The sequence below is a fragment of the Kitasatospora sp. NPDC090308 genome, from assembly GCF_044769485.1.
GTDB lineage: Bacteria > Actinomycetota > Actinomycetes > Streptomycetales > Streptomycetaceae > Kitasatospora > Kitasatospora fiedleri.
On record NZ_JBIVXY010000002.1, the window covers coordinates 311,821 to 424,814 of the forward strand.

101 protein-coding genes, 1 tRNA gene, 2 pseudogenes and 1 riboswitch (2 of these 105 only partly in view) are annotated in these 112,994 nt (G+C 73.5%); of the genes and pseudogenes, 64 read left to right on the forward strand and 40 right to left on the reverse strand.

Annotated features, from left to right (window positions below; all coding sequences use genetic code 11):
- Positions 1-167 carry the 5' portion of a YwqJ-related putative deaminase gene (locus ACIQVD_RS05415; protein ID WP_400682233.1) on the reverse strand. 289 nt of this gene lie to the left of the window's left edge, so only the first 167 of its 456 coding nucleotides appear in the window; the start codon lies at positions 165-167; its stop codon lies beyond the left edge, outside the window.
- A gap of 308 nt (positions 168-475) precedes the next feature.
- Here ACIQVD_RS05415 and ACIQVD_RS05420 point away from each other — a divergent pair, with 308 nt between their 5' ends.
- From ACIQVD_RS05420 to ACIQVD_RS05450, 7 genes are all read left to right on the forward strand, one after another.
- A complete protein-coding gene (locus ACIQVD_RS05420) occupies positions 476-1,681 on the forward strand; it encodes a Gfo/Idh/MocA family protein (protein WP_400682232.1) in 1,206 nt (401 codons plus the stop codon).
- Positions 1,678-2,658: an NAD-dependent epimerase/dehydratase family protein gene (locus tag ACIQVD_RS05425; RefSeq protein ID WP_402286200.1), complete on the forward strand. Its 981-nt coding sequence runs from the start codon at positions 1,678-1,680 to the stop codon at positions 2,656-2,658. Before ACIQVD_RS05420 ends, ACIQVD_RS05425 begins: the two co-directional genes overlap by 4 nt.
- Before the next feature lie 138 nt (positions 2,659-2,796).
- Positions 2,797-3,930: a DegT/DnrJ/EryC1/StrS family aminotransferase gene (locus tag ACIQVD_RS05430; protein WP_400682229.1), complete on the forward strand. Its 1,134-nt coding sequence runs from the start codon at positions 2,797-2,799 to the stop codon at positions 3,928-3,930.
- Between the two features lie 114 nt (positions 3,931-4,044).
- Entirely contained in the window at positions 4,045-5,151 is a 1,107-nt protein-coding gene (locus ACIQVD_RS05435; protein WP_402286203.1) for a DegT/DnrJ/EryC1/StrS family aminotransferase, read from the forward strand.
- A gap of 121 nt (positions 5,152-5,272) precedes the next feature.
- On the forward strand, positions 5,273-6,274 hold the full coding sequence (locus ACIQVD_RS05440) for an SMI1/KNR4 family protein (protein ID WP_400682226.1): 1,002 nt from the start codon (positions 5,273-5,275) through the stop codon (positions 6,272-6,274).
- Positions 6,275-6,302: 28 nt separating this feature from the next.
- Positions 6,303-8,840: an SUKH-4 family immunity protein gene (locus ACIQVD_RS05445; RefSeq protein WP_402286206.1), complete on the forward strand. Its 2,538-nt coding sequence runs from the start codon at positions 6,303-6,305 to the stop codon at positions 8,838-8,840.
- Positions 8,841-9,000: 160 nt separating this feature from the next.
- Positions 9,001-10,311, forward strand: coding sequence for a hypothetical protein (locus tag ACIQVD_RS05450; RefSeq protein WP_402286209.1), 1,311 nt, complete (start codon positions 9,001-9,003; stop codon positions 10,309-10,311).
- Between the two features lie 12 nt (positions 10,312-10,323).
- Here ACIQVD_RS05450 and ACIQVD_RS05455 read toward each other — a convergent pair whose 3' ends face one another.
- Positions 10,324-11,631 (reverse strand): nucleotide sugar dehydrogenase, encoded by a 1,308-nt coding sequence (locus tag ACIQVD_RS05455; protein ID WP_400682222.1) that lies wholly within the window; start codon positions 11,629-11,631, stop codon positions 10,324-10,326.
- 541 nt (positions 11,632-12,172) lie between these two features.
- Here ACIQVD_RS05455 and mfd point away from each other — a divergent pair.
- The 4 genes from mfd to ACIQVD_RS05475 all read left to right on the forward strand — a co-directional run bounded on the left by mfd (position 12,173) and on the right by ACIQVD_RS05475 (position 18,213).
- Positions 12,173-15,805, forward strand: a complete 3,633-nt coding sequence (mfd, locus tag ACIQVD_RS05460) for a transcription-repair coupling factor (RefSeq protein ID WP_402286212.1) — start codon at positions 12,173-12,175, stop codon at positions 15,803-15,805.
- 208 nt (positions 15,806-16,013) lie between these two features.
- Complete coding sequence (locus tag ACIQVD_RS05465) at positions 16,014-16,637, forward strand: SurA N-terminal domain-containing protein (protein ID WP_400682219.1); 624 nt, start codon at positions 16,014-16,016, stop codon at positions 16,635-16,637.
- Positions 16,638-16,818: 181 nt separating this feature from the next.
- Entirely contained in the window at positions 16,819-17,160 is a 342-nt protein-coding gene (locus tag ACIQVD_RS05470; RefSeq protein WP_400682218.1) for a hypothetical protein, read from the forward strand.
- A 57-nt stretch (positions 17,161-17,217) separates the two neighbouring features.
- Complete coding sequence (locus tag ACIQVD_RS05475; RefSeq protein WP_400682216.1) at positions 17,218-18,213, forward strand: MazG family protein; 996 nt, start codon at positions 17,218-17,220, stop codon at positions 18,211-18,213.
- Positions 18,214-18,240: 27 nt separating this feature from the next.
- Here ACIQVD_RS05475 and ACIQVD_RS05480 read toward each other — a convergent pair whose 3' ends face one another.
- Positions 18,241-18,660, reverse strand: a complete 420-nt coding sequence (locus tag ACIQVD_RS05480; protein WP_400682214.1) for an SDR family NAD(P)-dependent oxidoreductase — start codon at positions 18,658-18,660, stop codon at positions 18,241-18,243.
- A 154-nt stretch (positions 18,661-18,814) separates the two neighbouring features.
- On the opposite strand from ACIQVD_RS05480, the gene ACIQVD_RS05485 reads away from it, so the two are divergent.
- The 7 genes from ACIQVD_RS05485 to ACIQVD_RS05515 all read left to right on the forward strand — a co-directional run bounded on the left by ACIQVD_RS05485 (position 18,815) and on the right by ACIQVD_RS05515 (position 26,901).
- Positions 18,815-20,059 (forward strand): cytochrome P450, encoded by a 1,245-nt coding sequence (locus ACIQVD_RS05485; protein WP_400682212.1) that lies wholly within the window; start codon positions 18,815-18,817, stop codon positions 20,057-20,059.
- Positions 20,060-20,291: 232 nt separating this feature from the next.
- Positions 20,292-20,490, forward strand: a riboswitch (cyclic di-AMP (ydaO/yuaA leader).
- A 3-nt stretch (positions 20,491-20,493) separates the two neighbouring features.
- Positions 20,494-21,186, forward strand: coding sequence for a transglycosylase family protein (locus ACIQVD_RS05490; RefSeq protein WP_402286217.1), 693 nt, complete (start codon positions 20,494-20,496; stop codon positions 21,184-21,186).
- A 314-nt stretch (positions 21,187-21,500) separates the two neighbouring features.
- Complete coding sequence (gene eno, locus ACIQVD_RS05495; protein WP_400682210.1) at positions 21,501-22,790, forward strand: phosphopyruvate hydratase; 1,290 nt, start codon at positions 21,501-21,503, stop codon at positions 22,788-22,790.
- Positions 22,791-22,978: 188 nt separating this feature from the next.
- Positions 22,979-23,419, forward strand: coding sequence for a septum formation initiator family protein (locus ACIQVD_RS05500; protein WP_100836595.1), 441 nt, complete (start codon positions 22,979-22,981; stop codon positions 23,417-23,419).
- Between the two features lie 76 nt (positions 23,420-23,495).
- Positions 23,496-24,155, forward strand: coding sequence for a DUF501 domain-containing protein (locus tag ACIQVD_RS05505; protein WP_402286220.1), 660 nt, complete (start codon positions 23,496-23,498; stop codon positions 24,153-24,155).
- Positions 24,152-25,087, forward strand: a complete 936-nt coding sequence (locus ACIQVD_RS05510) for an exopolyphosphatase (protein WP_400682207.1) — start codon at positions 24,152-24,154, stop codon at positions 25,085-25,087. The genes ACIQVD_RS05505 and ACIQVD_RS05510 overlap by 4 nt, the downstream gene beginning before the upstream one ends.
- A 446-nt stretch (positions 25,088-25,533) precedes the next feature.
- Entirely contained in the window at positions 25,534-26,901 is a 1,368-nt protein-coding gene (locus tag ACIQVD_RS05515; RefSeq protein WP_100836592.1) for an NAD(P)/FAD-dependent oxidoreductase, read from the forward strand.
- A 252-nt stretch (positions 26,902-27,153) separates the two neighbouring features.
- On the opposite strand, the gene ACIQVD_RS05520 is transcribed toward ACIQVD_RS05515, so the two are convergent.
- Positions 27,154-27,235 (reverse strand) — tRNA-Leu (locus tag ACIQVD_RS05520).
- A gap of 349 nt (positions 27,236-27,584) precedes the next feature.
- Between ACIQVD_RS05520 and ACIQVD_RS05525 the strand changes: the two genes are divergently transcribed.
- The gene (locus ACIQVD_RS05525) at positions 27,585-28,358 is read left to right on the forward strand and encodes an ABC transporter ATP-binding protein (protein WP_400682206.1); all 774 of its coding nucleotides are present in this window, start codon (positions 27,585-27,587) and stop codon (positions 28,356-28,358) included.
- Positions 28,359-28,431: 73 nt separating this feature from the next.
- On the forward strand, positions 28,432-30,996 hold the full coding sequence (locus ACIQVD_RS05530) for an ABC transporter permease (protein WP_402286224.1): 2,565 nt from the start codon (positions 28,432-28,434) through the stop codon (positions 30,994-30,996).
- Positions 30,997-31,058: 62 nt separating this feature from the next.
- Here ACIQVD_RS05530 and ACIQVD_RS05535 read toward each other — a convergent pair whose 3' ends face one another.
- Positions 31,059-31,586, reverse strand: a complete 528-nt coding sequence (locus ACIQVD_RS05535) for a peptidylprolyl isomerase (protein ID WP_400682204.1) — start codon at positions 31,584-31,586, stop codon at positions 31,059-31,061.
- Positions 31,587-31,755: 169 nt separating this feature from the next.
- Here ACIQVD_RS05535 and ACIQVD_RS05540 point away from each other — a divergent pair, with 169 nt between their 5' ends.
- Positions 31,756-32,637: a Bax inhibitor-1/YccA family protein gene (locus ACIQVD_RS05540; RefSeq protein WP_400682202.1), complete on the forward strand. Its 882-nt coding sequence runs from the start codon at positions 31,756-31,758 to the stop codon at positions 32,635-32,637.
- A 108-nt stretch (positions 32,638-32,745) separates the two neighbouring features.
- Complete coding sequence (locus tag ACIQVD_RS05545; RefSeq protein WP_402286227.1) at positions 32,746-33,144, forward strand: hypothetical protein; 399 nt, start codon at positions 32,746-32,748, stop codon at positions 33,142-33,144.
- A gap of 107 nt (positions 33,145-33,251) precedes the next feature.
- On the opposite strand, the gene ACIQVD_RS05550 is transcribed toward ACIQVD_RS05545, so the two are convergent.
- The 3 genes from ACIQVD_RS05550 to ACIQVD_RS05560 all read right to left on the reverse strand — a co-directional run bounded on the left by ACIQVD_RS05550 (position 33,252) and on the right by ACIQVD_RS05560 (position 36,846).
- A complete protein-coding gene (locus ACIQVD_RS05550) occupies positions 33,252-34,190 on the reverse strand; it encodes a hypothetical protein (RefSeq protein ID WP_400682198.1) in 939 nt (312 codons plus the stop codon).
- Between the two features lie 278 nt (positions 34,191-34,468).
- Complete coding sequence (locus tag ACIQVD_RS05555) at positions 34,469-35,689, reverse strand: acetyl-CoA C-acetyltransferase (RefSeq protein ID WP_400682197.1); 1,221 nt, start codon at positions 35,687-35,689, stop codon at positions 34,469-34,471.
- A 56-nt stretch (positions 35,690-35,745) separates the two neighbouring features.
- The gene (locus ACIQVD_RS05560; protein WP_400682196.1) at positions 35,746-36,846 is read right to left on the reverse strand and encodes an SGNH/GDSL hydrolase family protein; all 1,101 of its coding nucleotides are present in this window, start codon (positions 36,844-36,846) and stop codon (positions 35,746-35,748) included.
- 196 nt (positions 36,847-37,042) lie between these two features.
- Here ACIQVD_RS05560 and ACIQVD_RS05565 point away from each other — a divergent pair, with 196 nt between their 5' ends.
- The 6 genes from ACIQVD_RS05565 (at position 37,043) to ACIQVD_RS05590 (ending at position 44,574) form a co-directional block, all read left to right on the forward strand.
- Positions 37,043-38,467, forward strand: coding sequence for a cystathionine beta-synthase (locus ACIQVD_RS05565; RefSeq protein WP_402286231.1), 1,425 nt, complete (start codon positions 37,043-37,045; stop codon positions 38,465-38,467).
- Positions 38,468-38,951: 484 nt separating this feature from the next.
- Positions 38,952-39,278 (forward strand): hypothetical protein, encoded by a 327-nt coding sequence (locus tag ACIQVD_RS05570; protein WP_100836583.1) that lies wholly within the window; start codon positions 38,952-38,954, stop codon positions 39,276-39,278.
- A gap of 175 nt (positions 39,279-39,453) precedes the next feature.
- A complete protein-coding gene (locus tag ACIQVD_RS05575) occupies positions 39,454-40,734 on the forward strand; it encodes an Ig-like domain-containing protein (RefSeq protein WP_400682192.1) in 1,281 nt (426 codons plus the stop codon).
- A gap of 275 nt (positions 40,735-41,009) precedes the next feature.
- Complete coding sequence (locus tag ACIQVD_RS05580; protein ID WP_402286234.1) at positions 41,010-42,209, forward strand: hypothetical protein; 1,200 nt, start codon at positions 41,010-41,012, stop codon at positions 42,207-42,209.
- Positions 42,210-42,348: 139 nt separating this feature from the next.
- Entirely contained in the window at positions 42,349-42,882 is a 534-nt protein-coding gene (locus ACIQVD_RS05585; RefSeq protein ID WP_402286237.1) for a DUF1203 domain-containing protein, read from the forward strand.
- Between the two features lie 537 nt (positions 42,883-43,419).
- Positions 43,420-44,574, forward strand: coding sequence for a cystathionine gamma-synthase (locus tag ACIQVD_RS05590; protein ID WP_400682188.1), 1,155 nt, complete (start codon positions 43,420-43,422; stop codon positions 44,572-44,574).
- Between the two features lie 29 nt (positions 44,575-44,603).
- Here the strand turns inward: ACIQVD_RS05590 and ACIQVD_RS05595 are convergent, their stop codons facing one another.
- Positions 44,604-45,152 carry a MarR family winged helix-turn-helix transcriptional regulator gene (locus ACIQVD_RS05595; RefSeq protein ID WP_402286239.1) on the reverse strand — a complete coding sequence of 183 codons (549 nt, stop codon included), beginning with the start codon at positions 45,150-45,152 and terminating at the stop codon, positions 44,604-44,606.
- 90 nt (positions 45,153-45,242) lie between these two features.
- Here ACIQVD_RS05595 and ilvA point away from each other — a divergent pair, with 90 nt between their 5' ends.
- From ilvA to ACIQVD_RS05610, 3 genes are all read left to right on the forward strand, one after another.
- The gene (gene ilvA, locus ACIQVD_RS05600; protein ID WP_400682186.1) at positions 45,243-46,454 is read left to right on the forward strand and encodes a threonine ammonia-lyase; all 1,212 of its coding nucleotides are present in this window, start codon (positions 45,243-45,245) and stop codon (positions 46,452-46,454) included.
- 271 nt (positions 46,455-46,725) lie between these two features.
- Positions 46,726-47,745, forward strand: coding sequence for an ATP-binding cassette domain-containing protein (locus tag ACIQVD_RS05605; RefSeq protein WP_111557050.1), 1,020 nt, complete (start codon positions 46,726-46,728; stop codon positions 47,743-47,745).
- 1 nt (position 47,746) lies between these two features.
- A complete protein-coding gene (locus ACIQVD_RS05610) occupies positions 47,747-48,607 on the forward strand; it encodes an ABC transporter permease (RefSeq protein ID WP_400682184.1) in 861 nt (286 codons plus the stop codon).
- 141 nt (positions 48,608-48,748) lie between these two features.
- Here the strand turns inward: ACIQVD_RS05610 and greA are convergent, their stop codons facing one another.
- Together greA and ACIQVD_RS05620 are read right to left on the reverse strand one after the other, a co-directional pair.
- Positions 48,749-49,246 (reverse strand): transcription elongation factor GreA, encoded by a 498-nt coding sequence (greA, locus tag ACIQVD_RS05615; protein ID WP_400682182.1) that lies wholly within the window; start codon positions 49,244-49,246, stop codon positions 48,749-48,751.
- 377 nt (positions 49,247-49,623) lie between these two features.
- Positions 49,624-50,061, reverse strand: coding sequence for a DUF4307 domain-containing protein (locus ACIQVD_RS05620; RefSeq protein WP_400682180.1), 438 nt, complete (start codon positions 50,059-50,061; stop codon positions 49,624-49,626).
- Positions 50,062-50,217: 156 nt separating this feature from the next.
- Here ACIQVD_RS05620 and mca point away from each other — a divergent pair, with 156 nt between their 5' ends.
- The gene (mca, locus tag ACIQVD_RS05625) at positions 50,218-51,087 is read left to right on the forward strand and encodes a mycothiol conjugate amidase Mca (RefSeq protein WP_400682178.1); all 870 of its coding nucleotides are present in this window, start codon (positions 50,218-50,220) and stop codon (positions 51,085-51,087) included.
- A gap of 69 nt (positions 51,088-51,156) precedes the next feature.
- Positions 51,157-51,348 (forward strand): hypothetical protein, encoded by a 192-nt coding sequence (locus tag ACIQVD_RS05630; RefSeq protein ID WP_100836571.1) that lies wholly within the window; start codon positions 51,157-51,159, stop codon positions 51,346-51,348.
- A 95-nt stretch (positions 51,349-51,443) separates the two neighbouring features.
- Here ACIQVD_RS05630 and ACIQVD_RS05635 read toward each other — a convergent pair whose 3' ends face one another.
- The 6 genes and pseudogenes from ACIQVD_RS05635 to ACIQVD_RS05660 all read right to left on the reverse strand — a co-directional run.
- Positions 51,444-51,977, reverse strand: a complete 534-nt coding sequence (locus ACIQVD_RS05635) for a hypothetical protein (RefSeq protein ID WP_402286244.1) — start codon at positions 51,975-51,977, stop codon at positions 51,444-51,446.
- 26 nt (positions 51,978-52,003) lie between these two features.
- Positions 52,004-53,983: a hypothetical protein gene (locus ACIQVD_RS05640; RefSeq protein ID WP_402286246.1), complete on the reverse strand. Its 1,980-nt coding sequence runs from the start codon at positions 53,981-53,983 to the stop codon at positions 52,004-52,006.
- Entirely contained in the window at positions 53,980-55,143 is a 1,164-nt protein-coding gene (locus ACIQVD_RS05645) for a purine phosphorylase (protein WP_402286248.1), read from the reverse strand. The genes ACIQVD_RS05640 and ACIQVD_RS05645 overlap by 4 nt, the downstream gene beginning before the upstream one ends.
- Complete coding sequence (locus tag ACIQVD_RS05650; protein WP_402286250.1) at positions 55,144-55,887, reverse strand: NrtR DNA-binding winged helix domain-containing protein; 744 nt, start codon at positions 55,885-55,887, stop codon at positions 55,144-55,146.
- A 588-nt stretch (positions 55,888-56,475) separates the two neighbouring features.
- Positions 56,476-56,882: pseudogene (locus ACIQVD_RS05655) on the reverse strand (DNA-binding protein).
- Positions 56,860-57,051, reverse strand: a pseudogene (locus ACIQVD_RS05660) (hypothetical protein); the annotation flags it as partial. The pseudogenes ACIQVD_RS05660 and ACIQVD_RS05655, both read right to left, overlap by 23 nt.
- 217 nt (positions 57,052-57,268) lie before the next feature.
- Between ACIQVD_RS05660 and ACIQVD_RS05665 the strand changes: the two are divergent.
- Positions 57,269-59,302, forward strand: a complete 2,034-nt coding sequence (locus ACIQVD_RS05665) for a thioredoxin domain-containing protein (protein ID WP_402286253.1) — start codon at positions 57,269-57,271, stop codon at positions 59,300-59,302.
- A gap of 16 nt (positions 59,303-59,318) precedes the next feature.
- Here the strand turns inward: ACIQVD_RS05665 and ACIQVD_RS05670 are convergent, their stop codons facing one another.
- Positions 59,319-59,627, reverse strand: a complete 309-nt coding sequence (locus ACIQVD_RS05670; protein ID WP_111557041.1) for a putative quinol monooxygenase — start codon at positions 59,625-59,627, stop codon at positions 59,319-59,321.
- 137 nt (positions 59,628-59,764) lie between these two features.
- Between ACIQVD_RS05670 and ACIQVD_RS05675 the strand changes: the two genes are divergently transcribed.
- Positions 59,765-60,130, forward strand: coding sequence for an ArsR/SmtB family transcription factor (locus ACIQVD_RS05675; RefSeq protein ID WP_402286255.1), 366 nt, complete (start codon positions 59,765-59,767; stop codon positions 60,128-60,130).
- Between the two features lie 46 nt (positions 60,131-60,176).
- The gene (locus ACIQVD_RS05680) at positions 60,177-61,028 is read left to right on the forward strand and encodes a GNAT family N-acetyltransferase (protein WP_402286257.1); all 852 of its coding nucleotides are present in this window, start codon (positions 60,177-60,179) and stop codon (positions 61,026-61,028) included.
- A 54-nt stretch (positions 61,029-61,082) separates the two neighbouring features.
- Here the strand turns inward: ACIQVD_RS05680 and ACIQVD_RS05685 are convergent, their stop codons facing one another.
- Entirely contained in the window at positions 61,083-62,015 is a 933-nt protein-coding gene (locus ACIQVD_RS05685) for a hypothetical protein (RefSeq protein WP_100836564.1), read from the reverse strand.
- 243 nt (positions 62,016-62,258) lie between these two features.
- Between ACIQVD_RS05685 and ACIQVD_RS05690 the strand changes: the two genes are divergently transcribed.
- Positions 62,259-62,903 (forward strand): papain-like cysteine protease family protein, encoded by a 645-nt coding sequence (locus ACIQVD_RS05690; RefSeq protein ID WP_111557037.1) that lies wholly within the window; start codon positions 62,259-62,261, stop codon positions 62,901-62,903.
- Positions 62,904-62,914: 11 nt separating this feature from the next.
- Positions 62,915-63,823 carry a hypothetical protein gene (locus ACIQVD_RS05695; RefSeq protein ID WP_402286260.1) on the forward strand — a complete coding sequence of 303 codons (909 nt, stop codon included), beginning with the start codon at positions 62,915-62,917 and terminating at the stop codon, positions 63,821-63,823.
- A 126-nt stretch (positions 63,824-63,949) separates the two neighbouring features.
- Here ACIQVD_RS05695 and ACIQVD_RS05700 read toward each other — a convergent pair whose 3' ends face one another.
- Entirely contained in the window at positions 63,950-64,951 is a 1,002-nt protein-coding gene (locus tag ACIQVD_RS05700) for a GlxA family transcriptional regulator (RefSeq protein WP_400682166.1), read from the reverse strand.
- A gap of 184 nt (positions 64,952-65,135) precedes the next feature.
- Between ACIQVD_RS05700 and ACIQVD_RS05705 the strand changes: the two genes are divergently transcribed.
- Together ACIQVD_RS05705 and ACIQVD_RS05710 are read left to right on the forward strand one after the other, a co-directional pair.
- A complete protein-coding gene (locus ACIQVD_RS05705) occupies positions 65,136-66,068 on the forward strand; it encodes an NADP-dependent oxidoreductase (protein WP_402286695.1) in 933 nt (310 codons plus the stop codon).
- Positions 66,069-66,332: 264 nt separating this feature from the next.
- Positions 66,333-66,602: a hypothetical protein gene (locus ACIQVD_RS05710; RefSeq protein WP_400682164.1), complete on the forward strand. Its 270-nt coding sequence runs from the start codon at positions 66,333-66,335 to the stop codon at positions 66,600-66,602.
- A 29-nt stretch (positions 66,603-66,631) separates the two neighbouring features.
- Here ACIQVD_RS05710 and ACIQVD_RS05715 read toward each other — a convergent pair whose 3' ends face one another.
- Positions 66,632-67,300 (reverse strand): hemolysin III family protein, encoded by a 669-nt coding sequence (locus ACIQVD_RS05715; protein WP_400682163.1) that lies wholly within the window; start codon positions 67,298-67,300, stop codon positions 66,632-66,634.
- A 264-nt stretch (positions 67,301-67,564) separates the two neighbouring features.
- On the opposite strand from ACIQVD_RS05715, the gene ACIQVD_RS05720 reads away from it, so the two are divergent.
- Positions 67,565-69,394: a phosphoenolpyruvate carboxykinase (GTP) gene (locus ACIQVD_RS05720; protein WP_400682162.1), complete on the forward strand. Its 1,830-nt coding sequence runs from the start codon at positions 67,565-67,567 to the stop codon at positions 69,392-69,394.
- Between the two features lie 93 nt (positions 69,395-69,487).
- On the opposite strand, the gene ACIQVD_RS05725 is transcribed toward ACIQVD_RS05720, so the two are convergent.
- The gene (locus ACIQVD_RS05725) at positions 69,488-70,702 is read right to left on the reverse strand and encodes a pyridoxal phosphate-dependent aminotransferase (RefSeq protein WP_400682161.1); all 1,215 of its coding nucleotides are present in this window, start codon (positions 70,700-70,702) and stop codon (positions 69,488-69,490) included.
- A 130-nt stretch (positions 70,703-70,832) separates the two neighbouring features.
- On the opposite strand from ACIQVD_RS05725, the gene ACIQVD_RS05730 reads away from it, so the two are divergent.
- Entirely contained in the window at positions 70,833-71,498 is a 666-nt protein-coding gene (locus ACIQVD_RS05730) for a prepilin peptidase (protein ID WP_400682160.1), read from the forward strand.
- 130 nt (positions 71,499-71,628) lie between these two features.
- Here ACIQVD_RS05730 and ACIQVD_RS05735 read toward each other — a convergent pair whose 3' ends face one another.
- Entirely contained in the window at positions 71,629-73,215 is a 1,587-nt protein-coding gene (locus tag ACIQVD_RS05735; RefSeq protein ID WP_402286265.1) for a chitinase, read from the reverse strand.
- Between the two features lie 334 nt (positions 73,216-73,549).
- Between ACIQVD_RS05735 and ACIQVD_RS05740 the strand changes: the two genes are divergently transcribed.
- The 4 genes from ACIQVD_RS05740 (at position 73,550) to ACIQVD_RS05755 (ending at position 78,815) form a co-directional block, all read left to right on the forward strand.
- Entirely contained in the window at positions 73,550-74,344 is a 795-nt protein-coding gene (locus tag ACIQVD_RS05740) for an isoprenyl transferase (RefSeq protein WP_400682157.1), read from the forward strand.
- Between the two features lie 191 nt (positions 74,345-74,535).
- The gene (locus ACIQVD_RS05745) at positions 74,536-75,867 is read left to right on the forward strand and encodes a PhoH family protein (RefSeq protein ID WP_400682156.1); all 1,332 of its coding nucleotides are present in this window, start codon (positions 74,536-74,538) and stop codon (positions 75,865-75,867) included.
- 409 nt (positions 75,868-76,276) lie between these two features.
- Complete coding sequence (locus tag ACIQVD_RS05750) at positions 76,277-76,951, forward strand: transglycosylase SLT domain-containing protein (protein ID WP_100836552.1); 675 nt, start codon at positions 76,277-76,279, stop codon at positions 76,949-76,951.
- A gap of 406 nt (positions 76,952-77,357) precedes the next feature.
- Positions 77,358-78,815 carry an AI-2E family transporter gene (locus ACIQVD_RS05755; RefSeq protein ID WP_400682155.1) on the forward strand — a complete coding sequence of 486 codons (1,458 nt, stop codon included), beginning with the start codon at positions 77,358-77,360 and terminating at the stop codon, positions 78,813-78,815.
- Between the two features lie 95 nt (positions 78,816-78,910).
- On the opposite strand, the gene ACIQVD_RS05760 is transcribed toward ACIQVD_RS05755, so the two are convergent.
- Both ACIQVD_RS05760 and ACIQVD_RS05765 read right to left on the reverse strand, forming a co-directional pair.
- On the reverse strand, positions 78,911-79,444 hold the full coding sequence (locus tag ACIQVD_RS05760) for an alkyl hydroperoxide reductase (protein ID WP_400682154.1): 534 nt from the start codon (positions 79,442-79,444) through the stop codon (positions 78,911-78,913).
- Positions 79,445-79,448: 4 nt separating this feature from the next.
- Positions 79,449-80,000 carry a peroxiredoxin gene (locus ACIQVD_RS05765; protein ID WP_400682152.1) on the reverse strand — a complete coding sequence of 184 codons (552 nt, stop codon included), beginning with the start codon at positions 79,998-80,000 and terminating at the stop codon, positions 79,449-79,451.
- 165 nt (positions 80,001-80,165) lie between these two features.
- On the opposite strand from ACIQVD_RS05765, the gene ACIQVD_RS05770 reads away from it, so the two are divergent.
- The 3 genes from ACIQVD_RS05770 (at position 80,166) to ACIQVD_RS05780 (ending at position 82,902) form a co-directional block, all read left to right on the forward strand.
- Positions 80,166-81,167: a LysR substrate-binding domain-containing protein gene (locus ACIQVD_RS05770; RefSeq protein ID WP_282202423.1), complete on the forward strand. Its 1,002-nt coding sequence runs from the start codon at positions 80,166-80,168 to the stop codon at positions 81,165-81,167.
- A gap of 80 nt (positions 81,168-81,247) precedes the next feature.
- A complete protein-coding gene (locus tag ACIQVD_RS05775) occupies positions 81,248-82,153 on the forward strand; it encodes an AAA family ATPase (protein ID WP_402286698.1) in 906 nt (301 codons plus the stop codon).
- Complete coding sequence (locus ACIQVD_RS05780; protein WP_400682150.1) at positions 82,150-82,902, forward strand: HNH endonuclease; 753 nt, start codon at positions 82,150-82,152, stop codon at positions 82,900-82,902. Before ACIQVD_RS05775 ends, ACIQVD_RS05780 begins: the two co-directional genes overlap by 4 nt.
- Here ACIQVD_RS05780 and ACIQVD_RS05785 read toward each other — a convergent pair.
- The 3 genes from ACIQVD_RS05785 to ACIQVD_RS05795 all read right to left on the reverse strand — a co-directional run bounded on the left by ACIQVD_RS05785 (position 82,899) and on the right by ACIQVD_RS05795 (position 88,858).
- Complete coding sequence (locus ACIQVD_RS05785; protein WP_402286271.1) at positions 82,899-84,659, reverse strand: SpoIIE family protein phosphatase; 1,761 nt, start codon at positions 84,657-84,659, stop codon at positions 82,899-82,901. The genes ACIQVD_RS05780 and ACIQVD_RS05785 overlap by 4 nt on opposite strands.
- A 52-nt stretch (positions 84,660-84,711) precedes the next feature.
- Positions 84,712-85,449 (reverse strand): class I SAM-dependent methyltransferase, encoded by a 738-nt coding sequence (locus ACIQVD_RS05790; RefSeq protein WP_400682146.1) that lies wholly within the window; start codon positions 85,447-85,449, stop codon positions 84,712-84,714.
- A gap of 427 nt (positions 85,450-85,876) precedes the next feature.
- Positions 85,877-88,858, reverse strand: a complete 2,982-nt coding sequence (locus tag ACIQVD_RS05795; RefSeq protein WP_400682145.1) for an AfsR/SARP family transcriptional regulator — start codon at positions 88,856-88,858, stop codon at positions 85,877-85,879.
- Between the two features lie 211 nt (positions 88,859-89,069).
- Between ACIQVD_RS05795 and ACIQVD_RS05800 the strand changes: the two genes are divergently transcribed.
- Positions 89,070-89,279 (forward strand): hypothetical protein, encoded by a 210-nt coding sequence (locus ACIQVD_RS05800; protein WP_400682144.1) that lies wholly within the window; start codon positions 89,070-89,072, stop codon positions 89,277-89,279.
- A 75-nt stretch (positions 89,280-89,354) separates the two neighbouring features.
- Here ACIQVD_RS05800 and ACIQVD_RS05805 read toward each other — a convergent pair whose 3' ends face one another.
- Complete coding sequence (locus ACIQVD_RS05805) at positions 89,355-91,016, reverse strand: fumarate hydratase (protein ID WP_282202428.1); 1,662 nt, start codon at positions 91,014-91,016, stop codon at positions 89,355-89,357.
- A 161-nt stretch (positions 91,017-91,177) separates the two neighbouring features.
- On the opposite strand from ACIQVD_RS05805, the gene ACIQVD_RS05810 reads away from it, so the two are divergent.
- Positions 91,178-91,918 (forward strand): DUF1707 domain-containing protein, encoded by a 741-nt coding sequence (locus ACIQVD_RS05810; protein WP_400682143.1) that lies wholly within the window; start codon positions 91,178-91,180, stop codon positions 91,916-91,918.
- 243 nt (positions 91,919-92,161) lie between these two features.
- A complete protein-coding gene (locus ACIQVD_RS05815) occupies positions 92,162-92,512 on the forward strand; it encodes a WhiB family transcriptional regulator (RefSeq protein ID WP_100836541.1) in 351 nt (116 codons plus the stop codon).
- Positions 92,513-92,600: 88 nt separating this feature from the next.
- On the opposite strand, the gene glpX is transcribed toward ACIQVD_RS05815, so the two are convergent.
- Positions 92,601-93,641: a class II fructose-bisphosphatase gene (glpX, locus tag ACIQVD_RS05820; protein WP_100836540.1), complete on the reverse strand. Its 1,041-nt coding sequence runs from the start codon at positions 93,639-93,641 to the stop codon at positions 92,601-92,603.
- A 238-nt stretch (positions 93,642-93,879) separates the two neighbouring features.
- Between glpX and ACIQVD_RS05825 the strand changes: the two genes are divergently transcribed.
- Entirely contained in the window at positions 93,880-94,407 is a 528-nt protein-coding gene (locus tag ACIQVD_RS05825; protein ID WP_400682140.1) for a DUF4245 domain-containing protein, read from the forward strand.
- A gap of 140 nt (positions 94,408-94,547) precedes the next feature.
- Here the strand turns inward: ACIQVD_RS05825 and ACIQVD_RS05830 are convergent, their stop codons facing one another.
- The 5 genes from ACIQVD_RS05830 to ACIQVD_RS05850 all read right to left on the reverse strand — a co-directional run bounded on the left by ACIQVD_RS05830 (position 94,548) and on the right by ACIQVD_RS05850 (position 99,197).
- Entirely contained in the window at positions 94,548-95,141 is a 594-nt protein-coding gene (locus ACIQVD_RS05830; RefSeq protein WP_100836538.1) for a malonic semialdehyde reductase, read from the reverse strand.
- A gap of 149 nt (positions 95,142-95,290) precedes the next feature.
- Positions 95,291-95,530: an exodeoxyribonuclease VII small subunit gene (locus tag ACIQVD_RS05835; protein WP_400682139.1), complete on the reverse strand. Its 240-nt coding sequence runs from the start codon at positions 95,528-95,530 to the stop codon at positions 95,291-95,293.
- Between the two features lie 143 nt (positions 95,531-95,673).
- Positions 95,674-96,393 (reverse strand): RNA polymerase sigma factor, encoded by a 720-nt coding sequence (locus tag ACIQVD_RS05840; protein ID WP_402286278.1) that lies wholly within the window; start codon positions 96,391-96,393, stop codon positions 95,674-95,676.
- Positions 96,394-96,560: 167 nt separating this feature from the next.
- Positions 96,561-97,802 (reverse strand): exodeoxyribonuclease VII large subunit, encoded by a 1,242-nt coding sequence (gene xseA / locus ACIQVD_RS05845; protein ID WP_402286281.1) that lies wholly within the window; start codon positions 97,800-97,802, stop codon positions 96,561-96,563.
- Positions 97,803-97,832: 30 nt separating this feature from the next.
- Positions 97,833-99,197 (reverse strand): APC family permease, encoded by a 1,365-nt coding sequence (locus ACIQVD_RS05850; RefSeq protein WP_402286283.1) that lies wholly within the window; start codon positions 99,195-99,197, stop codon positions 97,833-97,835.
- A 74-nt stretch (positions 99,198-99,271) separates the two neighbouring features.
- Here ACIQVD_RS05850 and ACIQVD_RS05855 point away from each other — a divergent pair, with 74 nt between their 5' ends.
- Together ACIQVD_RS05855 and ppgK are read left to right on the forward strand one after the other, a co-directional pair.
- Positions 99,272-100,246, forward strand: a complete 975-nt coding sequence (locus ACIQVD_RS05855) for a 4-hydroxy-3-methylbut-2-enyl diphosphate reductase (RefSeq protein ID WP_400682133.1) — start codon at positions 99,272-99,274, stop codon at positions 100,244-100,246.
- A gap of 153 nt (positions 100,247-100,399) precedes the next feature.
- Positions 100,400-101,173, forward strand: a complete 774-nt coding sequence (gene ppgK / locus ACIQVD_RS05860; protein ID WP_400682131.1) for a polyphosphate--glucose phosphotransferase — start codon at positions 100,400-100,402, stop codon at positions 101,171-101,173.
- A gap of 27 nt (positions 101,174-101,200) precedes the next feature.
- On the opposite strand, the gene ACIQVD_RS05865 is transcribed toward ppgK, so the two are convergent.
- On the reverse strand, positions 101,201-101,782 hold the full coding sequence (locus ACIQVD_RS05865) for a DUF6542 domain-containing protein (RefSeq protein ID WP_402286285.1): 582 nt from the start codon (positions 101,780-101,782) through the stop codon (positions 101,201-101,203).
- A 178-nt stretch (positions 101,783-101,960) separates the two neighbouring features.
- On the opposite strand from ACIQVD_RS05865, the gene ychF reads away from it, so the two are divergent.
- The 4 genes from ychF to ACIQVD_RS05885 all read left to right on the forward strand — a co-directional run bounded on the left by ychF (position 101,961) and on the right by ACIQVD_RS05885 (position 104,879).
- On the forward strand, positions 101,961-103,034 hold the full coding sequence (gene ychF, locus ACIQVD_RS05870; protein ID WP_100836529.1) for a redox-regulated ATPase YchF: 1,074 nt from the start codon (positions 101,961-101,963) through the stop codon (positions 103,032-103,034).
- Between the two features lie 195 nt (positions 103,035-103,229).
- Positions 103,230-103,511: a type II toxin-antitoxin system Phd/YefM family antitoxin gene (locus ACIQVD_RS05875; protein ID WP_400682129.1), complete on the forward strand. Its 282-nt coding sequence runs from the start codon at positions 103,230-103,232 to the stop codon at positions 103,509-103,511.
- Positions 103,508-103,762, forward strand: a complete 255-nt coding sequence (locus ACIQVD_RS05880) for a Txe/YoeB family addiction module toxin (protein ID WP_400682128.1) — start codon at positions 103,508-103,510, stop codon at positions 103,760-103,762. The genes ACIQVD_RS05875 and ACIQVD_RS05880 overlap by 4 nt, the downstream gene beginning before the upstream one ends.
- Positions 103,763-103,835: 73 nt before the next feature.
- Complete coding sequence (locus tag ACIQVD_RS05885) at positions 103,836-104,879, forward strand: IS630 family transposase (RefSeq protein WP_402286290.1); 1,044 nt, start codon at positions 103,836-103,838, stop codon at positions 104,877-104,879.
- A 261-nt stretch (positions 104,880-105,140) separates the two neighbouring features.
- Here the strand turns inward: ACIQVD_RS05885 and ACIQVD_RS05890 are convergent, their stop codons facing one another.
- Positions 105,141-105,389: a hypothetical protein gene (locus ACIQVD_RS05890; protein ID WP_400682125.1), complete on the reverse strand. Its 249-nt coding sequence runs from the start codon at positions 105,387-105,389 to the stop codon at positions 105,141-105,143.
- Positions 105,386-107,824 carry an N-6 DNA methylase gene (locus ACIQVD_RS05895; protein ID WP_402286292.1) on the reverse strand — a complete coding sequence of 813 codons (2,439 nt, stop codon included), beginning with the start codon at positions 107,822-107,824 and terminating at the stop codon, positions 105,386-105,388. The genes ACIQVD_RS05890 and ACIQVD_RS05895 overlap by 4 nt, the downstream gene beginning before the upstream one ends.
- A gap of 349 nt (positions 107,825-108,173) precedes the next feature.
- Between ACIQVD_RS05895 and ACIQVD_RS05900 the strand changes: the two genes are divergently transcribed.
- On the forward strand, positions 108,174-108,851 hold the full coding sequence (locus ACIQVD_RS05900; RefSeq protein ID WP_402286295.1) for a 2-phosphosulfolactate phosphatase: 678 nt from the start codon (positions 108,174-108,176) through the stop codon (positions 108,849-108,851).
- Here ACIQVD_RS05900 and ACIQVD_RS05905 read toward each other — a convergent pair whose 3' ends face one another.
- The gene (locus ACIQVD_RS05905) at positions 108,852-109,427 is read right to left on the reverse strand and encodes a Uma2 family endonuclease (RefSeq protein WP_402286297.1); all 576 of its coding nucleotides are present in this window, start codon (positions 109,425-109,427) and stop codon (positions 108,852-108,854) included.
- Positions 109,428-109,480: 53 nt separating this feature from the next.
- On the opposite strand from ACIQVD_RS05905, the gene ACIQVD_RS05910 reads away from it, so the two are divergent.
- The 4 genes from ACIQVD_RS05910 to ACIQVD_RS05925 are packed head-to-tail and all read left to right on the forward strand — an operon-like array spanning position 109,481 to position 112,820.
- Positions 109,481-110,056 (forward strand): TetR/AcrR family transcriptional regulator, encoded by a 576-nt coding sequence (locus ACIQVD_RS05910; protein ID WP_402286300.1) that lies wholly within the window; start codon positions 109,481-109,483, stop codon positions 110,054-110,056.
- Between the two features lie 35 nt (positions 110,057-110,091).
- Positions 110,092-111,489 (forward strand): MFS transporter, encoded by a 1,398-nt coding sequence (locus ACIQVD_RS05915; RefSeq protein WP_402286701.1) that lies wholly within the window; start codon positions 110,092-110,094, stop codon positions 111,487-111,489.
- A gap of 12 nt (positions 111,490-111,501) precedes the next feature.
- Positions 111,502-111,879, forward strand: a complete 378-nt coding sequence (locus tag ACIQVD_RS05920) for a VOC family protein (protein WP_400682115.1) — start codon at positions 111,502-111,504, stop codon at positions 111,877-111,879.
- Between the two features lie 56 nt (positions 111,880-111,935).
- Positions 111,936-112,820, forward strand: a complete 885-nt coding sequence (locus ACIQVD_RS05925; RefSeq protein ID WP_402286302.1) for an alpha/beta fold hydrolase — start codon at positions 111,936-111,938, stop codon at positions 112,818-112,820.
- A 4-nt stretch (positions 112,821-112,824) separates the two neighbouring features.
- On the opposite strand, the gene ACIQVD_RS05930 is transcribed toward ACIQVD_RS05925, so the two are convergent.
- On the reverse strand, positions 112,825-112,994 hold the 3' end of the coding sequence (locus ACIQVD_RS05930; protein ID WP_100836523.1) for an HAD-IA family hydrolase. The gene runs 487 nt beyond the window's last position; only the last 170 of its 657 coding nucleotides appear in the window; its start codon lies off the right edge, out of view; its stop codon occupies positions 112,825-112,827.

A 112,994-nucleotide genomic window follows, 5' to 3' on the forward strand; every position in this document is an offset into this window, starting at 1 on the left:
GCCGCCAGGAACTCGCCGACCAGCGGGTGCAGTATCGGCGCCAGCTCCGACTTGTCCCCGGCCAGCGTGTGCACCGTGCCGCCGCGCAGCGACAGCGCGGCCGCCACCGCGGGCAGCAGGCTGTCGCGCTGGTGGCGCAACACGGGCGGCGGGCCCGACTGGTCCATGACTGCTCCTCGGCGTTGTGCGGCGCACGGCAGTTCTCCGCTGCCGGGGGTCTGCTGACGGACGGTGGATCACGCACGGTAGCGGGACCCACGGACAGTGAATCCTCACCCCAGAGCATCCAGCCTGCCAAACCGATGCGGCGCGCGCCGCGCCGGGGTGCGGACACGGGGCGCGCGGAGGTGTACGGAGGGCCGAACCGCCGCCTCCCGCGCCCCGGGCGGCCCGCAGCGGTTTTGCCGATTGTGCCCCGGCGGGCCGGGCCGGGCCGGTACGGTTCGAGCGACGCGGCGGCAAGGGGGGTCTTGCGATGGGGTCGAACGTCGTGGCGCACGAGGCGCCCGGGGAACACGTGCCCACACCGGGCAGCACCGAACAGCGCCCCGACCGGCGGATCGGCCTGGCCGTGGTCGGCGCCGGCTACTGGGGCCCGAACCTGGTCCGCAACGCCCAGCAGACCGCCGCCCTGCGGCTGCACTGGCTGTGCGACCTCGACGAACAGCGCTCCCGCAAGGTCCTGGGCGAGTACTCGACGGTCGCCGCCACCACCTCGTACGAGCAGGTGCTCGCCGACGAGCGGGTCCGGGCGGTGGCCATCGCCACCCCGGCCGGCGCCCACCACCGGCTGGCCCGGGCCGCGCTGGAGGCCGGCAAGCACGTCCTGGTGGAGAAGCCGATCACCACCACCGTCGAGGAGGCCGCCGACCTGGTCGCCCTCGCCGAGGAGCGCGGCCTGGTCCTGATGTGCGACCACACCTTCTGCTACACGCCGGTGGTGCGCCGCATCCGCGAACTCGTGCACGGCGGCGAGATCGGCGACGTCCAGTTCTTCGACTCGGTGCGGATCAACCTCGGCCTGGTCCAGCCCGACGTCGACGTGCTGTGGGACCTCGCCCCGCACGACCTGTCCATCCTCGACTTCGTGCTGCCGCCGGGCGTCGAGCCCGTCGGCGTCAGCGCCCAGGCCGCCGACCCGATCGGCGCCGGCCGGGCCTGCGTCGCCTACCTGACGCTGCGGCTGTCCAACGGCGCGCTCGCCCACTGCCACGTCAACTGGCTCTCCCCGACCAAGGTCCGCACCACGCTGATCGGCGGCTCCCGCCGCACCCTGGTCTGGGACGACCTCAACCCGCAGGCCAGGCTCGCGATCCACGACCGCGGCGTCGACCTCACCCCGCCCGACGAACTCACCGACGCCATCCGGCACCGCGCCCTGATCTCCTACCGGGTCGGCGACGTGGTCGCCCCCGCCCTGGTCGAACAGGAGGCGCTGCGCAACGTGATGGCCGAGTTCGCCGCCGCCATCACCGAGGGCCGCGCCCCGCTCACCGACGGCCGGGCCGGACTGCGCGTGCTGCGCCTGCTGCACGCCGCCTCCCGCAGCCTCGAACTCGGCGGCGCGACCGTCCCGGTGGACGCCTCCGCCGACGGCCCCGCCGCCGCCGGCAGCGGGGCCGACGCCGCCGCGCTGCTCACCCGCCAGCTCTCCGCCCAGCAGAAGGCCGCCGCCCGATGAACGCCGCCGTCCCGCTCGAAGGCTCCCGCTGCCTGGTCACCGGCGGCGCCGGCACCATCGGCTCCACCGTCGTCGACCAGCTGGTCGAGGCCGGCGCCCGCGAGGTCGTCGTGCTCGACAACTTCGTCCGCGGCCGGACGGCCAACCTGGCCCGCGCCCGGGAACTCGCCGCCCCCGGCCAGCTGCGGGTCGTCGACGGCGACATCCGCGACCGCGCCCTGCTGCGCGAACTGCTCGCGCCCGGCACCGACGCGCTGTTCCACCTCGCCGCGATCCGGATCACCCAGTGCGCGGCCGAACCCCGGCTCGCCCTGGAGGTGATGGTCGACGGCACCTTCGACGTGGTCGAGGCCGCCGCCGAGACCGGCGTCGGCAAGGTGATCGCCTCCTCCACCGCCTCGGTGTACGGCCTCGCCGACACCTTCCCGACGCCCGAGACCCAGCACCCGTACCACAACGACACCCTGTACGGCGCCGCCAAGGTCTTCAACGAGGGCCTGCTGCGCAGCTTCCACGCCATGCACGGCCTCGACTACGTCGCGCTGCGGTACTTCAACGTGTACGGCCCCCGGATGGACGTGCACGGCCGCTACACCGAGGTGTTCATCCGCTGGATGGAGCGGATCGCCGCCGGACGGCCCCCGCTGATCTTCGGCGACGGCGCCCAGACGATGGACTTCGTCTACACCGAGGACATCGCCCGGGCCAACCTGCTGGCCGCCGCCGCCCCGGTCACCGACCGGGTCTACAACATCGCCTCCGGCACCGAGGTCTCGCTGCGCGGCCTGGCCGACGCCCTGCTCGTCGCCATGGACTCCGGCCTGGACGTCGAGCACGGCCCCGCCCGGGACACCGCCGGCGGCGTGGTCCGGCGCCTCGCCGACATCTCCGCCGCCGAGCGCGACCTCGGCTGGAAGCCCGAACTCGGCCTCACCGACGGGCTGCGCGAGCTCGTCGCCTGGTGGCGCGAGCAGTAGCCGCCCGAGCCCGGACGCGCCCGCGGGGGCGCGGGGGACCGCGCGGACCGGAGGGCTCCCGTCAGCAGGATCGCGCCGGGGCGGGCCAGTTGCACAGGGGCGCGACCCGGCTGTGCGTGAACCGAGGAGGAGCACCCGATGACCATCCCCGTCATGATCCCGTGGCTCGGCGAGGAGGAGGCCGAGGCCGCCGCCGAGGCCGTCCGCTCCGGGTGGGTCGCGCAGGGCCCCCGGGTGGCCGCGTTCGAGAAGGCGTTCGCCGAGCACACCGGCGCGCCGCACGCCGTCGCGGTGTCCAACTGCACCACCGCCCTGCACCTGGCGATGATCGGCGCCGGGGTCGGCCCCGGCGACGAGGTCGTCGTCCCGTCGCTGTCGTTCATCGCCACCGCCAACGCCGTCACCTACGTCGGGGCCGTGCCGGTCTTCGCCGACGTCGACCCGGCCACCGCCAACCTCACCCCCGCCACCGTCGCGCCGCTGCTCACCGCGCGCACCCGGGCCGTGATCGCCGTCGACCAGGGCGGCGTCCCCGTCGACCTGGACCCGATCCGCGCCCTGGTCGAACCGCGCGGCATCGCCGTGGTCGAGGACGCCGCGTGCGCCGCCGGCTCCGTCTACCGGGGCCGCCCGGCCGGCGCGGGCGCCGCGATCTCCGCCTACTCCTTCCACCCGCGCAAGCTGCTCACCACCGGCGAGGGCGGCATGCTCACCCTCCAGGACGGCGAACTCGCCGCCCGGCTGCGGCGGCTGCGCGAGCACGGGATGAGCGTCTCGGCCGCCGACCGGCACGCCGGGGCGGGCGGCGCGGGCGTGGTGGAGACCTACGACGAGATCGGCTTCAACCACCGGATGACCGACGTCCAGGCCGCGATCGGCCTGGTCCAGCTCGGCAAGCTCCCCGCGATGGTCGCCCGACGGCGCGAACTCGCCGACCGCTACCGCGAGTCGCTCGGCCCCGAACTGGCCGCCCGGACGGTCGCCGACCCGGCGCACGGCACCGCGAACTTCCAGTCGTTCTGGCTGCTGCTCCCCGAGGACGCCCCCGACCGGGGCGAGGTGCTGACCCGGCTCGCCGCCGACGGCGTCTCGGCGCGGCGCGGCATCATGGCGGCGCACCTGGAGGCCCCGTACAAGGGGACGGCGCGGGTGCCGCTGCCCGCGACGGAGCTGATCACCGCGCGGTCGCTGATCCTGCCGCTCTACCACTCGCTCGGCCACGAGCAGGTCCAGCACGTCGTCTCGGCCCTCAAGGCGGCCCTGGGGCGTTGACGCGGGGGCGCCCGCACGCGCGGCGTCCTCTCCCCGCCGGGACCCTTCCGCCGTCCCCCCTCCGATCCGCGCAGTTCCTCGCGCCCCTGGTTTCGCCAACGAGAGGCTCCTCCCGTGACCGACATCCCCCTGGTCGACCTGCACGCCGCGCACGCCGAGATCGCCGACGAGGTCCGCGCGGGCTTCGACGCGGTACTGGCGAGCGGCGCCTACATCAAGGGCCCCGACGTCGCCGCGTTCGAGCGGGAGTACGCGGCGTTCTGCGGCACGGCGCACGCGGTGGGGACGGCGAACGGCACCGACGCGATCGAAATGGCGCTGCGCGCACTGGAGTTGGAGCCGGGCGGCGGGGTGGTGCTGCCCGCGAACACCTTCGTGGCGAGCGCCGAGGCGGTGGTCCGGGCCGGGTTGCGGCCGGTCCTGGTGGACGTGGACGAGGAGCACCTGCTGATCGACGTCGAGCAGGCCGCCGCCCGGGCGGCGGACGCCGTCGCGCTGCTGCCCGTCCACCTGAACGGCCAACTCGCCCCGATGGAGGCGCTGCTGGCGGCGGCCGACGGCCGGCCGGTGGTCGAGGACGGCGCCCAGTCGCAGGGCGCGACCCGGCACGGGCGGCCCGCCGGCAGCTGGGGACGGATCTCGGCCACCAGCTTCTACCCGGGCAAGAACCTCGGCGCGTACGGCGACGCGGGCGCGGTGGTCACCGACGACGCCGAACTCGCCCGCGCGGTCCGGCTGCTCGGCGACCACGGCTCGGACCGCAAGTACGTCCACGAGCGGTTCGGCTTCAACTCCCGGATGGACACCCTGCAGGCCGTGGTGCTGCGCGCCAAGCTCCGCCGCCTGCCCGCCTGGAACGAGGCCCGCCGGGCCGCCGCCGAACGCTACGACAAGCTGCTCGGCGGCCTGGACGGACTCACCCTGCCGCGCACCCTGCCCGGCAACGCGCACGTCTGGCACCTGTACGCGGTGCGGGTCGAGCGCGACCGGGACGGCGTGCTGGCCGCCCTCCGGGAGGCCGGGATCGGCGCCGGCGTGCACTACCCCGTCCCGGTCCACCTCCAGCCCGCGTTCCGCCACCTCGGCCATCCGGAAGGCGCTTTCCCGGTCACCGAGCGGGCCGCCGGGCAACTGCTCACCCTGCCGCTGTTCCCGCAGCTCACCGAGGTCCAGCAGACCCGGGTCGCCGAGACGCTGGCCGCCGCGCTGCGCCGCCGCTGACCTCCGCCGGACGCCCGGCCGGGCGGTACCCGGCCGGGTACCACCGCGCCCCTGAACGCGGACGGCCGTTGCCCTACGCTGGTCCCCGAGGACATCGGCTTCTGCCAGTGGGGGACCACAGATGACGACAGGTCGGCCCGGCACCGCCGCCGTGCCCAACGCGGCGTACGCGGGCCAGGTGGTGCAGTTCCCGGACCCGGTCCGGGCCGAGCGGCACCCCCGGGGCGTGCGCGTCGACGAGAACGGCCACCCGGACTTCTCGCCGTACGCCGCCGCCGCCGCCGAGGTCGCCGACCCGCCGGAGGGCTTCGGCGTCGACGAACTGCGCCTGACCGACTACGTGTCGGCCAACGCCGCGCTCTACACCCGGGGCCACGAGCTCTGGGCCGACCTGGACAGCGCCGTCGCCACCCCGCCCGGCTGGACCTGGCACCACGTCGTCGGCCGCGCCCCCGCGGGCTGGCGCCGGATGGAGCTCGTCCCGGTCGAGGTCAAGGCCCTGCTGCGGCACCACGGCGGCCTGGCCCGCTCCACCGCCGACCACACCCGCCGCGGCACCCGCCCGCTCCAGGACCACCGCCCCGCGCACTTCTCGCTCGCCAAGGACGGCGGCGACCCGATCGCCGTCACCGAGGACCTCGTCCAGCGCGCCGAGCAGCGCCTCGGCCACCCGCTGCCGCCCGCCTACCGGGACTTCCTCAAGCTCACCGGCGGCCGCGGCCCGGTCGGCGTCGCCCTCGACGTCGACCTCGGCCTGCTGGTCGACCAGCCGTTCCTCACCCTCAGCGAGGAGTACGGCACCCACGACCTGGTGTACGCCAACAAGTGCCTGCGCGACCACCTCACCAAGGACCACCTCGCCGTCGCCTACCTCCAGGGCGGCCTGCTGACCGTCAGGGTCCGCGGCGAGGGCACCGGCTCGGTCGGCTTCCTGCCCTACGACGACGCCCGCGACGACGGCTCCGACGAGCCCGTCGAGCAGCGCGTGCAGCGCCTCCTGCTGCCCTGCGGCGACAGCTTCGACGCGTTCCTGCTGCGCCTCGCCGGCGGGCCCGCGGAGCTGGAGACCGTCGCCGAACTCATGGTGGACGGCGGCTTCGCGCGCGCCGTCCCGGTGAACTGACCGAACGACAGGGGTGGGACGAGACGTGGTGACCACGTACGCGCAGGCGCAGGAGACCGCCGAGGACTGGATCAACGCCGGGGTGCCGCGCTCGCGGCACCGCGAGGTGAAGGTCCGCGAGTTCGACCTCGGCTACGTCTGCTGGGCCGTCGACGGCAGCGAGCACAGCGGCGGCCCCGGCACCTCGCTGCGCCTGGTGATCGCCCGCGACAGCGGCGCCAGCACGCTCTGGCCGCCGCTGCCGGTCAACGAGGTGGTCCGGCAGTACGAGGAGCTGTACGGCACCGGCACCGAGCCCAACCCGGCCGGGGCCGCCAAGCCGGTGCGCGGCGCGGTCGAGGCCACCTCCTTCCTGCTCAGCCCCCCGCAGTGGCTCCAGGAGGCCGGGGCCGCCGCGATCGCCGCCGAGGCCGACCGGCTGGCCGCGCCCACGCCCGCCGCCCCGGCCCCGCCGATCCCGCCGCAGGCCGCCGCGCCCTCGCCCTCGCCCGTGCCGCAGGCCGCACCCCCGCCCCTTCCGCAGCCCGTGCCGCAGGCCGCGTCGCTGCCGGAACCCGGCGAGGAGGGCCCCAGCTACTTCACCGGCACGCCCACCCCCGTGCCCGGCACGCCCGTCCCGCCGCCGCCGCCCGGTTCCGAGGCCGCCACCGTGCTCGCCCCCGGCCGGGCCTTCCCGGGCGGTGCACCCGCCGCGCCGGTGCCGCCCGGGGCGACGCCACCGCCCGGCGCCGAGGCCGCCACCGTGCTCGCCCCCGGCCACGCTTTCCCGGGCACCGCGCCCGTCCCGCCCGGGGCGACGCCGCCGTACCCCGGCCCCGGCGCGCCCGTCCCGCCCGCCGCCCCGCCGTACCCGGCCGGCGGCCCGGGCACCCCGGCACCCGGCACGCCCGTGCCGTTGCCCGGTGCTCCCGTCCCGCCCGTGCCCGGTGCGCCCGCGCCCTCCGCGAGCCCGGTCGACCACGCGGCCACCATGCTCGCCACCGACGGCCCGCCCGGCCTGATGGGCCTGCCCGGCGCCCCCGGCCCCGGCGCCCCGCTGCCCGGCCCCGGCGTCCCGCTGGGCCGCGGCGGACTCGGCGCACCGCCGCCGCCCCCGCCGAACGAGCTGCTGCCGTCCACCGGCGGGCCCGCCCCGCGCCCCGGCGGCCGCGGCGGCCCCGGCGCACCCCCGCCGCCCCCGCCCAGCGACCTGCTGTCCGCCGCCGGCGGCGGCCCCGCCCAGCACCCCGGCGGCCCCGGCGGCCCCGGCGGCCCCGGCGGTCGCGGCGGCGCGGGCGCCCCGCCGCCGCCCGCCCCCGACGCGCTGCGCGCCGAGGGCGGGCCCGCCGCCCACGCCGCTCCCGCGCCGGAGGCCGCCGCGGTCGCCTACCAGGCCACCCAGCTGGCCCCGGCGATCGAGCTGCCGCCGGGCGCGACCCCGCCGTTCCCGCCGTCCGGCCAGCCCCCGCAGCAGCCGCCGTTCCCCGGCGCGCCGCAGGGCGCGCCGCCGTTCCAGGCGCCCCTGCCGCCGTTCCCGGGCGGCCCGCAGGGCCACGGCCTCCCGCCCGGCGCGCCCGGCCAGGCACCGCCGGCCGGGCCGGTGCCGCCGTCCGGCCTGCCCACGGTCGGCCCCGGCACCACCGCCGTGGTCAACTACCGGGCCCCCGACGGCTCCGAGCTCAGCCTGGTGATGACCTCCGAGCTGGGCACCCCGCACCCGGAGTGGCGGGCCCTCCAGGAGCTGCGCCGCCTCGGCGTGCCCGCCGACCAGGTGCTGGAGGTGCACACCGAGCTGGAGCTGTGCGACCTGCCCGGCGGCTACTGCTCCCGGATGGTGCGGGCGTCCTGGCCGAACGCCCGGATCAGCCACACCGCCCCCTACGGCCGCGACGCCGCCGCCCGGCAGGCCGGGATGAACGTGCTGCAGGAGCACGTCGAGCAGCTGCACCAGCTGGTGTCCGCCCCGCACCGCCCGCGCACCGTCCGGGCGCCGCTGCCCGCGCCCGGCGCCGTCCCGCAGCTGCCGCCCCCGCCGCCGCAGCAGCTCGCGGCGGAGTTCGGCGCGATGTTCGGCCCGTCGATGTTCCGGTTCGAGCAGCGCGCGGTGGCCCGCCAGGGGGTGCCGGAGCAGGTCGCCCAGGTCCTGATGTGGGTCGGCCTGCCCCGCGAGTTCGCGCCGTTCTTCTGGGCCCAGGCCCAGGAGGGCCGCCCCATCCCGACGCTGGCCGAGCTCGCCGCCGAGCGCGGCCTGCCGCCCGGCCCGGACTTCGGCGGCTACCTGGTGCTCGGCAACGACTACGGCCGCCAGCTGTGCGTCCAGTACGGCACCGCCGCGGTGGTCGCCGTCGACATCGAGAACCCGGCCGAGCCGCCGCGCTTCGTCAACTCCGGGGTCCCCGAGTTCGCGGCCTGCCTGGCCGCGCTGGCCCGGATGTGGCACCTGCGCCACGGCCTCAACCCCGAGCAGGCCGGTCGCTGGACCACCGACTTCCAGGCCCAGCTGCTGGCGGTCGACCCGGCCGCCGTGCACACCCCCGAGAGCTGGTGGGCGGTCCTGGTCGAACAGCTCTGGGACGGCCTGCTCTGACACCGCCCCGCGCGGCCGGTTCGCCCGGCCGCGCGGTGGTCCCTGTTTGGTTTGCGTTCGTATCTGCGCAAAATAGGTCAATGGGACGGTTCGCCCGCCCCACCAGAACCACGCACCCGGCGGGGCCGCGCAGCCCGCGAGCACGAGGAGAACAGCCGAAATGAGCGACGCCGTGTCCCAGTACGGCTTCACCCCGTCCAGGCGCGGCTACGCGCCCGACCAGGTCGACGCGGCGGTCACCGCGCTCAGCCGTGCCCGAGACGAGGCGTGGGAGCGGCTCAGCGTCCTGGGCGGCGGGCTGCGCGAGATGGAGAAGCGCCTGGCCGACATCCAGCAGGCCGCCGAGGAGGCCCCCGACCCCGACTTCGGGGAGCTCAGCGACCAGGCCGCGGCCCTGCTCGGCATCGCCCTCAACGAGGCCGACGCCATCCACGCCAAGGCCAAGCGGGCCGGCGAGGACGCCCGGGACGCCGCCCACGAGGCCGGTGAGGCCGCCGCCAGGGCGGCCGAGGAGTACGCCGCCAAGCTGCGCGAGGAGACCGACCAGTTCGTCCGCCGCACCGACGAGCGCAGCCGCGCCGAGGCCGAGCGGATCCGGGCCGAGGCGGACGCCGAGGCCCGCGCCCTGGTGCACGCCGCGACCGGCCACGCCGCCCGGGTCCGGGTCGCCGCCGCGAACGCCTCCGAGCAGTCCGAGGCCACCCTCGCCGAGCGCCGCCGCAAGGCCGACGAGGACTTCACCGCGGCCGAGGCCGCCGCCGACGCCGCCGTGGCCAAGGTCACCGCCGCGGCCGACGCCCGGGTCAAGGAGGCCGAGCAGCACCGCGAGGCGATGCTGGCGGAGGCCCGCCGCCTCGACACCGAGGCCCAGGCCAAGGCGGACGCCGCGCTCGGCGCCGCGCGGGAGAAGGCCGCCCGGATCAAGGCCGCCAGCGAGCGCGAGCAGGCCGACTTCACCAAGCGCCTCGACAAGGTCCAGACCCACCTCGACCACATCAAGGGCACCCTCGCCTCCCTCACCGGCGCCGCCGTCGGCGCGATCGAGGACCCGGAGGACGCGGCGGAGGCCGTCGCGGCCAAGAAGGCCGACCTCACCAAGCCCCCGGTCGCCGACCAGCCCACCACCGTCCTGGGCCCGGTCAAGACCGCGGTCAAGCCCCAGCAGGGCGACCCCCGCAAGCCCTACACCCCGACGGTCCCCGCCGAGATCCCGGCCCCGCCGGCCAAGCCCGCGAGCTTCGCCAAGGACCCGGTCCCGCCGAAGCCCGCCACCGCGCCCGAGCCGCCCGCGACCGCGCCCGACCAGCCCGCGTCCGACAAGCCCGCGCCCGACAAGCCCGCGCCCGACCAGCCGGGGGCCGCGCCCGAGGCCGCCGCCGAGCAGCGCATCGTCCCCAAGATCGTCATCGTCGACGACGGCCTCGACCACGACACCCGCCCCGACCGCAACCGCATCCAGCGCCGGGGCTGAGCCGGGCCCCGGCTACAGCACCTCGACCGCCGCCCCCGTCAGGCGGCGGCGGCAGTCGAGGACGTAGCGGGCGTGGGCGGTGACGGCCGCGTAGTCGAACTCGTCGTGGTCGGCGAGCAGCAGGACGGCGTCGGCGGCGGCCAGCTCCTCGGGGGTGGCCTCGACGCGGTGGACGGCGGCCAGCGGGCCGCCCTCGTGGGCGGGGGTGCGCTGGCCGGGGACGTGCGGCTCGGCGACGTGGACGCCCGCGACGACGTGCGGGTCGGCGGCCCGGACCTCGGCGCCCTGCCGGGTGAGCAGGTCGACGATCCGGGCCGCCGGGGTCTCCCGGGCGTCGCCGGTGTTGGCCTTGTAGGCGAGGCCCAGGATCAGCACCCGCGAGCCGTTCACGCTGCGGCGGCGCTGGTTGAGCGCCTCGGTGAGCCGCCGCACCACGTAGTCGGGCATGTGGCTGTTGACGTCGTTGGCGAGCTCCACGAACCGGAAGGACTGGCCGAGGGCGCGCTCGACCCGCCAGGACAGGTACGAGGGGTCGATCGGCAGGCAGTGCCCGCCGACCCCCGGGCCCGGCGTGAAGCGCAGGAAGCCGAAGGGCTTGGTGGAGGCCGCGTCGATGGCCTCCCAGACGTCGATGCCGAGGTCGTGGGCGAACATCGCCAGCTCGTTGACCAGCGCGATGTTCACGTGCCGGAAGGTGTTCTCCAGCAACTTGGTGAGCTCGGCCTCCTTGCAGGAGGAGACCGGCACCGTCCGCTCGACCAGCTGCCCGTAGAAGGCGGCGACGGCGGCCAGACCCTCGGGGGTGGTGCCGGAGACCACCTTGGGGGTGTTCTCCAGCTTCCACACCGGGTTGCCCGGGTCGATCCGCTCCGGGCTGTAGCCGAGGTGGAAGTCGGCCCCGGCCCGCAGCCCGGAGCCGGCCTCCAGCAGCGGGGCGAGCAGCTCCTCCGTGGTGCCGGGGTAGGTGGTGGACTCCAACACCACCGTCGCCCCGGGCTTCAGGTGCCGCCCCAGCAGCCGCGCCGAGGCCTCGATGTACGACAGGTCGGGGACGCCGTCGCGCAGCGGCGTCGGCACGGTGATCACCGCGACGTCGAAGTCCGCGACGTCGCCGGGCGCGGCGGTGGGCAGGTACGCCCCGGAGTCGAGCAGCGGGCGCAGCCGCTCCCCGGGGATGTCCTCGACGTACGACTCGCCGACCGCGAGCCGCTTGATCCGGCGTTCGTCCACGTCGTACCCGACGACCCGGTGGCCCACCTCGGCGGCGCGCACCGCCAGTGGGAGTCCGACATAGCCCTGACCTGCGATGACCACGCGCATGACGAAGCAAACCCCCTGGAAATGACCGGCGTCCCCACACCTTCTTCACACGAGGGTACGGAGCGCCGCACCTCGCGCGGGCGGCTTCGCCGGAAGTGGTGCGGGCGGGGCGCGCCGGGCCCGGAACGCCAGGACGCCGAGACCCGCGGCGCCGCCCGGGAGCGGGCGCCGCGGTCCTCGGCGTGAGTGGCACGGGCGCCCCCACCCAGGGCCGCCCGGCCTTCGCACTCCCGACCCCCATCGAGGTGCGATCGCGCTTCCACAGCCATCCCCCACGGTTGGATGCGGCCTGCGCTGACATCCATGGTGCGCGGTGACCATGGACGCACAGTGACAGCAGTGTGTCGGCCGCATGATCTCTGGACGAGCCGGACCGGATACCGGTGAGTCGCCCCGGCGCCGCCGTCGGGACGCCGCGCCGCGTGCGCGGCGGCGGCGCGGCGTAGGCTGGACACCCCCCGGGCGCACCGCGTTCCGGGCCTGTCGCGCTGCCCGGCCGTCTCCTGTGCCGGGCCACTCCCCGTCGTGGAGAAACTGACGTATGAGCCTGTCCGGACTGCTGGATGTCGTCGTACGGGACGCCGCCCTCGCCGAGGCGATCGAGGCGGCGGCCACGGGGCACAGGCAGCACCTCGACCTGGTCGGGCCGCCCGCCGCCCGGCCGTTCGCGATCGCGGCGCTGGCCCGGTCGCTGGCCGCCCGCGCCGGCGGGAGCGGCCGACCGGTGCTGGCCGTGACCGCCACCGGCCGGGAGGCCGAGGACCTCGCGGCCTCGCTGCGCTCGCTGCTGCCGCCCGACGCGGTCGCCGACTTCCCGGCCTGGGAGACGCTGCCGCACGAGCGGCTCTCCCCGCGCTCGGACACCGTCGGCCGCCGCCTCGCCGTGCTGCGCCGGATCGTCCACCCGCGCGCCGACGACCCGGCGGCCGGGCCGGTGCAGGTGGTGGTGGCGCCGGTGCGCAGCGTGCTGCAGCCGCAGGTCAAGGGGCTGGCCGAGCTGGAGCCGGTGGCGCTGCGGCGCGGCGAGCAGCACGACCTGGACGAGGTGGCCCGCGGGCTGGCGGCCGCCGCCTACGCCCGGGTCGAACTGGTCGAGAAGCGCGGCGAGTTCGCGGTGCGCGGCGGCATCCTGGACGTCTTCCCGCCGACCGAGGAGCACCCGCTGCGGGTGGAGTTCTGGGGCGACGACGTCGAGGAGATCCGCTACTTCAAGGTCGCCGACCAGCGGTCCCTGGAGGTCGCCGAGCACGGCCTGTGGGCGCCGCCCTGCCGGGAGCTGCTGCTGACCGACCAGGTGCGCGCGAAGGCCGCCGCACTGGCCGCCGCCCACCCCGAGCTGGGCGAGATCCTGGACAAGATCGCGCAGGGCATCGCGGTCGAGGGCATGGAGTCGCTGGCCCCGGTGCTGGTGGACGACATGGAGCTGCTGCTGGACGTGCTGCCGGCCGGCTCGATCGCCGTGGTCTGCGACCCGGAGCGGGTCCGCACCCGGGCCGCCGACCTGGTCGCCACCAGCCAGGAGTTCCTGGCCGCGTCCTGGGTGGCCGCCGCGGCGGGCGCCGACCGCCCGATCGACCTGGAGGCGATCGACGTCTCGGCCGCCTCGCTGTGGTCGCTGGCGGACGTCCGCGAGCACGCCGCCGGGATCGGCCTGCCGTGGTGGTCGGTCAGCCCGTTCGCGACCAGTGACTCCACGGTCTCCGAGGTCCTCGCCCGCGGCGCAGCCGCCGGTTGGCAGGGCGATGCGGACACCCTCACCCTGGGCATGCACGCCGTCGAGGCGTACCGCGGCGACACCGCCCGGGCGATCGCCGACGCCAAGGACCGCCTCGCCGACGACTGGCGGGTGGTGATGGTCACCGAGGGCCACGGCCCGGCCTCCCGGCTGGCCGAGGTGCTCGGCAACGAGGGCATCGCGGCCCGCCTGGTCGCCGACCTCGCCGAGGCCCCCACCCGGGACGTGGTGTACGTCTCCTGCGGCTCGATCGAGCACGGCTTCGTCGACGAGGAGCTGAAGCTCACCGTCGTCACCGAGACCGACCTGTCCGGCCAGCGGTCCTCCACCAAGGACATGCGCCGGATGCCGTCCCGCCGCCGCAACGCGATCGACCCGCTGGCGCTGGCGGCCGGCGACTACGTGGTGCACGAGCAGCACGGCGTCGGCCGGTACGTGGAGATGGTGCAGCGCACCGTCCAGGGCGCGACCCGCGAGTACCTGGTGCTGGAGTACGCGCCCGCCAAGCGCGGCCACCCCGGCGACCGGCTGTTCGTGCCGACCGACCAGCTCGACCAGGTCACCAAGTACGTCGGCGGCGAGGCCCCGACGCTGCACCGCCTGGGCGGCGCGGACTGGGCGAAGACCAAGCAGCGGGCCAAGAAGGCCGTCAAGGAGATCGCCGCCGACCTGATCAAGCTGTACTCGGCCCGGATGGCGGCCCCCGGCCACGCCTTCGGCCCGGACACCCCCTGGCAGCGCGAACTGGAGGACGCCTTCCCGTACGCGGAGACGCCCGACCAGCTGACCACCATCGGCGAGGTCAAGGCCGACATGGAGAAGTCCGTTCCGATGGACCGGCTGATCTGCGGCGACGTCGGCTACGGCAAGACCGAGATCGCGGTGCGCGCCGCCTTCAAGGCCGTCCAGGACGGCAAGCAGGTCGCCGTGCTGGTGCCGACCACGCTGCTGGTGCAGCAGCACTTCTCGACCTTCGCGGAGCGGTACGCCAACTTCCCGGTCACCGTGAAGGCGCTGTCCCGGTTCCAGACCGACACCGAGGCGAAGGCCGTGCTGGAGGGCCTGTTCGAGGGCTCGGTGGACGTGGTGATCGGCACCCACCGGCTGTTCTCCTCGGAGACCAGGTTCAAGGACCTGGGCCTGGTCATCGTCGACGAGGAGCAGCGCTTCGGCGTCGAGCACAAGGAGCAGCTGAAGAAGCTGCGGGCCAACGTCGACGTGCTGACCATGTCCGCCACCCCGATCCCGCGCACCCTGGAGATGGCGGTCACCGGCATCCGCGAGATGTCCACCATCACCACCCCGCCGGAGGAGCGGCACCCGGTGCTGACCTTCGTCGGCCCGTACGACGAGAAGCAGATCGCCGCCGCGATCCGGCGCGAACTCCTGCGCGAGGGCCAGGTGTTCTACATCCACAACCGGGTCGAGTCGATCGACAAGGCGGCCGCCCGGCTGAAGGACCTGGTGCCGGAGGCCCGGGTGGCCACCGCGCACGGGCAGATGGGGGAGAACCAGCTGGAGAAGGTCGTCGTCGACTTCTGGGAGAAGGAGTTCGACGTCCTGGTCTCCACCACCATCGTGGAGTCCGGCATCGACATCTCCAACGCCAACACCCTTATCGTGGAGCGCGGCGACACCTTCGGCCTCTCCCAGCTGCACCAGCTGCGCGGCCGGGTCGGCCGCGGCCGCGAGCGCGGCTACGCCTACATGCTGTACCCGCCGGAGAAGCCGCTCACCGAGACCGCGCACGAGCGCCTCGCCACCATCGCCCAGCACACCGAGATGGGCGCGGGCATGTACGTCGCGATGAAGGACCTGGAGATCCGCGGCGCGGGCAACCTGCTCGGCGGCGAGCAGTCCGGGCACATCGCGGGCGTCGGCTTCGACCTCTACATGCGGATGGTCGGCGAGGCGGTGGCCGAGTTCCGCGACGCACTGGAGGCGGGCGGCGGCGAGCCGGAGGAGGAGCCGCTGGAGGTGAAGATCGAACTCCCGGTGGACGCGCACGTCCCGCACGACTACGCGCCGGGGGAGCGGCTGCGCCTCCAGGCGTACCGCTCGATCGCGACGGTCAACTCGGAGGACGACATCGCGCAGGTCCGCGAGGAGCTGACCGACCGCTACGGCAAGCTGCCCGAACCGGTGGAGAACCTGCTGCTGGTGGCCGGACTGCGGCTGTTCGCCCGGCGCTGCGGCATCGGCGACATCACCCTCCAGGGCACCTTCGTCCGCTTCGGCCCGGTCGACCTGCGGGAGTCCCAGCAACTGCGGCTCAACCGGCTCTACCCGCGCACCCAGATCAAGTCCGCCGCCCGGCAACTGCTGGTGCCGCGCCCCGGCAGCGGCGGCCGGATCGGCGGCAAGCCGCTGGTCGGGCGGGAACTGCTCTCCTGGTGCGCCGAGTTCCTGAGCACCATGTTCGAGGACCTCAAGCGCTGACGCGGCGACCGCGCAGCGCCCGCGGGGGCGCCGGAGGACGGCCGGACGGCGTCCCCCGGCGCCCCCGTCCCGCACCGGGAGCGAGCGAGCGAACGCCGCGCCCGGCGGGCGCGGGGGTCTGGCACCCGGGGGCGGGGCTCAATAGTGTTCGTCCCAGCCACGTACGCAGAGCACCACCGGACCGCGCTCCACCGCCCAGGAGGCCCCAGTGATCCGCACCAGCTCCCCCCGCCGACTGCGGGCCGCCCTCGGCGTCGCGGTCGCCGCCGCCGCGCTCACCGCCTGCGGCGGGGCACCGGCGCACCAGGGGGCCGCCGCCGTGGTCGGCGGCGACCGGATCAGCATCGCCCAGGTCGAGGCCCGGGTCGCCGCCGTCCGGGACGGCGCCGCGCAGGACGGGACCGCCACCGAGGAGCAGCCCGGCCTGGCCCGGCACGCCGTCTCCGACCTGGTGCTCGGCAAGGTGGTCGCCCGGGCCCTGGCGGACCGCCGGCTCGACGTCAGCCAGAGCGAGGTGGACCGGGCCCGGACCGCGGACGCCCGGACCGTCGGCAGCGAGGACAAGCTCGCCGAACTGCTGCGCGCCAAGCAGGGCGTCCCGGCCGGCGACATCGACGGCTTCTACCGCCAGCAGATCGGCCTGATGAAGCTGGCCGACGGCCAGGACCCGAACGGCGCCGAGGGCGACGCCGCGATCCGCAAGGCGCTGGTCGACGCCGGCACCGCCCTGCACATCGAGGTCAACCCGCGCTACGGCAGCTGGGACACCGCCCGGATCGGCCTCACCGACAGCACCGAGGACTGGCTGCCGAAGACCGTCCGGACGCTCTGACCGCAGCGCCGGTCCGGCACACCGGCCCGTCCCGCTCCGGCCCGTCCCGCTCCGGCCCGTCCTGCGCCGGACGGGTGAGCGGGCCCCGCGCCACCGCCGTGTCCCCCGGGCGGGCCAGGCCGGGCCGGTGAGGCTGTGGGGCAGCCCTGCCCCTCCGTCGCACCGGTTGCGAGGTCCGTCCGTGCTCCAGCGCCGTTCCCCCCTGCCGAGGAGGCTGCGCGCGCTGTGCGCGGTCCTGCCCGCCGCCGCCGGACTGCTCCTGCCGCTCGCCGCGTCCCCCGCCGCGTCCGCCGTGCCGCACGGGCCGCGCCCGGCGGTGGTCCGGCCGGCGCACCCGGGCCCGGCGACCGCCGCCCGGCCGGTGGCGGCCGCCGACCCGGCCCCGGCCCCGGGCGCGCCGGAGGGCAGCCGCCTCCCCGGGACCGGCGGCGCCGGCGCCCTCCCGCTGATCGGCCTGGCCGCCCTCGGCTGCGTCCTGGCCGGCCTGCTGGTGCTGCTCTCCAAGGCCCGCCGCCGGCACTGACCCCGCCCCGGGCGGGCGCGTCCCGCGCGGCCGGTGCCTCCCGGTAGGTTCGACCCCGTGGAGACTCCGAAGCTGATCCTGCTGACCACCACCCACCGCGTCGCCCCCGGCCTGCTGTCCTGGCCCGCCTGGGAGGCGCTCCGGTCCGCGCCGAAGGTGCTGGCCGGGGTCGCGGACCACCCGCAGCTGGCCGCGCTGCGGGCGGCGGGCGTCGAGCCGGAGGTGATCGAGCGGCCCTCGGCCCCGGCGCTGGCCCGGCGGCTGCTGGCCGAGGCCCCGGCGCTCTGGCTGGAGAGCCCGGACGGCGACCCGGGGCTGACGGACGCGCTGGCCCGGATCGCGGTGGAGGAGGCCGGCGAGCACCCGGAGATCGAACTGCTGCCCGGCTCGTACGACCTGCCGGGCGCCCGGCTGCTGGACCTGGCCTCCGTGATGGACCGGCTGCGCTCGCCCGGCGGCTGCCCGTGGGACGCCGAGCAGACCCACCGGAGCCTGGTGAAGTACCTGGTGGAGGAGGCGTTCGAGCTGGTCGAGGCGATCGAGGAGGGCGACCGGGAGACCCTGCGCGAGGAACTCGGCGACGTGCTGCTCCAGGTGTTCTTCCACGCCCGGATCGCCGAGGAGGACGCCGAGGACCCGTTCTCGATCGACGACGTCGCGGGCGACATCGTCGAGAAGCTGATGTACCGCCACCCACACGTGTTCGGCGACGTGAGCGTGTCCGGCTCCGCCGAGACCGAGGCCAACTGGGAGCAGCTGAAGGCGGCCGAGAAGCAGCGCGAGTCGGTGCTGGACGGCGTCCCGGCGGGCCTGCCCGCGCTGGCGTACGCGGCGAAGCTGGTGTCCCGGGTGCGGCGGGCGCACTTCACCGCGGTGCCGGACGCGCCGTACGAGCTGCCCGCCGAGCTGACCGCGGAGTCGGCGGGCGAGCTGCTGCTGGCGGTCGCGCAGCGCGGCTACGACCGGGGGGTGGACGTGGACGCGGCGCTGCGGGCGGCGGCCCGCCGCTACCGCGCGGCGGTCCGCTCCGCCGAGGGCCTGCCCGAGAAGTAAGGCCCGAGGAGTAACGAGGAGAGCGCGCTAGCCGGCCAGCGGGACGTCCGCGACGGGCCGGCGCTGGGCCGGGATCACCTCGCCGATGGCCTCGCCGACCAGGGCGAGCAGTTCGGCCAGCGGGTCGAGGTGGAGGGGCAGTTCGGCGAGCTGGACGATCCGCTCGCCGTCCGGCCCGGCCACCGCGAACAGGTCGATCGGGCCGAGGTGCTTGACGGCGGTGTCGACCAGCGCGGCGATGTCCGCCGGGTGGTGGACGTCGCCGGAGACGCCGACCACCGGGCAGCCGGGGCGGTCGAGTTCGGCGGCCAGGTCCTCGGCGACGCCGGGGCGCAGATCGGCGATGAGCAGACCGGCGGCGCCGGCGGCGGAGAACCTGCGGGCCAGGTCGGCCCCCGAGCCTCCGTCGAGCACCGCGATGACCACCACTGCACCGGCTACTCGCATGGTCAGCTCCCCTTTCAGAGCGAACCCGTGGCCGGCCCGCACGCCGCCCACTGTGGTTATCGGAGGATCGTAGGCTCGCCCCGACGCTCCGCAACAGGGAATACCCACCAGGTGACCAGACTCACGCGGTGGCGCTTCCAGATACGGTCAAGACATGCCAGATCAGCCCCACGCCGCCCACCCGCAACTCTTCACCTGGGAGTTCGCGGCCGACCCCTACCCGGCGTACGCCTGGCTGCGGGAGCACGCGCCGGTGCACCGCACCACCCTCCCGAGCGGGGTCGACGCCTGGCTGGTCACCCGCTACGCGGACGCCCGGCAGGCGCTGGCGGACGCCCGGCTCTCCAAGAACCCGGCGCACCACAGCGAACAGGCCCACCGCAGCGGCCGGGTCGGCATCCCCGGCGAACGGCAGGCCGACCTGATGACCCACCTGCTGAACATCGACCCGCCCGACCACACCCGGCTGCGCCGGCTGGTCTCCAAGGCGTTCACCCCGCGCCGGGTGGCCGAGTTCGAGCCGCGGGTGCAGCAGCTCACCGACCGGCTGATCGACTCCTTCGCGGCCCGCGGCGAGGCCGACCTGATCCACGAGTTCGCCTTCCCGCTCCCCATCTACGCGATCTGCGACCTGCTCGGCGTCCCCGAGGAGGACCAGGACGACCTGCGCGACTGGGCCGGCATGATGATCCGGCACACCGGCGGCAAGAGGGGAGGGGTGGGCCGCGCGGTCAAGCAGATCCGCGGCTACCTGGCCGACCTGATCCACCGCAAGCGGGCCGACCTCGGCGACGACCTGATCTCCGGCCTGATCCGGGCCGGTGACCACGGCGAGCACCTGACCGAGAACGAGGCCGCGGCGATGGCCTTCATCCTGCTGTTCGCCGGCTTCGAGACCACCATCAACCTCATCGGCAACGGGATGCACGCGCTGCTGCGCGACCCGGGACAGCGCACCCTGCTGCAGGACTCGCTGGCCCGCGGCGAGTCCGGCCTGCTGGCGACCGGGATCGAGGAACTCCTGCGCTACGACGGCCCGGTGGAGCTGGCGACCTGGCGCTTCGCCACCGCGCCGCTGACCATCGGCGGGGTGGACGTCCCGGTCGGCGACCCGGTGCTGGTGGTGCTGGCCGCGGCGGACCGCGACCCGGCCCGGTTCGCCGCCGAGAACACCCTCGACCTGGCCCGGCAGGACAATCCGCACCTGGGTTTCGGTCACGGCATCCACTACTGCATCGGCGCCCCGCTGGCCCGGCTTGAGGGGCAGCGCGCGATCGGCAGCCTGCTGACCAGGCTCCCGGACGTCCGGCTGGCCGCCGATCCGGCCGAGCTGCGCTGGCGGGGCGGGCTGATCATGCGCGGTCTGCGCGACCTCCCGGTCTCCTTCACGCCCCGCTGACGCCGTTTCAGCACCCGCGACACGCCGCCGCGCTGGGCCGACGACGCGCCGGGGCGGGGGCGCGCGTCGCACTCCCGTCCGGGACGAATACGGACATACCTGGATCGTTCGTTGACGAAGTGGGAATTTCCGTGATTTCGGCGTGATCATGGTGATATGAGCTTGTGATTGCTCGTCAGCTTTGCTTACTCTCCGACATGCCCGCAGCTGCGGGCCCCGATCGCGGCACGCCGAGTCCTGTCCGCCGCGTCCTCGGGCCACCGACCAGGTACCGGACAGGAGTGGGGGAACCAGTGTGAACGCCGTAGTCCCAACGGCTTGGGGTGAAGCCGCCGAGCAACGGGCGCAAGCGCGCCCGGACCGTCCGGCGGCCGGGCCAGCCTCCCGGTCCGAACCCGACAGCTCACCTCGCAGGCGTGCGGAGAGGATGTCCCGTGCTGTTCACCCACACTGTTCGTCACCCCCGTAGTACCAAGGCCGAGAAGGTCATCGCCGCCGCCGGCGTGGCCTCGGTCGGCCTGGCACTTCCCCTGTTGGCCGCCACCGGAGCGGTCGCGGCACCCGTCGACACCTGGGACCGCGTGGCCCAGTGCGAGAGCGGCGGGAACTGGGGCATCAACACCGGGAACGGGTTCTTCGGCGGCCTGCAGTTCACCTCCTCCACCTGGCGCGCCTACGGCGGCGGCCAGTACGCGGCCCGCGCCGACCAGGCCAGCCGCTCCCAGCAGATCGCGGTGGCCGAGCGGGTGCTCGCCTCCCAGGGCCCCGGCGCCTGGCCGGTCTGCTCCAAGCGGGCCGGGCTGGTCAAGGGCGGCGCACCCGCCGAGGTGTCCGCCGACACCGCCTCGCGCTCCGAGGAGCGCCCCACCGCGCCCCGGCGGCCGCAGGACTCGCCGTCGAAGCGGCCGGCCGAGACCGCCGCCGACCCCCAGGACGCGCCCCAGGCCGCCCAGCCGGCCCCGCAGGGCGCCGCCGGCGGCTACACCGTCCAGGGCGGCGACACGCTCTCCGCCATCGCCGCCGCGCAGCACGTGGCCGGCGGCTGGGAGTGGATCTACCAGGCGAACCGGCAGCTGATCGGCGCCGACCCCGACCTGATCCTGCCCGGACAGGTACTCGCCCTCTGACGCCGGGGCCCGCACCCGGCCCGGCACCCGGCCCGGCATCCGGTCCGGCATCCGGGACGCGAGGCCCGCGGACCTGACGAGGTCCCGCCGCCGCCCTGACGAGGGCCGCGTCCCCTGACGCCCCGTCCGCTCCCGGCGCGCGCCGAGCAGTTCGCGCCACCGGGAGCGGCGGACCGGCCGTCAAACAGGTGAACTACCGGTGAGTAGCCGGGCCACACCGTGAGACGGGGCCCGGCCGGGCGTGGCCGCGGCGCGCTGTGCGGCTAGGCTCTGGTCGTAACGACCACACATCCGCTTCCGCTAGGAGATGCCTCGTGCCGTCCATTGATGTCGTCGTAGCCCGTGAGATCCTCGACTCCCGCGGCAACCCCACGGTCGAGGTCGAGGTCGGTCTCGACGACGGCAGCACCGGTCGCGCGGCCGTCCCGTCGGGTGCCTCCACCGGTGCCTTCGAGGCGCTGGAGCTCCGCGACGGCGACAAGAACCGCTACTTCGGCAAGGGCGTCGAGAAGGCCGTCCTCGCCGTGATCGAGCAGATCGGCCCCGAGCTGGTCGGCTACGACGCCACCGAGCAGCGCCTGATCGACCAGGCCATGCTCGACCTGGACGCCACCCCGGACAAGTCCTCGCTCGGCGCCAACGCGATCCTCGGCGTCTCGCTCGCCGTGGCGCACGCCGCCTCCGAGGCCAGCGACCTGCCGCTGTTCCGCTACCTGGGCGGCCCGAACGCCCACGTGCTGCCCGTCCCGATGATGAACATCCTCAACGGCGGCTCGCACGCGGACTCCAACGTCGACATCCAGGAGTTCATGATCGCCCCGATCGGCGCGGAGTCCTTCTCCGAGGCCGTCCGCTGGGGCGTCGAGGTCTACCACACCCTCAAGGGCGTGCTGAAGGAGCGCGGGCTCTCCACCGGCCTGGGCGACGAGGGCGGCTTCGCCCCGAACCTGGACTCCAACCGCGAGGCCCTCGACCTCATCACCGAGGCCATCAAGAAGGCCGGCTACACCCCGGGCAAGGACGTCGCGCTCGCCTTGGACGTCGCCGCCTCCGAGTTCCACAAGGACGGCGCCTACCAGTTCGAGGGCAAGGCGCTCTCCTCCGCCGACCTGATCTCGTACTACGCCGAGCTGGTCGCCGACTACCCGCTGGTCTCCATCGAGGACCCGCTGGACGAGTCGGACTGGGACGGCTGGAAGGCCATCACCGACGCGCTGGGCGACAAGGTCCAGCTGGTCGGCGACGACCTGTTCGTCACCAACCCGGAGCGCCTGCGCAAGGGCATCGAGACCGGCACCGCCAACGCCCTGCTGGTCAAGGTCAACCAGATCGGCTCGCTCACCGAGACCCTGGACGCCGTCGAGCTGGCCCAGCGCAACGGCTACCGCTGCATGATGTCGCACCGCTCCGGCGAGACCGAGGACGTCACCATCGCCGACCTCGCCGTCGCCACCAACTGCGGCCAGATCAAGACCGGCGCCCCGGCCCGCTCCGAGCGCGTCGCCAAGTACAACCAGCTGCTGCGCATCGAGGAGATCCTCGACGACGCCGCCGAGTACGCGGGCCGCTCCTCCTTCCCGCGCTTCCGCCCCGCGGACAAGTAAGCACAGCCGCTCCGCGGACAAGTAAGCACAGCCGCCCCGCGGACAAGTCAGCACAGCCGCCCCGCGGACAGGTCAGCACAGCAAGGGCTGAACCCCGCGACGGGCGGACGCCTGTTGTGACCGGTGCCCCGGCTCCCACCGCGTAGGGTGGGGGCCGGGGCACCGGCATGCGCAGGAGGGGTGAGCAGATGGCCAAGTGGAGGATTCCCGGGTTGGCGGCGCGACCGCGCTTCACCAGCCGGGCCACCGTGCTGGTGCTCGTGCTCTGCTCGCTGGTGGCGATACTGGCCTACCCCGCCCGGCAGTACATCGCCCAGCGCGGCGAGATCGCCGACCAGCGGGCCAAGGCCGAGCACGCCCGCCGGCAGGTCGACGAGCTGCGCCGGGAGAAGGCCCGCTGGCAGGACCCGGAGTACGTCAAGGCGCAGGCCCGCGAGCGGCTGCACTACGCGCTGCCCGGCGAGACCCCGTTCGTCTCGGTCTCCCCGCCGCCCGCGCCCGGCGCCAAGCCCTCCTCGACGGACGCCGCGGCCGGCCGTCCGAAGGCCGTCAAACCCTGGTACGCCGCGCTCTGGGACTCGGTGGACGCCGCCGACGCCGCGGCGCCCGCACCGCAGCCGGCCCCCTGACGCCCCACCCGTCCCTCACCACCCCTCGCCGCCCCTTGCCCACCCCGCCCCCTCGGACGAACAGACTCCTGACCTGATGAGCAACCAGAACCCTCCCGCGTCCGACGCCCCCGAGGTGTCCGACCGCGACGTCGCCGCCATCGCCGCCCAGCTCGGCCGGGTCCCGCGCGGGCTGCGCGGCGTCGCCCACCGCTGCCCGTGCGGCAACCCGGACGTGGTGGAGACCGCGCCCCGGCTGCCCGACGGCACGCCGTTCCCGACGTTCTACTACCTGACCTGCCCCCGGGCCGCCTCGCTGATCGGCACCCTGGAGGCGGACGGCGTGATGAAGGAGCAGACCGCCCGGCTCGCCGAGGACCCGGAGCTGGCCGCCGCCTACCGCGCGGCGCACGAGGACTACATCGCCCGCCGGGACGCCGTCGAGGTGCTGGAGGGCTTCCCCAGCGCCGGCGGCATGCCCGACCGGGTCAAGTGCCTGCACGTGCTGGTCGGGCACTCGCTGGCCGCCGGGGAGGGCGTCAACCCGCTCGGCGACGAGGCGATCGGGATGCTGGAGCAGTGGTGGGCCAAGGGCCCGTGCGTCAGCGACGCCGAGGTCGAGGCGGCCGGCGAGCGGGTCGCCCGCAACCGGGCCAAGGCCGGGGACCACGACGCGGTGATCGCCGCCAAGGAGGCACTGAGTGCCGAGCGGGCGGCCCGCAAGGCCGCCGGGGCCGGGCCGGAGGACGAGTCGTGAGCCAGACCCGGGTCGCCGCGATCGACTGCGGCACCAACTCGATCCGCCTGCTGATCGCCGACCTCGACCCGGAGACCGGCGCGATCACCGACCTGGACCGGCGGATGCTGATCGTCCGGCTCGGCCAGGACGTCGACCGCACCGGCCGGCTGCACCCCGAGGCGCTGGCCCGCACCTTCGCGGCCTGCCGCGAGTACGCCGAGGTCATCGCCGCGCACGGGGTCGCCCCGGAGCGGGTCCGGATGGTCGCCACCTCCGCCTCCCGGGACGCCGAGAACGCCGCCGAGTTCACCGCCGGGGTCAAGGAGATCCTGGGCGTCGAGCCGAGCGTGGTCAGCGGCGACGAGGAGGCCCGGCTCTCCTTCACCGGCGCCACCCGCGAACTGCTCGGCGGCCCGCACCGCCCGCCCTACCTGGTGTTCGACCTGGGCGGCGGCTCCACCGAGTTCGTGCTCGGCGAGCAGGACGTGCGGGCCGGGTACTCGATGGACATCGGCTGCGTCCGGATGACGGAGCGTCACTTCGCGGGCGGGCAGCCCACCGAGGCGCAGATCGAGGCCGCCCGGGCCGACATCCGGGCCGCGCTGGACACCGTCGCCGGGACCGTCCCGCTGGACTCCGGCGCCACCCTGGTCGGCCTGGCCGGCACCGTCACCACCGTGGCCGGGATCGCCCTGGAGCTGCCCGGCTACGACTCCGAGCGGATCCACCACGCGGTGCTGGACGTCGCCCAGGTGCGGGAGACCGCCCGGTGGCTGCTGCACTCGTCGCACGCCGAACGGGCCGCCGTCCCGGTCATGCACCCCGGCCGGGTGGACGTGATCGCGGCGGGCGCGCTGGTCCTGCTGGAGATCATGGAGCGCACCGGGGCCGCCGAACTGCTGGTCTCCGAGCACGACATCCTCGACGGGATCGCCTGGTCGATCCCCTGACCCGGGGCCGTCCCGGGAGGCCCCCGCAAGGGCCTTCCGGGTCCCTTCCGGGGCCCTCCGGGGGGTTCCCGGGGGGCCTGCGGCGTGTCGTCCGAAGAAGCTTCGTGAATTTCTTCACATGGCAATCCAGCCTTTCGTCGCACCTGGGTGTCCACTCCGTCCGAAATGTGGGACCGAAGGCGCCGTCGGCGGCTCGCGCATGGGATCGCAGGCAACCTGCCGTTCATCCCGGAGAAATCGAAACCCCGCTCGGGAACCCGCACGGCACAAGGATCGTTGCTGCTCAGCGCGGCACCGAGTGCCGGGCCGGTCGCGGAGGGCGGTCGGCGGGCCCGGAACGGGCTGCCGGAGGCCGAAATGCGGGCGCGTAGTGTAGCACGAGGTGTCCAGGAGCTTGTGACGGGCCTCACGAATGCTCCGTCAGGCGGGGGTGGATACTTTCGGATATGAGCACCACGGAGCGTCCTCGCATCCTCATTGTCGGCGGTGGTTACGTCGGCCTGTATGCCGCGATGCGCATCCTCAAAAAGATGCGCTACGGCGAAGCGACCGTCACGGTCGTCGACCCGCGGTCGTACATGACGTACCTGCCCTTCCTTCCCGAGGCGGCCGGCGGCAACGTCGCGCCCCGCAACCTCGTCGCGCCGCTGCGCAGCGCCCTCAAGAAGGCGGAGGTGCTCACCGGTCACGTGACCGAGGTGGACCACGCCCGCAAGGTCGCCACCATCCAGCCCGCGGCGGGCGACTCCTACGAACTGCCCTTCGAGTACCTGGTCGTCGCGACCGGCTCGGTCTCCCGGACCTTCCCGATCCCGGGTCTGGCGGAGCACGGCATCGGCATGAAGACGGTCGAGGAGGCGATCAGCCTCCGCAACCACGTCATGGCGCAGCTCGACAAGGCCGAGTCCACCACGGACGAGGACGTCCGGCGCAAGGCCCTGACCTTCGTGGTCATCGGCGGTGGCTTCGCCGGCATCGAGACCGTCGCCGAGATCGAGGACATGGCGCGCGACGCCGCCAAGATCTACAAGACCGTCAGCCGGGACGACATGCGCTTCGTCGTGGTGGAGGCGGCCAACCGCATCCTCCCCGAGATGGGCCCCGACCTGGGTCTGTGGACCAAGGGCCGGCTGGAGGAGCGCAACATCGAGGTCTACATCGAGACCTCGATGGACTCCTGCGTCGACCAGCACGTGGTGCTGAAGAACGGCATGGAGTTCGACGCCTCCACCATCGTGTGGACCGCCGGCGTCAAGCCCAACCCGGTCGTCAACCGCTTCGGCCTCCCGCTCGGCCCGCGCGGCCACGTGGACACCGCGGCGACCCTCCAGGTCCAGGGCTTCGACTACGTCTGGGCGGCCGGCGACAACGCGCAGGTCCCCGACCTGGCCGCCGGTGAGGGCGCCTGGTGCCCGCCGAACGCGCAGCACGCGGTCCGCCAGGCCGCCGTCCTCGGTGACAACGTCATCGCGGGCATGCGCGGCTTCCCGCAGGCCGAGTACAAGCACAAGAACCTCGGCGCGGTGGCCGGCCTCGGCCTGCACAAGGGCGTGGCGATCCTGTTCGGCAAGGTCAAGCTCAAGGGCCGCCTGGCCTGGTGGTTCCACCGCGGCTACCACGGCGCGATGGTCCCGACCATGAACCGCAAGATCCGGGTCTTCACCGACTGGACCCTGGCGATGTTCCTCAAGCGCGAGACGGTCGGCCTCTCCGAGATGGAGAAGCCCTTCGACGCCTTCCAGGAGGCGACCGCCCCCGCGCCGAAGCCCGCCGCCGCGGCCGAGCCCGCCAAGGAGCTCGCCGCGAGCAAGTAAGCGACCAGACCCGACACAGGTCGGGTTCGAGTCGGAGGCCCTCCGCCCGGCAGCGCCGCCGGACCACGACCTCCGTGGTGCTCAGCCGGCCCCGCCACCGGGCGGAGTAAGCACATAGGTGACGCGAAGGCCCCCACCCTCCACCGGGTGGGGGCCTTCGGGCGTTCCGGGGCCCGTGGCCGGGCCGCCACCCCGGCCCGGGGGGCCCGTGACCGGGCCATCACCCCAGGTCACCGAGGGTGGGCAGGAGAGTGCCCAGAGCCGGACTCGAACCGGCACGGCCTCACGGCCAAGCAGTTTTAAGCTGCCCGTGTCTGCGTTCCACCATCTGGGCCTGGGAGCGCGGCGAACTCAGTCACTGAGCCTAGTCGGCCGGGCGAGTGTTTCGCATATTTCCCGGGACGGAAGTTGTCATGCTTCCATGCCATCTGACGAAGCGTCCGCCGTTTCGGCCACCCGGCGGCGGTTCTCGGCCACCCGGGCCCCGGGCGGAGGTCGGGGGAGGGGTCATCCCGCAGGAGGAGACGGCGGGAGGGGCCGTACGCCTGGCGGCGGTGGGGCAACCGTTCGGCGGAGCGACGTGGGCGGGCCCGGGCGGCGGTGAGGATGGAGTAGCGGTCGGAGGAGCCTTCCCGTCGGTCGCGCCGTGACGAACCCCGACCCTCCGGACAGGAGTCCCCACCGTGAGCACCTCGACCGCGTACGCAGCCCACACCGGCCTGGCGGCGGCCCGCGCCACCGGTCTGAACAAGGTCTACGGCGAGGGCGAGACCCGCGTCGTGGCGCTGGACGACGTCTCGGTCTCCTTCGGGCGGGGCGAGTTCACCGCGATCATGGGGCCGTCCGGCTCCGGCAAGTCGACGCTGATGCACTGCATGGCCGGGCTGGACAAGGTCACCTCGGGGTCGGCCACGATCGGCGAGACCGAGCTGGTCGGGCTGAGGGACAAGCAGCTGACCAAGCTCCGCCGGGACAAGATCGGCTTCGTCTTCCAGGCGTTCAACCTGCTGCCCACGCTGACCGCGCTGGAGAACATCACGCTGCCGATGGACATCGCGGGCAGCAAGGTCGACCGGGCCTGGCTGGACCGGGTGGTGGAGACGGTCGGCCTGTCCGGCCGGCTCTCGCACCGCCCGGCCCAGCTCTCCGGCGGCCAGCAGCAGCGGGTGGCGTGCGCCCGGGCGCTGGCCTCCAAGCCGGAGATCATCTTCGCCGACGAGCCCACCGGCAACCTGGACTCCCGCTCCGGCGCCGAGATCCTCTCCTTCCTGCGCAACTCGGTGCGCGAACTCGGCCAGACCGTGGTGATGGTGACGCACGACCCGGTGGCCGCCTCGTACGCGGACCGGGTGGTGTTCCTGGCCGACGGCCGGATCGTCGACGAGCTGTTCGGTCCGACCGCCGACACCGTCCTGGACCGGATGCGCCGCTTCGACGCCAAGGGCCGCACCAGCTGACCCCGCGTCAGCCGCGTCCGCCGCGTCAGCCCCCGTCGAACCGACCGCACCCCTCTCCCCAGGACTGACCCCCATGCATCGCACCGCACTGCGCAACGTGCTGGCCCACAAGGGCCGACTCCTGATGACGGTACTGGCCGTGCTGCTGGGCACCGCCTTCGTGGCCGGCACCCTGGTGTTCTCCGACACCATGGGCCAGGCCATGCGCAACAGCTACTCCACCAGCTTCTCGGACGTCTCGGTGCTGGTCTCCGCCACCGGCGCGGACGACGGCGGCCCCGCCGACGGCGACGCCCCGCGGCCGGAGCGGAACTCGCTGACCCAGGACACCGTCCAGCAGCTGGCCGCGCTGCCCGGCGCCGAGCGGGCCCGCGGCGTGGTCTCCGGCTTCACCGGCGTCGCCGACAAGAAGGGCGACCTGGTCGGCCAGGTCTGGGGCGCCCGCGGCGCCAACTTCGTCCCGGACGCCTCCGGCACGGACACCCGCTACCCGATGGCCGAGGGCCGCGGACCGCGCGCCGAGGGCGAGATCGCGCTGAACCGGCAGGCCGCCGACAAGGCCGGCTACCACCTCGGCGACACCGTCCGGGTGGCCGGCAACGGCGCCGCCCGGGACGCCGTGCTGACCGGCGTCTTCACCACCGACGACCCGCAGGTCACCTCCGGCGGCACCCTGGTGCTGATGGACACCGCCACCGCCCAGCGGGAGCTGCTGGAGCCGGGCCGGTTCAGCTCGGTGGTGCTCACCGCCAGGGCCGGCACCTCCGAGCGGGCGCTGCTGGAGCAGGCCCGGGCGAAGACCGGCACCGACGGCGTCGAGCTGCAGACCGGCCAGGAGCTCAAGGACGAGCAGACCCGGATGGTCGCCGACTCGGTCAGCAACACCAAGACCATGCTGCTGGTGTTCGCCGGCATCTCGCTGTTCGTCGGCGTCTTCATCATCGTCAACACCTTCACCATGCTGATCGCCCAGCGGCTCCGGGAGCTGGCGCTGCTGCGGGCGGTCGGCGCCAGCCGCGGCCAGGTCACCAGGTCGGTGCTGGTGGAGGCGCTGGCGATCGGCCTGGTCGCCTCGGCCGGCGGCCTGCTCGCGGGCGTCGGCATCGGCGCGGGCCTGCAGTCCCTGCTGCACGCCTTCGACGAGGGCATGCCCACCGGCTCGCTGGTGGTCGCCCCGGCGACGGTGGTCGCCACCCTGGTGGTCGGCGTGGTGGTCACCGTGCTGTCGGCGCTGCTGCCGGCCGTCCGGGCCTCCCGGATCCCCCCGGTGGCGGCGATGAGCAGCGGCGAGCAGCCCAGCACCCAGCGCGGCCTGCTGATCCGCAACACGATCGGGGTGCTGCTGGCCGGCGCCGGGCTGGGCCTGATCCTGGCCGGTGCGAACGGCAGCGGCTCGGGCGCCCAGCACCTGCTGGAGCTCGGCGCCCCGGTCACCCTGATCGGCGTGTTCGTGCTGCTGCCGCTGCTGTCGCGGCCGGTGATCGCGCTGGTCGGCCCGGTGCTGGCCCGGCTGTTCGGCACCCCCGGCAAGCTGGCCCGGCTGAACGCGGTGCGCAACCCGCGCCGCACCGCCAGCACCGCGGCCGCGCTGACCATCGGCCTGACCCTGGTCACCGCGCTGACCGTGATCGGCAACTCGGTCACCAGCGCCGTCACCTCGATGGTCGCCGGGTCGATGAGGGCCGACTACGTGGTCGCCATGGCCAACGGCCGCCAGCTGTCCCCCGAGCTGACCGGGCTGGTGGCCGGAGCGAAGGGCGTCAAGGCGGTCAGCCGGGTCGACAACGTCTGGTGGCACCTGGACGGCTCCGACCAGGCCAAGGCGATCGAGGGCTACGACGCCGACGCCTTCGACCAGTTGGTCGGCCTGACCATGGCCTCCGGCTCCACCGGGGCGCTCAAGCAGGGCCAGGTGCTGGTCAACGACGAGTTCGCCGCCACCCACCACCTGGCGGTCGGCTCCACCCTGTCGGCCACCGCCCCGAAGGGCCAGGCCGTGACGCTCACCGTCGGCGGCGTCTTCGAGCGCAACGACGGGGTCTCCCCGGTGCTGGCGCCCAACCAGCTGGTCGAGCGCTACGACCCCGACCCGCTGGTCCAGCAGATCCTGGTGAAGGGCGTCGACGGCCCGACCGACGCGCTGAAGCAGTCGATCAAGGACGCCACCGGCCGCAACCCGGTGATGGAGGTCCGGACCATGAAGGACATGGTCGACGAGTTCAGCCGGATCATCTCGACCATGCTCAACCTGATGTACGGCCTGCTCGGCATGGCGGTGGTCGTCGCCGTCCTCGGCGTGGTCAACACGCTCGCCATGTCGGTGTTCGAGCGCAAGCGCGAGATCGGCATGCTGCGGGCGATCGGCCTGGAGCGGCGCGGCATCAAGCGGATGATCCGCCTGGAGTCCGTGGTGATCTCGGTCTTCGGCGCCTTCGTGGGCGTCCTGCTCGGCTGCTTCCTCGCCTGGGCCGCGACCCGGACCCTGGCCTCCCAACTGAAGGGACTGACCACCGTGATCCCGTACGGCAGCGTGCTGCTCTTCCTCGCCCTCGCCGCCCTGGTCGGCATGGTCGCCGCCCTCTGGCCGGCCCGCCGGGCCGCCCGGATGGACATCCTGACCAGCATCAAGACCGACTGACCCGACGCCGGGAAGCCGCCCGTCCCGGTCGCGGGGCGGGCGGCTTCCGGGTGCCGGACCGGTCAGCGGGTCTCGATCGCGACCTTCTCGATCACCACGTCCTGCACCGGGCGGTCGTTGCGCGGGTTGGTCGCGGTGGTGGCGATCGCGTCGACGACCTTCCGGCTGGCCTCGTCCGCGACCTCGCCGAAGATGGTGTGCTTGCCGGTCAGCCAGCTGGTCGCGCCGACCGTGACGAAGAACTGCGAACCGTTGGTGCCCGGGCCCGCGTTGGCCATCGCCAGCAGGTACGGCTTGGTGAAGGCCAGGTCCGGGTGGAACTCGTCGGCGAACTCGTAGCCCGGGCCGCCGGTGCCGTTGCCCAGCGGGTCGCCGCCCTGGATCATGAAGCCCTCGATGACCCGGTGGAACACCGTGCCGTCGTACAGCGGCTCGTTGCTGGGCTGCCCGGTGTTCGGGTCGGTCCACTGGCGCTCACCCGTCGCCAGCTCCACGAAGTTCTTGACCGTCTTGGGCGCGTGGTCCGGCAGCAGCCGGATCACGATGTCGCCCCTGTTGGTCTTCAGCGTGGCGTACAGCTCCTCGGCCATCGGGGGCCGCCTTTCTGGGTATGCGTCAGTTGCGCCACCCACCCTGCCCCCTCGGTGGCCCCCCGCGCAGCCGACACGGATCATCCTCACGACCGACGCGGAATACTTTGCCAAACCATTACTCTTGTGCTCTGTGTGGGTGGTGCCGTGCCGCCCCGGAGGGAATGTGATGAGAAGCAGGAACCCGGTCTTCTCGCGGGAGGGGTCCTTCACCCGCGACAACCAGTACGCGGGGTTCGGCACGCAGACGGCCGCCCAGCCCGGGCAGCCGGCCTACGGGTCCCCGTACGCGGGCGGCCCGTACGGCGGCCCGCAGGCCGCCGGGCAGCCGCCGCTGACGGACGACCAGCTCGCCGCGATGTACGGCGCGCCGTCCGCCGGTCCGGCCCGGACCGGCCGGATGACGATGGACGACGTGGTGGCCCGCACGGCCATGACGCTGCTCACCCTGGTCGCGTTCGGCGCGGTGGCCTGGTTCACCGTGCCGGTGGACAACTTCGCCCCGGCGATCGGCGCCGCCCTGGTCGCCATGGTCATCGGCCTGGTGGTGAGCTTCAAGCGCAGCGTCAACCCCGGCCTGATCCTGGCCTACGCGGCGCTGGAGGGCTTCTTCCTCGGCGCGCTCAGCAAGGCCTTCGAGACGCTCTTCGAGGGCATCGCCATCCAGGCCGTGCTGGGCACCGCCGCGGTGTTCGCGGCCACGCTGATCGCCTACAAGAGCGGCCGGATCCGGGTCACCCCCCGGTACACCCGGATCGGCCTCACGATCGCCATGGGCTTCCTGCTCCTGATGCTGGTCAACCTGGTCGCGATGCTCTTCGGCGCCGACTTCGGCCTGCGTTCGGGCCCGCTGGGCATCGTGGTCGGCCTGATCGGCATCGCGCTCGGCGCGTTCTTCCTCACCCTGGACTACGCCGAGATCGAGGAGGGCATCCGGCAGGGCGCCCCCGAGAAGGAGGCCTGGCGGGCCGCCTTCGGCCTGACGCTGTCGCTGGTGTGGATCTACCTGGAGATGCTGCGCCTGATCGCCATCCTGCGCGGCGACGACTGACCGCGCCGCACGACCGACCGCGCCGCACGGCGCGGACCGCGGCGGGCCCCGGAGGAACGATCCTCCGGGGCCCGCCGCGTGCCCGGGCGAGGGCCTACGCTCGGGGGCATGTCCGAGCACCTCCCCGCCGCCCCGCAGCTCCCCGCCGAGCGCCCGCCCGCCGAGGACCTCGCCGCCGACGCCGCCCGGCTGACCGCCGCCGTCGACCGGCTCGCCGACCGCTTCCGGGCGATGCCGCAGAGCCGCCTGCTGGCCGTCGTCCCCGGGCACCCGTCCCGGGCCGCCGCCGCGCTCGACCTGGCCGGTCGGCTGGCCGACCGGGCCCGGGCGCTGGAGGGCCTGCCCGCGCTGGCGGTGCCCGACTGCGGGGCGTTCGCGGTGGGCGACCAACTCGCGGTCACCGGGCACGACCTGGCGCTCGCCGCGGGCACCGGTCACCCGGACGCGCCGGCCGCGCTGGCCGCCGCGCTCGCCGAGGTCGAGCGGACCGACCGGCTCACCGCCTGACGCCCCGTCAGGGCCGCCCGGGCGCCGGAACGCCGACGGGGCGCCGAGCCGGCCCGGGCAACCCCTTGCCGGGCGGTCGGCGCCCCGTCGCGGGCGCGGGCGGGCGGTCAGATCGAGGCGACCACCCGGTCGGCGAGCACGTAGACCGTCTCGTCGTCGGTGGAGAAGGTCAGCGAGTACGAGCCGGAGAACCGGGACCCGCCGAGCAGCCGGACGTCCTCACCGGCCCGGACGGCGTCGATCAGCCGGTAGGCGGCCTCCCGGTCGCCGGGGGCGACGCAGAGCGTGGTGCCGTCGGCGAAGGCGTACACGTCCAGGGTGCCGAGCGGGCCGGGGCGGACGTCGGTCAGCGCGATCCGCTCCTCGGCGAGCGCGGCCAGCCGGTCGTCGGTCCACTCGCGGGACGGGGTCGGGCTGGGGATGAAGTCCGGGTGCGAGGGGTGCCGGCGCGGGTCGGGCGCGGTCGCGGGCTCCCCCTCGGCGTCCAGCAGCCCGGCCTCCAGGCCGGTGGCCAGCAGGTCGGCCTCCCGGCGGGCCTGCACGTCGCCGTTGTCGCCGGGCGCCGGGAAGCCGCCGCCCTGCGCGGGGTGCGCCGGGTGTGCGGGGTGGGCCGGGTGCGGGGCGCGGGCGCCGCCGGCCGGGCCGCCGTCCGCCGGGGCGTCCTTGATCAGGTCCTCCAGCGCGTGCCGCAGCGCCTCGCCGAACTCCGGGTCCATCACGCCGTTGTCGGCGGCCTCCTGCGGCCCGGTCGGGCGCGGGAAGAAGATCGGCCAGTCCTCGCCGATGGTGGTGAACGGGGTGTCGAACAGCGGGGAGTCCTCGGCGGCGCGGGCCTCCTGCTCGGCCCAGAACGCCCGGGCCTCGGTGATCTCCCGCTCCCGGTCGGCGGCCAGGGCTTCGGCGACGGCGCGGCGTATCAGCGCCTCGTCCCACTGCGGGTTCGGCTGCCGGTCTGCCAACTTCCTTGCCAGTGCGCGGAGGTGGAGCAGGACAGCGGTGGTCAGGGCGATCAGTACCAGCAGCAGGGAGAGGAAGACGGCGCTCACGGAACGTACTCCCAACGAGGAGCGGAACGGGGTTACGCCTCCACACTGCCGTATCGGCGGCCGTTACTGCAGTGGCTGATGTCGGATTTGTCGGCGTCTTTCCCACTTGTCCTCAAATTGTTAGGTAATACCTTTCTACGCTGCGGAGTTGATCCAATCCGGTGCGTCGACAATCCGGTCCCGGAAGGACGAAAAACGGGCCGGATCACACCTCGGGTGTGATCCGGCCCTCAATCACGCTGCGTCACTCCAGACGGGTGAGACGCGCGTCACAGCGCTCAGCTCAGGCGCTCGATGACCATCGCCATGCCCTGCCCGCCGCCCACGCACATGGTCTCCAGGCCGAACTGCTTGTCGTGCCACTGGAGGGAGTTGATCAGCGTGGTGGTGATCCGGGCGCCGGTCATGCCGAAGGGGTGGCCGACCGCGATCGCGCCGCCGTTCACGTTCAGCCGGTCCAGGTCCACGCCCAAGTCCCGGTAGGACGGGATGACCTGGGCGGCGAACGCCTCGTTGATCTCCACCAGGTCGATGTCGCCGATCGACAGCCCGGCCCGCCGCAGCGCCTGCTTGGACGCCTCCACCGGGCCGTAGCCCATGATCTCGGGGGAGAGGCCGGAGACGCCGGTGGACACCACCCGGGCCAGCGGCGTGATGCCCAGCTCGCGCGCCTTGGTGTCCGACATGACCACCAGCGCCGCCGCGCCGTCGTTCAGCGGGCAGCAGTTACCGGCCGTCACGGTGCCGTCGGGGCGGAACACCGGCTTCAGGCCGGACACGCCCTCCAGCGTCACGCCCGCGCGCGGGCCGTCGTCCGCGCTCACCACGGTGCCGTCCGGCAGCGTCACCGGGGTGATCTCGCGCTGCCAGAAACCGGCCTCGATCGCCGCCTCGGCCAGGTTCTGCGACCGCACGCCGAACTCGTCCTGCTCGGCCCGGGTGATCCCCTTCAGCGCGGCCAGGTTCTCCGCGGTCTGGCCCATCGCGATGTACGCGTCCGGCAGCAGGCCGTCCTCGCGCGGGTCGTGCCACTCGCCGCCGCCGGTCTCGGCGCGGTGCCTGGTGCGCGCCTGGGCCTCGTCGAACAGCGGGTTCGTGGTGCCCGGCATGCCGTCCGAGGTGCCGTTGACCGAGCGCGAGACGGTCTCCACGCCCGCCGAGACGAAGACGTCGCCCTCGCCCGCCTTGATCGCGTGCAGCGCCATCCGGGTGGTCTGGAGCGAGGACGAGCAGTAGCGGGTGACCGTCGCGCCCGGCAGGTAGTCCATGCCCATCTGGACGGCCACGATCCGGGCCAGGTTGTGGCCCTGCTCGCCGCCCGGCAGGCCGCAGCCCAGCATCAGGTCGTCGATCTGCCGCGGGTCCAGCTGCGGGACCTTCGCGAGCGCGGCGCCGATGATCTGCGCGGTCAGGTCGTCCGGGCGGACGTCCTTCAGCGAACCCTTGAACGCCCGGCCGATCGGCGAACGGGCGGCGCTGACGATGACGGCTTCGGGCATGGCGGGCTCCTCGCTGAGTGACCTCGGGACGCGATCCGGTGGATCTCCCGGGAAAGTTACCGCTTGGTAGCTCCGGCGTCATCCGCCTCCGGATGTGAGTTCGCCGACGCGATCGCCCGCGACGGACGGCCGCCCGCCACCTGCGCGGGCGCGGCGTCCTCCCCGCCGGGCAGGGCCAGCCGGAACCGCTGCTTCAAGGTCGCCCACCGCCAGGTGCCGTTCACCGGACCCGCCGCCGTCACCTCGGTGCCCGAACGCCCCGCCGCCGCCGCGGCCGCCACCGCCACCGGCAGCACCGCCTGCGGCTCCACCACGCCGCCCGCCTCCGGCGACTCCTGCGGCCACAGCCCCAGCGCCGCGCAGAGCGAGGGCAGCAGCGCCATCGCCGCCGTCGCGTAACCCTGCGCGGACGGGTGGTAGCGGTCCTCGGCGAACAGCTCCGGCCGGGACGCGAACTCCGGACCCAGCAGCGAACCCAGCGAGACCGTCCGTCCGCCCGCCCCCACCACCGCGATGGTCTGCGCCGCCGCGAGCTGCCGGCTCACCCGCCGCGCCACCCAGCGCAGCGGCGGCCGGACCGGCTTGATGGTGCCCAGGTCCGGACAGGTGCCCACCACCACCCGGCAGCCCGCCGAGACCAGCGCGCCCACCGCCTCGCCCAGCTCGCGCACGCTGCGGGCCGCCGGGGCGTGCCGGGTCACGTCGTTCGCGCCGATCATCACCACCGCGACGTCCGGCCGGTGCGCCAGCGCCGCCTCCAGCTGCCGGACCAGGTCCGACGAGCGCGCCCCCGACTTCGCCACGTTCACCAGCCGCACCCGGCGCTCCGCGACCGAGGCCAGCCCCGAGGCCAGCAGCGCGCCCGGCGTCTCCTGCGAACGCTGCACCCCCAGCCCCGCCGCCGTCGAGTCACCCAGGAACGCCAGCACCAGCGGCCGACGGGCGTCCTGCGGATCGGCGAAACCCTCGCCGTACACCCCGTCCGCGAACGGCGGCTCCCCGTCCAGCACCCCGATCGCCCGGACCGCCATCCGGCTCTCGGTCAGCAGCACCCCGGCCAGCCCCACCCCCAGCAGCCCCAGCCCTCCGCCCCCGTACGCCGCCGCCGTGGCGATCCGCCGCGCCACCCGGGCCCTCGACGCCTGCGAGCCGGCCATGGGCCCACCCCCTCTCCGCTCCACACAACCGCTACCACCCTGGATACCCCCCGACCGCGCCGCCGTACCGGCCCGCCCCCGCAGAACCACCCGCCCGCCGGACCGCGCCGCACCGCGGGCACCCCGGCGGCGGGGGCCGCGCGGGGCGGTCGGGGCGCGGAGGGGGGCCTAGGCTGGGGGTTTCGGCAGAACAGTGATGCCACGGACCGGGAGGACCCCCGTGCGGTACCACAATTCGATCATCGAGCTGGTCGGCGACACCCCGTTGGTGAAGCTCAACAAGGTCGCCGAGGGGATCAGCGCCACCGTGCTGGCGAAGGTCGAGTACTTCAATCCGGGCGGTTCGGTGAAGGACCGGATCGCCGTGCGGATGATCGAGGCGGCGGAGGCTTCCGGCGCGCTCAAGCCCGGCGGCACCATCGTCGAGCCCACCAGCGGCAACACCGGGGTGGGGCTGGCGATCGTGGCCCAGCAGAAGGGCTACCGCTGCATCTTCGTCTGCCCGGACAAGGTGTCGACGGACAAGATCAACACCCTGCGGGCGTACGGCGCCGAGGTGGTGGTCTGTCCCACCGCGGTCGCCCCGGAGCACCCGGACTCGTACTACAACGTCTCGGACCGGCTGGTCCGGGAGACCCCGAACGCGTGGAAGCCGGACCAGTACTCCAACCCGGAGAACCCGGCCTCGCACTACCACTCCACCGGCCCGGAGCTGTGGGAGCAGACCGAGGGGCGGATCACCCACTTCGTGGCGGGCGTCGGCACCGGCGGGACGATCTCCGGCACCGGCAACTACCTCAAGGAGGTCTCCGGCGGGAAGGTGCAGGTGATCGGCGCGGACCCGGAGGGCTCGGTCTACTCGGGCGGCACCGGGCGGCCCTACCTGGTGGAGGGCGTCGGCGAGGACTTCTGGCCGACCGCCTACGACCGGCAGGTCGCGGACCGGATCGTCGCGGTCTCCGACAAGGACTCGTTCCAGATGACCCGCCGCCTCGCCAAGGAGGAGGGCCTGCTGGTCGGCGGCTCCTGCGGGATGGCCGTGGTGGCGGCGCTGGAGGTGGCCCGCGACCTGGGGCCGGAGGACGTGGTGGTGGTGCTGCTGCCGGACGGCGGCCGCGGCTACCTGTCGAAGATCTTCAACGACGACTGGATGGCGGACTACGGCTTCCTGCCGACCGCCACCGACGAGGCGCACATCGGCGAGGTGCTGGGCCGCAAGGACGCCGTCGAGCACGAGGGCATCCCGCAGTTCGTGCACATGCACCCCAACGAGACGGTCGCCGAGGCGGTCCGGGTGCTGCGGGACTTCGGCGTCTCGCAGATGCCGGTGGTCTCCCCGGGCGCCGGGCACCCGGACATCATGGCCGGCGAGGTGATCGGCTCGGTGGTCGAGCGGGAGCTGCTGGACGGCCTGTTCAGCGGGCGGATCCAGCTGACCGACACGCTCGACGGGGTGATGTCGAAGCCGCTGCCGGTGGTCGGCTCCGGCGAGTCGGTGACCAACCTGATGGCGGTGCTGGAGAAGGCCGACGCGGTGGTGGTGCTGGTCGAGGGCAAGCCGCAGGGCATCGTGACCCGCCAGGACCTGCTGTCCTTCCTGACCGCCCGGGCCGGCCACTGACCGCCCGCCCGGGCGGCTCCGCCCGCCGTCCGGGTGAGGAATCCGGGCCCCGGAACAGTTGGTACTCGGACGTCACAGCTGCGCATCATCCGGTTAACACGGGCACGGCATCTTTGAAGCACGGCAAGAAGCCGAGAGCGGTGACAGCACAGGACGGGAGCGGCTCCCCATCCTGAGCGGTCACCCAGGACACGACCGGTCGGCCCTGACCCGGCCCACCGTGTCCGGACCGTGGGAGGCGCCGTCGTCCCGCCCCTGTCATCAGGGTGCGGCGGCTCCCGCGGCCAGAGATCGCGCCGCGAGGCGCGGCTCCGCGAGCTCCCGGGTGGGGGAGTCCGAGCGGAGGAGGAAGGGCCGGTCCGGGTTCGCCCGGGCCGGCCCTTCCTCATGCCCGCCGCCGCACCCCGCTCCGTACCGGCTCCGGGTCCGGCTCCCGGCCCCGTCTCGTTTCCGGAAGGGTGTGCGAGGCCCTAGGCTCGCTGACATGACCAGCACCGACCTGCCCGAGCAGGACGCACCGCGCTACGTTCGCCTCACCATCGAGCTGATCGCCGAGATCACCGACGAGGGGGCCCTCAAGGCCGCCGCGCTCACCCAGGTCTCCGACGACGAGTACCTGGACGACGACGAGCGGGCCCAGGCCGTCGAGGCGATCGAGGTGGACCCGACCGGTTCCCTCGCCCACTTCGTCGACCCGGTCGCCCTGCTCGGCGACGTCCCCGGCGTGGAGCTCGCCTCCGCGACCTGGGAGTCCGCCAGCACCGACTACGACCCCGACGACGAGAGCTGGGACGAGTACGAGGTGCAGTGACACCGCGTCCCGTCCGGGACCCGTCCCCGGGTCCCGGACACGCGGGTCCCGCCCGCGTTCCAGCCGTGCGAGAGCCCGGTCCGGCAGCCCCGGACCGGGCTTTTGTCCTTTCTGCCCATCGCTTGGGTACTCTCGTACGATCTGCACATATATGCGTGATCTTGGAACGAGGAGCGTGGACGTGACCGCACCGGAGAAGCAGGACCGGCCGCGCGGCGGCAACTGGAGCCGGCGCGGCGTGCTCTCCGGGTTGCTGGGCGCCCCCGTGCTGCTGGTCGCGGCCTGCACGGGCGGCGGCGGGAAGTCCGGCCCCGCCAGCGCCTCCGGCTCGGCCCCCGCCGCGGGCGGGACCTCCGCCACCCCGTCCACCAGCCCGAAGGCCTCGGTGGCGGAGATCACCATCAAGCCCGCCGACGGCGTCACCGCCGCGCCGTTCACCGAGCCGGTCACCGTCACCGTGCTGAACGGCACCCTGACCTCGGTGACCGTCACCGACCGGTCCGGGCAGCCGATAGGAGGAGAGCTCTCCGCCGACGGCGCGAGCTGGACCTCCACCGACCAGCTCGCCAGCGGAACCGCGTACACCGTCGCCGCCTCCGCCGTGGACGCCGGGCAGCGCCCGGCCGACGCCAACGCCAGCTTCTCGACCGCCTCCCCGGCCAACACCTTCGTCGGCTACTTCACCCCCGAGGACGGCAGCACCGTCGGCGTCGGCATGCCGGTGTCGATCAACTTCAACAAGGCGATCACCGACCGGAAGGCCGTGCAGCAGGCGATCACCGTGGTCGCCGACCCGCCGGTGGAGATCGTCGGCCACTGGTACGACGCCACCCGGCTCGACTTCCGCCCGCGCGAGTACTGGGCGAAGGGCACCAAGGTCACCCTCAAGCTGCGGCTCAAGGACGTGGCCGGGGCCAAGGGCGTCTACGGCACGCAGTCCAAGGACGTCGGCTTCACCATCGGCCGCAGCCAGGTCTCCACCGCCGACCTGAAGGCCGACACCCTCACCGTCCGCACCGACGGGCGGGTCACCGCGACCTACCCGGTGATCGGCGGCGCGCCCGAACACCGCACCTGGGGCGGCAAACTGGTGATCTCCGAGCGCTACCAGCAGACCCGGATGAACTCCAGCACGGTCGGCCTGGGCAGCGAGTACGACATCCCGGACGTGCCGCACGCCCAGCGGCTGACCAGCTCGGGCACCTTCATCCACGGCAACTACTGGTCGCCCGCCGGGCAGTTCGGCAACGACAACACCAGCCACGGCTGCATCGCGCTGCAGGACGTCCAGGGCGGGAACGACCCGCGCACCGACGCCGCGGAGTTCTACGCGAGTTCGATGATCGGCGACGTGGTCGAGGTGGTGAATTCCGGCGACCGCACCGTCAACCCCGGCAACGGCCTGAACGGTTGGAACATGGCCTGGTCGGACTGGGTCGCCGGGAGCGCCGTCTGACGCGTGCACGGAGAGGGCACGGTTCGGACACGGAAGGTGGGGGGCCGGTGAGAGTGTCCTCAACGAATGGTAAAAATATCCGCGTGCGGGGGGACACGCCATTGTGCTGAGCTTGCCTCCGCGGCAGGGCCGACCGGGCCCGAACCGTCTCCAGGTAGCAGGAGCAAGCCATCAACACCGTCATCCGCCGCCGCACCGTCCGCGCGGGCATAGCCGTCACCACCGGAGCCGTCCTCCTCGGCGGCGGCCTCGCCGCCTGTGGCACCGTCGAGCAGTTGACCGCCGGTCAGAAGCTCGACAAGGCGTTCGACAAGCTCGGCGACGCCAAGACGGTCACGGTCGACCTCTCGCTCGACGCCAGCTCCTCGCAGCTGGTCGCGTTCGGCGAGGCGATCGACGACCCGATCGAGAAGCAGGCCGCCGACCTGCTCTCCGACCTCAAGCTGTCCGTGTCGGTCGGCTACGACAAGCCGCTCAAGGACGCCGGAGGCTTCACGTCCGGCTGCGCCGCCGGCGGGAGCGGTGGGAGCGCCAAGAACGAGGGGGTCACGCTCGGCTACGCGCTGAACAGCAAGAAGGACGGCAAGACCTACGCCGACTTCCGGCTGGTCGGCGACAAGGCGTACCTCAAGGTCGACGTGCGCGGCATCGCCCAGCTCGCGGGCGAGGACGGCCCGGAGTTCGAGTCCGGCCTCGACCAGCTGCCGCCCGAGGCCGCCCCGCTCAAGGACCTGGTCGGCGGCAAGTGGGTCTCGGTGGACGTCGCCAAGCTCCAGGAACTGTCCCAGCAGGCGGCCGGCGGCGGCGCGGCCGGCAAGGGCGCCACCCCGAAGCCCTCGCCCAGCCTCGACCCGTCCGTGCTCAACGACTTCTGCGACTCGCTGAGCGACGCCCTCTCCGACAACGTCACGCTGGAGGACAAGGGCAAGAGCGCCGACGCCGACGACGTGATCCGGGTCTCCGCGCCCGCCCGCCCGCTGGTCGAGGCGCTGTACAAGTCGTTCACCGGCGTCGCCAAGAACATCCCCGGCTCCCCGGGGCTCCCGGCCGAGGGCGACTTCGCCGACGTCCCGGACCGCAAGCTCTCCGCCGACGTGCAGATCAAGGACGGCCGCCCGCAGGCGGTCACCTTCGACTTCGCCCAGCTCGTCGAGAAGTCCGACTGGTCGGCGCACCTGCCGCTGCGGATCGGCATCTCCACCGACGGCACCACCCAGGGCGCCCCGACCGGCGCCACCGAGATCGACCTCGGCCAGCTCCAGGAGATGTTCGCCTCGATGGCCGGCGGCTTCGAGGACGGCACCGACCCCGACGTCGACCTCGGCGGCATCGACCTGGGCCCGGCCGCCCCGCTGACCGACGCGCAGTACGCCGAACTGGGCAAGCTCGGCATCGAGCGGAGCGTCGCCGAGTCGATGAACCACAGCGGCCTCAGCTTCGAGGAGATCAAGGAACTGGCCCCCGAGCTGACCTGATCCACCGTCAGCACGCCGGTGCGGCACGGCCCGCCGCGGGAAGCCCCCGCGGCGGGCCGCCGCGCGTTCCGGGCCCCGGCCGCAGCGCGACGTCCGGAAGCCGCCGGACCGCGGCGGGCGCCGGGCGCAGGCTGGACGCATGGAAACCGCCACCGCCACCGCCACCGCAGCTCCGGCCACCGCAGCTCCCGGCACCGCCCCGGCGCTCGACGTCCGTGCCGTCCCCAGGCCCGTGCTGGACGCGCTGCGCCGCACCGACGACGCCGGGCGCGCCCGGACGTCCGCCGTCACCGAGCAGGGCGGCGAACCGCTGCGCTGCTGCCTGACCAGGGCCAGGCCCGGCGAGCGGATCACCCTGCTGTCGTACGCGCCGCTGCTGCGCTGGGCCGCCGAGACCGGCTGCGACCCCGGGCCGTACCTGGAGACCGGCCCGGTGTTCGTGCACGCCGAGCCGTGCCCGGGTCACCCCGGCGGCTGGCCGGCGGGCTTCCACGGCGGGCCGCGGGTGCTGCGGGCCTACGCGGCGGACGGCCGGATCCTCGGCGGCCGACTCGGCGGACCGGCCGAACTCCCCTCGCTCGCGGCCGAACTGCTGGCCGACCCGGCGACCGCCGTACTGCACGTGCGGGCCGTCGAGTTCGGCTGCTTCCTGCACGAGGTGCGCCGCGGGTAGCCGTCGGGCGCCCGGCTTCGCGCAGTACGGCGCCCCCTGCCGGTCGCGCACCGCGCCCGTGCGGGCCCACGCCGTGGGGCCGGGCGGCCCGGACCGGCTCCGGACCGGCCGCCGGCCGCCGGCCACCGGCACGGGCCGTGGGCGGCGGGCCGTGGGCGACGGGCGGCGGGTCGTGGGCGGCGGGTCGGGGACACCACCCGCAGCGCCGGGTAGCCGATCGCGCCGCTCAGCAGCCACGGCTCCACCGGGCCCGGCTGGAACCGGTCCGACCCGGCGACCAGGGCCCGGCCGGAGCGGCGCGAACCGGCGCGCCCGGTGCGCCCGGTGCGCTCGGTACGCCCGGTGGACACTCCGCGTCCCCCCGTGTCCCCCCGTGTCCTCCGTGTGTCGATCGGGCGTGCGGTCGGTCGATCGTGGCGGTACGACCCCTGGTGCTGCGGGACTTCGCCGGTCGCGGACCGCCGGTCCGGCGTCCGGGTCCGGCCTCCCGCCGCGGCACGCCCCGGGGAGCCCTCCCGTCGCACTAGGCTCGGGAGCATGACCGAGCACCAGCTTTCCCACGGCTTCGAGACACTCGCCATCCACGCGGGCCAGGAAGCGGACCCCCGGACCGGGGCAGTCGTGACGCCGATCTACCAGGTGTCCACCTACAAGCAGGACGGCGTCGGCGGACTGCGCGAGGGCTACGAGTACAGCCGCTCCGCCAACCCGACCCGCACCGCGCTGGAGGAGTGCCTGGCCGCGATCGAGGGCGGCGCGCGCGGCCTCGCCTTCGCCTCCGGGCTGGCCGCCGAGGACACCCTGCTGCGCACCCTGCTCAAGCCCGGCGACCACATCGTCATCCCCAACGACGCCTACGGCGGCACCTTCCGGCTGTTCGCCAAGGTGCTGACCCGCTGGGGCGTCGAGTTCTCCGTCGCCGACACCCACCACCCCGAGAAGGTGCGCGAGGCGATCCGTCCGACCACCCGCGCGGTGTGGGTGGAGACCCCGTCCAACCCGCTGCTCGGCATCACCGACCTCGCCGCGGTCGCCGAGATCGCGCACGCCGCCGGCGCCAGGCTGGTGGTCGACAACACCTTCGCCAGCCCCTACCTCCAGCAGCCGATCTCGTTCGGCGCGGACGTCGTGGTGCACTCCACCACCAAGTACATGGGCGGGCACTCCGACGTGGTCGGCGGCGCCCTGGTGGTCGCCGACGCGGGCCTGGCCGAGGAGGTCGCCTACCACCAGAACGCGATGGGCGCGGTGGCCGGGCCGTTCGACGCCTGGCTGGTGCTGCGCGGCATCAAGACGCTCGGCGTCCGGATGGACCGGCACTCGGAGAACGCCGAGAAGGTCGCCGAACTGCTGGCCGGGCACCCGAAGGTGAGCCAGGTGCTCTACCCGGGCCTGCCCGGCCACCCCGGGCACGACGTCGCCGCCAAGCAGATGAAGGCGTTCGGCGGCATGGTCTCGTTCCGGGTCGCGGGCGGCGAGCAGGCCGCCGTCGAGGTCTGCAACCGGGCCGAACTGTTCACCCTGGGCGAGTCGCTGGGCGGCGTCGAGTCGCTGATCGAGCACCCCGGCCGGATGACCCACGCCTCCGCGGCCGGCTCTCCGCTGGAGGTGCCCGCCGACCTGGTGCGCGTCTCGGTGGGCATCGAGTCCGCCGCCGACCTGCTCGCCGACCTGGAGCAGGCCCTCGGCTGACGGCCGGTCCGGCTCTCCGGCTCCCCGGTTCAACGGCGGTCCAGCAGGCCGTCGTTGAACCGGGCCAGCAGCGCGCAGAACACCGCCCGCTCGCGGGTCGTCCAGCCCGCCGTCAGCTCGGCGATCAACTCCCGCCGCCGCTCCCGCACCTGGGCCAGCCGACCGGCCCCCAGCGGCGTCAGCGCCAGCTGCACCGCGCGCCGGTCCGCCGGGTACGGAAGCCGCGCCACCAGGCGCTCCCGCAGCAGCGGCGCGGCCTGCCGGGTCACCGTCGAGGAGTCCACCCCGAGCGCCGCCGCCAGCGTCTTCACCTTGGCCGGTCCGGTGGCGGCGAGCTGCTCCAGCAGCAGGAACGCGGCCCGGTCCAGCTCCCCGGCGGCGCAGATCCGCCGGGCGAACACCGCGACCTGGTAGGGGAGTTGGCGGTCCGCGTCGGGGCGGTCCGGACGTTCGGGGCGGTCGGCGTGTTCGGCGTGTTCGGCGCGGCCGGGACGTCCGGCGCGGCCGGGGCCGTCGTTGCCTTCGGCGCGGCCGGGGCCGTCGGGATCGGAGGGTCCGTCGGACGGGGGCAGGGTCATCGCGGCTCACGGGGGGTGCGGGCGACTCGTCCCAGCAGCGTACGCGCGCCGGGCGACCGGCGGAACAGCGCGCGCCCTACGCTGGCCCCCATGCACAGGTGGCCGATCACGGTGGACGACGTCCGGGGCGCGCAGAAGATGCTGGCGGGGGTGGCCCGGGTCACCCCGATGCAGACCAGCCGCCACCTCTCCGGGACGGCCGGCACCCCCGTCCACCTCAAGTGCGAGAACCTGCAGCGCACCGGCTCGTTCAAGCTGCGCGGCGCGTACGTGCGGATCGCCGGGCTGTCCCCGGTCGAGCGGGCCGCCGGGGTGGTCGCGGCCAGCGCGGGCAACCACGCGCAGGGCGTCGCGCTGGCCGCCTCGCTGCTCGGGGTGCGCTCCACCGTCTTCATGCCGGTCGCCGCGCCGCTGCCGAAGGTCGCCGCCACCCGCGAGTACGGCGCCGAGGTCCGGCTGCACGGCGCCAACGTCGACCAGGCGCTGCGGGCCGCCCGGGAGTACGCCGAGGACACCGGCGCGGTCTTCATCCACCCCTTCGACCACTGGGACGTGATCACCGGCCAGGCCACCGTCGGCCTGGAGGTCCTGGAGCAGTGCCCCGAGGTGCGCACCGTGCTGGTCGGCACCGGCGGCGGCGGTCTGCTGGCGGGCGTGGCGATCGCGATCAAGGCGCTGCGCCCGGACGTCCGGGTGATCGGCGTGCAGGCCGCCGCCGCGGCGGCGTACCCGCTGTCGCTGGCGGCCGGGCGCCCGGTCGCGCTGGAACGGTTCGCCACCATGGCGGACGGCATCATGGTCGGCCGCCCCGGGGACATCCCGTTCGAGGTGGTGGAGGCCCTCGCGGACGGGGTGCTGACGGTCTCCGAGGACGCGCTCTCCCGGGCCCTGCTGGTCGGCCTGGAACGGCTCAAGCTGGTGGTCGAACCCGCCGGGGCGGCGCCGATCGCCGCGCTGATGGCCGAGCCCGGGCGGTTCGAGGGCCCGGTGGTGGCGGTGCTCTCCGGCGGCAACATCGACCCGCAGCTGATGCAGCGGGTGCTCCGGCACGGCCTGGCCGCGGCGGGCCGCTACCTGTCGCTGCGGGTCCGGCTGACCGACAAGCCGGGCGCGCTGGCCGACCTGCTGGGCGTGCTGACCCGGATGGACGCCAACGTGCTGGACGTCGCGCACGTCCGGATCGACCCGCAGCTGGGCCTGACCGAGGTCGAGGTGGACCTGCACCTGGAGACCAAGGGGCCCGAGCACTGCGCGGCGGTGATCGGCGAGCTGCGCGCGGACGGGTACGTGGTCAGCCGCTGAGGCCCGCTGAGGCCCGCTGCGGCCCACCCGGGCCCGCCCAGGCCCGCCGGGGCCCTCTGGTGGGGCCGCCGGGGCCCAGAGGCAGCAGGTGGGCCGGGTTGTCAGTGGTGGCTGGGAGGCTGTGACCCGCCTCACCTGCGGCGCTTGACGCGATATATCGCGAGTGACAGCATCTTGCGATGTATCGCGAGCTTCGCCGCCGGCGGGCCCGGGTACCGAACCGGATGATTTCCCCACAGAACCGACTCGCATCAGGAGATGAGGCAGGCCCATGGCGGCAGCCATCGAAGCCGAGAACCTGGTCAAGACCTTCGGTGACGTCCGCGCCCTGGACGGCGTGAGCCTGGACGTGCCCGAGGGCACCGTGCTCGGGCTGCTCGGACCGAACGGCGCGGGCAAGACCACCACCGTGCGCGTCCTGACCACCCTGCTCCAACCCGACTCAGGCCGGGCCACCGTCGCCGGGGTCGACGTGCTCAAGCACCCCAACAAGGTGCGCAGCCTGATCGGCCTGTCCGGCCAGTACGCCGCCGTCGACGAGTACCTCACCGGCCGGGAGAACCTCCAGATGGTCGGCGAGCTCTACCAGATGAGCGCCCGCGACGCGAAGCGGCGGGCCCTCGAACTGCTGGAGTGGTTCAACCTCTCCTCGGCCGCCGACCGCACCGCCAAGACCTACTCCGGCGGCATGCGCCGCCGCCTCGACCTGGCCGCCGCCCTGGTGGTCCGGCCCCCGGTGATGTTCCTGGACGAGCCCACCACCGGCCTCGACCCGCGCAACCGGCTCGCCCTGTGGGAGGTCATCGAGACCCTGGTCGAGCAGGGCACCACCCTGCTGCTCACCACCCAGTACCTGGAGGAGGCCGACCGCCTCGCCCACGACATCGCGGTGGTCGACCACGGCAAGGTGATCGCCCGCGGCACCGCCGACGAGCTCAAGGCCCAGATCGGCGGCGAACGCATCGAGGTGGTCGTCCGCGCCGCCGACCTCGTCCCCGAGGCGGTCGCCGCGCTCACCCCGTACGCCAAGGGCGAGCCGACGGTGGAGCGCAACACCCGCCGGATCACCGTCCCGGTCAGCGGCGGCGCCCGGGTGCTGGCCGACGCCATCCGCGAACTGGACGCCCACTCCATCGAGATCGACGACATCGGCCTGCGCCGCCCCACCCTGGACGACGTCTTCCTCTCCCTCACCGGCCACGCCACCGAGGACGGGACGGGCGAGGACGAGGGCGGCACGCCCGCCGCGTCCGCCGGGAAGGGCCGCCGCGGCCAGCGAGAGGACGCCTGAGATGACACTCGCCAGCACCGACGGCGCCATCGGCGGCGCCCCCGTCGCCCCGCGCCGCGGCGTCGCCGCCACCGCCCACGACTCCTGGGTGGTCGCCAAGCGGAACCTGCGCCGGATGACCAGGATCCCCGAGATCGTCGTCTTCGGGCTGATGCAGCCCGTCATGTTCGTGCTGCTGTTCTCGTACGTCATGGGCGGCGCGATCGCGATCCCCGGCGCCCCGCCCGGCCACGACGTGTACATCGAGTACCTGATGGCGGGCATCTTCGCCCAGACCGTCACCTTCGCGGTGGCCGGCGCCTCGGCCGGCATCGCGGAGGACATGACCAAGGGCCTGGTCGACCGCTTCCGCTCGCTGCCGATGGCCCGGGCCGCCGTGCTCACCGGCCGCACCCTGGCCGACCTGGTGCAGACCGCGTTCATCCTGGTCGTGCTGGCGCTGGTCGCGCTGCTGGTCGGCTGGCGGATCCACCACGGCGTGCTGGACATGCTCGCCGCGTTCGGCCTGCTGCTGCTGCTCGGCTACGCCTTCTCCTGGATCGGCGCGCTGATCGGCCTGTCGGTGCGCAGCCCCGAGGCGGCCACCTCGGCCGGTCTGATCTGGCTGTTCCCGCTGACCTTCGTCTCCAACGCGTTCGTGCCGGTCAGCTCGATGCCGAGCTGGCTCCAGCCGGTCGCCTACTGGAACCCGTTCTCCGCCACCGTGCAGGCCTGCCGCAGCCTGTTCGGCAACCAGCTCGGCCCGGTGCCGGACTCCTGGCCGATGCAGCACGCCGCGCTGGTCTCGGTGGTCTGGTCGCTGCTGATCACGGCGGTGTTCTCCTGGCTGGCGGTGCGCAAGTACCGCCGCGCGGCCGGCTGAGGAACGCCGCACCGGGCGGCTGAGGACCGCGGTGCCGGGCGCACCGGCCCCGGGCGCACCGGCCCCGGACGCGCCGGCCCCGGACGCGGAACGGCCGCTCCCCCCACCCGGGGGAGCGGCCGTTCGACGCGGGGCGTCCGGTCAGCCGGAGAAGGGCTTGGCGTCGATGATCTTCACGCTGGCCTTCTTGCCGTTCGGCAGCTCGTACTGGGCGTCCTCGCCCACCGACTTGCCGATGATGCCCCGGCCCAGCGGCGACTGCGGCGAGTAGACGTCGATGTCGCCGTCGGTGACCTCGCGGGAGGCCAGCAGGAACTCCATGGTGTCGTCGAGGTCGCCGTCGAAGGCGACCTTCACCAGCATGCCCGGGGCCACCACGCCCGAGTCGGCCGGCGCCTCGCCGACCTTGGCCCGCTCCAGCAGCTGGGTCAGCTGGCGGATCCGCGCCTCGGTCTTGCCCTGCTCGTCCTTGGCCGCGTGGTAGCCCGCGTTCTCCTTGAGGTCGCCCTCCTCGCGCGCGGCCTCGATCTTCTGGGCGATCTCGATGCGCCAGGGCCCGGTCAGGTGGTCAAGCTCGGCCTTGAGCTTGTTGTAGTGGTCCTGAGTGAGCCAGGTCACGTCATCGTTGGTCTGGGTCACAGGAGTGCTCCTCGTCGGTGCTGGCGCCGCCCCGGGGGTGGACCGGCGGCGGTGTGGTCGATTTTCTGGGCAGATGCAAAGCAACGCCCGCTTCCGTGCCGATCGGCGCGGAAGGGGCGAAACCACGAGCCTAACAAGTTCCCGGCCTGGACGGGAGGTCTCCGAGCGGCCGGCCCCCCGGGGCCGGCGGCCGATCGGGCGGTGGGCGGGTGCCGGGCGGGTACGGGCCGGGCGCTGGGCGGGTACGGGCCCGGTACGGGCCGGGCGCTGGGCGGGTGCGGGTCGGGGGAGCCCCGGCGGCGGGCGGTCGGAGAACGCGGTGGCATCCGCGCGCGGCGGTGCCTCCGAAAGGGTGAGCGAGCGGGCGGGGCGGGGCGTTACTTCTTGTCGGGGGTGCAGCCGAGCAGCTCCGCGGTGGTGCCGCGGGCCGTGGTGCGCAGCGTGACCACCTCGTCGTAGGCGGTGCCCGCGGCCGGGACCGGGAAGTCCGACTGGCCGACCACCGCGCCGTCCGCGCCCTGCGAGCGGACCGTGCAGACGCCCGCGGTGCCGTCGCTCTTGCGCACCGAGAGCTGCAGTTGCAGCTCGGTGTCCGACACCGGCTGGAAGGTGGGCACCGTACCGTTCAGCCGGGTCTCCCGCAGCAGGTACGAGCCGCCCAGCCAGGCGATCAGCCCGAGGAACAGCACCCCGCACACCACCGCGGCGATCCGCAGCCTGCGGTCGGCGGCCCGGTCGTCGGACCGGCTGTAGCGGCCGGCCGGCGGTGCGGCCGGGGACGCCGCCGGCGTCGTGGGCGTAGGGCTGTGGTCCATGGCGGGGCTCGGTCCTTTCGCGGAGGCGGTTCGTCCTTCGGTGGGAATGGACGGGCCCTCCAGTCCGTCACTATAGGAGGGGCACGTCCGCGCCGGAGGCGGCGGGGGAGCCGACCCGACGAAGCGGACATACCTGTACCTGAAGGGGACCAGGCGTTGAGCGAGCAGTTGCGTTTGATGGCGGTGCACGCGCACCCGGACGACGAGTCCAGCAAGGGCGCCGCCACCATGGCGATGTACGTGTCGCAGGGGGTGGAGGTCCTGGTCGCCACGTGCACCGGAGGGGAGCGGGGATCGATCCTCAACCCCAAGCTCCAGGGCGACCCGTGGGTCGAGGAGAACATCCACGAGGTCCGCCGCAAGGAGATGGACGCCGCCCGGGAGATCCTCGGCGTCCAGCAGGCGTGGCTCGGCTACGTCGACTCCGGCCTCCCCGAGGGCGACCCGCTGCCCCCGCTGCCGGAGGGCTGCTTCGCCCTGGAGGACGTCGACGTGGCGGCCGGGGCCCTGGTCAAGCTGATCCGCGAGTTCCGCCCGCACGTGATCACCACGTACGACGAGAACGGCGGCTACCCGCACCCCGACCACATCATGACCCACAAGATCACCATGGTGGCCTTCGACGCCGCCGGCGATCCTGCGGCCTACCCCGAGGCCGGCGAGCCCTGGCAGCCGTCCAAGCTCTACTACAACCACGGTTTCCCGATGGGCCGGATCCGCGCCCTGCACGCCTACCTCAGCGCCAACGGCCACGAGTCCCCCTACGGCGAGTGGATCGAGGGCTGGGAGAAGTCCGGCCGGGCCGAGCGGGAGATCACCACCCAGGTCGCGTGCGGCGACTTCTTCGAGATCCGCGACAAGGCCCTGATCGCCCACGCCACCCAGATCGACCCCGACGGTCCCTGGTTCCGCGTCCCGCTCGACATCCAGCGCGAGGTCTGGCCCACCGAGGACTACGAACTCGCCAAGTCCCTGGTCGACACCGACCTCCCCGAGACCGACCTCTTCGCGGGCCTGCGCAAGTAACCGCACCCCGCCACGCCCGTACCACCCCCCGGTGACCCGGCCGCCCTAAGGCCGGGTCACCATGGAGGAATGAGCACCCCCGTGAACCCCGTCCAGCTCGCCACCGCCCTGGCCCTCGACGAAACCAAGGTCACCCCCGGCCTCCTCGGCTTCGTCGTCTTCGCGGTCCTCGGCATCGCCACCTGGTTCCTCCTGAAGTCGATGAACGCCCAGTTCAAGAAGATCGACTTCACCGAGCAGCCCGACCCCAAGGACGACTGACCTCCGGGGCCCCGCCCCTTGGACCGGGACCCAACCCAGGTCGAACGGCGCCGCGGCCCGCTCGCTCCCGACTCCGCGATCCGGCAGAACCGGTGCTACCGCTCCGTGCGGCGCAGGAACTGCCAGCCCAGTACGGCCAGGGCCAGCGTCTGCACGAGGGAGGCGAGGACGAGCAGCGGCTGAACGGTGGGGGAGCACCAGAACGCGGTCGTGCAGACCATGGGCAGGACCAGGTACGTGAACAGGTCCACCGCGGTCTGGAGCCGCTTGCGCGTGGTGCGGCCCGCGAGGTTGCGGTGGTATGCCTCCCAGTCGAACACCGTTCCGTGGGCGGAGGTGAGTTCCCCGAGCCGCGGTCCCAGCCGGTCGTGGACGTAGTGGCCGATCGCGGAGATCTTCTCGTCGTTGACCAGGTAGGTCCAGCCCAGGATCAGGCAGATCGCGGGGACGGAGAGCAGCAGCGGGAACTGTCCGCTCTGGACGGTGACCGCCACGACCGCGGTGGCCGCGGCGAGGGTGAAGTAGAGCAGGTTGTCGCGGAACCCTATCCGGGTCTTCTGCTCCTCCTTGAGGTGGTCGTACTCGGTCAGCAGGATCCTGCTCTCGGAGACGTCGTCCGTGGAGGTCACAGGCGCTCCTATGCTCGAGTTCGGGGTCAGCCGACGACCTGAAAGGACGTCAGGTTCTCGGAGCCGTGCCGTTCGATCCAGCTCCTCCCGTCGGCCGCTATCCCCTCCAGAAGGCGGAAGGTGTGGGTGGAGCCGGTCGCGCTGAGGGTGATCTCGGAGATCTCCTGGGAGTTCTCGTCCGGTGCCAGTTGGTGGGCGTCGGCGTCCTTGATGCGGATCTTCCTGGCCGGTCCGTTGGTGAGGACGAGCTCCAGGTCGTAGCCGATGTCGACGTTCTCCGTCACCTGCACGGAGGAGAGCGCGTCGAACCGGTAATTGCTCCGCTGCTCGTTCCGGCGCGTCGCGTCCGAGAAGTTGAACTCGGAGCTGACCTCGCGGATGCCGTCCCGGGTGAACAGGAACAGGCGGAAGACGTAGTGCGAGTACCGCCAGGGGCCGCCCCTGACCCGACCGCGCTTGTAGGAGGGACCCGGGGCCACCAGGATGGTGTGGGTGATCAGGTCGCGCCAGGTGAGCCGGTGGTGCCGGAGCGCCTCGTCGACGAACGAGGTCTTGTCGCAGGTGAGCCAGGTCTCCATCTCCCGCTCGCTGGGGCGCAGATCGTCCAGGCGTGACTTCCAGCGCTGGTAGGCGGCCTGCCGTGCGGTCAGCTGCTCCTGGTACTCCAGGGTCTCCCGGGCCAGCCGGTACTCCTCGCGCCGGACCTCCAGCCACCGGGAAGCGGCCGCGTGCCCGGACCAGGCCGCACCGAGCACGGCCAGGAACGCCCACAGCGGCCGGGGTTGGACGGCGCCCGACAGCGCCGTGCCGCACGCGGCCAGGGCCGCAGCGGCGGCGACGACGAGGGCCGCCACGGTCAGGGCCTTCGTCCGGCCCGGGGTCCGCTCCTGGTGCCGGTCGAACAGGGTGCCGTTGTTGTGGCGGTTCCGGGTGTCCTCGGCGAGGTGCCGGATCAGCCAGTTGACCCGGTCCACACCGATCCGGCTCTCCCGGTAGAGGTCCGCGATCTCGGCGGCGAGGCTGCCGCGGACCTCGGCGGTGTGGGTGAGCCAGGACTCCGAGGTGAACCCGTAGGGCGCGCGAACGCTGAAGTAGTAGTCGAACGAGTGGCGGACGCTGTCGGTGAACCCGCCCTCGGCAGGAGCCGGACCGCGCGGGTGCGGGATCCCGGCCCCGGCCGGGCGGCCCGGCCTGATCTCCCGCCCCCACCACCGGACGCCGAGGCGGGCCGCGACCAGGCCCGCGGCGAGCGCCACCAGCAACTCGACGGCCGCCCGGGTCGGATCCGCGACCAGGGCCAGGGCCCAGAGGAGCGCGCTGCTGACGACGAACAGGGCCGCCCGGGCCGGGAGGGCCGCCCGGGCGGCAGCAGCGGTGCTCGGGCGGGGCGGGAGGGCCCGCGCCCCGATGGGGACGGGCGCGAAGTAGGCCCAGACCCGCTGGGCCCGATCGTTGCCGAAACGCTCTGCCTCGGCCCGTTCGAGGGTCTCCGCCCACAGGTCGTCCTTCAGCCCCCCGGTGAGCATGAGGTCGAGGTGGCGGAGGATCGCGTCGTGCTGGTAGGACGGCAGGTCCTGCAGTTGCTTCAGCACGGGGCCGGTCTCGCCGCCGGCCGTGCTGAGCACCGCCAACAGGTCGAAGGTGACGCGCAGGGCCTCCTTCCACCCGTCCTCGGCGTAGGTCCGCACGAGCCCGGAGGCGTAGCGCAGTGCCTGGACCTCTTCGGTGCCGAGGTCGTGGTGGGTGCGTGCGCTGAGCATGGCGAGCACCCAGTGAAAACGCACCTCCGCACCGTCGTACCCGCGGGCGATTGCATCGGTGATCATCTTGCGGGCGCGGCTGGGAACGCCGTCCTGCAGGAGCCGTACGCCCACGCGGTACTTCTCCTGCGGCGAGGCATCCGGGTGGGTGATGTAGACGGTGGAGTCGTGCACGATCTGGGCCTGGATCCCGATGGTGGAGCCGTGGGCGGACGAACTGTACGCGGCACCGTTGTCGTTGCTCATGCCGGGCCACCGGCCGCGGCGATCAGGGAAGTCAGGGCGGTCACCAGCGCGGGGCACTCCGCGACCAGTCCGCGCAGCCTCCTGAGCGTCATGGCCGTCCGCTTCGACGTTTCGGGGGTGTTCCCCCCGGCCGACCGGAGGGCGGAGTCCAGGTCGGTCAGGGCCTCCCGGTAGGTGTCCTCGTCGAGGATGCCCTCGGCGCGGTGCCGACCCAACTGATCGCGGAAAAAGTTCAGTTCCGCGATCAGGTCGGTCGGGCCGGATGCCTGCGGGGCCGTGTTCAGGTGGACGCTGCTGCCCGTGACCGTGCCGGCCATGATGCCGACGGTGCTGTGGTGGGCGGTGTTGTCGACGTGTCGGTCGAGCCGGTCGGCCGAACGGATCCTGTCGTCCCGGGGCACGGTGGTCTCCTCCTGTTCCCTCGCCAGTTCCACCGCCAGCCGGGTGGCGAACGCCGCCGCGTTCGCCGCGGCCCGCGGCTGCCAGTTGCGGTCGTCCGCGCTGTTCTTCGTGCCGTCCGCCCGGTCGCTGATCCCTCGGATGACGGCCACCGGCGCCCCGTTGAGATGACCGGCCTGTGCCACGCCGGCCGCCTCCATCTCGATGGCGAGTGCGTCGTTGTAGTGCTGCCGGATCCACTTCGCCTCGGCCGAGATCCGCGAGTTCTGAACGACCTCGCCGGCGGCGATCACCCCGAAGCGGACCTGCGGCGCGTCCTCGTGGCCGGGCGCGGGGTCCGCCCAGTCGTTCAAACGGGCCAGGTGCGAGGCGAGCTGGCTGATGCCGTGCGGTGCTTCCCACACCCGGGGGCGGGCTTTGAGCCCGTCGTCCTCGCTGGTCCCGCCGTGGTAGGCGTACACGTGGGACGCCATCACCACGTCGCCCAGCCTGATGGTGTCCCACAGGGCGCCGGCGACTCCGACGAACAGCACGGCCACCGGCGAGAACTCCTGGATCGCGCGTTCGGCGATCACCGCGGCGGAATGGTTCCCCTTGTTCGTCAGACCGAGCGCGACACGGCACGACGTACCCTGCACGGTTCCCACCTCGAACCGCGTCCCACGTTCGTGGCGGTGCACCTGCGGATTCGCCAGCTTCTGGCGCACGGCCTGGTACTCGAGATTGAGGGCGGTGAGAATCACCACCGGGCCTTTCGACATCTACTCCTCTTCCTCTCTCGTGTCCTCTTCCGCCGCGGACGGCGCGGGTCGGATCAGCGGCGGGAACAGCACGGTTTTCGGACCTGCCCGGTACAGCCGTGCGGGCCGCCCGCCCGTGGTCCTGCGGTCCGTGCCGACGGGGACGATGAATCCCTTCGCGGCTTGGACCTTCCGGTAGAAATTGCGGGTGTCGAGTCCGGTGCCCCAGACGGCCTCGTACACCTGTTGCAGCTCCGCGATGGTGAATTCCTCGCCGCAGAACGCCGTGGCCAGCGCCGAGAACTCGAGCTTGGTGCGCGCGTGCTCGATCCCGTCCGTGGCGATTCGGCGGTGGTCGAAGGCGAGTTCCACCTCGCCGGAGAGCACGGCTTCCGCAGGCACCCACGCGGCATCGCTGGCATCCGTCCCCGCGACCGGATCGGGCAGGCCCGGGGCGATCGCCAGGTGGGCCACGGAGACGACCCGGCCCCGCGGATCGCGGCCCGATTCCCCGTACACGGCCAGCTGTTCAAGATGCACCCAGCCGGCGGTCAAGGCCGTTTCCTCGCTCAGTTCGCGGTGAGCGGCATCCAGGATCTCCTCGCGATCGTGGTTCAGGAATCCTCCGGGCAGGGCGGACATGCCCCGGAAGGGGTCTTCACCCCGCTCCACCAGGAGGACGTGCAGGCGGTTCTCCCGCAGCGTCAGGATCACGAGATCGACCGTTAGCAGTACAGGAGTTGGTGACCACACGTCATCTTGCATGTCCTGCAAGGTACTTCAGTTACTGTCACTTGCACAAGAAGGGGGGCGGGGAGGTTGTGCCGTTCGACTCCGCACCAGCGGTGCGCGGAGGAGCCGCGCGGGCCGACCGGCGGTGGAGAGGCAAGAGCTTCCGAACCGGCCTTGTGCCGCGAGGTAGTGGCGTAAGCGTCAAGAGTGACGGCCTTGAAGCGGGGGATCGACGCCTGGGCGGAGGAGCGCCTTGCTCGCTCGCCGGCCTGGTCGTCGTAGCCGAGCCCGTCGGATGTGCGCCCGCCCTGCCTCGTGGCGGGCACGCACCCCGGTGCCGACGGTCTGCTCGTCCGGTTCTCCGAGTGGGATTTCGGCTTCGAAGACGTTGACAACGAACTCCGAGGTCCCGCTGCCTTCGTAGTCGACGTCTCGAGGCGCAGCAGAGACGGCGGGTTGCAGGTCGAACGAGTCCCGTGTCGGGCGGCTGAGCCGAGCGGCTTGGACCGTCCCGTCGGGCCGCCGCGGTTGTCGAGGGGGTGCCGGAGCTGTGATCATGCCGACTGTTCTGCGGCCTGGACCGGCCACAAGTGAGCCTTGAATCAAGGTGGTTGCAGACGGTTACACGTCCCGGATGGTGACGCGGTTCCCGCAGGGCTTCGACCAGTCGTCGCGGTCGGAGGTCAGGACGACCACGGGAGCAGGCGCGCGGAGCGCGAGCGCGGCGACGAGGGCGTCGATCGCGTACGTGTGACCGCGGAGGCCGCCTGCCTCCCGCGGGAGCGGGGCCGCGGTCAGAGGATCCTCCTGACTGACCGGCTCCACCTGTAGCCGCGAGACGTCCACTTCAGCCGCGCCGGACCGGTCTTCCCCTGTACGGCTTCGACAACGGTCAGAGCGGACAGGAGGACGGGGACTCCGGCCTGGCATGACGCCTCGATGCGCGCTGCCATCCTGCGGTCGTTCTGCAGGAGCAGTGAGAACGCCTCGGAGTCGAGCGCCAGGGAGCGGGCCGTGCTCCTCTTCATGGGCTGCCACGATCTCGGCCAGGCCGTCCATGGCGAGCTGGTGCCTGACGGCCTCGGTGATGTAGTTGGACAGCCCGCGAGGCCCGGTCCGGGAGCGAAGTTCGCTGACCAGGTCGGCAGGCATGGAGACGGAGATGTTCTCGGTGCTTCCGGCGCGGGTCGGCTTCATGGCAGCAGGTGTAGGACTGGAACTATTACAACGGGATCCGTGGACCACGCCTGTTTCCTCCGGATCGGCTGGGTGCCTCAACCGGACTTCTCCGTTCCCGCTGGACAACGCAGTGGAAGTGAGGAGAGCGGCCGGACGATGGCGGTGGGTTCCGTTCCCGGGTCCCATGGCCCCGTGTCGGTTGGCAGGGGTGCCCGGGTGTGCGGGACCATGGGGCATGCCGAATCGCCTCGCGGACGCGACCTCCCCGTACCTGTTGCAGCACGCCGAGAATCCGGTCGAGTGGTGGCCGTGGGGGCCCGAGGCGTTCGCGGAGGCGGAGCGGCGGGGGGTGCCGGTGTTGCTGAGCGTGGGGTACGCGGCGTGCCACTGGTGTCACGTGATGGCGCACGAGTCGTTCGAGGACGAGGCGACGGCGGCGTACCTGAACGAGCGGTTCGTGGCGGTGAAGGTCGACCGGGAGGAGCGGCCGGACGTCGACGCGGTGTACATGGAGGCGGTGCAGGCGGCGACGGGGCAGGGCGGGTGGCCGATGACGGTGTTCCTGACGCCGGGGAAGGAGCCGTTCTACTTCGGGACGTACTTCCCGCCGGAGCCGCGGCACGGGATGCCCTCGTTCCGGCAGGTGCTGGAGGGGGTGGACAAGGCGTGGACGGGGCGGCGGGACGAGGTCGGGGAGGTGGCCGGGCGGATCAGCCGGGACCTGGCGGAGCGGGCCTCGGTGTACGCGGTGGGCAGCGGGGTGGCGCGGGTGCCCGGGGAGGGGGAACTGCACCAGGCGGTGGTGGAGTTGGCGCGGTCGTTCGACGAGCGGCGGGGCGGGTTCGGCGGGGCGCCGAAGTTCCCGCCGTCGATGGTGCTGGAGTTCCTGCTGCGGCACCACGCGCGGACCGGGTCCGAGGCGGCGCTGCAGATGGTGGAGCGCAGCTGCGAGGCGATGGCGCGCGGCGGGATCTACGACCAGTTGGGCGGCGGGTTCGCCCGGTACGCGGTGGACGCGACCTGGACGGTGCCGCACTTCGAGAAGATGCTGTACGACAACGCGCTGCTGCTGCGGGTCTACCTGCACCTGTGGCGGGCCACCGGCGAGCCGCGGGCCCGCCGGGTCGTGCTGGAGACCGCCGACTTCCTGCTGCGTGAACTGCGCACCCCCGAGGGCGGGTTCGCCTCCGCGCTGGACGCCGACTCGCTGGACGCGGTGAGCGGGAAGACCGCCGAGGGCGCGTACTACGCGTGGACGCCGGAGCAGCTGGAGCAGGTGCTGGGCGAGGCGGACGCCGCCCTCGCGGTGGAGCTGTTCGACGTCACCGGGACGTTCGAGCACGGCAGTTCGGTGCTCCAGCTGCTCAGGGACCCGGAGGACGGGGAGAAGTACGGGGAGATCCGGGCGAAGCTGTTCGAGGCCCGGGCGCGGCGCCCCGCCCCCGCGCGGGACGACAAGGTGGTGGCGGCCTGGAACGGCCTGGCGATCGCCGCGCTCGCCGAGGCCGGCGCGCTGCTGGAGCGCCCGGACCTGGTCGAGGCCGCCGAGCGGGCCGCCGACCTGCTGATCGCCGTCCACCTCACGTCCGAGGGGCGGCTGCTGCGCACCTCGCGGGACGGCCGGGCCGGGGCCAACGCGGGCGTGCTGGAGGACTACGCGGACACCGCCGAGGGCTTCCTCGCGCTGTACGCGGTCACCGGCGAGACGTCCTGGCTGCAACTCGCCGGGGAACTCCTCGACCTGGTGCTGCTGCACTTCACCGACGAGGCGTCCGGCGCGCTGTACGACACCGCCGACGACGCCGAGCAGCTGATCCGCCGCCCGCAGGACCCCACCGACAACGCCACCCCGTCCGGCTGGACCGCCGCGGCCGGCGCCCTGCTCACGTACGCCGCGTACACCGGTTCGGCCCGCCACCGCACCGCCGCCGAACGGGCGTTGGGCATCGTCTCCACGCTCGGCACCCGCGCCCCCCGGTTCACCGGCTGGGGCCTCGCCGTCGCGGAGGCGCTGCTCGACGGCCCGCGCGAGGTCGCCGTGGTCGGCCCCGCCGGCGACCCCGGCCGGGCCGCGCTGCACCTGGCCGCGCTGCGCTCCACCGCGCCCGGCGCGGCCGTCGCGGTCGGCGAACCCGGCGACACCGAGGTGCCGCTGCTCGCCGACCGCCCGCTGCTGGACGGCCGGGCCGCCGCGTACGTGTGCCGGCACTTCGCCTGCGAGCGCCCGACCGCGGAAGTCGCCGAGCTGGAGGAGCGGCTGCGCGGCTGAGGCCGGGGCGGGGGTGTCAACTCCCGTACGGGCTGTGCATGGTGAGGAAGTGGACGGTCAGGTCCTCGGCCAGGTAGTCCATCCGGCGCTCCTGGAACGCGCGCAGGTGCGGGAGCGCCAGGTGGGCCGCCAGGTCGGCCTCGGTGCGCCAGGCCTCGTAGAAGACGAACACGCCGGGCTCGTCCCGCTTCTCGTGGAAGTGGTACTCCAGGCAGCCCTCCTCGGCGCGGGTCGGCTCGACGAAGGAGAGCAGCAACTCCCGCAGCTCGTCGACGCGTTCGGGCTTCGGGCGGGCGGTGCCGACCAGGGTGAAGGGCTGCGCCACGGGGCTCCTCCGAAAGGTGGAAGGTAGAAGACGGAAGGTGGGAGGCGGGAGGTGGGAGGTAAGATATTTTTCGTACCTGGGGGACGCTAGCGGGCGGGAGAGGTACGATGCAAGCCTTACCTGGAAGGTGGTGGACGGTGCCCGACCGCGAAGGACACCCGGAGACGGACGAGATCGAACTCGGCGCGGTGCTGTCCGCGCTGGCCGACCCGCTGCGGCGGCGCGTCGTCCGCGAACTCGCCCTCGCCCCCGCCGACACCGCCCGCACCTGCAGTTCCTTCGCCCTCCCGGTCAGCAAGGCCACCGTCACCCACCACTTCCGCGCCCTGCGCGAGGCCGGCCTGATCCGCCAGGTCGACCGGGGCAACAGCCGCGCCGCGACCCTGCGCCGCGCCGACCTCGAACAGCGCTTCCCCGGGCTGCTCGCGCTGCTCACCGCGGAGGGGGAGACCGCCGGGCGGGACGGGAAGCGGGACGGGAAGCGGGACGGGAACGGCGGATAGCGGATAAGCGATGGCCGCGGGCGGCGGCGCCGGGAGAGGATGCGGCATGGGCTGGACACTCACCACGTCACTGGACGAATTCCGCGCCGCGGCCGGGGCGTTCCTCGCGGCCGATCCCGCCGAGAACACCGTGCTGCTCACCATCCTCGACCGCGTCGACCGGGACGGCCCGCACGTCTACGGCGAAGCCGCGCCGCGCTACGGCTGGTGGCGGGAGCCGGACGGCACCGTCACCGGCGCCACCCTGCGCACCCCGCCGTACGGGCAGCGCCTCGGGCGGATGGGCACCGCCGCCGCCGAGGAACTCGCCCGACTGCTCGCGGTCGGCGACGAGCGGCCGGACGACGCGGGCGGCGGGCGTGAGACGGTGTTCGCCTTCGCCCGCGAGCTGGAGCGGCTCACCGGCCGCGGCTGGGCCGTCGGCTCCAACGAACGGCTGTACCGGCTGGGCGAGTTGACGCCCCCGCCCGCTCCGCCGGCCGGTCGGGCCCGGCTCGCCGCCCCGGCGGAGCGGGAGCTGGTCGCCCGGTGGCTCGCCGCGTTCGCCGCCGAGGCCGGGGTGAACGTCCCCGGTGACGTGCAGGCCGACGCCGACCAGCGGATCGCGGTCGGCGCCCTGCTGCTCTGGGAGGACGCCGACGCCCGCGTCACCTCCCTCGCCGGAGCCAGCCCGGCCGTCGCCGGGATGTCCCGGATCGGCCCGGTCTACACCCCGCCGGAGCGGCGCGGCCACGGCTACGCGAGCGCCCTGACGGCGGCGGCCTCCGCCCACGCGCGGGCCGGCGGCGCCGCGGAGGTGCTGCTCTACACCGACCTCGCCAACCCCACCAGCAACGCGATCTACCGGCGCATCGGCTACGTCCCGGTCGGGGACGCGGTGCACGTCGTCTTCCGCTGAGGCCGTTTCCAGCGCCGGGGAGCGGGCCGCCGCCCCCGGGCCCCGGCGCGGCCGTCACTCCCAGTCCCAGCGCAGGCCGAGCAGGCAGGGCGGCAGGTCGGCGGCCACCAGGTGCGCACAGTGGTGGCCGTCGAGGGTCAACTCCTCGGTCTCCAGCGGGGACCGGCCGGGGGTGGGCCGGGTGAAGCGGTCGCAGCGGACGGGCAGGGCGGCCGGGTCGAAGGTGACCTGGAGGACGTACTGGCCGGCGCCCGCGTTGAAACCGCGGACGTACTCGCGGCTGGGCCCGGTGGACGGGGCCTCGTCGAAGCCGTAGCCGAGCAGGTGGGTGTCGCCGGTGCGCAGGCGGCGGTCGAGGAGGAGTTCGGCGACCAGCATGTGCGCGGCGGGGTCGCGGCGGATCCGGCCGGGGCGGCAGTTCTCCTCGGCCCGGACCCGGACGCGTTCGATGTCGCAGCCCGGGTCGCCCTGGTAGATCGCCAGGTAGCGGTCGATGCCGTCGCGGTGCGCGCGCAGCACGTGCTGGGAGTCGCGGCGCAGCAGCCGGCGGTCCGGGCCGACCCGGATCCGCTCGATGTGGGTGATGGTGTGTAGGCCGGTGTCGGGCGGTCCGGACAGCACGGCGAGCAGGCCGTCGACGGCCTCGGCGGGGCTGATCAGGTCCCGGTAGGGGCGGACCGCCGGGCCGGTCGGGTCGGGGGTGCTGCGGCGCGGGCCGAGCAGCCGGGTCAGCGAGTGCTCGGGGAGCTCCAGCACCTCCTCCAGCGCCGCGACGGCCCGCAGCGACTCGGCCCGCTCGGGGCGCCGCAGCCCCTGCTGCCAGTAGCTGAGGCTGGTCACCCCGACCCGCACGCCGCGCTGCGCGAGCCGCTCGCGCAGCCGGTGCAGGGCCAGGCCGCGGGCGGCGATCGCGGCCCGCAGCGCGAGGTGGAACGGTCCGGTGCGCAGGGCGAGGGCCAGGTCGGACGGTGCGGACGGCTGCTGCATGGCCACCTCCTCGATTGACCGTGAATATTCACACCTCCGGCCCGCCTTGTCACCGGCCCGGCAGATATCCGCGCTGCCCAGGGCCGCCGCGTTCACACCGCCACCGGGCCCGTTCACACCCCGACCGCCGTACGGGAGAGGGCCGTTGACCCGCGCACCGGCCCGGCCGGATGCTCGTCCAGCGCCGTCCGGACGCCGCCCCCCCACATCCACTCCTCGCCCCTGCCAGGAGGCCGAACCCCCATGCCACACCTCCCGATCCGGCTGCGCCGGACGGCCGCCGCACTCGCCCTGGGCGTCCTCGCCCCGGTGCTGGGCGCGGCCGCCACCGCCGCCCCCGCCCAGGCGGCCGCCGCCCCCACCACGGCCGCCGCCCCCGCCGCGCCCCAGGCCCCGGCACTGGCCGGCACCTCGCGCATCCTCAACCTCACCATGCAGTCCCAGCAGCAGAGCAACTGGTGCTGGGCGGCCGGCGGCAACACCATCGCCACGTACTACGGCTACACCTACAGCCAGAACCAGTTCTGCAACCTCGCCTTCGGACGCTCCGTCAACTCCACCTGCCCCAACAACCAGGCCAGCCTGGCCGAGGTGCAGAACGCGCTGTACCGGATCGGCATCAGCACCGGCTCGTACGTCAACGGCTACCTGCGCTACGCCACCGTGCAGGGCGAGATCGACGCCGGCCGGCCCGTCGAGACCCGGATCCAGTGGAGCTCCGGCGGCGGCCACATGAACGTCCTCTACGGCTACGACCTCAGCAACAACTGGCTGTACTGGGGCGACCCCTGGCCGTCCAACTACCGCTACAACTGGGGCGACTACACCTACTACGTGAGCAACGGCTCCTTCTCCTGGACCCACTCCCTGTACCGGATCGGCGCGTGAGGAGCCCCGCCATGAACAGCCACCGCGTCCGTACCGCCCGCGCCGCCGCCGCGATCACCGCGGCCCTCGCCCTCGGCCTCGCCGCCGCCCCGGCGCACGCCGCCGACACCCCCGCCGGAGCCCCCGCCGCGCTCGGCACCGGCGACCTCGCCGCCGCCCGCGGCGCGACCGGGGCACCGGCCGTGCTCGACCAGCTCGGGCACTTCTTCGCCCGCAAGGGCGTGCCGCCCACCCAGCGGCTCGGGATCAGCGCCGCCGACGAGGCCCGGGCCGCGACCGCCGCCGCACCACGGCTCACCGGCGACACCGTGCCCGTCTACACCCTCTCCGCCGGGTTCGTCTCCGGCCGCGCCGGGGCCCCGGTCGCCGAGGTCGAGTTCACCGCGACGACGGCCGTCGCCGCGGACGGACAGCGCGCCTCGGTCTGGGCCGCCCGGCAGGACGGCGGCTGGCGGGTCGTCAACATCGCCTCCGGCAGCGACGAGGGCGACTACGCGGCCGAGGCCGCGGCGGACGGCGGCACCGCCTTCCGCGAACCCCAGCTCGACGCCTGGTACGAGCTCAAGGACGGCCGCGTCCTGCCGCTCGACGACGAGGCGAGCCGCTCGGTCGGCGCGCACGGCAGCACCGTCGCCGCCTACCAGCGCCTCGTCCAGCAGCGCTACGGCGACAAGCTGCCCGGCTCCGGGTACGACGCCGCCGGCAAGGCGGGCGGCTTCGCCACCGAGGTCACCGAGGCCACCGGGAGCGCCGGGAACGCCGGGAGCGCCGGGAACGCGGGGAGCGGCACCAGGACGGCGAGCGCCGCGCCGGACCGGACGGCACCGCTGCTCACCGCCGGCGCCGCGCTCGGGCTGACCGTCCTGACCGGTGCCGGGCTGGGCCTGCGGCGGCGCAGGACGGCCCGCATCACGTACTGAACGCACGGAACGCACTGAACGAAGGCACTGGACGAAGGCACTGGACGCACGCACTGGCAGAGCCCGCCCGCCGTTCCCGCCGTCCCCGCACCGAGGGGGCCGGCGGGGACGGCGGGCACCGGCTTGTCAGGGAGTGGCTCCGGCGAAGGTGCGCCGGTAGGCGAGGGGGGAGACGCCGATCGCGCTGTGCAGGTGCTGGCGCAGCGAGACGGGGTTGGCGAAGCCGACCCGGGTGGCGATCTGTTCGATGGTCAGGTCGCTGGCTTCGAGGAGGTGGCGGGCCAGGGCGATGCGCTGCTGGGTGAGCCAGCGGCCGGGGCTCTGGCCGGTCTCCTCCTGGAAGCGGCGGGCGAAGGTGCGGGTGCTCATGCTGGCGTGGGCGGCGAGTTCGGCCAGGGTGAGGGGGCGGTGCAGCCGGGCAAGGGCCCACGCGCGGGTGGGGGCGGTGCCGGTGCTGCCGACGGTGGGGACGGGGTGCTCGACGTACTGGGCCTGGCCGCCGTCGCGCCAGGGCGGGACGACGCAGATCCGGGCGGCCCGGTTGGCGGCGGCGGTGCCGTGGTCGTTGCGCAGGACGTGCAGGAAGAGGTCGACGCCGGACGCGGCGCCCGCCGAGGTGAGGACGTCGCCGTCGTCGACGAACAGCACGTCCGGATCGAGCCGCACCCGCGGGAAGAGCGCGCGGAACCGGTCGGCCAGGGCCCAGTGGGTGGTGGCGGGGCGGCCGTCGAGCAGCCCGGCGGCGGCGAGCACGAAGGCGCCGGTGCAGATGGAGATCAGCCGGGTGCCGGGCCGGACCAGGGCGAGCGCGGCGGCGGTGGCGGGGTCGAGCGCGGCGCTCTCGGGGACGGGCCCGTACGGCGGGACGACGACGGTGTCGGCGGTGGCGAGGATCTCGGGGCCGTGGTCGGGCGCGACCGCGAAGTCCGCGTTCGTGCGGACCGGGCGGCCGTCGACGGTGCAGGTGGACAGCCGGTAGAGGCCGTCGGTGCTGCCGAACACCCGCTGCGGGATGCCGAGTTCGAAGGGGTACACGCCGTCGAGGGCGAGCACGGCGACCCGGTGCGGGGCGGGCGCGGACGCGGCCGGGGCTCCGGACAGGGCTCCGGACGGCGGGGCGGTGGCCAAGGTGTGCCTCCTGGCGGGCTGGCGTGATCCCATCGGACAGTGACCATCTTGCCACTCCCGGCCGGGCCGCGCGCCCGCCAGGCTGAAGGGCATGACGACGAACCAGACCCACCGGACCGACTCGACCCACCAGGCGCATGAGGCGCACGAGGCGCACGAAACACAGCAGGACGGCGGCGGCACGATGCGCGCGGTCAGCCAGGACGTCCTCGGCGGCCCCGAGGTGCTGCGCGTGGTGGAGCTGCCGCGTCCGCGGCCGGGGACGAGCGAAGTGCTGGTCCGGGTGCGGGCGGCGGGGCTGAACCCGACCGACTGGAAGCACCGGGCGAGCGGCCTCTTCCTCGGCGAACCGCCGTTCGTCCTCGGCTGGGACGTGGCGGGCACGGTGGAGGCGGTCGGCCTCGGCGTCACGCTGTTCGCGCCGGGCGACGAGGTGTTCGGCATGCTGCCGTACCCGCACGGCGCCGGCTCGCACGCCGAGTACGTGACCGGCCCGGCCCGGGCGTTCGTCCGCCGGCCCGCCTCGGTGGACGCGGTGCAGGCGGGGGCGCTGCCGCTGGCCGCGCTGACGGCCTGGCAGGCGCTGGTCGACACCGCGCGGGTCCGGGCCGGGGACCGGGTGCTGGTGCACGCCGCGGCCGGCGGGGTCGGGCACCTGGCGGTGCAGATCGCCAAGGCCCGCGGCGCGTACGTGATCGGGACGGCCAGCGCGGGCAAGCACGACTTCCTGCGCCGGATCGGGGTGGACGAGCCGGTCGACTACCAGGAGACCGACTTCGCTGAGGCGGTGCGCGACATCGACGTCGTGCTGGACACCATCGGCGGCGACTACCAGGTGCGCTCGCTGCGCACGCTGCGCCGGGGCGGGCTGCTGGTGTCGATCCTGCCGTTCCCGGCCGAGGGCCTGGCCGCGGCGGCGGAGCGGCTCGGGGTGCGGACCGCGATGCTGCTGGTGGAGGCCGACCATGCGGGCATGGCGGGCGTCGCGGACCTCGCCGAGCGCGGCCTGCTGCGGGCCGAGATCGCCGGGACGTTCCCGCTGGCGGAGGCGGCGAAGGCGCACGAGGTGGGCGACGGCGGGCGGGTCACCGGGAAGCTGGTGCTGCTGGCCGACTGAGCCGCCGGCGGACTCCCGCTCGCCCGCCGGCCCGCCGATCTCCGCCCCCACCGACCTGCGGCCCCGCCGATCTCCGCCCCCGCCGACCGGACCGCACCGACCGGAACGCGCCCACCGGAACGCCTTCCTGCGCGATTCCCACCTCTGGAATTGACGCGTTGTTGATCCCCTGTTCGCCCTCGCAGCGTGCCGAACGTGTCACTGTAGGTGGGAAGTTCTCTGACGACCTGTCAGAAGACCTGTCGGCCGGCGGGAGGTTTGCCGATGGAGTACGGTGCGGCGCGGTTCTGGAGCGGCGTGGTCGGTGTGCTGGCCGCGCTGGCCGTCATCGCCGGGTACCTGATCGGCGGGGCCCGCCTGGTCTGGGGCGTCTCCGCGATCGAGGTGCTGGCGGTGATGGCCTGGGTCGCGCACCGCTTCCGCGGCCGGGCCCACCGGCGCACGGCGGGCGAAGGGCCCGACGCGGCGCACTGCGAGCGCTGCCGTCGGGCCCGGGAGCGGCTGGAGGGCAGGGCCCAGCCGGTGAGGTACTGAGCTGCCGGAGCGCCGCGGGGAGCGGGGGGTCAGGAGGTGACGGTGTACGCCACCAGCGAGACCCCCACGTACTGCACGATGAACGCGCCCAGGGTGAGGGCGTGGAAGACCTCGTGGAAGCCGAACCAGCGCGGTGACGGGTTCGGCCGCTTGAGGCCGTAGACCACGCCGCCGACCGTGTAGAGCACGCCGCCGACGACGATCAGGGTCAGCACGGCCGCGCCGCCCCTGTGCAGGAAGTCCGGCAGGAAGAACACCGCCGCCCAGCCGAGGGCCACGTAGCACGGGGTGTACAGCCAGCGCGGCGCGCCGACCCAGAACACCCGGAACGCGATCCCGGCCAGCGCCCCGCCCCACACCAGCCACAGCAGCACCTGCTGTCGCGCGCCGTCCAGCAGCAGCATGGTGAACGGGGTGTACGTCCCGGCGATGATCAGGAAGATGTTGGCGTGGTCGAGCCGGCGCAGCACCGCCTCGCCGCGCGGCCCCCAGGTGAAGCGGTGGTAGAGCGCGCTCACCCCGAACAGCATCCAGGCGCTCACCGAGTAGACGACGCAGGCGACCCGCGCCGCCGTCGAGTCGGCCAGGCAGATCAACACGATTCCGGCGGCCAGGGCGGCCGGGAACATTCCGGCGTGCAGCCAGCCACGCCACTTGGGCTTCATGAGCTCCAGCGCTTCCGCGGTCATGGACAGCATCTTACGGAACCGTAGGTTACTGGCGCGTAGTGAAGTGGCGATCCTCACTCTTGTACGTTCTGGAGCATTGAGGCCGAGTGATCAAGGTCTCCCCGGGGCATTCGAGGAGCAGTTCCGGGCCCCCGAATCAGACAGTCCGTAGTAAAAATCTCGTCAATGACGCCAATTGGACGAAGAAGAGGGCTCGACCCGGAGCTACCGTGTAACCACCCTCAACCCCCGCGAAGCCGTCTCCTGGCCGAGATGGTGTGAAACGGAGCGATCGTGCCGCCTCAGACCTCTGCACTCGCCGAGTCCGCGCCCACCCGCCACCAGCGCCTGGTGGACTGGGTGAACGAGATTGCCGACCTCACCCAGCCGGACCGCGTCGTCTGGTGCGACGGCTCGGAGGAGGAGTACCACCGCCTCGCCGAGCAGCTCGTCGCCCAGGGCACCTTCACCAGGCTCGACCAAGCCAAGCGCCCCAACTCCTACTACGCGGCCTCCGACCCGTCCGACGTCGCCCGTGTCGAGGACCGCACCTTCATCTGCTCCGAGCGCGAGCAGGACGCCGGCCCGACCAACCACTGGAAGGCCCCCGCCGAGATGCGGAGCGTCTTCCAGGGCGAGGACGGCCTGTTCCGCGGCGCGATGCGCGGCCGCACCATGTACGTGGTGCCGTTCTCGATGGGCCCGGTCGGCTCCCCGCTGGCCGCGTACGGCGTCGAGATCACCGACTCCGCGTACGTCGCCGTCTCGATGCGCGTGATGACCCGGATGGGACAGGCCGTGCTCGACCAGCTCGGCGAGGACGGCGAGTTCGTCAAGGCCGTGCACACCGTCGGCGCCCCGCTGGCCGAGGGCCAGGACGACGTGCCGTGGCCGTGCAACAGCACCAAGTACATCTCGCACTTCCCGGAGACCCGGGAGATCTGGTCCTACGGCTCCGGCTACGGCGGCAACGCCCTGCTCGGCAAGAAGTGCTACGCGCTGCGGATCGCCTCCACCATGGCCCGCGACGAGGGCTGGCTGGCCGAGCACATGCTGATCCTCAAGCTCACCCCGCCCTCCGGCGAGGTCAAGTACGTCGCCGCCGCGTTCCCGTCCGCCTGCGGCAAGACCAACCTCGCCATGCTCCAGCCGACCGTCCCGGGCTGGAAGGTCGAGACCATCGGCGACGACATCGCCTGGATGCGGTTCGGCGCCGACGGCCGGCTCCACGCGATCAACCCGGAGGCCGGCTTCTTCGGCGTCGCCCCCGGCACCGGCGAGGACACCAACGCCAACGCGATCAGGACCCTCTGGGGCAACACCGTCTTCACCAACGTCGCCCTCACCGACGACGGCGACGTGTGGTGGGAGGGCCTCACCGAGGAGCCGCCCGCGCACCTCACCGACTGGCGCGGCAACGACTGGACGCCCGCGTCCGGCACCCCCGCCGCCCACCCGAACGCGCGGTTCGCCGTCCCCGCCGCGCAGTGCCCGACCATCGCCCCGGAGTGGGAGGACCAGGCCGGCGTGCCGATCTCGGCGATCCTGTTCGGCGGACGCCGGGCCACCGCCGTCCCGCTGGTCACCGAGTCCTTCGACTGGCAGCACGGCGTCTTCCTCGGCGCCAACATCGCCTCCGAGAAGACCGCCGCCGCCGAGGGCACCGTCGGCGAGCTGCGCCGCGACCCGTTCGCCATGCTGCCGTTCTGCGGCTACAACATGGGCGACTACTTCGCGCACTGGCTCAAGGTCGGCGCGGACGCCGACCCGGAGAAGCTGCCGAAGATCTACTACGTCAACTGGTTCCGGAAGAACGCCGACGGCCAGTTCGTCTGGCCCGGCTACGGCGAGAACAGCCGCGTCCTGAAGTGGATCGTCGAGCGCCTGGAGGGCACCGCGGCGGGCGTCGAGACGCCGATCGGCGTGCTGCCCGAGGTGGACGGCTTCGACCTGGACGGGCTGGAGCTCTCCGACGCCGACCGCGAGCTGCTGTTCACGGTCGACCGGGAGATCTGGAAGCAGGAGGCCGCGCTGGTCCCGGCCCACCTGGAGCTGTTCGGCGCGCACACGCCGAGCGCGCTGTGGGACGAGTACCGGGCGCTGGTCAAGCGGCTCGGCGACTGACCTCCGGCCGCGGCCCGACGCACCGCGGGGTCCGCCCGGCGAGGAGACCCTCCTCGCCGGGCGGACCCCGCCGCCGTCGGCCCCGCCCCCGCGCTACGGCTGGGCGTAGCCGGACAGGAAGTCGCCGATCCGGGTGACCGCGTCGGTGATCTCCTCCGGGCGGGGGAGGGTGACCAGGCGGAAGTGGTCCGGGTCGGGCCAGTTGAAGCCGGTGCCCTGGACGATCAGTATCCGCTGGGCGCGCAGCAGGTCCAGGACCATCTGCGCGTCGTCCTTGATCTTGTAGACCTGCGGGTCGAGCCGCGGGAAGGCGTACAGCGCGCCCTTCGGCTTGACGCAGGAGACGCCCGGGATCTCGTTCAGCAGCTTGTACGCGGCGTCCCGGGAGGCGAGCAGCCGGCCGCCGGGCAGGATCAGGTCGCGGATCGACTGCCGGCCGCCGAGCGCGGCGGCGACCGCGTGCTGGGCGGGCATGTTGGCGCACAGCCGCATCGAGGCGAGCACGTTGAGGCCCTCGATGTAGGAGCGGGCCCGGTGCCGGTCGCCGGAGAGCACCATCCAGCCGGAGCGGAACCCCGCGACCCGGTAGGACTTGGACATGCCGTTGAAGGTGACGCAGAACAGGTCGGGCGCCAGGGTGGCCAACGGGGTGTGCTCGACGCCGTCGTAGAGGATCTTGTCGTAGATCTCGTCCGCGTAGATCACCAGCCGGTGCCGCCGGGCGAGTTCGGCGATGCCCTCCAGCAGCTCGCGCGGGTACACCGCGCCGGTGGGGTTGTTGGGGTTGATCACCACGATCGCCCGGGTGCGGTCGGTGATCTTCGCGGCGATGTCGGCCAGGTCCGGGTACCACTCGGCCTGCTCGTCGCAGCGGTAGTGCACGGCGGTGCCGCCGGCCAGCGAGACCGAGGCCGTCCACAGCGGGTAGTCGGGCGCCGGGACGAGCACCTCGTCGCCGTCGTCGAGCAGGGCGGTCATGGCGAGCTGGATCAGCTCGGAGACGCCGTTGCCCAGGTAGACGTCCTCGACGGTGAGACCGTGCAGGCCGCGCTCCTCGTAGTGCATCACCACGGCCCGCCGGGCCGACAGCAGGCCCTTCGAATCGCCGTACCCGTGGGCCGAGTTGAGGTTGCGGAGGATGTCCTGGAGGATCTCGGGCGGCGCCTCGAAGCCGAACGCGGCCGGGTTGCCGGTGTTGAGCTTCAGGATGCGGTGGCCCTGCTCCTCCAGCCGCATCGCCTCGTCGAGGACCGGACCGCGGATGTCGTAGCAGACATTGGCGAGCTTGCTGGACTGGATGACCTGCATACCCGCCTACTTTACGGGCGGCTCACACCGATCACCGCGTGGTGTTCGCCACCTGGACACGGACGGGCGAACGCCCCGGCCGGTAGGGTCGCGGCGGACCGTCAGGGGAGGGCCGTCAGGGGAGGGCCGGATGTTCGGGGCAGTGCTCGGGGCCGTGCTGGGACTGCTCGCGGGGCCGCCGCTGCGGGTCGCGGTGGCGCGCTACGCGGTGCCGCCCGGCGAGCCGTGGCGCGACTGCCGGCCCACCCCGCTCGGCCGCTGCGTCCGGCACGGCGAACGGGTCGGCCCGCCGCCGCTGTCCGTCGAGGCCGCCGCCGCGGCGCTCGGCGCGGCCCTGGGTGCCTGGGCGCCCGGGCGCTGGCTGCCGGTGCTGGTGTGGCTGGCCCTGTTCGGCACCGTGCTGGGCTTCGTGGACGCCGCGGTGAAGCGGCTGCCGGACGCGCTGACCCTGCCGCTGTTCCTCGGCACCGCCGCGCTCGTCCCGCTCGCCGACCACCGCCCGGCGGTGTGGCTGCGCTGCGCGCTGGCGGCGGGCGCCCTCGGGCTGCTGTTCCTGCTGCTGGCGCTGCTGGCCCCGATGGGCCTGGGCGACGCCAAGCTGGCCCCGTCGCTGGGCGCGGTCCTGGGCCTGGCCGGCTGGCGGACGGTGTACGGGGGCCTGTTCGCCATGTGGGCGGTCGCCGCGCTGTGGGCGGTGGCCCTGCTGGTGCTGCGCCGGGCGGGCCGGCGCAGCGAGCTGGCGTTCGGCCCGGCGATGCTGCTGGGCACGCTGGCGGCGGTGCTGGCGGCGCCCTGACCCATGGGCGCACCGGCCTGCGACGGGCGCGGGCCATGGGCGGGGCCCGCCGTACCCCAGCGGTACGGCGGGCCCCTGTGCGTGCACCTACCCCACCCTCGAGGAGCGGCGCACTGGCTCTCTGTCCTGCTTACTGCATGCCGTGCGCGAAGGCGCCGACGTTGGTGGAGAAGTCGTTGCCGTTGGCGGCGTCCCAGTTGGTCGACCAGGTCATCGCGCCGCGGATGGTCGGCCACTTGGCCGGCGGGACGAAGCTGCCGCAGTGGTTGCCGGTGGCCAGGCAGTCCAGCGCGTTGTTCACCACGGTGGAGTTGACGTAGCCGCCGCCGGCCGCCTTGGTGGAGGCGGGGACGCCGATGCCGACCTGGTCCGGCCGCAGGCCGCCCTGGATGTGGGTGCAGACCTGGGCGGTGATGAAGTCGATGGTGCCCTGGTTGTAGACCTTGCCGTCGCAGCCGTTCATGCCGCCCGAGTTGTAGAACTGGGTGTTGACGACGGTCAGGATGTCCTTGGTGTTCAGCGCGAGCTGGAAGTACGCGCCGGCGGTGGAGTACATGCCGATGGTCTCGGGCGCCATGGTCAGGATGAAGCCGGAGCCGACCTTGGACTGCAGGGTGTGCAGCGCCTGCGCCATGTAGGTCGGGTCGACGCCGTTCTCCAGGTCGACGTCGATGCCGTCGAAGCCGTACTGCTGGATCAGGGCGTACGCCGAGTTGGCGAAGTTGGTCGCCGCGGTGGCGTTGCCCACCGAGATGGCACCGTTCTGGCCGCCGATGGAGAGGACGACCTTCTTGCCGGCCGCGTGCTTGGCGGCGATGTCGGCCTTGAAGTCGGCGTCGGAGTAGCCGCCGAGCTTGGTGGCCAGCGCCGGGTCCAGGGTGAAGGAGATCCCGCCCTGGGTGGTGGTCGCGTCGGCGAAGGAGACCGCGATGATGTCGTACGCGGACTGCACGTCGCGCAGCCGCTGCACGGTCGCGCCGTTGTCGAAGTTCTGCCAGTAGCCGGTCAGCGCGTGCTTGGGCAGGCCGGTGACCGGCGGCGGGGTGCTCGTCGAGGCCGACGGGCTGGGCGAGGAGCTCTTGGTGGGCGAGGCCGACGCGGACGGCGAGGCGCTCTTGGTCGGCGAGGCCGACGGGGACGGCGAGGCGCTCTTGGTGGGCGAGGCCGACGGGGTCGGGGAGGCGGTGCCGCCCGGGCCGATCAGCTGGATGTCGTCCGCGTAGTACGTGGGCTGGCCGTACCAGCCGTGGACGTACAGCGTGACGCTGGTGGTGTTGGCGCCGGTGGTGAAGGTGGTGTTCAGCTGGTTCCAGGCGCTCTGCGCCGACCAGGTGGACGGGTCGGTGCCGCCGGTGCCGCGGGCGCCCAGGTAGACGTACTGGCCCTGGACCCAGCCGTTCAGCGTGTAGGCGGTGTTGGGAAGCACCGAGACGGTCTGGGTGCACTCCGCGGTGTCGCCGGCGCCGGGGGTGGCGGACAGCGCGCCGGTGCCCGAGTGCACGGGGGTGGAGACCGCGGCGGTGGTGCCGGTGCAGGACCAGCCGGACAGGCCGGAGTCGAAGCCGCCGTTGGTGACCAGGTTGCCGACCGCGGCGCTCGCGCCGCCGGCCGACAGGGCGAGACCGGTGCCGGCCAGGGCCAGCGCGGTCGCGGTGGCGAGCACCGCCGGGATCTTGTTGCGGCGCCGGTGGGACGGCTGCTGCAGGGTACGGGCCATGACAGGCTCCAGTGCGGGGAGTGGGGGTACGGGTGTGGGGAGGCACGCCGGAATGTCGGGGAGAGCCGCCGCGGTGGGGGTCGCGGCGGCTCCGCCTGTGGGGGAGGGTCCGCTGTGGTGCTGACCACACGCTGGACTAGACCAATGGCAAGCGTCAAGACCCGGAATCCGGTTTAGGGGCCGTTTAAGGATTCGGAGACCGTTCCGTAGCCGTCCTCGTGCGCGCACTGTGACAAGACCGGTACCTGCGGTTTTGCCGCGCGCAAACCCGGGCGGAGTAGGCTGCCGCAGGGATTTCGCACCCGGAGCAATCAGCACGGAGGGGCCGTTCACGATGGGTCTGCGCGATGTGGTGGAACGCACGCCGGGGCTGCGCACCCTGCTGGACCGGGCCTACCGCCTGTACGGCCGCCGGGTCGAGGTGCACCTGGCGAACACCCCGCACCACATCGGCGTGATCCTGGACGGCAACCGGCGCTGGGCCAAGGCCACCGGCGGCAGCACCGCCTACGGGCACCGGCGCGGCGCCGACAAGATCAGCGAGTTCCTGGGCTGGTGCGAGGAGACCGACGTCCGGGTGGTCACCCTGTGGATGCTCTCCACCGACAACCTGGCCCGCCCCGCCGAGGAACTCGTCCCGCTGCTCGGCATCATCGAGGACGCGGTGCGCGGCCTGGCCGAGGCCGGCCGCTGGAAGGTCCACCCGGTCGGCGCGCTCGACCTGCTGCCCGCGCGCACCGCCGAGGTGCTCAAGCGGGCCGCTCAGGAGACCGGGCACATCGACGGGCTGACCGTGAACGTGGCGATCGGCTACGGCGGCCGCCAGGAGATCGCCGACGCCGTCCGCTCGCTGCTCCAGGAGCACGCCGGGCGCGGCACCTCGATCGAGGAGCTGGCCGAGGTCCTCGACGTCGAGCACATCGCCGAGCACCTCTACACCAAGGGCCAGCCCGACCCGGACCTGGTGATCCGCACCTCCGGCGAGCAGCGGCTGTCCGGCTTCCTGCTCTGGCAGTCCGCGCACAGCGAGTTCTACTTCTGCGAGGCGTACTGGCCGGCCTTCCGGAAGGTCGACTTCCTCCGGGCGCTGCGCGACTACCAGCTGCGCAACCGGCGGATGGGACGCTGACCCCGGGTCAGGCTCCACTACCCGTGGGACGGGTGGGAAAACGTTCACCCGGTGTGATCCCGCCATTCGCGCGGGCGCGAATGCGGGGCCGCTCGCCTGGGAATACACCCTTCAGACCGTCCCCCCGGCCAGCGGGGCCGCGGGGACCGGTGGGCCGCGGGTGACGTCGGGTCACCCGCTCTGGAGGGCTAGTGGTCAGTTCCAAGAGCCGCCGGACACCTGACCGGCGCACGTACGTCCTCGACACCAGCGTGCTCCTGGCGGACCCGATGGCGATGACGCGCTTCGAGGAGCACGAGGTGGTCCTCCCGGTCGTCGTCGTCACCGAGCTGGAGGCCAAACGGCACCACCCGGAGCTGGGCTACTTCGCCCGCCAGGCACTGCGGATGCTGGACGACTACCGGGTGCGGCACGGCCGGCTGGACGAGCCGATCCCGGTCGGCGAGCTCGGCGGCACCATCCGGGTCGAACTGAACCACTCCGACACCTCGATCCTCCCGGCCGGCTACCGGGTCGGCGGCGGCGAGGCGGACACCCGCATCCTCGCGGTCGCCCGCAACCTGCAGGCCGAGGGCTACGACGTCACCGTCGTCTCCAAGGACCTGCCGCTGCGGATCAAGGCCAGCTCGGTCGGCCTGCTGGCCGAGGAGTACCGGGCCGAGCTGGCGATCACCTCCGGCTGGACGGGCATGACCGAACTGCACGTCCCCGCCGACCAGGTGGACCGGCTGTTCGCCGGCCAGGAGCACGCCCTGGAGGTGGAGGGCGCCGAGCAGCTCCCGGTCCACACCGGCCTGGTGCTGCACTCCGAGCGCGGCCGGGCGCTGGGCCGGGTGGCCCCCGACGGCCGGGTGCAGCTGGTGCGCGGCGACCGCGAGGCGTTCGGCCTGCGCGGCCGCAGCGCCGAGCAGCGGATCGCCCTCGACCTGCTGCTCGACCCGGAGATCGGGATCATCTCGATGGGCGGCCGGGCCGGCACCGGCAAGTCCGCGCTCGCCCTGTGCGCCGGGCTCGAAGCCGTCCTGGAGCGCCGCCAGCACCGCAAGGTGATGGTCTTCCGCCCGCTGTACGCGGTCGGCGGCCAGGAGCTCGGCTACCTGCCCGGCAGCGAGGCCGAGAAGATGGGCCCCTGGGCGCAGGCGGTCTTCGACACCCTCTCCGCCGTCACCACGCCCGACGTGATCGAGGAGGTCATCTCCCGCGGCATGCTGGAGGTGCTGCCGCTCACCCACATCCGCGGGCGCTCGCTGCACGACGCCTTCGTGATCGTGGACGAGGCGCAGTCGCTGGAGCGGAACGTGCTGCTCACGGTGCTCTCCCGGATCGGCCAGAACTCCCGGGTGGTGCTCACCCACGACGTCGCGCAGCGGGACAACCTGCGGGTCGGCCGGTACGACGGGGTGGTCGCCGTGGTGGAGAAGCTGAAGGGGCACCCGCTGTTCGCCCACGTCACGCTCACGCGGTCCGAGCGCTCGCCGATCGCCGCCCTGGTGACCGAGATGCTGGAGGACATCCAGCCCTAGGCCATACCGGGACACAGCGGGGCAAAGGGGCCTGGCGCATAGCGTCAGGCCCCTTCGCTGTCAGTCGAACTGACGTCCCCTCGGCGGCCGTTCCGCCAAAGCCGCAGGTCGAAAAGTTTGTGAGATCCGCCACGGCCAAGGGAATTGCGTAGACACGCTCGCGTGCGGCATGGTGTGGGTTCTGTCAGGCCCCGCGTACGGCAACCGCACGCCCGGCGACCCTGGTCGGCGGGCGGACAACTGAACAACCGCAAGGCCGTACGCCGCTCGATCCAACCGCCGCTCCGGGCCCGCCCGGGGGGACGGCCGAGCCCGTGCCTCCCGTGACCAGCGTTCGACGGAGGCCAGTGCCAGGGGCAGATAACGCGCCCGTGCGGTCACAGGACGGGCGACGCTGGAAGGAAACCATGTGACTCGGATCTCGGTCCGGGGAGTCGCTGTCGCCTCCGCCACCGCGGTGACCGCCGTCGGTGCCGTCGTGGGTGCGGCCTCTGGCAGCGAGGGCAAGGCCGTCCAGACGGTCGACGTCGCGAGCGCCACCCTGCTCGCCGACGCGCCCACCGGTGCGCAGGCCCAGAACGTCAGCGACGGGATCGGCCGGCAGGCCGACGCCCAGCAGGTGTCCGCCGACACCGCCGCCAGGAAGGCCGCCGCCGAGGCCGCCCGGCAGAAGGCCGCGGCCGACGCCCAGGCCAAGGCCGACGCGGACAAGGCCGCCAAGGAGGCCGAGGCCAAGCGGGCCAAGGAAGAGGCCAACCGGGCCGCCGCCCGCAGCGTGCTCGCGACCGTCAGCCCCGGCTCGGTCCAGGACATGGCGCTGCAGATCGTCGGCGACCCCACCCAGTTCCAGTGCTTCAGCCAGATCGTGAAGCGCGAGAGCGGCTGGAACTACACCGCGACCAACGCCTCCTCCGGTGCCTACGGCCTGGTCCAGGCGCTGCCGGGCTCCAAGATGGCCTCGGCCGGCGCGGACTGGCGGACCAACCCCGAGACCCAGATCAAGTGGGGCCTCAACTACATGAACAGCCGCTACGGCAGCCCCTGCGGCGCCTGGTCGTTCTGGCAGGCCCACAACTGGTACTGAGCCGCCCCCGGTTCGGACCCGCACGTGACGACCAGGGCCCCGGCTCCCGCGAGGGAGCCGGGGCCCCGCGCGTGCTGCCACCGGACGACCGGCACGGAACGGCCGCCCCGCCCGGGCGACGCTGACCAGTGCGCCGCGGGCGGCGACGGCTCGGTGCGGACGCGGGGGAGCGGAGCGGGTCCTGGTTTCCTCCGCTCCCGGCCGGTCCGCCGGCAGAAGGTCTGTCTGCTCACCCCCTTCCCCCTCCGCGCCGGGTGAAACATCCACAAAGCCGATGATTTGCCCGTTTTTACCGGTAGTTGACCGAGCCACCCCCGAGACCCGGCCCGCCCGCGCCGGGTAGCGTTCCTCACCGACGGCCGCGCGACCCGCGGCCGACAGGAACCGACGCGGGGGAGACCGGGCAGTGACGGAAGAAGAGCCGGACGGCGGCCGCTGGCGCGGCATCGCCAAGATCGGAGCGGTCGCGGCCGGGCTGTTCGCCGCCGCCGAACGCCGCCGCCGCGCGGCCATCTCCGCCGAGGCGCACGTCCTCGCCACCGAACAGGCCGTCGAACTGGCCGCCGAACGCGCCGCCCTGCGCAGCGCCGAGCGGACGGCCCGTCAGCTCGCCGCGGCCCACGGCGCACCGGCCGACCCCGGCGCGCCCGTCCCACCGGAAGGAGCGGCCGTGCGGACCGACGACACCGTGCCCGCCCCGCGCCCCGCGCAGCCCGTCGAACCCCCGGCCGCCGAACCCCCGGCCGGCACCGCCCCGCTCGGCCGGCCCGCCAACCCGGTGGACGCGGTGCCCTGGTCGCTGCGGGTCGCCGCCGAGTCCACCTGGCGGCTGCTGCTGCTCGGCGTCGCCCTCTACGTGGTCCTCCGGGTGGTCGACACCCTCAAGCTGGTCGCCTTCGCCGCGATCGCCGCCCTGCTCATCTCCGCGCTGCTCGAACCCACCGTCTCCTGGCTGCGCCGGCGCGGGGTGCCCCGCTCGGTGGCCGCCGCGATCACCTTCCTGGCCGGCCTGGCCAGCATCGGCCTGGTCGGCTGGTTCGTGTTCTGGCAGGTCTCCAGCAACCTCGACCCCGTCACCGTCCAGGTCCAGAACGGCGTCCGGCAGCTGCGGGACTGGCTGCTGACCGGCCCGTTCCACCTCACCCCCGACCAGCTCGACAACGTCACCAACCAGATCACCACCGCCATCGGCAAGAACTCCGAGCAGCTCACCTCGGCCGGCTTCACCGGCGTCACCATCGCCGTCGAACTGCTCACCGGCGTGGTGCTCACCGCCTTCACCACCTTCTTCCTGCTCTACGACGGCGCCCGGATCTGGAGCTGGGTGCTGCGCGGACTGCCCCGGCACTCCCGCTACGCGCTGGCCGGGGCCGGGCCCAAGGCGTGGGCCACCCTGACCGCGTACGTCCGCGGCACCGTCACCGTGGCCTTCATCGACGCGCTCTGCATCGGCACCGGGCTCTTCATGCTCGGCGTGCCGATGGCCATCCCGCTCGCGGTGATCATCTTCCTGGGCGCGTTCGTGCCGCTGGTCGGCGCGCTGGTCACCGGCACCATCGCGGTGCTGATCGCGGTGGTCACGGTCGGGCCGGCCAAGGCACTGATCGCGCTGGCCATCCTGATCGGCGTCCAGCAGCTGGAGGGCCACATCCTCCAGCCGCTCATCCTCGGCCGCGCGGTCCGGGTCCACCCGCTGGCCGTGGTGCTCGGCGTCGCCACCGGCTCCATCCTCGGCGGCATCCCCGGCGCGATCGTCGCCGTCCCGCTGATCGCCGTGACCAACACCGTCACCGGGCACCTGCGCCGGCGCAACGCGGCCGGGCAGGAGGTCTTCCAGGCCATCGAGGCCGCCAAGAAGCAGTGAGCCCCGCCGGGGCTCGGGCGGGCGCCGCACGCGGAAGGGTCCGCCCGGGGAGAGAACCCTCTCCCCGGGCGGACCCTTCCGCGTGCGCGGCGGACCTACCGCGGCAGCTGCGCCTCGGCGTCCAGCACCGCGGCGACGGCCTGGACGGTGGCGGCGATCCTGATCGCGGCCTGGATCACCTCGCGGTCGACCCCGGCCTTGCGCAGCACGCCCTCGTGCGAGTCGAGGCACTGGCCGCAGCCGTTGATCGCCGAGACGGCGAAGGACCACAGCTCGAAGTCGACCTTGTCGACGCCCGGGTTGCCGATGATGTTCATCCGCAGACCGGCCCGCATCGTCCCGTACTCCTTGTCGGAGAGCAGGTGCAGCGTCCGGTAGTAGACGTTGTTCATCGCCATGATCGCGGCCGCGCCCTTGGCGGCCTCGTACGCCTCGGGCTTCAGGTTGGCCCGGGCCTCCGGCTCCAGCTCGCGCAGCACGCTCGCCGAGCGGGTGGCCATCGCGCAGGCCAGCACGGTGCCCCAGAGCTGCTGCCCGGGCAGGTCGGAGTTGCCGATCACCGAGCCGAGGTTGAGCTTGAGGTCCTTGGCGTAGTCCGGCAGGGCGGCCTTCAGTTCGTCGAGCGCCATCGGGTCAGCCGGCCAGCAGGGACTGGGCGTCGAGGGTGTCCTCGCCCTTGGTCCAGTTGCACGGGCACAGCTCGTCGGTCTGCAGGGCGTCGAGGACCCGCAGCACCTCCTTGGGGTTGCGGCCGACGGAGCCCGCGGTCACCATCACGAACTGGATCTCGTTGTTCGGGTCGACGATGAACACCGCGCGCTGGGCGGTGCCGTCCGCGCCCTCGACGCCGCAGGCGCGCATCAGGTCGTGCTTGACGTCGGCCAGCATCGGGAAGGGCAGGTCGCGCAGGTCCTTGTGGTCCTTGCGCCAGGCGTGGTGCACGTACTCGGAGTCGCCGGAGACGCCGAGGACCTGGGCGTCGCGGTCGGCGAACTCCTCGTTCAGCTTGCCGAACGCGGCGATCTCGGTCGGGCAGACGAAGGTGAAGTCCATCGGCCAGAAGAAGACGACCCGCCACTTGCCCTCGTAGGACTTGTGGTTGATCTCGGCGAAGGCGCTCGCAGCGTCGAGGTCCACGCAGGCGTTGAGTTCGTACTCGGGGAACTTGTCGCCGATCGTCAGCACGTCGCTTCTCCAAAACTTGGGACGAGGGATGTCCGGATTGCGGACGGTACCCAGCCTCGCACAGAGAAACTGATCAGTGAAATCGGTTCTGACGTGCGCCGCGATAGGCAAGTCCGATCAGTGCGGCAGACTGGAGGGGAGCACCGGACCGGCAGGAAGCACCCCGTGAAGCCCCACCCCCCGCACACCCCCCGCACCCCCACCGTCTCCCAGCTGCGCGCCTTCGCCGCGGTCGCCGAGCACCGGCACTTCCGGGAGGCCGCGTCCGCGATCGGCACCAGCCAGTCCGCGCTGTCCGGGGCGGTCGCCGCCCTGGAGGAGTCGCTCGGCGCGCAACTCGTCGAACGGACCACCCGCCGGGTCGTGATCACCCCGCTCGGGGAACGGATCGCCGAGCACTCCCGGCGGGTGCTCGGCGCGCTGCACGCCCTCACCGAGGAGGCCGAGGCCGCCCGCCGCCCGTTCACCGGGCCGCTGCACCTCGGGGTGATCCCCACCGTCGCGCCCTACCTGCTGCCCGCCGTGCTGCGCCTGGTCCGCGACGCCTACCCCGACCTCGAACTGCACGTCCACGAGGAGCGCACCCCCTCGCTGCTGGGCGGCCTGGCCGACGGGCGGCTCGACCTGCTGCTGCTCGCGCTGCCCGCCGGCGGGAGCCTGCCGGTGGCCGAGATCCCGCTGTTCGACGAGGACTTCGTGCTGATCGTGCCGCCCGAGCACGAACTCGCCGGGCGGATCGACGTCCCCCGCGACGCCCTGCTCGACCTGGACGTGCTGCTGCTGGAGGAGGGGCACTGCCTGCGCGACCAGGCGCTCGACATCTGCCGCGAGGTCGGCGCCGAACCGGCCGGCGGCAGCACCCGGGCCGCCGGACTCTCCACCCTGGTCCAACTGGTCGCCGGCGGACTCGGCGTCACCCTGCTGCCCGCCACCGCGCTCGACGTCGAGACCGGACGCACCGACCGCCTCGCCGCCGTCCGCTTCGCCCACCCCGCCCCCGGCCGCCGGATCGGCCTCGCCCACCGGCCCGGCTCCGCCCGCACCACCGAGTACGGCCGCTTCGCGGCGGCCCTGCGCGAAGCGCTCCGCGGCCTCCCGCTCCGGCTGGCCGCCCCGCCCGGCAACCCCGCCCGAACGGGTGAGGGCGAGGCGCGGTACGGCGGTTGACGCCCCGGCGGGTGGGCGGGCCGGGGCGTGGGCATACATCGCCCCGAGGGGGTGGTCCGGTGTACGTGTCGCGGATCAGGGTGTCCGGGGTGAAGTGCTTCACCGGTGCGCGCGAGGTCGACCTCGCGGTCCCGCCGGAACCGGGGTGGACGGTGTTCGCCGGGCCGAACGGCAGCGGCAAGAGCACGCTGCTGCTGGTGCTCGCGATGGCGCTCGGCGCACTGCCCCCCGGCCCCGCCGCGCGGTGGGGCGCCGGGGGCTGGGCCCAGGCCGACCCGGCCCCGCGCTGGCGGGTCGGCGATCCGCCGGGCACCCCGCGCGCCCGCTACCCGCTGCGCGCCGAGGGCCGCCGCGTCCCGCTGGACGCCGACCTGGCGGGCCGGGTGCTGCCCGACGGCTGGCGGGTCAGCGACCCGGAGCGGCAGTACGTGGCCCGCGGCGGCCTGGAGCTCCCGCTGGACGAACTCGGCAGCGGCACCGCCGAGTTGGCCCGCCTGGTCAGCCAGCTCGCGGCCGCCCCCGACCGGGGCCCGGTCCTGCTGGACGACGTCGACCGGCACCTGCACCCCGCCTGGCAGCAGCGGATCGGCCCCTGGCTCACCGAGCACTTCCCGCACACCCAGTTCCTGGTCGCCACCCACAGCCCGTACGTCTGCCAGGCCGCCGACCCCGGCGCCCTGATCCGGCTGCCCGGCCCCGACGAGGACCGCGCCCCCTACCGGCTGGACGAGGAACTGCGCCAACGGGTGCTCTACGGCAGCGGCGAGGACACCGCGCTCTCCGAACTGTTCGCGCTGCCCAGCGCCTACTCGCCCGCCGCCGAGGCCGAACGCCGGCTGCTGGTGCGCCTGGAGCGCAAGATGTACGCCGGACAGGCCACCGCCGCGGAACTCGCCGAGTACCGCGAACTGGGCGCCCGGCTGAACAGCTCGCTGACCGCCCGGGTCGACGAGGTCACCGCCCGGCTGCTCGGCCGGGACGGGTGATCCCGCTCCAGCGGCCGCCGCTGCAACCCCGGCTGGCCGCCGAACTCGAACGCGCCACCGCCCAGGTGCGGGCCGCCGGTCCCGACACCGCCTCCGGACGCGCCGCCTGGCGCCGCGCCGTCCGGCCCAAGGCCCAACTGCGGCTGCTGCTGCGGCAGATGGCCCCCGGCCTGGAACGCTGCATGTACTGCGGCGACAACCTGGGCACCGACATCGACCACTTCGAGCCGATCGCCCACGCCCCGCTGCGCACCTTCGACTGGCAGAACCACCTGCTGGCCTGCGCGCACTGCAACAGCAACCGCAAGCGCGACCGCTTCCCGCGCGACCCCGCCACCGGCGACGGCCTGCTGATCGACCCCTGCCGCGAGGACCCGGCCGACCACCTGCGGCTCTACCTCGACTCCGGCGCCTACGACCCGCTGACCGCCCGCGGCGAGGCCACCATCGAGGTGTTCGGCCTCAACGAGCGGCCCGAACTCGTCCGCGGCCGGCGGATGATGTTCGCCGTGGTCAAGGCACTGCTGCTGACCTGGCGGGCCGCCCCGCCCGCCGAAGCCGCCGAGTACGCCGCCGCCCTGCGCGAGATCCACCACGCCGACGTGCTGCGCACCGTCCTCGGACTGCGCCGCAGCCCCCCGCTGGCCCTCGCCGTGCTCGGCCCGGACGTGCTCGACGCGCTCGAACGGCTCGTGCGGGAGGCGGGGGACGACCGGAGGCCCGGGGAGCACCGGGAGGCCGGTGCCTAGCCCCGGTCCAGCCGCTGCTCGAACCAGACCACCTTGCCCGCCCCCAGCCGGGTCGCCCCCCAGCGGTCCGCGCACCGGGAGACTATCTGCAGGCCCCGGCCGCGCTCCTCCTCCGGACCGGCCCGGCGGGTGCGGGGCAGCGCCGGGGAGTCGTCGCCCACCTCGCAGCGCAGCACCGAGGTGCGCACCAGGCGCAGCGTCACCGGCCGGGTGGCGTGCTGGATCGCGTTGGTGACCAGCTCGCTGACCATCAGCTCGCAGCTCTCCGCGAGGTGGTCCAGCCCCCACTGGCGCAGCGCGTGCCCGGCCAGCCGGCGGGCCCGGCCCGGCGTCTCGTGCCGGGGCTGGAGGTGCCAGTGCGCCACGTCCTCGGCCGGGATGCCGTCGAACGCGGCCGCCAGCAGCGCGATGTCGTCGGCCCGGTCGCCCGGCGGCAGGATCCGCAGCGCCTCCTGGCACAGCTGCTCCGGGGTGAACCGGTGCCCACCCGCCAGCCGGGCCCGCAGCAGCTCCAGGCCGGTGCCGAGCGGGCGGCGCCGGGTCTCCACCAGGCCGTCGGTGAACAGCAGCAGCGCCGAACCGGGCGGCGCGGGCAGCTCCACCGAGGCGAAGTCCACCCCGCCGACGCCGATCGGCGCGCCCGAGGGCAGCTCCAGCAGCTCGCTGGTGCCGTCCGGACCGATCAGCACCGGCGGCACGTGCCCGGCGTTGGCGATCCGCACCCGGCCCGCGATCGGGTCGTACACCGCGTACACGCAGGTCGCCAGGTGCTGCTCGCGGCCCAGCCGCTGGGCCTGCTCGTCCAGGTGGTACAGCACCTCGTGCGGCGGCAGGTCGAGGCCCGCCAGGGTCTGCGCGGAGGTGCGCAGCTGGCCCATCACGGCGGCCGAGGTCAGCGAGTGGCCCATCACGTCGCCGGTGATCAGGGCGACCCGGTTGCCGGGCAGCGGGATCGAGTCGTACCAGTCGCCGCCGACCTGCGCGCCGCGCTCGCCCGGCAGGTAGCGGTGCGCCAGCCGGACGCCGTGCGGCTGCGGCAGGTGCGCGGGCAGCATCGAGCGCTGGAGCTCGTCGGCGATCTCCCACTCGCGGGTGTAGCGCAGCGCGGTGTCCACCGCGAGGCCGCCGTGGGTGGCCAGGTGGGCGGCGGTCGCCGCGTCGGCCGGGTCGAAACCCGCCGGGGAGCCGTCCGGCCCCGGACGGCGGACCAGCAGCAGCATGCCCAGCGCGGCCTGCCGCCCGTGCAGCGGCAGCGCCAGCAGCGCCGTCCCGGCCGGCAGCCGGCCCAGCGCCCGGGCGCCCAGCAGTTCGGCGGCCGGACCGCCCCGGCGGCGGTCGTCCAGCACGGTCGGCCCGCTCGCGGCGCGGCGGGCCAGCACCCGTTCCAGTTCGCCGCCGGGCAGCACCGGGCGCACCCCCGCGCTGCGGCCCAGCCTGGTCCCGCGGGTGTGCCGCACCCGCAGCGCCCGGGGCGGGCCCGGGTCGCGCTCGACGTCCGGCAGCGGGTCGCGGACCAGCACCACCAGGGCGTCCGCGACCGCCGGGACGAGCACCCGGCCCAGGTTGCGCAGCGTCGCCGTCAGGTCGAGCGAGCTGTTGATCAGCCGGGCCGCCCGGTCCAGCGCCGCCAACCGCTCCGCCAGCCGCCCGGGCACGCCGGAGGCCGCCTCGCCGGACCGGCCCGCGCCGGGCGGCGGGTGCCGCTGGACGGGAACGGCGGGCTGCTGCCCCGCCAGGGGCTCCAGGTGGTCGCGCACGGGCTGCCCGATCTGTGCAGATGTGGTCTCGGGGACGGAAGCCGACGCCTCGTCAGCCGGTGCGCCGACAGCGCAGGTACAGCTGGGTCTCCGGCGGCTGCGCGGACCCGGCGGGCGCGTACGACTGGCTGTCCACCGCCCGCACCGCGAAGCCGCTGCGCTCCAGCAGCCCGGCCAGCTCCTCGCGCAGGTAGCCGCTGACCCGGATCTCCTGCTCCAGGAACGGCAGCGGCGCGTCGTCCAGGTCCGCCTCGACCATGCCCAGCGCCAGCAGGCCGCCGGGACGCAGCAGGGCGCGGAGCCGGCCGAGCGTCTCGGCGATCTCTGCCCGGGGCAGCATCAGCAGCGAGAAGAACGCGGTCGCGGCGTCCAGCGAGCCGTTCCCGTCCGGGCCCAGCTCCTTGACGCCCCAGCGGGACGCGGCGCCGTCCAGGCCCAGGTCCAGGACGTCCATCCGGTGGAACTCCGCCGCCGGGACGGCCGCCCGGGCCCGCGCCAGCATGCCCTCGGACAGGTCGACGCCCGTCACCCGCAGCCCGCCGTCGGCCAGTTGGCGGGCGGTCGGCTCGCCGGCCCCGCAGCCCACGTCCAGCACCCGGGCCCCGGGCGGGAGTTCGGCCAGCAGCCAGTCGCCGCACGCGAGCTGCCCGGCCCTGGCCGGAAACACCTCCTGGTAGCGGCCCCCGACCGCGTCGAACACGGCGGCCTGGCGGGCCCGTTCCTCCCGGCGCGCACCCGCCGCGGACGCCGGGCCGGCGTCGTCGGCGGCAGCGGTCTGTTCGTCCGTCACGATGATCTGGGCACCTCTCCCGCGCGCGTCCTGCCCTGCCCGTCGTGGCCCGCACTCCACTCCCGACCCTGGCCTTCGAGAATAAACGCGATCACCGGACCGTGGAGTCCGTTTCCGGCCAACTCGTGCGCCGTTGGGCGCTTATCGCCCGCCAGGGGAAGCACACCGGGGCCCGCGACGGAGCGCGCCACCGCGCCGCGCGCCGCATGGCGCACCGGCGGCAGGGCGGTGACCTGCGCCGACGCCGGACCGACGGCCCGGCCGCAGGCGTTTATCGAACGTCAATCGCGACCTGTCAGAGTCTTCTCAGCGCCGGGGAAGCGTCAAAGCGTTCCCGCAGCCGGGGGGCTGCGGGGACGCTGACGCTCCGGGGGGACGGGCTTCCGCCAGGGGGGACCAGGGGGGAACACCAGGGGGGAACGGGAGCCTAGGGCGCGGTGGGGGGAACAGGGGGAGGGGGAGGCTCGGTGTGCCGAGACGTGATGAGGTCCTGCACGGGCTGGGCCTCGGGCACACCGAGCCGCGTGAACACCGTGAGCGCCTCCTGGAGGCACGCCAGCCCGCGCGAGGGCTGCCCCAACTCCAGGAGCGCCTCGCCCAGCGCCGCGTTCGCCATGCCCTGGCAGTACGCGGCCTCGATCTCCTGGGCGATCGACAGCGACTCCTCGGCCGCCTCCGCCGCCGCCGGGAACCGGCCGTCCGCCAGCAGGCAGGCCGCCAGCCGGGCCAGCGAGTAGCCCTCCCAGATCGGGTGCTGCTGCTGCCGGTACAGCTGGTGCGCCTCCCGCAGGTGCACCGCCGCCTCACCGGGCGAACCGGTCGAGCGCAGCACCACGCCCAACTGGTAGAGCGTGTCCGCCAGGCACGGCACGTTCCCGGACGCCCGGGCCGCCGCCACCGCGGCGCGCGCGGCGTCCACGGCCTCGGCGTGGCGGTCCAGGCCGACGTGGGCGCGGGCCATGTTGGCGAGCAGCCGGGCCTCGCTGATCGAGGAGTCCAGCCGGCGGGCCGTCTCCTGCGCCTGCTGGTACACGGGCAGCGCCTCGGCGGGGCGGCCGGCTCGGAACAGCGTGATGCCCAGGCCGTTGGCCGTGGCCAGCCGCAGCGCGGTGGGCCGGTCGACCGGCTGGAGCGCCAGGCTCTTCGCCAGCTCCCCCTCGGCCTCGGCGAGTTCGGACGCCACCTGGTGGATGTGGCCGAGCGCGTAGTGCACCTGGGCCCGGGTCCCCGGGTCGTCCTGGGCGCCGGGGCTCGCCGCGGCGGCGTGCAGCACGCTGCGGATGCGCGAGGCGAGCGACGGGTCCTCGACCATGTGGGTCATCCGCTGCAGGATGTCCACGGCGGGGTGCAGCAGTTCCGGCGGGGCACCGGCCGCCGCCTCGACGCTGCTGAGCAGCAGCGCGACCTCGGAGCGGAGCCAGCCGCGGGCGGCGTCGGTGTCGGGGAACACCCGCCCCGGCGAGCGGGCGACGTGCAGCGACTCCACGTAGATGTCGTCCGGCTCGATGACCCGCTCGGCGTTGCGCACGGTGGCGTGCAGCAGGTCCAGCAGCCGCAGCAGTGCCTCGTGCTGCCGTCCGACGTCGCCGAGCTTGGCGTTCTGCCGCTGCGCGTACAGGCGCAGCAGGTCGTGGTACCGGTACCGGCCGGGGGTGAAGCACTCCAGCATGTTGGCCTCGACCAGGGACTCCGCCAGGTCCTCGGCCTCCTGCTCGGAGGTGCCGAGCAGCGCGGTGACGGCGGGCAGCGGCAGGTCGGGGGAGTCGACCAGGGCGAGCAGCCGGAACGCCCGGGCCTCCTCCGGCCGGAGCTGGGCGTAACCGAGCCCCAGGGTGGTCTCCACGGCGAGGTTGCCGAGCTGGAGCTCCTGGAGCCGGTTGCGCTGGTCCGCTAACCGCCGGGCCAGGTCGGAGACGCTCCAGCGCGGACGGCTGGCCAGCCGGGCGGCGGCGATCCGGACCGCCAGCGGCAGGAAGCCGCAGGAGGTCACCACCTGGAGCGCGGCCTCGGGTTCGGCGCCGACCCGCTCGGCCCCGACGATCGCCGAGAACAGCGCCAGCGCCTCGTCCGGGGTCAGCTCCTCGATGTCCACCAGGTGCGCGCCGGGCAGTTCGGCCAGCCGGGAGCGGCTGGTCACCATCACCGCGTTGCCGGAGACGCCGGGGATCAGCGGCCGCAGCTGCCCGGCGTCGCGGGCGTTGTCGAGCAGGATCAGCATCCGCTTGTCGGCCAGCAGCGAGCGGTACAGCGCGGCGCGCTGGTCCAGCGAGTCGGGGGCGTCGGGCGCGCCGAGCGCGTGCAGGAAGTCGCCGAGCACCACGGCCGGGTCGGCCGGGGAGGCGCCCGCGCCGCGCAGGTCCACGTACAACTGCCCGTCCGGGAAGTCCGGCCGCAGCGAGTGCGCCACGTGCACCGCGAGGGTGGTCTTGCCGACGCCGCCGATGCCGGCCAGCGAGGTCACCACGACGGCTTGGCCGGAACCCGCCCTCAGCACGTCCCGCAGCTCGCCGACCAGCTTGTTGCGGCCGCTGAAGTCCGAGACGTCGGCCGGGAGTTGGGCGGGCGGAACGAAGGCGGGCGGCTCCTCGGCGGCCTTCGGCGGGGCGGCCGAGGTGGCCAGCAGCTCCGGGTCGCCGGCCAGGATCCGGGCGTGCACCGCGGAGAGCCCGCCGCCCGGCTCCACGCCCAGCTCGTCGATCAGCAGCTTCCGGGTGTCCGCGTACACGCCCAGCGACTCGGCCTGCCGGCCGCTGCGGTACAGCGCCAGCATCAGCAGTTCGCGCAGCCGCTCGCGCAGCGGGTACGCGGCGGACAGCGCGTTCAACTCGGCCACCACGTCGGCGTGCAGGCCGATCTCCAGGGCCAGCGCGCAGCGCTCCTCGGCCACCGCGAGCTGCCGTTCCGCCAGCCGGTTGCGCTGGGTCTCGGCGTACGGGCCCGGCACGCCGGGCAGCGGGCGGCCGCGCCACAGGTCGAGCGCGGCGACCAGGGTGTCGTGGGCGGAGCGCAGGCCGCCGTCGCCCCGGGCGGTCCCGGCATCCGCGACCCGGTGCTCGAAGACGGTCAGGTCCAGGGCGTCGGCCGGGATCCGCAGCGCGTAGCCGTCGGTCATCGAGACCAGGACCTCGGCGGGCTTGCGGGCGGCCCGGTTCGGCTCCAGCACCGAGCGCAGCCGGGAGACGTAGGTGCGCAGCGCGGCCACCGCCTGCGGCGGGGTGCGCTCCCCCCAGATGCCGTCGACCAGGTCGTCGGTGGTCACCGGACGGCCCTCGCTGAGCAACAGGGCCACCAGCACGGCCTGTTGCTGCGGCGATCCGAGCGCCAGCGGCGCGTCACCGCGCCACGCCTGGACAGGGCCGAGCACTTGGAAACGCAACGCCTCGGCGGAGCGCGTGTCCTGATGCTCCATGTCCTCCCCTGTGGCCGATGAACCGTCTGTTCCCCACGCCGCCGCCGGTCGTGTGGGGGCGACAGCTTATGAGGAAGCGCGCAAACATCCACCAAGTGGATGCGCGGTGCAACGTTTATAAGACATTTAGCGGTTCCTACGATACTGTCCGCGCGCCCAGGCACAGTCGTCCGGGTGATCGAACCCTCTCAGCTGAAAGGCGGCCCGCCCCATGGCCGACGAGACCACCACCACCGTTCCCGAGGCCGAGCAGACCCCGGCCCCGGTCGAGCACACCGCCGACGCCGCCGATCCGAACGCGATCGAGCACGCCCTGGAGGTGCTGGCCGAAGGGCAGCCCACCGAGCCGGCCGTGGAGCGGATCAAGACCGGGGACGACGAGACCTTCGAGCCGCTCGGCACCGTCACCAACTGCCCGTGACCGCTGCCCACCTCACCAGAACGAGCCCCGACCCTCACCGGCCGGGGCTCGTCCCGTTCGCCCGCTCCACGGCCGCTACTGCGCCGAACGCACCCGCAGGTTGGTGATCAGCGGGCCGTCGGTGACCTCGGCGAAGAAGTCGTTCCCCTTGTCGTCCACCACGATGAACGCCGGGAAGTCCTCCACCTCGATCCGCCAGACCGCCTCCATGCCCAGCTCCGGGTACTCCAGCACCTCGACCTTCTTGATGCAGTCCTGCGCGAGCCGGGCCGCCGGGCCGCCGATCGAGCCCAGGTAGAAGCCGCCGTGCTCGGCGCACGCCTTGGTGACCTGCTTGGAGCGGTTGCCCTTGGCCAGCATCACCATCGAGCCGCCCGCCGCCTGGAACTGGTCGACGTAGGAGTCCATCCGCCCGGCCGTGGTCGGACCGAACGAGCCGGACGCGTAGCCCTCCGGGGTCTTGGCCGGGCCCGCGTAGTAGACCGGGTGGTCCTTCAGGTACTGCGGCATGCCCTGCCCGGCGTCCAGCCGCTCCTTGATCTTGGCGTGCGCGATGTCGCGGGCCACCACCAGCGTGCCGGTGAGCGAGAGCCGGGTCTTCACCGGGTACTTGGACAGCTCGGCGCGGACCTCGGCCATCGGCCGGTTCAGGTCGATCCGCACCACGTCGTCGTTCAGGTGCTCGTCGGTGGTCTCCGGCAGGTACTTCGCCGGGTCGGTCTCCAACTGCTCCAGGAACACGCCCTCGGCGGTGATCTTGCCGAGCGCCTGGCGGTCCGCCGAGCAGGACACCGCCATCGCGACCGGCAGCGAGGCGCCGTGCCGCGGCAGCCGGATCACCCGCACGTCGTGGCAGAAGTACTTGCCGCCGAACTGCGCGCCGATGCCGATCTTCTGGGTCAGCTCGAAGACCTTCTGCTCCAGCTCCAGGTCGCGGAAGCCGTGCCCGGTCCGCGCGTCGCCGCCGGTGGGCAGGTTGTCCAGGTAGTGCGCGGAGGCGTACTTCGCGGTCTTCAGGGCGAACTCGGCGCTGGTGCCGCCGACCACGATCGCCAGGTGGTACGGCGGGCAGGCCGCGGTGCCCAGCGAACGGATCTTCTGCTCCAGGAAGTTCAGCATCGACGCCTCGTTGAGGATCGCCTTGGTCTCCTGGTACAGGTACGACTTGTTGGCCGAGCCGCCGCCCTTGGCCATGAACAGGAACTTGTAGGCGTCCCCGTCGGTGGCGTACAGCTCGATCTGGGCCGGCAGGTTGTTGCCGGTGTTCTTCTCGTCCCACATGGTCACCGGGGCCATCTGGGAGTACCGCAGGTTCAGCTTGGTGTACGCGTCGAACACGCCGCGGGCGATCGCCGCCTCGTCCTCGCCGGAGGTCAGCACGTGCTGGCCGCGCTTGCCCATCACGATCGCGGTGCCGGTGTCCTGGCACATCGGCAGGATGCCGCCCGCCGAGATGTTGACGTTCTTCAGCAGGTCCAGCGCCACGAACCGGTCGTTCGGGCTGGCCTCCGGGTCGTCCAGGATGCGGCGCAGCTGCGCCAGGTGCGCCGGGCGCAGGTAGTGCGAGATGTCGTGCATCGCCTCGGCCGTCAGCAGCCGCAGCGCCTCCGGCTCGACCTGCAGGAAGGTGCGACCGCCGGCCTCGAAGGTCGAGACCCCCTCGGAGGTGAGCTTGCGGTACGGAGTGGTGTCCGTGCCGAGCGGGAGCAGGTCGCGGTAGGCGAACTCTGGGGCCATGGGGTGATCCTTCGGTTCTTTCGGCTTCGTCGACGAGGCACCCTCCAGGTTAGGCGCACCTGTCCGCGCCCCCGGCGGTAAGGTCGGCCTGCGTGACCGGCGTCACGCGCATTGCGTCGAACCGCCGTTCGGTTCCGGGGTCGGCTCGCTAGGCTTGTGACGTGGACAACTCTCCCGTGCAGGACCCGCAGGGCCCGCTGCCCGCCCCGCTGCCGAAGAACGAGCCCGCACCGGCTCCCGACCGGACCCCCGGTACCGACCTGGCCGCCGAACTGCGCGCCTCCGACGCCGACCGCGAACGCGTCGCCGACCTGCTCCGCGACGCCTACGCCGAGGGCCGGCTCACCGTCGACGAGCACGCCGAACGCATCGAGGCCGCCTACGGCGCCCGCACCTTCGGCGAGTTGGAGCCCCTCACCCGCGACCTCCCCGGCCACCCCGGGCCGATCCGGCACAACCTCACCAAGGCCCCGCTGGACGACCGGGCCCCCGCCCCGAAGCCCGCGCTGCCCCCGGCCCGGGCCGAGGCGCCCACCATGGTCGCGGTGTTCGGCGGCGCCGCCCGCAAGGGCCGCTGGCGGGTGGGCTCCCACCTCAAGGCGGTCGCCGTGTTCGGCGGCATCGAGATCGACCTCACCGACGCGGTCTTCGAGTCCCCCGAGGTGGTCATCGAGGTGGTCTCGGTGTTCGGCGGCGTCGACATCCGGGTCCCCGAGAACGTCAGCCTGCACGGCGGCGGCGCCGGGGTGTTCGGCGGCTTCGAGGTCCGCGAGCAGACCTCCGCCGACCCGCACGCGCCCGTGGTCCGGGTCAAGGGCGCCGCGGTGTTCGGCGGCGTCGACGCCAAGCCGCGCCGCGGCAAGAAGCTCAAGGAGTGGGTGCGCCGACAGCTCGACAGCTGACCTGCGCGGTCACCGACGGGGCGTCAACTCGCCGGGCGGCACTCGTCGTTGTCCCGAGTGCAGGGCGTAGTCGATTGCGTGCGGTGTGCATGAATCCCGGAGCGGCGGGGTAGTTCCAATCGCACATCGTTCCTGTACGGCTGTGACCCCGCGGGTCGGCGACGGTGCCACGGCGAGGGAGCACGGGGCAGTCGGGCAGGAGGCGACATTGTCCCCGAGCCTTGAGCCTGGTCAGGAGTCACCGTGCTGCATCCGATCGAGTCCAGCGCCACCGCCGCCGCCCGCCGCCCGGCGGCCCAGCCGGACGTGGACGACAACCCCTGGCACACCTCGGCCGCCTGCCGCAGCGACGAGGCCGGGCTGTTCTTCGCCCCCTCCAAGGAGCCGACGGCCGCCCGGCTCTCCCGCGAGGAGCAGGCCAAGCGGGTCTGCGCCCGCTGTCCGGTCCTGCTCGAATGCCGCGAACACGCCCTCGCCCAGCCCGAGCCCTACGGCGTCTGGGGCGGTCTCACCGCCGCCGAACGCCGGGTCGTCCTCACCCGCCGCCGACGCCGGGACACGGAGATCCGCGTCCCGGCCCGGATAGCCGGCTGACACCCGCCGCGCCGGACGCCGCGAGAGCGCACCGGGGAGCACGGAACCGGGGGCGCGGGGAACCGCGCCCCGACTCCGCGCCCGCGCGCTAGTTGGCGCGGTCGAAGTCGATCGCGCTGTACGCCCGCAGCTTGGCGAGCTTGTGGGTGGAGTCGATCCGCCGGATCGTCCCGCTCTTGGAGCGCATCACCAGCGACGAGGTGGTGGCGGTCTCCTGCCGGTAGTGGACGCCGCGCAGCAGCTCGCCGTCGGTGATGCCGGTCGCGACGAAGAACACGTTCTCGCCGCTGACCAGGTCGTCCGTGGTCAGGACGCGGTCCAGGTCGTGCCCGGCGTCCAGCGCCTTCTGCCGCTCGGCCGCGTCCTTCGGCCAGAGCCTGCCCTGGATGACGCCGCCCATGCACTTCATCGCGCAGGCCGCGATGATGCCCTCGGGGGTGCCGCCGATGCCCATCAGCAGGTCGATGCCGGTCTCCTCGCGGGCGGCCATGATCGCGCCGGCCACGTCGCCGTCCGAGATGAACTTGATCCGGGCGCCGGCCTCCCGGATCTCCCGGACCAGGTCGTCGTGCCGGGGCCGGTCCAGCACCACGACGGTGACGTCCTCGACGGCGGAGCCCTTGGCCTTGGCGACCCGGCGGATGTTGACCGCGGGCGGGGCGGTGATGTCGACGTAGTCGGCGGCCTCGGGGCCGCAGACCAGCTTGTCCATGTAGAACACCGCGCTGGGGTCGAACATGGTGCCGCGGTCGGCGACCGCGAGGACCGCGACCGCGTTGTTCATGCCCTTGGCGGTGAGGGTGGTGCCGTCCACCGGGTCGACGGCGACGTCGCACTCGGCGCCGGTGCCGTCGCCGACCCGCTCGCCGTTGTAGAGCATCGGGGCCTCGTCCTTCTCCCCCTCGCCGATGACGACGATGCCGTTCATCGAGACGGTGGAGACGAGGGTGCGCATGGCCTTCACGGCCGCGCCGTCGGCGCCGTTCTTGTCGCCCCGGCCGACCCAGCGGCCGGCGGCCATCGCGGCGGCCTCGGTGACCCGGACCAGTTCGAGGGCGAGGTTGCGGTCGGGGGCCTCCGGAGCGACCTCCAGGGCGGAGGGGAGGTGGTGCGGGTACTGCGTGGTCATCGTCGTTACCTCTCTGTACGCGACGGCCAGACAGCACCGGGACGCGGAGGGTCACCGGCACTGCGATGAGGGTTGCTGCGATCGTATCGGCAGGTGGAAGGGGTGTCTGTGGCGCACTCCCCGCGTACCCCTCACCGGCCTCGCCACCCCGTCCCCGCCCGCCCCTCCCGCTCCTCCCGCCCTGTCCCGCCCCGCCCCGGCACGCGGTGCCCGCGTAAGCGCCGCCTACCATGGGCGGGTGGCAGGCAACAGCAGCAACAGGGGCCGTCAGACGGTACGGGACATGGTCCTGTCGATGGCGGCGGTCGGCGTCGTGGTGGTGGTCGCGTACTTCTCGATCCCCAGCGCGGACGGCAAGAACGGCGTCCACGCGGTGCCGTACCAGGTCGAACTGGCCTCGGCGAAGCGGGCCGCGCCGTACCCGCTGCTCGGGCCGCAGCAGCTCCCGGACGGCTGGAAGGCCACCTCGGTCAGCTACGGCCGGGACGACAAGGGCCGCGCCGCCTGGCACCTGGGCCTGAACACCGCCTCCGGCCAGTACGCGGCGGTCGAGCAGAGCGACGGCAAGTCCGCGGACGTGGTGGCGCTGAACGTGCCGGGCGCCGAGCCGGACGGCACCGCCACGGTGGCGGGCCAGGAGTGGCAGCGGGTGCAGGGCGACCGCTACCGGGCGCTGGTCCGCCCGGCCGGCGACACCGGCACCACGGTGCTCACCGGCACCGCCTCCTACGAGGAGCTCGCCCGGCTCGCCGAGACGCTCCGCTAGCGCACGTCGGCGGCCCACGACCGCGGCGCAGCACGACCGCGGCGCAGCAACGACCGCGGCGCACGACGAAGGCCCCCGCCGGGGAACGGCGGGGGCCTTCGCGGTCACCGGTGCCGGCGGAGCGCCGACGTCCGGGAGGATCAGACGGTGGTGACGACCTCGTCGTAGGCCAGGCGCGGGCTGCGCGGGAACCAGGCGTCCTCGCCCGGCTTGCCGATGTTGACCACGGCCAGCACCGAGTGCTCGCCGTCGCCGAAGAACTCCTTGTTGATGCCCTCGGCGTCGTAGCCGGTCATCGGGCCGGCGGCCAGGCCGGCGGCGCGGACGCCGATGATGAAGTAGGCGGCCTGCAGGGCGCCGTTCAGGGTGGCGGAGGACTCGCGGACCGCGCGCTCGGAGAAGAACATGTCCTTCGCCTGCGGGAAGTGCGGCAGCTGGGTCGGGAGCTCCTCGTGGAACTCGTTGTCGGCGGCCAGGATGGCGACCAGCGGCGCGCCGGAGGTCTTGGCCTTGTTGCCGTCGGCCATGTGCTGGACGAGGCGGGCGCGGCCCTCCTCGGAGCGGACCAGGACGATGCGCAGCGGCTGCTGGTTGAAGGCGGTCGGGCCGAACTTCACCAGGTCGTAGATCGCCTGGACCTGCTCGTCGCTGACCGGCTCGTCCGAGAAGGTGTTGGCGGTGCGGGCCTCGCGGAAGAGCAGGTCCTGAGCGGCGGCGTCGAGTGCCAGGGTCATGTCTGTGTCCTACCTCAGAGCTGGAGACGGGGTCCGGTCGGCGGCTGGGGTGCCGCACGCTGAGGTGCAACTTCGATGAAACTTAAACCATTCCCGGACGGGGTGGTGATGTACCTCACAGCCCCGCCGCCGCCCCGGGCCGCCGGCCGTTACTCCCCGGCAGGCTCCTCGACGGCCAGCGCCGCGTCCAGCCGGGCCCGGGCGCCGTCCAGCCAGCGCTGGCAGACCTTCGCCAACTCCTCGCCGCGCTCCCACAGCGCCAGCGACTCCTCCAGCGTCGTCCCGCCGGTCTCCAGCCGCCGGACCACCTCCAGCAGCTCGTCCCGCGCCTGCTCGTACCCGAGCGCCTGCTCCGGACCCGCTTCCCGCTGACCGCGCTGATCTGCCATGCCGCCCAGGGTAGGCGCTGCCCCCGACAAACCCGGCGCACCCCGGCCCGCGTCCGCCCTGCCCTGTTCCGCCCTGCCCTGTTCCGCCCTGCTCTGCTCCGCCGGACCTGAGCACCCCGCGCCCGGGCCCGCACCGGGGCGCCCTACCGGGGCCGCGGCTTCCGCGAGCACTCCACCGCGCTCTCCCGGCGGCGCCCGCCGACCGCCTGACCCGCCGTCCGGACCGCCGACCCCGCCGTGCCCGCAGTCCCCGCCCCCGCCGTCCGGCGGCGCGGCCCCACCCCGTGCCGGGCCGGGGGCGGCGCGCCCTCGGCCAGCGAGCGGCGCAGGTTCAGCCGGGCCCGGTAGGTCAGCGTCTTGACGGCGCCGACCCGCAGCCCGATCCGGTCCGCGATCTCCAGCGAGCTCAGCCCGTCCCAGTAGCGCAGCCGGAGCACCGCCCGCTGACGCTCGTTCAGCACCGCCAGTGCCGCGCCCACCCGCTCCGCCTCCACCGCCGCGATCACCGCCTCCTCGACCCGCACCCCCGAATCCCGGTCCGCGAACGCCGCCACCGTCGACTCGCGCCGGGTGGAACGCCGTTTCTCGTGGTCCAGCAGCACGTGGCGGGCAATGGTGAACATCCACGCGCCGATATCCGTGCCCGTCCAGTGGAAACCGCGAATTCCCGCCATCGCGCGGACGAAAGTGTCCTGGGCCAGGTCCTCGGCCAGCGGGCGGTTCCCGGTCCGGCGCAGCAGGAACCCCAGCACCGCGCCGTGGTGGCACCGGTAGATGACCGCCCAGGCTTCGCGGTTCCCGGACTTCGCGGCCTCGATCAGCGCGGGCGTCACCGCCGGTCGGCCCGCCGGGGGGACGTCCATGCCAAACCTCCGGAAAACGCCGGAAAAGGGAAGGGCCGTCACACTAGGACCCGCTCCGACCCGGTGCAAGCAGTTCCCGGGGAAGCGCCGGCAATTCCCGCCGATTTCCGCGCGGAGGGGGGCTCGCGGACAATTCCGCGAGCCGGTTCCGGACGGTCGACGGACCGTCAGCCCCCGGCCCCGGCCTCCCCGGCCTCCGCCGCCCCGGCCACCCGCACCTCGAACGCACCGCCCGCCACCCGGGCCCGCAGCGCCTCGCCGGCCGCGGCCTGCCCGGGATCGGTCAGCACGGTGCCGTCCGCCCGCTGCAGCACCGCGTACCCGCGCTCCAGGGTGGCCAGCGGCGACAGCGCCACCACCCGGGCCAGCGCGTGCCCCAGGTCGGTCTGGGCGTGGTCCAGCCGGTGCCCCAGCACCCGCCGGGCCCGCTCCACCAGCGCGTCCACCTCCGCCCCGCGGGCCGCCACCGCCTCGGTCGGCGCCGCCAGCACCGGGCGGCTGCGCACCGCGGCCAGCCCCGCCGACTCCCGCTCCACCCGGTTCAGCACGTGCCGCCGCGCCCGGTCCCGCAACTGCCGCACCTTCGCCAGCTCCTCGCCCACGTCCGGCACCACCCGCTTCGCCGCGTCGGTCGGCGTGGAGGCCCGGAAGTCCGCGACGAAGTCCAGCAGCGGCCGGTCCGGCTCGTGCCCGATCGCGCTCACCACCGGCGTCCGGGCCGCCGCCACCGTCCGCACCAGCTCCTCGTCGGAGAACGGCAGCAGGTCCTCCACGCTGCCGCCGCCGCGGGCCACCACGATCACCTCGACCTCCGGCAGCGCGTCCAACTCCCGCACCGCCGCGCACACCTGGCCCACCGCCTGCGGCCCCTGCACCAGCACGTTGCGCACCTCGAAGCGCACCGCCGGCCAGCGCCGCCGGGCGTTCTCCAGCACGTCCCGCTCGGCCGCCGAACCCCGGCCGGTGACCAGGCCCACGCAGCCCGGCAGGAACGGCAGCGGCCGCTTCCGGGCGTCCTCGAACAGGCCCTCGGCGAACAGCCGCCGCTTCAACTGCTCCAGCCGGGCCAGCAGTTCGCCCAGGCCGACCAGCCGCAGCTCGGAGGCGCGCAGCGAGAGCGTGCCGCGCGCCGTGTACCACTCCGGCTTCGCCCGGACGATCACCCGGGCGCCCTCCTGCACGGCGTCCGCGACCTGCTCGAACACCTGCCGGAAGCAGGTCACCGTCAAGGAGACGTCCCGGTCCGGGTCGCGCAGGGTCAGGAACACCATGCCCGCCCCCGGCCGCCGGTTCAGCTGCGCGATCTGCCCCTCCACCCAGACCTCGCCCAGCCGGTCGACCCATCCGCCGATCAACGCCGAGACCTTGCCCACCGGCAGGGGCGCTTCAGGACTGCTCGTGTTGGCCATCCCCCGAGGCTAGCCCCCGGGCGGGACACATCAGGGGCGCGTCCCGCTCCCGCGGCCCCGGTTCCGCCCGCGCTGGGCGACGAGCACCACCAGCCCCACCACCAGCCACACCGCCCCCACCACCTGCGCGGTGTGGGCGGCCTCCACCAGCACCGCCACCAGCACCGCGACGCCCAGCACCGGCACCACCCCGTGCCGCAGCCAGTCCCGCGAGCCCCCGCGCACCACGTACCAGCCCACCACCGAGGCGTGCAGCAGCACGAACGCGGTCAGCGCGCCGACGTTCACCACCGAGGTCAGCTGGTCCAGCCCGTCGTCCCGGCGGGCCGCCCAGACCGCCGCCACCAGCGTGACGACGGCCGCGGTCAGCAGCGCCCGCCGGGGCACCGCCGTCCGCTCGTCCACCACGCCCAGCAGGCGCGGCAGCCGCCCCTCCCGCCCCATCGCGAACACCAGCCGCCCGGCCGCCGCCTGCCCGGCCAGCGCCGCGAACGCCGCCCCGACCGCCTTGGACACCGCGATCAGCACGTGCAGCCAGTGCCCGACCGCGGACTCCACGGTGTCGTAGAACGCCGAGCCCTGCGCCTCCGGGTCGGCCGCCAGCTGCTGCGGCGCCGTCGGCTCCAGCAGCGCCGCCAGGTAGGTCTGCGTCACGAACAGCAGCCCGGCCAGCGCCAGGCACCACAGCACCGCCCGGGCCACCGCCGCGGACGCGCCGACCGCCTCCTCGACGAAGGAGGCGATCGCGTCGAAGCCCAGGTAGGAGAGCACCGCCACCGACACCGCCGACAGCACCGCCGTCAACGAGAACCCGCCGACTCCCCCGAACGGGGACCCCCAGTCGCGCGCCGCCCCGTCCCGGGCCAGCACCACCGCCGCCGCGACCACGAAGACCGCCAGCACGACGACCTCCATCGCCAGCACCGCGAACCCGACCACCGCCGCCGTCCGCACCCCGGTCAGGTTGAGCGCCGTGGTGACCAGCACCGCCAGCACCGTCCACACCCAGCGCGAGACGTCCGGCACCAGCGAGTTGAGCGCGATCCCGGAGAACAGGTACGCCACCGCCGGGATCAGCAGGTAGTCGAGCATCGCCATCCACCCGGCGACGAACCCCGGCCCCTCGCCCAACCCGGCCCGGGCGTACGCGAACACCGAGCCGGCCCGCGGCACCGCCCGCACCATCTCGGCGTACGACAGCGCGGTGAACCCCATCGCCACCGTCGCCACCAGGTACACCGCCGCCACCGCGCCGTGGCTCTTCGCGTCCAGCACGCCGAACACGCCGACCGGCGCCATCGGGGCGATGAACAGCAGCCCGTACACCATCAGATCCCGCACCCCGAGGGTGCGCCGCAGCCCAGCCGTGCTCGCCTGTGTGCTCACCCTGGCCATTCCACCCGGCCGCACCCGTCCGGCGGCGGCGGCGCGCGTCCGCCCCCCGCGGGACTCGCCCGTACGATGGAGCCATGTCCACCAGTGCTCAGCGCCGTGTCCTGCTCGCCGCCCCCCGTGGCTACTGCGCGGGTGTCGACCGCGCCGTGATCGCCGTGGAGAAGGCCCTGGAGCAGTACGGGGCGCCCATCTACGTCCGCAAGCAGATCGTCCACAACAAGTACGTCGTGCAGACCCTGGAGAAGCAGGGCGCGATCTTCGTCGACGAGACGGAGGAGGTGCCCGAGGGCTCGATCGTGGTCTTCTCGGCCCACGGCGTGGCCCCGTCCGTGCACGACGAGGCCGAGACCGGCCGGCTCGCCACCATCGACGCGACCTGCCCGCTGGTCACCAAGGTGCACAAGGAGGCCCGCCGCTTCGCCGACGAGGACTACGACATCCTGCTGATCGGCCACGAGGGCCACGAGGAGGTCGTCGGCACCATGGGCGAGGCCCCCGAGCGCATCCACCTGGTGGACGGCGCCGAGGACGTCGCCAACGTGCGGGTCCGCGACGAGTCCAAGCTGGTCTGGCTCTCCCAGACCACCCTCTCCGTGGACGAGACCATGGAGACCGTCGGCGCCCTCAAGCAGCGCTTCCCGCTGCTGGTCTCCCCGCCCAGCGACGACATCTGCTACGCCACCCAGAACCGCCAGGTCGCGGTCAAGCAGCTCGCCCCCGAGGCCGACCTGCTGATCGTGGTCGGCTCCAGGAACTCCTCCAACTCGGTCCGGCTGGTCGAGGTCGGCCTGGAGTACGGCGCCAAGGCCGCCCACCTGGTCGACTTCGCCGAGGAGATCGACCCGGCCTGGCTGGAGGGCGTCACCACGGTCGGCCTGACCAGCGGCGCCTCGGTGCCGGAGATCCTGGTCGACGGCGTGCTCCGGCTCCTCGCCGAGCACGGCTTCGAGGACGTCCAGGTGGTCAAGACCGCCGAGGAGCACCTCACCTTCTCGCTCCCCAAGGAGCTCCGCCGCGACCTGCGCGCCGAGGCCGCCGGCAAGCTCTGACCCCCCGTCACCCCGACCGCGGTCCGGCCCCCTCCCCGGAGGGCGCCGGACCGCGCGCGTCGCAAGGGCTGCGCAGGTTCCGCTCCGCCCGTACGTTTGGTACGAGGACCGGCGGGCAGCGGATGCTCACGGCCAGTGAGGGAGGCGACGGCAGTGACGACGTTCTTCGGCGTGGACATCGGCGGCTCGGGCATCAAGGGCGCGCCGGTCGACCTGGACAAGGGCGTGCTCGCCCAGGAGCGGCACAAGGTGCTCACCCCGCACCCGTCCGGCCCGGACGAGGTGATCGGCGCGGTCTGCGAGGTGGTCCGGCACTTCGACCACCGGGGACCGGTCGGCCTGACCTTCCCCGGCGTGGTCGTCGACGGGCGCACCATGACCGCGGCCAACGTCGACAAGGGCTGGATCGGCCTGGACGCCGCCCACCGGTTCAGCGAGGCGCTCGGCCTGCCCGCCACCGTCGTCAACGACGCCGACGCGGCCGGGATCGCCGAGGTCACCCACGGCGCCGGACGCGGCCGCAAGGGCGTCGTCCTGCTGCTCACCTTCGGCACCGGCATCGGCAGCGCCCTGTTCTCCGACGGCGTGCTCGTCCCCAACACCGAACTCGGCCACCTCGAACTGCGCGGCAAGGACGCCGAACGGCGCGCCTCCTCCGCCGCCAAGGAGCGCCACGACCTCAGCTGGTCCGAGTGGGCCGGGCGGGTCGACGAGTACCTCGACCTGGTCGAGATGCTGTTCTCCCCGCAGCTGGTCGTCATCGGCGGCGGCGTCAGCCGCAAGCACGAGAAGTTCCTGCCGCTGCTCAAGGACCGCCGCGCCGAGGTCGTCCCGGCCGAACTGCGCAACGACGCGGGCATCGTCGGCGCGGCCATGGCGGCGAGCCTGCGGCCCACCGTGCCCGCGTCCGAACCCCCGGTCGGCTGACCGGGCCGGTCGGGCGGCCCGGCGGGCTCAGCGGACCCGGTGCCGCCGGCGCTGGGCCACGTGACGCGCGGTGACGATCGCGGCGGCCAGGGCGGTGCCGGCGAACAGCCAGCCCGCCCGCAGCGCCAGCCCGCCGGCCAGCGCCACCACCTCGCCGGTCACGCCCTGGGAGGGGCCCGGCTGCAACAGCACCAGCGCCGCCGCGAAGGCGATCGGCCCGCAGATCGGCGCCGCCGGCAGGTCCGAGTACCGCACCCGCACGGCCAGCTGGAAGCACACCACCAGATAGCCGAGCCCGAACAGCACCCCGAGCCCGCCGAACAGCAGCCGGTCCACCCCCGCCGACACCAGCGTCCCGGCCACCGCCGCGACCCCGGTGCCCACCGCGGTCAGCCGGGCCGGCCGCCCGCTCCCGCCGCGCCGCCGCCGGGCCGCCAGCAGCCGCTGCGCCGCGCGCTGCACGACCGGCGGGCCGGTCCGGACGCCGGAGGCCGACCGCAGCCGCGAGTCGGGGGGGCCGCTCTGCCCCGGAACGGCGGCCTCGGCGGCGCCCCGACCGGGCGGTCGCCTTCTCGGCCCTGGCGGCTGGGTACGGGTGCTCTGCTCCACCCGACCAACGTACGGTCCGATCATCGACACCTTGTGTAATGGCTCCCCGGCAATTGTCCGTGTCCGGCCGGAGCGCGCCCCACCGCGCTGCCGGAGGCCCCGCGCGCGCCCCGTAGACTGGGGGATCGGCCCGTACGGGCCACCTCGACGCCCTCCAAGCCACGGGACACCACTCTCCATGTCGCTCACGATCGGAATCGTCGGCCTGCCGAACGTCGGCAAGTCGACCCTGTTCAACGCCCTGACCAAGAACGACGTGCTGGCGGCCAACTACCCGTTCGCCACCATCGAGCCGAACGTCGGCGTCGTCGGTGTCCCCGACCCGCGCCTGGAGAAGCTCGCCGAGATCTTCGGTTCGCAGCGCGTCCTCCCCGCCACCGTCGACTTCGTCGACATCGCCGGCATCGTCCGCGGCGCCAGCGAGGGCGAGGGCCTGGGCAACAAGTTCCTCGCCAACATCCGCGAGGCCAACGCGATCTGCCAGGTGGTCCGGGCCTTCACCGACCCCGACGTGGTCCACGTCGACGGCAAGGTCTCGCCCAAGGACGACATCGAGACCATCCACACCGAGCTGATCCTCGCCGACCTCCAGACCATCGAGAAGGCGCTGCCCCGGCTCCAGAAGGAAGCCCGCCTCAAGAAGGACACCGCCCCCGTCCTCGCCGCCGCCGAGGCCGCCCAGGCCGTCCTGGAGACCGGCAAGACCCTCTTCGAGGCCGGCTTCGACACCACCGCCGTCCGCGACCTGCACCTGATGACCTCGAAGCCCTTCCTCTACGTCTTCAACGTCGACGAGGACGCCCTCTCCGACGAGGACTTCAAGAACGCCCAGCGCGCCCTGGTCGCCCCCGCCGAGGCCATCTTCCTCAACGCCAAGATCGAGTCCGAGCTCATCGAACTCGACGACGCCGAGGCACTCGAACTCCTCCAGTCCATGGGCCAGGACGAGCCCGGCCTCGCCACCCTCGCCCGCGTCGGCTTCGCCACCCTCGGCCTGCAGACCTACCTCACCGCCGGCCCCAAGGAAACCCGGGCCTGGACCATCAAGCAGGGCGCCACCGCCCCCGAGGCCGCCGGTGTCATCCACACCGACTTCCAGAAGGGCTTCATCAAGGCCGAGGTCACCTCCTTCGACGACCTCGTCGCCGCCGGCTCCCTCCCCGAGGCCCGCGCCAAGGGCAAGGCCCGCATCGAGGGCAAGGACTACGTCATGCAGGACGGCGACGTGGTGGAGTTCCGCTTCAACGTCTGACGATTCAGCACTGCACGTCACTTGATTTGACGAGTGTGCAGGTCGGAGAGGGCCGGACTCCACGGAGTCCGGCCCTCTCCTCGTTTCTGTGCTGACCTGGTGCTGACTTGTGGGGGTCCGCACCGGTCGTCGAGCCCCGGGATCCCCACTTGAGTGGTACGTTGTTCGGTACCACTCGCCGAAGGGGGTACGGCCATGTCCATCACCGCGAGCGAGGCCCGAAGGGATCTCTTCCCGTTGATCAAGAAAGTCAACGAGGACCACGACGCCATCGAGATCGTCTCCAAGCACGGAAACGCCGTGCTCGTCTCCGCCGAGGATTACGCCTCGCTGCGCGAGGGCTCCTACCTCCTGCGTTCGCCGGCGAACGCACGTCGCCTGCTGAAGGCGTACGACAACGCGCTGAACGGCATCGGGCTCTCCGAGCGCACGCTCATCGACCCCGACTCGGCTGACGCCGAGCGGGGTGTCGAGTGAGGCTCGTCTTCGAAGCGCAGGGCTGGGAGGACTACACGTCCTGGCTCAAGAACGACCGCAAGACGCTCGCCCGGATCAACAAGCTCATTGAGGATGTCCTGCGCGATCCGTTCACCGGGATCGGCAAACCCGAGCCGCTGAAGTACCACCTGCCGGGGGCCTGGTCCCGGCGGATCGACGACGAGCACCGCCTCGTCTATCTGGTCACCGACCGTGAGGTCGTCATCCTGGCGGCCCGCTATCACTACTGATTGCAGTTCGGGTGCGCTCTTGTGCTGACTTATTGACCCGAAACGGTAAGGTTCCGGGCTCGTTGATCCTGGCGTGACGGACTTGGTTGGGGATGCGCGGCGGTTGTCGCCGGACGCGCAGGAGGCCTTGCGGATGCGGGCCGTGGCAGCCGTTCGGGCGGGACGGAACCGGCGTGAGGCGGCTGAACTCCTGGGTGTGAGCGCCGAGTCGGTTGCCGACTGGTGGGCGGCGTGGCAAGCCGGCGGCCGTGAGGCCCTGGTCTCCGGCCGACGCGGCCGACGGCCGGGCGAGCACCAGGTGCTGGACCCGGACGAGCAGCAGTGTGTCCGTCAGGCGTTGCTCGACCACCGGCCCGAAGACCTCGGCCTGGGCGGCCAGTTGTGGACGCGCGCCATGGTCGGTGACCTGATCGCCCTGCTCTACCGGGTGCGGCTGACCGAGCAGGGCGTGGGCAAGTACCTGCGGCGTTGGGGCCTGTCCTTCCAGCGACCGGACAAGCGGGCGATCGAACAGGGTCCGGAAGCGGTGCGCGCGTGGCGCGAGGAGACCTGGCCGGCCATCCGCGCGCGGTCCGCCGAGGTGCTGTCCGCCGACCAGGTCGGTGTCCGCTCGGACCAGGTCTCGGGGCGCACCTGGGCCGCGAAGGGCGGCACGCCGACCATCAGGCGGACGGGCAACCGCTTCTCGGTGAACGCCATGTCGGCGATCAGTACCCGCGGGAAGATGTGGTTCACGGCCTATCGCGGATCGTCCACCACCACGGTGTTCCTCGACTTCCTCCGCAGATTGGTCGGGCAGTTCGACCGGAAGACCCACCTGGTCGTCGACCGGCACTCGGTCCACCGCGGCAAGGCGGTCCGCGAGTGGCTGGCCGAGCACGAGGACCGGATCGTCCTGCACCTGCTGCCCGCCTACGCGCCGGAGACCGACCCGGACGAGTTCGTCAACGCGGACCTCAAGCGGACACTCCTGCCGGCTTGCCGGGCCCGAAACGCCGGAGGGCTCGCCGACGAGGTCCGCCGCTTCTTCCACCGACGCCAGAATCAGCCCCGCATCGTGCGGGGCTACTTCCGCGCCCCGCACGTCCGGTACATCCTCGACGCGCAGAAACCTTAGCGTTTCGGGTCGATAGATGGATCTGTTAAATGCGAAATTCGAACGGGGCTCGCCTTTCCGAGGCAAGTCCCGCTCCCCTTTCCGCGCTGACTTGAACCCCTGAAACCAGCGACCTCGCAGGTCGAAGCGGTGAAGCGGGCATTCCGCTTCGCCGCCTGACCGCTCCGTACGAAGGCCGCTCCCGTGAGGGGGAGCGGCCTTCGGTTCGCCGGCGGTGACTACCCGGAACACGCCGAGCACGCGCACCCGGTGGGTGCGGCTCTACCTGCGCCGTCGTAGCTGCTGGATGACGGGAACGACGCCCAGGCAGAGCAATGCGGAACCACCGAAGGCCGCACCGCCCTCCAGGAGGGCGTCCACGAGTGCGCTCCCGCCCAGGCGCTTGAGGAAGCCGACGCACACGGCGACCAACAGGGAGAACAGCAACATGACCAACAGCCACGGGATCCACGCGCTGTCGGTGGAGCTGGCGGTGTCGGTGGGCATGGACGGGTCGGTGGAAGGGGTCACAGCGGATCCTCCTCGTCAGTTCGAGTGCGAGTGGTCGGTGCATCGAGGCCGAGCTGGGGCGGGAAATTCATCAGCAGGTCGGCAAGGGCGGAGCGGGTGCCGCGTGCTGAGGTGGCGAATTCCCTGTACAGGCGGTCCAGTTCGTCGAGGTGGACCAGCGCCGAGACGATCGTGTGCTGTTCAGAGAGAGGCGGCAACGGAACCTCCAGTCGCCCGAGGGAGCCGGTTCTGATCGACGGGGCCGCAGTGGACGCCGCACGATCCCGCATCCAGCCGACTGATTTCTCCCGGGACAAGTGGTACAGCAGGTACTCCGGCAGCACCTCGGCCTGTTTCCGCAGCCGCAACCGGATGATGTTGGGACTCATCAGCCAGCCTTCCTGCGAGGCACGGACCAGGGACGGCGTCCCGATCGCACCGGAACGGACGCAGACGATGTCGTCCACCCGCAGACTGAAGCCCGCCAGCAGGTCGGCGGTCTTCGCGTCGACCAGTTCGTCCCTGCTGTTGGCGATGCGTCCGTCCTTCAGGTGGCGGGGGTACACGACGGGGACGCTGCCGTCCGTCGCTGCCCGCTGCGTCTTGCCGAGCCGGGAGTAGGAAGGTCCAGCCTTGATCTCGCACAGGTGATCCAGCGGAACGACTGGGACGGGACAGGAGGGTGCCGAAGGTGCCGCAGTGCTGAGGTGGGGAAAGCCGGCGGTGGCGTTCTGTGCGCGCAGTACCTGCCACTCCAGTTCTGCCATCTGCTGCCGAGCGGCGGAAAACGCGGCCACGGCCTCTCCTGTGACGCTCTCATGGTGGCGGATGTGGTCGAGAGGATGGAGGGAGTAGCCCTGAGCGCGTAGGGCGTCCCGGGAAACCCAGGCCCGAGATACGGGTTTCCCCTCAACCTCCCGGGCGGAAGAGGTGGTGCAGTGCCCGTTCGTTTCACCCCCGGCCCTCGCGCCACCGTACGCGTCGAGGATTGCCTCGACGTCCTGGTCGCTGAGGGTGCGCCGAGGACCGTTCTTCGTGCCCAGGTGCCGTCCGTCGAGGAAGAGTACGTGGTCGCACGGGTCATCCGGGTGCCGGAGGATCCAGATCGACACCGGCACGGGCGTGCCGGAAAACAGGTGCGGGGGCAGGGTGATGACGCCCTCGATCACTCCGCGCTCGATCAGGTTGCGACGGATCTCCAGTTCGGCCCGGTGCCCGGAATTGCCGGCCTTCGTGGGCATGATGATCCCGGCCCGCCCTCCCGCCCGAAGCATGGACAGGCAGTGCTGGACGTAGGCGAAGTTGTCGTTGTCGAGAGGTGGGGCGCCGTAGGCCCACTCTCCTCCTTGACGTTCTTTCCGTGCGGGATCGTTCATGTTGAAGGGCGGGTTGGTGAGCACGATGTCCGCGCTGCCAGGTGTTCCGCGCCGGGATCTCCCGTCCCAGGGAACGGTGCGGCGCAGTTCCAGTTCGGGGCGCACACCATGTAGCGCGAGGTTCATGCTTGCGAGACGCCAGGTGTCAGCCCGGCGGGTCTCGCCTCTGATCTGAAGGGCAGTAGGAGACCCATGGGCGTCTTCAGCCGTGAGGGAGGCCGCTGCCTGCGCCAGGAGTTCGCCGCTCCGGGCGTAGGGGTCGTAGACCGACCACATTTCGCCGGGTTCGTGGCCGGAACATGCGAGACCGGCCATCAACTGCACCACTCCGCGAGGTGTGAAGAACTCCCGGCTTCCCAGCGCGGCGCGCTCCTCGTACTCACAGAGGATGAGCTCGAACACGTTGCCCCGCAAGCGTGCCACCCGCTCGATCACCTCGCGCAGGTCGCGCGCGGTCCGGGGTTCGAGACGGCTCAGCGCCTCCGTCATGTCAGAGGAGACACCGAAGCGCCGCAGGTTCTCGTCGGTCACCGCCCCGATGTGGTGGAGCAGTCGGGCCACGGCCTCCAACCCGGTGGCCTCCCTGGAGTCCTTCCTGAGAGCGGCCCACTGGGAGTCGTCGGAGCCGCGGAGGTACTGCAACGCGAACAGCAGGTTCAGGTAGTCGACGACGCCGGCGGCCCCCCGTACGCGGTCGACCAGGGAGCCCATCAACTCCTTGACGATCCTCTCATCGTCCGGCCCGGCTGCTGCTGTGCCGGGCGCCGGACCGGCTCCTGGGCGTTCGGCTCCGAGCCCGGTGGGGCCCTCACCGCCGGCCGTGTGGTTGCGCCGGACCCGGTCCCCGTACGTCGTACCAACCGGCTCTCCCCCGACCAGGCGGTTACTGGGCACGGTGCGTCCGTCCAGCCAGTCGAGGATGTCCGAAAGCCGGAAGTACTCCTGGCCTCCGGACCGGCGTGGTGAAGGGAAGTCCCGGTACTGCTTCCCCCAAGCGGTGACGGTGGGTCGACTCACACCTGCCAAGGCCGCGATCCGCGAGCGCCTGAGCAGCGAGTCGTCCGATAGCGAATTGAGCATCCGATCTCTCTTTCAAGTAGGTTGATGGAGCAGCTCTCTGAGAGGAGATGCTAGAAGTCCCTTAGGCTCATGAGCATGTGCGCACTCGGAGTGCGCAATGCCCTAACACTCTGGAAGCGCCGGGAAAGAGTGCGACAGGCTGCCGCCTGGCGACGGGAAATGGATGCTTGTCAGTAGGAGATACAGGGGCCTGCCCCGAAGGGAGGGGCAGGTAGGCCGCAACGGGGTTCGCTGTCTCTCGGAGGTGCGGACGGCACGTCCGCACCTGTGAGGAACAGCGGTTGTCCCTGTCGGTTTCGAAGCGAAAACCTTTGGTGTCCGGCGTGATGGGACGGCGATCATGGCGGCCATGGAGACCCGCTTCCTCGCCATCGGCGAACTCACCGACACCCCGCCCGTCGCCGTCGTCATCGACGTGATGCGCGCCTTCACCACGGCGGCCTGGGCCTTCGCGCAGGGGGCCGAGCGGATCGTGCTCGCCGAATCGCTCGACGGGGCACTGGAACTGAAGGCGCGCCACCCCGGGTGGATCGCCCTCAAGGACGGGCCGCCCGCGCCCGGCTTCGACGCCGTCAACTCGCCCGGCCGGATCCGCGGCACCGACCTCACCGGCCGCACCGTCGTGCAGAAGACCACCGCCGGGACGGTCGGCGCGCTGGCCGTGCGGGGCGCCGAGCTGGTGCTGTGCGCGAGCTTCGTGGTCGCCGGGGCCACCGCCCGCGCCCTGCACGGCCGTCCCGAAGTCACCTTCGTCGTCACCGGCGAGGACGGCCGCGCCGAGGAGGACCTCGCCTGCGCCCGGTACATCGCCCACCGCGCCACCGGCGCCACCCCCGACCCCGCCCCCTACCTCCGCCGCGCCGCCGAGTCCACCGCCGCGGCCGAACTCGCCCAGGGCGTCCGGGAAGGCGTCCACCCGGACGACGTGCGGCTCTGCCTGGAACCCGACCGCTTCCCCTTCGCGATGGCCGCCGCCCCGGAGCAGGGGCTCATGGTGCTGCGCCCGTACGGGGAGGGGAGCCGGTAGTCAGAGGTCGGCCACGAGCTGGTCGAGGTCGAGGTCGATCTCGAACGGCACCGGGCGCCGGAGGGTGCCCCGGAAGATGCCGGCCGGGGCGTAGCTCCCGGTCGCTCCGTCGAGTTCGTAGACGTGGGCGACGGGACGGCCGTCCTCGTCCTCGATGCGCCAGTAGTGCGGAATTCCGGCCTCCGCGTACGTGCGGAGTTTGACGGTGCGGTCGCGGTGGGCGGATTCGGGGGAGACCACTTCGACCGCCAGTACGACGTCTTCGGGCGCGAGCCAGGTGCGGTCGGGGTCGACCGGGGCGTCGGTCACCAGCAGGTCGGGTTCGGGCCGGTTGCGGGAGTCGAGCCTGACGGTCATCTCCCGGCCCGCCTTGAACCCCGGCGGGCACTGCCGCATGAGCGCGACGGTGAGCATGGTGACGAGGTGGCCGTGCCACCACCGCTGCGGGGACGTCGTGAAGACGAGCGCCCCGTCGATCAGTTCCGTGTGGCGCGGGGCCTCCGGCAGACGGTCGAGATCCTCCGCGAACCAGCCTTCCGCGCGCGGCGGGCGCATCCAGCCGGGCAGTGGGGCCATGTCCTCAGGGTAGCTGGTAGACACTGTCTACTCTGCGCTGGTAGACAGTGTCCATGGGCAGCGACGAGCAGAACCCCCTGCGGGAGCGACTGGTGGACGTCGGGGTCGAACTGGTGCTGGCGGAGGGGTCGGGCGCGGTCGGGTTGCGGGAGATCGCGCGGCGGGCCGGGGTGTCGCACGGCGCGCCGCGGCGGTACTTCCCGACGCACCGGGCGTTGCTGTCGGCGGTGGCGCGGCGGGGGTTCGAGGAGCTGGCGGGGCGGTTCGCGGGGGTGCGGGCGGGGGACGCGCGGGCGCGGGTGGCCGGGATGGCGCGGGTGTACCTGGCGTACGCCGCCGAGCGGCGCGGGATGTTCGAGCTGATGTTCCGGCACGACCTGCTGGACGGGGAGGGGCGGCCGCCGTTGCGGGAGGCGACGGTGCCGCTGTTCGGGGAGCTGGCGCGGCTGGTGGGGGAGTGCACGGGGGAGGCGGAGCGGGCGCCGGTGGTGACGGCCGCGCTGTGGGCGAACCTGCACGGGCTGGCGCAGTTGCAGGGCTGGGGGAGCACCGGGCTGATGCTGGGGGAGGGCCGCGAGGAGGAGCTGCTGGAGGCGGTGCTGGCCGCGCACCTCGGCGGTGCGGCGTGAGCCGCCTCGCGCTGCCGGTGAGCGCCGGCGCGGCCATGCTGGTGGCCCTGGACGGCACGGTGCTGCTGATGGCGCAGCCCGGCATGCGGCGCGAACTCGGCTGCACAACAGCGCAGTTGCAGTGGACAAGCACCGGCTACCTGGTTGCCGTCGCCGCCCTGCTGGTGCTCGCGGGCCGACTCGGCGACCGGTACGGCCACCGCCGGACGCTGCTGGCGGGCGTGCTCGGCTTCGGCGCGTCCTCGGCCGGGATCGCGCTCGCGCCGACCGTCGGCTGGGTGGTCGGACTGCGGGTGGCGCAGGGCGTGTTCGGCGCGCTGCTGCAACCCGGGACGCTCGCGCTGCTGCGGCTGTCCTGCCCGCCGGAGCGGCTCGGCCGGGCGGTCGCCGTCCGGACCGGGGCGATCGCGGTGGCGGCGGGCGCGGGTCCGCTGCTCGGCGGGGTGCTGGTGGACGCGTTCGGCTGGCGCGCGGTGTTCTGGATCAACGTCCCGGTGGCCGCCCTGATCGCCGCCATGGCCTTCGCCCTGCGCCCCGAGCGGGAGCCCTCCGGGCGGGTGCCCTCCGAGCGGGTGCCTTCCGGGCGGGTGCCTTCCGACGGTCAGCGGTTCGACGGAGTGCCTTCCGACGATCGGCGGCTCGACCTGGCGGGCGCCGCCCTGCTCGCGGCCGCCCTGGCCGTGCTGGTGCACGCGCTCTCCCGCGTCCCGGAGCGCGGCTGGGGCGGGACGGCCGCCGAACTGGCGGGCGCGGCGGCCCTGTCGGCGGTGCTGGTGGCGCACGAGCGGCGGGCCGCGAGCCCGGTGGTGCCGCGTCCGGTGGTCCGGTCGCGGCCGGTGGCGGCGTCCCTCGTCCTGCTGCTGACCGCCTCGGCGGGGCTGTTCGGCACCCTGTTCAGCACCACCTTCCGGCTCCAGGACGCCCTGGGCGTGGGCCCGTTGGACACCGCGCTGCGGATGCTGCCGCTGACCGCGCTGATGGTGCTGGGCGCCCCGGCGGCCGAGCGGGCGCTGCGCGCGCAGGGGCCCCGGCGGACGGCGCTGGCGGGGGTGGCGCTGCTGGTGGCGGGCATCGCGGGACTGGCCGGCCCGGGCGGCGGGGGCGGGTCGGCCCCGGCCACGGGGGTGGCGTCGGCGCTGCTGGGCGCGGGGTTCGCGGCGGTGATGGTGACGGCCACCGGCACCGTGGTCGGCGACGCCCCGGCGGGGTACGCGGGCGCGGTCGGCGGGCTGAAGCAGACCGCGATGAACATCGGTCCGACCCTGGGCGTCGCGACCGCCGCCGGTGCCGGGACGCACGGCTCCCTGCCGCTCCTGGCCGCCCTCGCCGCCGTCGGCCTGCTGCCCGCCGCCGCCCTGCCCGCCGCCCTGCCCGCCGCCCTGCCCGCCGCCCGACGCGCGCCGCGCCGCGGAGCCGCTGCCGGCGGGGCGTGACACGCTGGGCCGGTGACGGAACGACGGACGGCGCAGGCCGTGGGCACGCTCGGCTCGGTGGTGCTGGACTGCGCCGACCCCGAGCAGTTGGCGGCCTTCTACCAGCAGGTGACGGGCTGGCCGGTGACGTACCGCAGCGAGAGCTACGTGTTCATCGGCGAGGGCCCGGTGCGGATCGGCTTCCAGCGGATCGGCGGGTACCGGCCGCCGCACTGGCCGGAGGACGGCTCCCGGGCCCATCTCGACTTCACCGTGCTGGAGTTGGGCCCGGCGGTGGCGGCCCTGCTGGCGGCGGGCGCGACCAGGCCCGGGCACCAGGCCGGCGGCGAGCACTGGGTGACGCTGCTCGACCCGGCCGGGCACCCGTTCTGCCTCGCCGTCCCCGACTGACCGGCGGCCGCCCGACCGCGCACCCGCCCGACCGCCCACCAGGGAGAAGAGACCGGATGGACTTCGTCGAGTCGACCGTCGAGGCGGACGGCGAACGCCTGGCCTGCACCGTGGTCGAGCCGGACGCACCGGCCGGGCCGGACGGGCCCGCTCCGGTCACGGCGCTGCTGATGCACGGCGCGGGCAGCGGTGACCGGCACCGCTGCCTGCCGCTGGCCCGGGAGTTGGCGTCCGCCGGGTGCCGGGCCGTGGTGTTCGACTTCGCCGGGCACGGCGCGAGCACCGGTGTCCTCGGGGAGCTCTCGCTGGCCCGCCGGGCCCGCCAGGCCCGCGCGGTGCTGGACCGGCACGCCCCGGACGGGCCGCTGCTGCTGGTCGGGTTCTCGATGAGCGGCCAGACCGTCGCCGACCTGCTGCGGATGCCCGAACTCGCCGCCCGCACCACGGCGATCGCCCTCGGCGCGCCCGCCGCCTACGCCCGCGAGATCCACGAACTCCCTTTCGCCGCTCCGGAGTTCACCAACACCCTGCGTACCGAGGGGAGTTGGCGCAGCAGCCGGGCCTTCGACGCCCTCGCGGCGTTCGGCGGCCGGGCGGTGCTGGTGCTGCCGGAGACGGACGGGGTGATCCCCGCCGAGGTGACCGAGGCGCTGGACGCCACGCTGCGCACCCGCCCGGCGTCGCCCCCGTACGCCCGGCTCACCCTGCCGGGCGCGGACCACCTGCTCGGCCGCTGGCTGGGCGAGCACCCGCAGGAGTGCGCCCGGGTGGCCGCGGCGCTGCTGGGCGGCGCGGTCGGGGCCGGCACTCCCGTCGTTCCGGTCGACCCCACCCGCCCCGCGCCGGTCGTTCCGGTCGGCCCCGACCGTCCCGTCGTCGCGGTCGGCCCCGGCCACCCGGCACCGGCCGCGCCGGGAGGCCCGGCCCGGTCCGGGCGTTAGCCGCTCAGGGCAGTTCGACCACCAGCCGGCCGTCCGCCGCGCCGGTGACGCGGACGCCGGACAGGTCGTCCACGTGGTGGTCGGGCCGGTGGGCGGCGGCGCGCGGGCCGATGCCGAGCACCGGCATGCCGGCGGCCCGGGCGGCGGCGATGCCCGCCTCGGAGTCCTCCAGCA

Excerpts from the sequence above, each read along its gene's own strand:
- ACIQVD_RS05585 (WP_402286237.1), top strand. The coding sequence starts at position 42,349 with ATGGAAACCGCCACCGCCACCGCCACCGCAGCTCCGGCCACCGCAGCT.
- ACIQVD_RS05560 (WP_400682196.1), bottom strand. The coding sequence starts at position 36,846 with ATGGCCGGCTCGCAGGCGTCGAGGGCCCGGGTGGCGCGGCGGATCGCC.
- ACIQVD_RS05605 (WP_111557050.1), top strand. The coding sequence starts at position 46,726 with ATGGCGGCAGCCATCGAAGCCGAGAACCTGGTCAAGACCTTCGGTGAC.
- ACIQVD_RS05540 (WP_400682202.1), top strand. The coding sequence starts at position 31,756 with ATGAGAAGCAGGAACCCGGTCTTCTCGCGGGAGGGGTCCTTCACCCGC.
- ACIQVD_RS05645 (WP_402286248.1), bottom strand. The coding sequence starts at position 55,143 with ATGTCGAAAGGCCCGGTGGTGATTCTCACCGCCCTCAATCTCGAGTAC.
- ACIQVD_RS05905 (WP_402286297.1), bottom strand. The coding sequence starts at position 109,427 with ATGGCCCCACTGCCCGGCTGGATGCGCCCGCCGCGCGCGGAAGGCTGG.
- ACIQVD_RS05705 (WP_402286695.1), top strand. The coding sequence starts at position 65,136 with ATGCGCGCGGTCAGCCAGGACGTCCTCGGCGGCCCCGAGGTGCTGCGC.
- ACIQVD_RS05530 (WP_402286224.1), top strand. The coding sequence starts at position 28,432 with ATGCATCGCACCGCACTGCGCAACGTGCTGGCCCACAAGGGCCGACTC.
- ACIQVD_RS05440 (WP_400682226.1), top strand. The coding sequence starts at position 5,273 with ATGACGACAGGTCGGCCCGGCACCGCCGCCGTGCCCAACGCGGCGTAC.
- ACIQVD_RS05590 (WP_400682188.1), top strand. The coding sequence starts at position 43,420 with ATGACCGAGCACCAGCTTTCCCACGGCTTCGAGACACTCGCCATCCAC.
- glpX (WP_100836540.1), bottom strand. The coding sequence starts at position 93,641 with ATGACCACGCAGTACCCGCACCACCTCCCCTCCGCCCTGGAGGTCGCT.
- ACIQVD_RS05505 (WP_402286220.1), top strand. The coding sequence starts at position 23,496 with ATGAGCAACCAGAACCCTCCCGCGTCCGACGCCCCCGAGGTGTCCGAC.
- ACIQVD_RS05850 (WP_402286283.1), bottom strand. The coding sequence starts at position 99,197 with ATGGCCAGGGTGAGCACACAGGCGAGCACGGCTGGGCTGCGGCGCACC.
- ACIQVD_RS05725 (WP_400682161.1), bottom strand. The coding sequence starts at position 70,702 with ATGCAGGTCATCCAGTCCAGCAAGCTCGCCAATGTCTGCTACGACATC.
- ACIQVD_RS05535 (WP_400682204.1), bottom strand. The coding sequence starts at position 31,586 with ATGGCCGAGGAGCTGTACGCCACGCTGAAGACCAACAGGGGCGACATC.
- ACIQVD_RS05915 (WP_402286701.1), top strand. The coding sequence starts at position 110,092 with ATGCTGGTGGCCCTGGACGGCACGGTGCTGCTGATGGCGCAGCCCGGC.
- ACIQVD_RS05620 (WP_400682180.1), bottom strand. The coding sequence starts at position 50,061 with ATGGACCACAGCCCTACGCCCACGACGCCGGCGGCGTCCCCGGCCGCA.
- ACIQVD_RS05420 (WP_400682232.1), top strand. The coding sequence starts at position 476 with ATGGGGTCGAACGTCGTGGCGCACGAGGCGCCCGGGGAACACGTGCCC.
- ACIQVD_RS05430 (WP_400682229.1), top strand. The coding sequence starts at position 2,797 with ATGACCATCCCCGTCATGATCCCGTGGCTCGGCGAGGAGGAGGCCGAG.
- ACIQVD_RS05695 (WP_402286260.1), top strand. The coding sequence starts at position 62,915 with ATGAACAGCCACCGCGTCCGTACCGCCCGCGCCGCCGCCGCGATCACC.
- ACIQVD_RS05730 (WP_400682160.1), top strand. The coding sequence starts at position 70,833 with ATGTTCGGGGCAGTGCTCGGGGCCGTGCTGGGACTGCTCGCGGGGCCG.
- ACIQVD_RS05855 (WP_400682133.1), top strand. The coding sequence starts at position 99,272 with ATGTCCACCAGTGCTCAGCGCCGTGTCCTGCTCGCCGCCCCCCGTGGC.
- ilvA (WP_400682186.1), top strand. The coding sequence starts at position 45,243 with ATGCACAGGTGGCCGATCACGGTGGACGACGTCCGGGGCGCGCAGAAG.
- ACIQVD_RS05595 (WP_402286239.1), bottom strand. The coding sequence starts at position 45,152 with ATGACCCTGCCCCCGTCCGACGGACCCTCCGATCCCGACGGCCCCGGC.
- ACIQVD_RS05455 (WP_400682222.1), bottom strand. The coding sequence starts at position 11,631 with ATGCGCGTGGTCATCGCAGGTCAGGGCTATGTCGGACTCCCACTGGCG.
- ACIQVD_RS05685 (WP_100836564.1), bottom strand. The coding sequence starts at position 62,015 with ATGCAGCAGCCGTCCGCACCGTCCGACCTGGCCCTCGCCCTGCGCACC.
- ACIQVD_RS05735 (WP_402286265.1), bottom strand. The coding sequence starts at position 73,215 with ATGGCCCGTACCCTGCAGCAGCCGTCCCACCGGCGCCGCAACAAGATC.
- mfd (WP_402286212.1), top strand. The coding sequence starts at position 12,173 with ATGAGCCTGTCCGGACTGCTGGATGTCGTCGTACGGGACGCCGCCCTC.
- ACIQVD_RS05450 (WP_402286209.1), top strand. The coding sequence starts at position 9,001 with ATGAGCGACGCCGTGTCCCAGTACGGCTTCACCCCGTCCAGGCGCGGC.
- ACIQVD_RS05545 (WP_402286227.1), top strand. The coding sequence starts at position 32,746 with ATGTCCGAGCACCTCCCCGCCGCCCCGCAGCTCCCCGCCGAGCGCCCG.
- ACIQVD_RS05555 (WP_400682197.1), bottom strand. The coding sequence starts at position 35,689 with ATGCCCGAAGCCGTCATCGTCAGCGCCGCCCGTTCGCCGATCGGCCGG.
- ACIQVD_RS05570 (WP_100836583.1), top strand. The coding sequence starts at position 38,952 with ATGACCAGCACCGACCTGCCCGAGCAGGACGCACCGCGCTACGTTCGC.
- ACIQVD_RS05840 (WP_402286278.1), bottom strand. The coding sequence starts at position 96,393 with ATGGACGTCCCCCCGGCGGGCCGACCGGCGGTGACGCCCGCGCTGATC.
- ACIQVD_RS05715 (WP_400682163.1), bottom strand. The coding sequence starts at position 67,300 with ATGCTGTCCATGACCGCGGAAGCGCTGGAGCTCATGAAGCCCAAGTGG.
- ACIQVD_RS05710 (WP_400682164.1), top strand. The coding sequence starts at position 66,333 with ATGGAGTACGGTGCGGCGCGGTTCTGGAGCGGCGTGGTCGGTGTGCTG.
- ACIQVD_RS05875 (WP_400682129.1), top strand. The coding sequence starts at position 103,230 with ATGTCCATCACCGCGAGCGAGGCCCGAAGGGATCTCTTCCCGTTGATC.
- ACIQVD_RS05680 (WP_402286257.1), top strand. The coding sequence starts at position 60,177 with ATGGGCTGGACACTCACCACGTCACTGGACGAATTCCGCGCCGCGGCC.
- ACIQVD_RS05425 (WP_402286200.1), top strand. The coding sequence starts at position 1,678 with ATGAACGCCGCCGTCCCGCTCGAAGGCTCCCGCTGCCTGGTCACCGGC.
- ACIQVD_RS05910 (WP_402286300.1), top strand. The coding sequence starts at position 109,481 with ATGGGCAGCGACGAGCAGAACCCCCTGCGGGAGCGACTGGTGGACGTC.
- ACIQVD_RS05690 (WP_111557037.1), top strand. The coding sequence starts at position 62,259 with ATGCCACACCTCCCGATCCGGCTGCGCCGGACGGCCGCCGCACTCGCC.
- ACIQVD_RS05565 (WP_402286231.1), top strand. The coding sequence starts at position 37,043 with ATGCCACGGACCGGGAGGACCCCCGTGCGGTACCACAATTCGATCATC.
- ychF (WP_100836529.1), top strand. The coding sequence starts at position 101,961 with ATGTCGCTCACGATCGGAATCGTCGGCCTGCCGAACGTCGGCAAGTCG.
- ACIQVD_RS05480 (WP_400682214.1), bottom strand. The coding sequence starts at position 18,660 with ATGCGAGTAGCCGGTGCAGTGGTGGTCATCGCGGTGCTCGACGGAGGC.
- ACIQVD_RS05630 (WP_100836571.1), top strand. The coding sequence starts at position 51,157 with ATGAGCACCCCCGTGAACCCCGTCCAGCTCGCCACCGCCCTGGCCCTC.
- ACIQVD_RS05740 (WP_400682157.1), top strand. The coding sequence starts at position 73,550 with ATGGGTCTGCGCGATGTGGTGGAACGCACGCCGGGGCTGCGCACCCTG.
- ACIQVD_RS05805 (WP_282202428.1), bottom strand. The coding sequence starts at position 91,016 with ATGGCCCCAGAGTTCGCCTACCGCGACCTGCTCCCGCTCGGCACGGAC.
- ACIQVD_RS05830 (WP_100836538.1), bottom strand. The coding sequence starts at position 95,141 with ATGACCCTGGCACTCGACGCCGCCGCTCAGGACCTGCTCTTCCGCGAG.
- xseA (WP_402286281.1), bottom strand. The coding sequence starts at position 97,802 with ATGGCCAACACGAGCAGTCCTGAAGCGCCCCTGCCGGTGGGCAAGGTC.
- ACIQVD_RS05895 (WP_402286292.1), bottom strand. The coding sequence starts at position 107,824 with ATGCTCAATTCGCTATCGGACGACTCGCTGCTCAGGCGCTCGCGGATC.
- ACIQVD_RS05665 (WP_402286253.1), top strand. The coding sequence starts at position 57,269 with ATGCCGAATCGCCTCGCGGACGCGACCTCCCCGTACCTGTTGCAGCAC.
- ACIQVD_RS05650 (WP_402286250.1), bottom strand. The coding sequence starts at position 55,887 with ATGCAAGATGACGTGTGGTCACCAACTCCTGTACTGCTAACGGTCGAT.
- ACIQVD_RS05760 (WP_400682154.1), bottom strand. The coding sequence starts at position 79,444 with ATGGCGCTCGACGAACTGAAGGCCGCCCTGCCGGACTACGCCAAGGAC.
- ACIQVD_RS05485 (WP_400682212.1), top strand. The coding sequence starts at position 18,815 with ATGCCAGATCAGCCCCACGCCGCCCACCCGCAACTCTTCACCTGGGAG.
- ACIQVD_RS05500 (WP_100836595.1), top strand. The coding sequence starts at position 22,979 with ATGGCCAAGTGGAGGATTCCCGGGTTGGCGGCGCGACCGCGCTTCACC.
- ACIQVD_RS05835 (WP_400682139.1), bottom strand. The coding sequence starts at position 95,530 with ATGGCAGATCAGCGCGGTCAGCGGGAAGCGGGTCCGGAGCAGGCGCTC.
- ACIQVD_RS05900 (WP_402286295.1), top strand. The coding sequence starts at position 108,174 with ATGGAGACCCGCTTCCTCGCCATCGGCGAACTCACCGACACCCCGCCC.
- ACIQVD_RS05800 (WP_400682144.1), top strand. The coding sequence starts at position 89,070 with ATGGCCGACGAGACCACCACCACCGTTCCCGAGGCCGAGCAGACCCCG.
- ACIQVD_RS05515 (WP_100836592.1), top strand. The coding sequence starts at position 25,534 with ATGAGCACCACGGAGCGTCCTCGCATCCTCATTGTCGGCGGTGGTTAC.
- ACIQVD_RS05640 (WP_402286246.1), bottom strand. The coding sequence starts at position 53,983 with ATGAGCAACGACAACGGTGCCGCGTACAGTTCGTCCGCCCACGGCTCC.
- ACIQVD_RS05610 (WP_400682184.1), top strand. The coding sequence starts at position 47,747 with ATGACACTCGCCAGCACCGACGGCGCCATCGGCGGCGCCCCCGTCGCC.
- ACIQVD_RS05795 (WP_400682145.1), bottom strand. The coding sequence starts at position 88,858 with ATGGAGCATCAGGACACGCGCTCCGCCGAGGCGTTGCGTTTCCAAGTG.
- ACIQVD_RS05925 (WP_402286302.1), top strand. The coding sequence starts at position 111,936 with ATGGACTTCGTCGAGTCGACCGTCGAGGCGGACGGCGAACGCCTGGCC.